Annotated in this window: 111 protein-coding genes and 1 pseudogene (2 of these 112 cut by a window edge); 50 read left to right on the plus strand and 62 right to left on the minus strand. The window is 62.7% G+C overall.

What is annotated here, in order from left to right:
- The 7 genes from RX329_RS12335 to RX329_RS12365 all read left to right on the plus strand — a co-directional run.
- Positions 1 to 841: the 3' portion of a shikimate dehydrogenase gene (locus RX329_RS12335; RefSeq protein ID WP_085383595.1), read on the plus strand. 14 nt of this gene lie to the left of the window's left edge; only the last 841 of its 855 coding nucleotides appear in the window; its start codon lies beyond the left edge, outside the window; the stop codon is at positions 839 to 841.
- Between the two features lie 51 nt (positions 842 to 892).
- Positions 893 to 1561 carry an amino acid ABC transporter permease gene (locus RX329_RS12340; protein WP_007601261.1) on the plus strand — a complete coding sequence of 223 codons (669 nt, stop codon included), beginning with the start codon at positions 893 to 895 and terminating at the stop codon, positions 1559 to 1561.
- A 12-nt stretch (positions 1562 to 1573) separates the two neighbouring features.
- Positions 1574 to 2230, plus strand: coding sequence for an amino acid ABC transporter permease (locus tag RX329_RS12345; protein ID WP_018460423.1), 657 nt, complete (start codon positions 1574 to 1576; stop codon positions 2228 to 2230).
- Between the two features lie 51 nt (positions 2231 to 2281).
- Positions 2282 to 3109 carry a transporter substrate-binding domain-containing protein gene (locus RX329_RS12350; protein WP_085383596.1) on the plus strand — a complete coding sequence of 276 codons (828 nt, stop codon included), beginning with the start codon at positions 2282 to 2284 and terminating at the stop codon, positions 3107 to 3109.
- Positions 3110 to 3171: 62 nt separating this feature from the next.
- Positions 3172 to 3918, plus strand: coding sequence for an amino acid ABC transporter ATP-binding protein (locus RX329_RS12355; protein WP_085383597.1), 747 nt, complete (start codon positions 3172 to 3174; stop codon positions 3916 to 3918).
- Between the two features lie 13 nt (positions 3919 to 3931).
- On the plus strand, positions 3932 to 4378 hold the full coding sequence (gene aroQ / locus RX329_RS12360; RefSeq protein ID WP_018460420.1) for a type II 3-dehydroquinate dehydratase: 447 nt from the start codon (positions 3932 to 3934) through the stop codon (positions 4376 to 4378).
- Between the two features lie 6 nt (positions 4379 to 4384).
- Positions 4385 to 5419: a Gfo/Idh/MocA family protein gene (locus RX329_RS12365; RefSeq protein WP_085383598.1), complete on the plus strand. Its 1035-nt coding sequence runs from the start codon at positions 4385 to 4387 to the stop codon at positions 5417 to 5419.
- 1298 nt (positions 5420 to 6717) lie between these two features.
- Here RX329_RS12365 and RX329_RS12370 read toward each other — a convergent pair.
- Positions 6718 to 7914 (minus strand): annotated as a pseudogene (locus RX329_RS12370) (IS256 family transposase).
- Between the two features lie 265 nt (positions 7915 to 8179).
- Between RX329_RS12370 and RX329_RS12375 the strand changes: the two are divergent.
- From RX329_RS12375 to RX329_RS12395, 5 genes are all read left to right on the plus strand, one after another.
- Entirely contained in the window at positions 8180 to 9481 is a 1302-nt protein-coding gene (locus RX329_RS12375) for an ABC transporter substrate-binding protein (protein ID WP_018460419.1), read from the plus strand.
- A 76-nt stretch (positions 9482 to 9557) separates the two neighbouring features.
- Positions 9558 to 10436, plus strand: coding sequence for a branched-chain amino acid ABC transporter permease (locus RX329_RS12380; protein WP_247361255.1), 879 nt, complete (start codon positions 9558 to 9560; stop codon positions 10434 to 10436).
- On the plus strand, positions 10436 to 11392 hold the full coding sequence (locus tag RX329_RS12385) for a branched-chain amino acid ABC transporter permease (RefSeq protein ID WP_085359164.1): 957 nt from the start codon (positions 10436 to 10438) through the stop codon (positions 11390 to 11392). The genes RX329_RS12380 and RX329_RS12385 overlap by 1 nt, the downstream gene beginning before the upstream one ends.
- Positions 11392 to 12135, plus strand: coding sequence for an ABC transporter ATP-binding protein (locus RX329_RS12390; RefSeq protein ID WP_018460416.1), 744 nt, complete (start codon positions 11392 to 11394; stop codon positions 12133 to 12135). Before RX329_RS12385 ends, RX329_RS12390 begins: the two co-directional genes overlap by 1 nt.
- A complete protein-coding gene (locus RX329_RS12395; RefSeq protein WP_018460415.1) occupies positions 12132 to 12803 on the plus strand; it encodes an ABC transporter ATP-binding protein in 672 nt (223 codons plus the stop codon). Before RX329_RS12390 ends, RX329_RS12395 begins: the two co-directional genes overlap by 4 nt.
- Before the next feature lie 51 nt (positions 12804 to 12854).
- Here RX329_RS12395 and RX329_RS12400 read toward each other — a convergent pair whose 3' ends face one another.
- Both RX329_RS12400 and RX329_RS12405 read right to left on the minus strand, forming a co-directional pair.
- Positions 12855 to 13331 carry a hypothetical protein gene (locus RX329_RS12400; protein WP_231190480.1) on the minus strand — a complete coding sequence of 159 codons (477 nt, stop codon included), beginning with the start codon at positions 13329 to 13331 and terminating at the stop codon, positions 12855 to 12857.
- A 1186-nt stretch (positions 13332 to 14517) separates the two neighbouring features.
- The gene (locus tag RX329_RS12405; RefSeq protein WP_085383173.1) at positions 14518 to 15924 is read right to left on the minus strand and encodes a DHA2 family efflux MFS transporter permease subunit; all 1407 of its coding nucleotides are present in this window, start codon (positions 15922 to 15924) and stop codon (positions 14518 to 14520) included.
- A gap of 197 nt (positions 15925 to 16121) precedes the next feature.
- On the opposite strand from RX329_RS12405, the gene RX329_RS12410 reads away from it, so the two are divergent.
- From RX329_RS12410 to RX329_RS12430, 5 genes are all read left to right on the plus strand, one after another.
- Positions 16122 to 16430 (plus strand): hypothetical protein, encoded by a 309-nt coding sequence (locus RX329_RS12410; protein WP_085383174.1) that lies wholly within the window; start codon positions 16122 to 16124, stop codon positions 16428 to 16430.
- A 20-nt stretch (positions 16431 to 16450) separates the two neighbouring features.
- Positions 16451 to 17338 carry a sigma-70 family RNA polymerase sigma factor gene (locus tag RX329_RS12415; protein WP_085383172.1) on the plus strand — a complete coding sequence of 296 codons (888 nt, stop codon included), beginning with the start codon at positions 16451 to 16453 and terminating at the stop codon, positions 17336 to 17338.
- Positions 17339 to 18348: 1010 nt separating this feature from the next.
- Complete coding sequence (locus RX329_RS12420; RefSeq protein ID WP_018460409.1) at positions 18349 to 18543, plus strand: hypothetical protein; 195 nt, start codon at positions 18349 to 18351, stop codon at positions 18541 to 18543.
- A gap of 22 nt (positions 18544 to 18565) precedes the next feature.
- Complete coding sequence (locus RX329_RS12425; protein WP_410706287.1) at positions 18566 to 18967, plus strand: hypothetical protein; 402 nt, start codon at positions 18566 to 18568, stop codon at positions 18965 to 18967.
- Between the two features lie 57 nt (positions 18968 to 19024).
- Positions 19025 to 20851: an SDR family oxidoreductase gene (locus tag RX329_RS12430; RefSeq protein WP_085383996.1), complete on the plus strand. Its 1827-nt coding sequence runs from the start codon at positions 19025 to 19027 to the stop codon at positions 20849 to 20851.
- On the opposite strand, the gene RX329_RS12435 is transcribed toward RX329_RS12430, so the two are convergent.
- From RX329_RS12435 to RX329_RS41915, 12 genes are all read right to left on the minus strand, one after another.
- Positions 20811 to 23189, minus strand: a complete 2379-nt coding sequence (locus RX329_RS12435) for a glucose/quinate/shikimate family membrane-bound PQQ-dependent dehydrogenase (protein ID WP_085383997.1) — start codon at positions 23187 to 23189, stop codon at positions 20811 to 20813. The two genes, RX329_RS12430 and RX329_RS12435, sit on opposite strands and share 41 nt — an antisense overlap.
- 26 nt (positions 23190 to 23215) lie before the next feature.
- A complete protein-coding gene (locus tag RX329_RS12440) occupies positions 23216 to 23584 on the minus strand; it encodes a c-type cytochrome (RefSeq protein ID WP_018460405.1) in 369 nt (122 codons plus the stop codon).
- Positions 23585 to 23599: 15 nt separating this feature from the next.
- Entirely contained in the window at positions 23600 to 24235 is a 636-nt protein-coding gene (locus tag RX329_RS12445; protein WP_085383998.1) for a c-type cytochrome, read from the minus strand.
- Positions 24235 to 25074: a substrate-binding domain-containing protein gene (locus tag RX329_RS12450; RefSeq protein ID WP_085348952.1), complete on the minus strand. Its 840-nt coding sequence runs from the start codon at positions 25072 to 25074 to the stop codon at positions 24235 to 24237. Before RX329_RS12450 ends, RX329_RS12445 begins: the two co-directional genes overlap by 1 nt.
- Positions 25058 to 26914 (minus strand): PQQ-dependent dehydrogenase, methanol/ethanol family, encoded by a 1857-nt coding sequence (locus tag RX329_RS12455; RefSeq protein ID WP_085348953.1) that lies wholly within the window; start codon positions 26912 to 26914, stop codon positions 25058 to 25060. Before RX329_RS12455 ends, RX329_RS12450 begins: the two co-directional genes overlap by 17 nt.
- A 111-nt stretch (positions 26915 to 27025) precedes the next feature.
- Complete coding sequence (locus tag RX329_RS12460) at positions 27026 to 27814, minus strand: GlcG/HbpS family heme-binding protein (RefSeq protein WP_085348954.1); 789 nt, start codon at positions 27812 to 27814, stop codon at positions 27026 to 27028.
- A gap of 58 nt (positions 27815 to 27872) precedes the next feature.
- Positions 27873 to 28811: a cytochrome c oxidase assembly protein gene (locus tag RX329_RS12465; RefSeq protein ID WP_085348955.1), complete on the minus strand. Its 939-nt coding sequence runs from the start codon at positions 28809 to 28811 to the stop codon at positions 27873 to 27875.
- On the minus strand, positions 28799 to 29152 hold the full coding sequence (locus RX329_RS12470; RefSeq protein ID WP_085348956.1) for a hypothetical protein: 354 nt from the start codon (positions 29150 to 29152) through the stop codon (positions 28799 to 28801). The genes RX329_RS12465 and RX329_RS12470 overlap by 13 nt, the downstream gene beginning before the upstream one ends.
- The gene (locus tag RX329_RS12475) at positions 29149 to 29748 is read right to left on the minus strand and encodes a heme-copper oxidase subunit III (RefSeq protein ID WP_085348957.1); all 600 of its coding nucleotides are present in this window, start codon (positions 29746 to 29748) and stop codon (positions 29149 to 29151) included. The genes RX329_RS12470 and RX329_RS12475 overlap by 4 nt, the downstream gene beginning before the upstream one ends.
- Positions 29745 to 31658, minus strand: a complete 1914-nt coding sequence (ctaD, locus tag RX329_RS12480) for a cytochrome c oxidase subunit I (RefSeq protein ID WP_085348958.1) — start codon at positions 31656 to 31658, stop codon at positions 29745 to 29747. The genes RX329_RS12475 and ctaD overlap by 4 nt, the downstream gene beginning before the upstream one ends.
- The gene (gene coxB, locus RX329_RS12485) at positions 31655 to 32653 is read right to left on the minus strand and encodes a cytochrome c oxidase subunit II (protein ID WP_317245888.1); all 999 of its coding nucleotides are present in this window, start codon (positions 32651 to 32653) and stop codon (positions 31655 to 31657) included. The genes ctaD and coxB overlap by 4 nt, the downstream gene beginning before the upstream one ends.
- 124 nt (positions 32654 to 32777) lie before the next feature.
- Positions 32778 to 32900 (minus strand): hypothetical protein, encoded by a 123-nt coding sequence (locus RX329_RS41915; RefSeq protein ID WP_274535703.1) that lies wholly within the window; start codon positions 32898 to 32900, stop codon positions 32778 to 32780.
- 30 nt (positions 32901 to 32930) lie between these two features.
- On the opposite strand from RX329_RS41915, the gene RX329_RS41920 reads away from it, so the two are divergent.
- Positions 32931 to 33248: a DUF6894 family protein gene (locus RX329_RS41920; protein ID WP_231190486.1), complete on the plus strand. Its 318-nt coding sequence runs from the start codon at positions 32931 to 32933 to the stop codon at positions 33246 to 33248.
- A 14-nt stretch (positions 33249 to 33262) separates the two neighbouring features.
- Positions 33263 to 33730, plus strand: a complete 468-nt coding sequence (locus tag RX329_RS12495; RefSeq protein ID WP_085348960.1) for a metallophosphoesterase family protein — start codon at positions 33263 to 33265, stop codon at positions 33728 to 33730.
- 20 nt (positions 33731 to 33750) lie between these two features.
- On the opposite strand, the gene RX329_RS12500 is transcribed toward RX329_RS12495, so the two are convergent.
- The gene (locus tag RX329_RS12500) at positions 33751 to 33939 is read right to left on the minus strand and encodes a hypothetical protein (protein ID WP_083926604.1); all 189 of its coding nucleotides are present in this window, start codon (positions 33937 to 33939) and stop codon (positions 33751 to 33753) included.
- Positions 33940 to 34209: 270 nt separating this feature from the next.
- On the opposite strand from RX329_RS12500, the gene RX329_RS12505 reads away from it, so the two are divergent.
- Positions 34210 to 34383, plus strand: coding sequence for a hypothetical protein (locus tag RX329_RS12505; protein ID WP_162847264.1), 174 nt, complete (start codon positions 34210 to 34212; stop codon positions 34381 to 34383).
- Between the two features lie 704 nt (positions 34384 to 35087).
- Here RX329_RS12505 and RX329_RS12515 read toward each other — a convergent pair.
- Positions 35088 to 35303, minus strand: a complete 216-nt coding sequence (locus tag RX329_RS12515; RefSeq protein WP_018460391.1) for a hypothetical protein — start codon at positions 35301 to 35303, stop codon at positions 35088 to 35090.
- Between the two features lie 423 nt (positions 35304 to 35726).
- Here RX329_RS12515 and RX329_RS12520 point away from each other — a divergent pair, with 423 nt between their 5' ends.
- From RX329_RS12520 to RX329_RS12540, 5 genes are all read left to right on the plus strand, one after another.
- Positions 35727 to 36236, plus strand: a complete 510-nt coding sequence (locus RX329_RS12520) for a DUF2243 domain-containing protein (RefSeq protein WP_085348962.1) — start codon at positions 35727 to 35729, stop codon at positions 36234 to 36236.
- Positions 36208 to 36372, plus strand: a complete 165-nt coding sequence (locus tag RX329_RS12525; RefSeq protein ID WP_158091515.1) for a hypothetical protein — start codon at positions 36208 to 36210, stop codon at positions 36370 to 36372. Before RX329_RS12520 ends, RX329_RS12525 begins: the two co-directional genes overlap by 29 nt.
- A 38-nt stretch (positions 36373 to 36410) precedes the next feature.
- Positions 36411 to 37196 (plus strand): succinate dehydrogenase iron-sulfur subunit, encoded by a 786-nt coding sequence (locus tag RX329_RS12530; RefSeq protein ID WP_085348963.1) that lies wholly within the window; start codon positions 36411 to 36413, stop codon positions 37194 to 37196.
- A 73-nt stretch (positions 37197 to 37269) separates the two neighbouring features.
- Complete coding sequence (locus RX329_RS12535; protein ID WP_085348964.1) at positions 37270 to 37749, plus strand: NUDIX hydrolase; 480 nt, start codon at positions 37270 to 37272, stop codon at positions 37747 to 37749.
- Positions 37750 to 38610, plus strand: coding sequence for an SIR2 family NAD-dependent protein deacylase (locus tag RX329_RS12540; protein ID WP_085383999.1), 861 nt, complete (start codon positions 37750 to 37752; stop codon positions 38608 to 38610). It begins immediately after the preceding gene.
- 107 nt (positions 38611 to 38717) lie between these two features.
- Here the strand turns inward: RX329_RS12540 and RX329_RS12545 are convergent, their stop codons facing one another.
- The 4 genes from RX329_RS12545 to RX329_RS12560 all read right to left on the minus strand — a co-directional run bounded on the left by RX329_RS12545 (position 38718) and on the right by RX329_RS12560 (position 41047).
- Entirely contained in the window at positions 38718 to 38954 is a 237-nt protein-coding gene (locus RX329_RS12545; protein WP_083926601.1) for a DUF3551 domain-containing protein, read from the minus strand.
- 182 nt (positions 38955 to 39136) lie between these two features.
- Entirely contained in the window at positions 39137 to 39472 is a 336-nt protein-coding gene (locus RX329_RS12550; RefSeq protein WP_143273835.1) for a hypothetical protein, read from the minus strand.
- 73 nt (positions 39473 to 39545) lie between these two features.
- On the minus strand, positions 39546 to 40415 hold the full coding sequence (locus tag RX329_RS12555; protein ID WP_166517552.1) for an MBL fold metallo-hydrolase: 870 nt from the start codon (positions 40413 to 40415) through the stop codon (positions 39546 to 39548).
- 29 nt (positions 40416 to 40444) lie between these two features.
- Positions 40445 to 41047, minus strand: a complete 603-nt coding sequence (locus RX329_RS12560) for a NuoB/complex I 20 kDa subunit family protein (protein WP_085348967.1) — start codon at positions 41045 to 41047, stop codon at positions 40445 to 40447.
- A gap of 227 nt (positions 41048 to 41274) precedes the next feature.
- Here RX329_RS12560 and RX329_RS12565 point away from each other — a divergent pair, with 227 nt between their 5' ends.
- Together RX329_RS12565 and RX329_RS12570 are read left to right on the plus strand one after the other, a co-directional pair.
- The gene (locus RX329_RS12565; protein WP_026234016.1) at positions 41275 to 41772 is read left to right on the plus strand and encodes a ferritin-like domain-containing protein; all 498 of its coding nucleotides are present in this window, start codon (positions 41275 to 41277) and stop codon (positions 41770 to 41772) included.
- A 109-nt stretch (positions 41773 to 41881) separates the two neighbouring features.
- Positions 41882 to 42142 (plus strand): hypothetical protein, encoded by a 261-nt coding sequence (locus tag RX329_RS12570; RefSeq protein ID WP_085348969.1) that lies wholly within the window; start codon positions 41882 to 41884, stop codon positions 42140 to 42142.
- A 43-nt stretch (positions 42143 to 42185) separates the two neighbouring features.
- Here the strand turns inward: RX329_RS12570 and RX329_RS12575 are convergent, their stop codons facing one another.
- The 15 genes from RX329_RS12575 to RX329_RS12645 all read right to left on the minus strand — a co-directional run bounded on the left by RX329_RS12575 (position 42186) and on the right by RX329_RS12645 (position 57885).
- Positions 42186 to 43253: a UDP-glucuronic acid decarboxylase family protein gene (locus RX329_RS12575; protein ID WP_085360990.1), complete on the minus strand. Its 1068-nt coding sequence runs from the start codon at positions 43251 to 43253 to the stop codon at positions 42186 to 42188.
- An 11-nt stretch (positions 43254 to 43264) separates the two neighbouring features.
- Positions 43265 to 44389, minus strand: a complete 1125-nt coding sequence (locus RX329_RS12580; protein WP_085360992.1) for a glycosyltransferase — start codon at positions 44387 to 44389, stop codon at positions 43265 to 43267.
- Positions 44386 to 45474 (minus strand): glycosyltransferase, encoded by a 1089-nt coding sequence (locus tag RX329_RS12585; RefSeq protein ID WP_085364612.1) that lies wholly within the window; start codon positions 45472 to 45474, stop codon positions 44386 to 44388. Before RX329_RS12585 ends, RX329_RS12580 begins: the two co-directional genes overlap by 4 nt.
- Complete coding sequence (locus RX329_RS12590) at positions 45471 to 46601, minus strand: glycosyltransferase (RefSeq protein WP_085360994.1); 1131 nt, start codon at positions 46599 to 46601, stop codon at positions 45471 to 45473. Before RX329_RS12590 ends, RX329_RS12585 begins: the two co-directional genes overlap by 4 nt.
- On the minus strand, positions 46598 to 47701 hold the full coding sequence (locus RX329_RS12595) for a glycosyltransferase family 4 protein (RefSeq protein WP_085360995.1): 1104 nt from the start codon (positions 47699 to 47701) through the stop codon (positions 46598 to 46600). The genes RX329_RS12590 and RX329_RS12595 overlap by 4 nt, the downstream gene beginning before the upstream one ends.
- Positions 47698 to 48984 (minus strand): TIGR04295 family B12-binding domain-containing radical SAM protein, encoded by a 1287-nt coding sequence (locus RX329_RS12600; protein ID WP_085384000.1) that lies wholly within the window; start codon positions 48982 to 48984, stop codon positions 47698 to 47700. Before RX329_RS12600 ends, RX329_RS12595 begins: the two co-directional genes overlap by 4 nt.
- Positions 48981 to 50045, minus strand: coding sequence for a GDP-mannose 4,6-dehydratase (locus tag RX329_RS12605; protein ID WP_085360999.1), 1065 nt, complete (start codon positions 50043 to 50045; stop codon positions 48981 to 48983). Before RX329_RS12605 ends, RX329_RS12600 begins: the two co-directional genes overlap by 4 nt.
- Complete coding sequence (locus RX329_RS12610) at positions 50045 to 51157, minus strand: NAD-dependent epimerase/dehydratase family protein (protein WP_085361001.1); 1113 nt, start codon at positions 51155 to 51157, stop codon at positions 50045 to 50047. The genes RX329_RS12605 and RX329_RS12610 overlap by 1 nt, the downstream gene beginning before the upstream one ends.
- A 209-nt stretch (positions 51158 to 51366) precedes the next feature.
- Positions 51367 to 52572 carry a phosphopentomutase gene (locus tag RX329_RS12615; protein ID WP_085349003.1) on the minus strand — a complete coding sequence of 402 codons (1206 nt, stop codon included), beginning with the start codon at positions 52570 to 52572 and terminating at the stop codon, positions 51367 to 51369.
- Positions 52560 to 53513: a beta-xylosidase gene (locus RX329_RS12620; RefSeq protein WP_085348978.1), complete on the minus strand. Its 954-nt coding sequence runs from the start codon at positions 53511 to 53513 to the stop codon at positions 52560 to 52562. The genes RX329_RS12615 and RX329_RS12620 overlap by 13 nt, the downstream gene beginning before the upstream one ends.
- Positions 53510 to 54277, minus strand: coding sequence for a TIGR04290 family methyltransferase (locus RX329_RS12625; protein WP_085348979.1), 768 nt, complete (start codon positions 54275 to 54277; stop codon positions 53510 to 53512). The genes RX329_RS12620 and RX329_RS12625 overlap by 4 nt, the downstream gene beginning before the upstream one ends.
- Positions 54274 to 55083 carry a sugar phosphate nucleotidyltransferase gene (locus RX329_RS12630; protein ID WP_085384001.1) on the minus strand — a complete coding sequence of 270 codons (810 nt, stop codon included), beginning with the start codon at positions 55081 to 55083 and terminating at the stop codon, positions 54274 to 54276. Before RX329_RS12630 ends, RX329_RS12625 begins: the two co-directional genes overlap by 4 nt.
- A 2-nt stretch (positions 55084 to 55085) precedes the next feature.
- On the minus strand, positions 55086 to 56189 hold the full coding sequence (locus RX329_RS12635; RefSeq protein ID WP_018460366.1) for a glycosyltransferase: 1104 nt from the start codon (positions 56187 to 56189) through the stop codon (positions 55086 to 55088).
- Positions 56186 to 56785, minus strand: a complete 600-nt coding sequence (locus tag RX329_RS12640; protein ID WP_085348981.1) for a histidine phosphatase family protein — start codon at positions 56783 to 56785, stop codon at positions 56186 to 56188. Before RX329_RS12640 ends, RX329_RS12635 begins: the two co-directional genes overlap by 4 nt.
- The gene (locus RX329_RS12645) at positions 56785 to 57885 is read right to left on the minus strand and encodes an inositol-3-phosphate synthase (RefSeq protein ID WP_317245889.1); all 1101 of its coding nucleotides are present in this window, start codon (positions 57883 to 57885) and stop codon (positions 56785 to 56787) included. The genes RX329_RS12640 and RX329_RS12645 overlap by 1 nt, the downstream gene beginning before the upstream one ends.
- A 355-nt stretch (positions 57886 to 58240) precedes the next feature.
- Here RX329_RS12645 and RX329_RS12650 point away from each other — a divergent pair, with 355 nt between their 5' ends.
- Positions 58241 to 58528, plus strand: coding sequence for a hypothetical protein (locus RX329_RS12650; protein WP_018460363.1), 288 nt, complete (start codon positions 58241 to 58243; stop codon positions 58526 to 58528).
- A 12-nt stretch (positions 58529 to 58540) separates the two neighbouring features.
- Entirely contained in the window at positions 58541 to 59503 is a 963-nt protein-coding gene (locus RX329_RS12655; protein ID WP_317245890.1) for a hypothetical protein, read from the plus strand.
- Here the strand turns inward: RX329_RS12655 and RX329_RS12660 are convergent.
- The 3 genes from RX329_RS12660 to RX329_RS12670 form a co-directional block, all read right to left on the minus strand.
- The gene (locus tag RX329_RS12660; protein ID WP_244561207.1) at positions 59478 to 60170 is read right to left on the minus strand and encodes a Crp/Fnr family transcriptional regulator; all 693 of its coding nucleotides are present in this window, start codon (positions 60168 to 60170) and stop codon (positions 59478 to 59480) included. The two genes, RX329_RS12655 and RX329_RS12660, sit on opposite strands and share 26 nt — an antisense overlap.
- 358 nt (positions 60171 to 60528) lie before the next feature.
- Positions 60529 to 60663, minus strand: a complete 135-nt coding sequence (locus tag RX329_RS12665; protein ID WP_283806959.1) for a hypothetical protein — start codon at positions 60661 to 60663, stop codon at positions 60529 to 60531.
- 237 nt (positions 60664 to 60900) lie between these two features.
- Positions 60901 to 61851 carry an AraC family transcriptional regulator gene (locus tag RX329_RS12670; RefSeq protein WP_085395395.1) on the minus strand — a complete coding sequence of 317 codons (951 nt, stop codon included), beginning with the start codon at positions 61849 to 61851 and terminating at the stop codon, positions 60901 to 60903.
- Positions 61852 to 62060: 209 nt separating this feature from the next.
- On the opposite strand from RX329_RS12670, the gene RX329_RS12675 reads away from it, so the two are divergent.
- The 4 genes from RX329_RS12675 to RX329_RS12690 all read left to right on the plus strand — a co-directional run bounded on the left by RX329_RS12675 (position 62061) and on the right by RX329_RS12690 (position 66727).
- The gene (locus RX329_RS12675; RefSeq protein WP_244561208.1) at positions 62061 to 62984 is read left to right on the plus strand and encodes a class I SAM-dependent methyltransferase; all 924 of its coding nucleotides are present in this window, start codon (positions 62061 to 62063) and stop codon (positions 62982 to 62984) included.
- A gap of 77 nt (positions 62985 to 63061) precedes the next feature.
- The gene (mddA, locus tag RX329_RS12680; protein WP_317245891.1) at positions 63062 to 63964 is read left to right on the plus strand and encodes a methanethiol S-methyltransferase; all 903 of its coding nucleotides are present in this window, start codon (positions 63062 to 63064) and stop codon (positions 63962 to 63964) included.
- Between the two features lie 198 nt (positions 63965 to 64162).
- The gene (locus tag RX329_RS12685; protein WP_244561209.1) at positions 64163 to 65338 is read left to right on the plus strand and encodes a helix-turn-helix transcriptional regulator; all 1176 of its coding nucleotides are present in this window, start codon (positions 64163 to 64165) and stop codon (positions 65336 to 65338) included.
- A gap of 180 nt (positions 65339 to 65518) precedes the next feature.
- Complete coding sequence (locus RX329_RS12690; RefSeq protein ID WP_085384002.1) at positions 65519 to 66727, plus strand: multidrug effflux MFS transporter; 1209 nt, start codon at positions 65519 to 65521, stop codon at positions 66725 to 66727.
- A 69-nt stretch (positions 66728 to 66796) separates the two neighbouring features.
- Here RX329_RS12690 and RX329_RS12695 read toward each other — a convergent pair whose 3' ends face one another.
- Complete coding sequence (locus tag RX329_RS12695) at positions 66797 to 67189, minus strand: RidA family protein (protein ID WP_018460353.1); 393 nt, start codon at positions 67187 to 67189, stop codon at positions 66797 to 66799.
- Positions 67190 to 67476: 287 nt separating this feature from the next.
- On the opposite strand from RX329_RS12695, the gene RX329_RS12700 reads away from it, so the two are divergent.
- Complete coding sequence (locus RX329_RS12700) at positions 67477 to 69798, plus strand: molybdopterin guanine dinucleotide-containing S/N-oxide reductase (protein WP_085384003.1); 2322 nt, start codon at positions 67477 to 67479, stop codon at positions 69796 to 69798.
- Between the two features lie 83 nt (positions 69799 to 69881).
- On the opposite strand, the gene RX329_RS12705 is transcribed toward RX329_RS12700, so the two are convergent.
- Positions 69882 to 70865: a helix-turn-helix domain-containing protein gene (locus tag RX329_RS12705; protein WP_094183564.1), complete on the minus strand. Its 984-nt coding sequence runs from the start codon at positions 70863 to 70865 to the stop codon at positions 69882 to 69884.
- A 354-nt stretch (positions 70866 to 71219) separates the two neighbouring features.
- Here RX329_RS12705 and RX329_RS12710 point away from each other — a divergent pair, with 354 nt between their 5' ends.
- Positions 71220 to 74102, plus strand: a complete 2883-nt coding sequence (locus RX329_RS12710) for an ATP-binding protein (RefSeq protein ID WP_317245892.1) — start codon at positions 71220 to 71222, stop codon at positions 74100 to 74102.
- A 49-nt stretch (positions 74103 to 74151) separates the two neighbouring features.
- On the opposite strand, the gene RX329_RS12715 is transcribed toward RX329_RS12710, so the two are convergent.
- The 4 genes from RX329_RS12715 to RX329_RS12730 all read right to left on the minus strand — a co-directional run bounded on the left by RX329_RS12715 (position 74152) and on the right by RX329_RS12730 (position 79786).
- Positions 74152 to 75108 carry an alpha/beta fold hydrolase gene (locus RX329_RS12715; RefSeq protein ID WP_085348989.1) on the minus strand — a complete coding sequence of 319 codons (957 nt, stop codon included), beginning with the start codon at positions 75106 to 75108 and terminating at the stop codon, positions 74152 to 74154.
- Between the two features lie 122 nt (positions 75109 to 75230).
- Positions 75231 to 75932, minus strand: coding sequence for a type 1 glutamine amidotransferase domain-containing protein (locus RX329_RS12720; protein WP_085384006.1), 702 nt, complete (start codon positions 75930 to 75932; stop codon positions 75231 to 75233).
- 184 nt (positions 75933 to 76116) lie between these two features.
- Positions 76117 to 76824 (minus strand): hypothetical protein, encoded by a 708-nt coding sequence (locus RX329_RS12725; RefSeq protein ID WP_018460346.1) that lies wholly within the window; start codon positions 76822 to 76824, stop codon positions 76117 to 76119.
- A 118-nt stretch (positions 76825 to 76942) separates the two neighbouring features.
- A complete protein-coding gene (locus tag RX329_RS12730) occupies positions 76943 to 79786 on the minus strand; it encodes an ATP-binding protein (RefSeq protein WP_085384007.1) in 2844 nt (947 codons plus the stop codon).
- 332 nt (positions 79787 to 80118) lie between these two features.
- On the opposite strand from RX329_RS12730, the gene RX329_RS12735 reads away from it, so the two are divergent.
- The 6 genes from RX329_RS12735 (at position 80119) to msrA (ending at position 85271) form a co-directional block, all read left to right on the plus strand.
- A complete protein-coding gene (locus RX329_RS12735) occupies positions 80119 to 80790 on the plus strand; it encodes a sensor histidine kinase (RefSeq protein WP_085384008.1) in 672 nt (223 codons plus the stop codon).
- A gap of 33 nt (positions 80791 to 80823) precedes the next feature.
- The gene (locus tag RX329_RS12740) at positions 80824 to 81561 is read left to right on the plus strand and encodes a VOC family protein (RefSeq protein WP_085384009.1); all 738 of its coding nucleotides are present in this window, start codon (positions 80824 to 80826) and stop codon (positions 81559 to 81561) included.
- A 264-nt stretch (positions 81562 to 81825) separates the two neighbouring features.
- Positions 81826 to 83139, plus strand: a complete 1314-nt coding sequence (locus RX329_RS12745; RefSeq protein ID WP_018460342.1) for an epoxide hydrolase family protein — start codon at positions 81826 to 81828, stop codon at positions 83137 to 83139.
- Positions 83140 to 83201: 62 nt separating this feature from the next.
- The gene (locus RX329_RS12750; RefSeq protein ID WP_018460341.1) at positions 83202 to 84050 is read left to right on the plus strand and encodes an enoyl-CoA hydratase/isomerase family protein; all 849 of its coding nucleotides are present in this window, start codon (positions 83202 to 83204) and stop codon (positions 84048 to 84050) included.
- Positions 84051 to 84161: 111 nt separating this feature from the next.
- Positions 84162 to 84584, plus strand: coding sequence for an OsmC family protein (locus tag RX329_RS12755; RefSeq protein WP_018460340.1), 423 nt, complete (start codon positions 84162 to 84164; stop codon positions 84582 to 84584).
- A 171-nt stretch (positions 84585 to 84755) separates the two neighbouring features.
- The gene (gene msrA / locus RX329_RS12760; RefSeq protein WP_085384010.1) at positions 84756 to 85271 is read left to right on the plus strand and encodes a peptide-methionine (S)-S-oxide reductase MsrA; all 516 of its coding nucleotides are present in this window, start codon (positions 84756 to 84758) and stop codon (positions 85269 to 85271) included.
- A 49-nt stretch (positions 85272 to 85320) separates the two neighbouring features.
- Here the strand turns inward: msrA and RX329_RS12765 are convergent, their stop codons facing one another.
- Positions 85321 to 86049 (minus strand): TetR/AcrR family transcriptional regulator, encoded by a 729-nt coding sequence (locus tag RX329_RS12765; protein WP_244561210.1) that lies wholly within the window; start codon positions 86047 to 86049, stop codon positions 85321 to 85323.
- A 47-nt stretch (positions 86050 to 86096) separates the two neighbouring features.
- Here RX329_RS12765 and RX329_RS12770 point away from each other — a divergent pair, with 47 nt between their 5' ends.
- From RX329_RS12770 to RX329_RS12780, 3 genes are all read left to right on the plus strand, one after another.
- Positions 86097 to 87242 carry an HlyD family secretion protein gene (locus RX329_RS12770; protein WP_085384012.1) on the plus strand — a complete coding sequence of 382 codons (1146 nt, stop codon included), beginning with the start codon at positions 86097 to 86099 and terminating at the stop codon, positions 87240 to 87242.
- Positions 87239 to 88735, plus strand: a complete 1497-nt coding sequence (locus RX329_RS12775) for an MDR family MFS transporter (protein WP_085384013.1) — start codon at positions 87239 to 87241, stop codon at positions 88733 to 88735. The genes RX329_RS12770 and RX329_RS12775 overlap by 4 nt, the downstream gene beginning before the upstream one ends.
- Positions 88736 to 88828: 93 nt before the next feature.
- Positions 88829 to 89767 carry an aldo/keto reductase gene (locus RX329_RS12780; protein WP_026234005.1) on the plus strand — a complete coding sequence of 313 codons (939 nt, stop codon included), beginning with the start codon at positions 88829 to 88831 and terminating at the stop codon, positions 89765 to 89767.
- A gap of 23 nt (positions 89768 to 89790) precedes the next feature.
- Here RX329_RS12780 and RX329_RS12785 read toward each other — a convergent pair whose 3' ends face one another.
- Complete coding sequence (locus RX329_RS12785) at positions 89791 to 92631, minus strand: ATP-binding protein (protein ID WP_085384014.1); 2841 nt, start codon at positions 92629 to 92631, stop codon at positions 89791 to 89793.
- Between the two features lie 287 nt (positions 92632 to 92918).
- On the opposite strand from RX329_RS12785, the gene RX329_RS12790 reads away from it, so the two are divergent.
- On the plus strand, positions 92919 to 93908 hold the full coding sequence (locus RX329_RS12790) for a Bug family tripartite tricarboxylate transporter substrate binding protein (protein WP_085384015.1): 990 nt from the start codon (positions 92919 to 92921) through the stop codon (positions 93906 to 93908).
- 6 nt (positions 93909 to 93914) lie between these two features.
- Here the strand turns inward: RX329_RS12790 and RX329_RS12795 are convergent, their stop codons facing one another.
- A complete protein-coding gene (locus tag RX329_RS12795; protein ID WP_085384016.1) occupies positions 93915 to 95054 on the minus strand; it encodes an MFS transporter in 1140 nt (379 codons plus the stop codon).
- Between the two features lie 677 nt (positions 95055 to 95731).
- Here RX329_RS12795 and RX329_RS12800 point away from each other — a divergent pair.
- From RX329_RS12800 to RX329_RS12815, 4 genes are all read left to right on the plus strand, one after another.
- A complete protein-coding gene (locus tag RX329_RS12800; RefSeq protein WP_317245893.1) occupies positions 95732 to 97177 on the plus strand; it encodes an integrase family protein in 1446 nt (481 codons plus the stop codon).
- A 533-nt stretch (positions 97178 to 97710) separates the two neighbouring features.
- Positions 97711 to 98640 carry a hypothetical protein gene (locus RX329_RS12805; RefSeq protein WP_317245894.1) on the plus strand — a complete coding sequence of 310 codons (930 nt, stop codon included), beginning with the start codon at positions 97711 to 97713 and terminating at the stop codon, positions 98638 to 98640.
- 129 nt (positions 98641 to 98769) lie between these two features.
- Positions 98770 to 99726, plus strand: coding sequence for a PIN domain-containing protein (locus RX329_RS12810; protein WP_317245895.1), 957 nt, complete (start codon positions 98770 to 98772; stop codon positions 99724 to 99726).
- A gap of 133 nt (positions 99727 to 99859) precedes the next feature.
- Positions 99860 to 100363, plus strand: a complete 504-nt coding sequence (locus tag RX329_RS12815; RefSeq protein ID WP_317245896.1) for a hypothetical protein — start codon at positions 99860 to 99862, stop codon at positions 100361 to 100363.
- 29 nt (positions 100364 to 100392) lie between these two features.
- Here RX329_RS12815 and RX329_RS12820 read toward each other — a convergent pair whose 3' ends face one another.
- The 14 genes from RX329_RS12820 to RX329_RS12885 form a co-directional block, all read right to left on the minus strand.
- Positions 100393 to 100938: a phage terminase small subunit P27 family gene (locus RX329_RS12820; RefSeq protein WP_317245897.1), complete on the minus strand. Its 546-nt coding sequence runs from the start codon at positions 100936 to 100938 to the stop codon at positions 100393 to 100395.
- Positions 100939 to 101377: 439 nt separating this feature from the next.
- A complete protein-coding gene (locus tag RX329_RS12825) occupies positions 101378 to 102115 on the minus strand; it encodes a hypothetical protein (RefSeq protein ID WP_317245898.1) in 738 nt (245 codons plus the stop codon).
- A gap of 303 nt (positions 102116 to 102418) precedes the next feature.
- Positions 102419 to 102913: a hypothetical protein gene (locus RX329_RS12830; protein ID WP_317245899.1), complete on the minus strand. Its 495-nt coding sequence runs from the start codon at positions 102911 to 102913 to the stop codon at positions 102419 to 102421.
- 8 nt (positions 102914 to 102921) lie between these two features.
- Complete coding sequence (locus RX329_RS12835) at positions 102922 to 103881, minus strand: hypothetical protein (RefSeq protein ID WP_317245900.1); 960 nt, start codon at positions 103879 to 103881, stop codon at positions 102922 to 102924.
- 193 nt (positions 103882 to 104074) lie between these two features.
- Entirely contained in the window at positions 104075 to 104302 is a 228-nt protein-coding gene (locus RX329_RS12840; protein ID WP_317245901.1) for a hypothetical protein, read from the minus strand.
- Positions 104299 to 104895, minus strand: coding sequence for a hypothetical protein (locus RX329_RS12845; RefSeq protein WP_317245902.1), 597 nt, complete (start codon positions 104893 to 104895; stop codon positions 104299 to 104301). Before RX329_RS12845 ends, RX329_RS12840 begins: the two co-directional genes overlap by 4 nt.
- Before the next feature lie 38 nt (positions 104896 to 104933).
- On the minus strand, positions 104934 to 105803 hold the full coding sequence (locus RX329_RS12850) for a helix-turn-helix domain-containing protein (RefSeq protein ID WP_317245903.1): 870 nt from the start codon (positions 105801 to 105803) through the stop codon (positions 104934 to 104936).
- Between the two features lie 188 nt (positions 105804 to 105991).
- Complete coding sequence (locus RX329_RS12855; protein WP_317245904.1) at positions 105992 to 106528, minus strand: hypothetical protein; 537 nt, start codon at positions 106526 to 106528, stop codon at positions 105992 to 105994.
- A gap of 657 nt (positions 106529 to 107185) precedes the next feature.
- On the minus strand, positions 107186 to 108418 hold the full coding sequence (locus RX329_RS12860; RefSeq protein WP_085350549.1) for a Zn-dependent hydrolase: 1233 nt from the start codon (positions 108416 to 108418) through the stop codon (positions 107186 to 107188).
- Complete coding sequence (locus tag RX329_RS12865) at positions 108411 to 109196, minus strand: ABC transporter ATP-binding protein (protein ID WP_018460330.1); 786 nt, start codon at positions 109194 to 109196, stop codon at positions 108411 to 108413. The genes RX329_RS12860 and RX329_RS12865 overlap by 8 nt, the downstream gene beginning before the upstream one ends.
- A complete protein-coding gene (locus tag RX329_RS12870) occupies positions 109193 to 109966 on the minus strand; it encodes an ABC transporter permease (RefSeq protein ID WP_007601313.1) in 774 nt (257 codons plus the stop codon). Before RX329_RS12870 ends, RX329_RS12865 begins: the two co-directional genes overlap by 4 nt.
- Before the next feature lie 73 nt (positions 109967 to 110039).
- A complete protein-coding gene (locus RX329_RS12875; RefSeq protein ID WP_026234003.1) occupies positions 110040 to 110984 on the minus strand; it encodes an ABC transporter substrate-binding protein in 945 nt (314 codons plus the stop codon).
- A 106-nt stretch (positions 110985 to 111090) separates the two neighbouring features.
- A complete protein-coding gene (hutC, locus tag RX329_RS12880) occupies positions 111091 to 111819 on the minus strand; it encodes a histidine utilization repressor (RefSeq protein WP_085350550.1) in 729 nt (242 codons plus the stop codon).
- The gene (locus RX329_RS12885) at positions 111816 to 113174 is read right to left on the minus strand and encodes a formimidoylglutamate deiminase (protein ID WP_018460327.1); all 1359 of its coding nucleotides are present in this window, start codon (positions 113172 to 113174) and stop codon (positions 111816 to 111818) included. Before RX329_RS12885 ends, hutC begins: the two co-directional genes overlap by 4 nt.
- Before the next feature lie 84 nt (positions 113175 to 113258).
- On the opposite strand from RX329_RS12885, the gene hutI reads away from it, so the two are divergent.
- Positions 113259 to 113515 carry the 5' portion of an imidazolonepropionase gene (gene hutI, locus RX329_RS12890; protein ID WP_018460326.1) on the plus strand. It continues 958 nt past the right edge of the window, so only the first 257 of its 1215 coding nucleotides appear in the window; its start codon is at positions 113259 to 113261; the stop codon falls past the right edge of the window.

The raw sequence follows: 113515 nt of genomic DNA on the forward strand, positions 1-113515 counted from the left end.
CAGCTTTCTCGTCGGCCTGATCGGCAGCGGCATCTCGGCGTCTCGCACGCCGCCCATGCACGAAGCGGCCGCCGACGCCGCTGGCATCCGCTATCTCTACAAGAAGATCGATCTGACCGAGTTGAACCTCGGCGTCGAAGCGTTGCCGGAATTGCTCACGGCCGCAAGGCGGATGGGCTTTGACGGTTTGAACGTAACCCATCCCTGCAAGCAGGCGATCCTTCCGCTGCTGGACGAGCTTTCGCCCGACGCGGAGGCGCTTGGCGCCGTGAACACCGTGGTCGTCAAGAAGGGCCGAATGACCGGCCACAACACCGACTGGTTCGGCTTTGCCGAGAATTTTCGCCGCAACATGCAAGGTGCACCACTCGGTCGCGTCGTGCAATTGGGCGCAGGCGGCGCGGGCGCGGCGGTTGCTTTCGCGCTCATGAAGCTTGGCGTGCAGGAACTGACCATCATAGACGTTGACTCGGCCAAGGCGCAGAGCGTGGTCGACGGCTTGTCCTCTCGATTTGTAGAAGGGCGCTTGAGGGTCGGCCGGGATGTCGCAGCGGCCGTGGCTGCCGCAGACGGAATTGTAAACGCGACGCCGATCGGCATGGACAAGTATCCGGGAACGCCGCTGCCGCTGGCGATACTGTGTTCCAGGCTCTGGGTCGCTGAGATCATCTACTTCCCCCTCGAGACCGCGCTGCTGCGCGCGGCGCGTACCCTCGGCTGCCGCACGGTCGATGGTGGCGGAATGGCGATCTTCCAGGGCACCGAAGCATTCCGCCTGTTCACGGGCGTCTCGCCTGATCCAGACATCTTCGTCGCAACTTTCGCATCCCTGGGAGGATGACATCCGGCCGATGGGCGAGCGGTACGCACAACGCCCGAGAGGAAACGCAAGATGGGCTACACGCTCGATTTCTCGGTGGTTTGGCACGCAATGCCCGCGTTGCTGTGGGGTTGCGTGGGGACGTTGGGTTTGGCGCTTGCTGGCATGACGCTCGCGATGATCATCGGCGTCGCGGGCGTCGCGGCCCGCGATGCGAAGGCGGCCTGGTTGCGCGCCATCGTGATCGGCTTCGTCGAAATCGTGCGCAACACGCCGTTCCTGGTGCAGATCTTCTTTCTGTTCTTTGCACTGCCGCTCGTCGGGGTAAAGCTCAATCCGACCGCCACCGCCATTATCGCACTCGGTGTCAACGGAGGCGCGTACGCCATCGAGATCATCCGCGGCGGCGTGCAATCGATTCACAAAGGGCAAATCGAGGCTGGCTACGCGCTCGGACTGCACAAAGGGCAGGTATTCCGTTCCATCGTACTCAAGCCCGCGCTTCGCGCGATCTATCCCTCGCTCACGGGACAGTTCATCATGCTGACGCTGACCTCGTCGATCTGTTCGGCTGTGTCCGCCTATGAATTGACGTCGGTCGCGCAGCGAATCGAAAGCGACACATTCCGCAGCTTCGAGGTCTATTTTTTCGTCACTTTCCTCTACCTCGCGATCTCCTGGCTGCTGATGGCGGGCTTCGCAATCATCTCTCACCGCTTCTTCTCATATCCGACGCGCTGAGGAGCACAGATCATGACACCGCATTTCGGCGTTCCCGAGTTCGGCTTCCTCCTGCGTGGTCTGCAATGGACGGTACTCCTGACGCTGGTTGCATTCGTCGGTGGCTGTACCGCCGGCCTGGTCGTCGCATTGTTGCGCACCTGCGGTCGCACGACCGTGGAATGGATAGTTCGGATCTATATCGGAATCTTCCAGGGGACACCGCTGCTGCTGCAACTGTTCGTGGTGTATTACGGCTTGGCGCTCCTCGGATTGAAGCTGTCAGCATTCGTTGCGGTCGCGATTGGGTTCACCGTCAACGCCTCGGCTTTTCTGGGCGAGATCTGGCGCGGCGCAATCCAGGCCGTGCCTCGCGGTCAGACCGAGGCCGCGATGGCGCTCGGTCTACACTATTCCGCGCGCATGCGCGACATCGTGCTGCCGCAAGCCATTCGCATCGCGCTGCCGGCGACCATTGGCTATCTCGTGCAGCTCATCAAGGGTACCTCGCTCGCTGCCATCGTCGGCTTCATCGAACTCGCCCGCGCCGGTCAAATCGTATCGAACCAGACCTACCAGCCGTTGCTCGTCTTCGGTGTGGTCGGCGCGATGTATTTCATCCTCTGCTGGCCACTCTCGTGGTGGGGCAGTCGGATGGAGGCCAGGCTCGCCCTGGCCGGTCAAAGGTAGGTTCGGCGCACCTACTCAATCAAATACAGCCATCACCAGGAGGAGATACTCATGTTGTTTTCGCTCAATCGCCGCCAACTCGGCGTTACGCTGCTGACGCTGTCGGCCATCGTTGTCGCAGGCGGCTCGCAGGCGGGCACTCTGGAGGACGTGAAGAAGAAGGGCGTCGTCGTCATCGGCATTCAGGGCGATAATCCGCCCTGGGGCTATGTCGATAGCTCAGGAAAGCAGGATGGGATCGATGCCGACATGGGGCGTGCCTTCGCTGAATATCTCGGCGTGAAGGCCGAGTTCGTCCCGCTGGCGGTGGCCAATCGTATTCCGGCGCTGACCACAGGCCGCGTAGACATTCTGTTCGCGACCATGGCCATGCTGCCCGAGCGTGCGAAGGTGGTACAATATTCCAAACCCTATGTTGCCAATCAGATTACACTTGTCGCTGCCCAGGCAACGCCGATCAACAGTAACGCCGATATGGGGAAGTACGTTATCGGCGTCCCACGCTCCTCCACGCAGGACACCCAGGTAACCAATAATGCTCCTGCGGGCGCCGAAATCCGCAGGTTTGATGATGACGCGGCCACGATCCAGGCACTGCTCTCGGGTCAGGTGCAGGCGGTCGGGGCAAACAGCTTCTACCCGCAGCGTCTGAACGCTGCAAAGCCGGAACTTGGGTTCGAGCCCAAGCTTCACTTCACCGCCTTGTACAACGGGGCCTGCACGCGCCTCGGAGAGAAGGAGTGGAACGAGACGGCGAACAAATTCGTCGACCAGATCAAGTCCAATGGCAAATTGGCCGCTTTCTACGCCAAGTGGATGAAGGCGCCCGTGCCGGTCTTCCCCGACTCGGTCCCCGGCGTTCCGTTCACAGTTCAATAGTCACTGCAAGCGGCCGACGCGCTGGGCGCGTTGGCCGCCGTCCGATAACGGAGGCCGAATCCATGCAGGACCAGATCCTGATCGAAATGAAGGGCGTGCAGAAATGGTACGGCGGGTATCAGGCTCTCCGCAACGTTGACCTCACTGTGCGCAGAGGGGAAAAGATCGTGCTTTGCGGTCCGTCCGGTTCGGGCAAGTCGACGCTGATACGCTGTATCAACCGCCTGGAGGCAATCCAGCAGGGCAGTATCGTGGTGAACGGTCATCGGTTTGACGACAGCATCAAAGCCATCGATGTCGTACGCCAGGACGTCGGCATGGTCTTTCAGAGCTTCAACCTTTTTCCGCATATGACGGTCTTGCAGAACTGCATGCTCGCGCCCATTCGCGCGCGCCGCATCAGCAAGACCGAAGCGGAGGCGAGCGCGCGAAAATATCTCGAGCGGGTGCGCATTGGCGAGCAGGCCGAGAAGTATCCGGCGCAACTCTCGGGCGGTCAGCAGCAACGTGTCGCGATCGCGCGTGCTCTCTGCATGCAGCCCAAGGTCATGTTGTTTGATGAACCGACTTCGGCTCTCGATCCGGAAATGGTCAAGGAAGTGCTCGACACGATGACCGGCCTCGCCAACGACGGCATGACCATGATTTGCGTCACCCATGAAATGGGTTTTGCCCGCCAGGTTGCCGACCGTGTCATCTTCATGGCTGAAGGGCAGATCATCGAAGAAGGTGTGCCCGACGCTTTCTTCCGCAATCCGCAGCACGCTCGCACCAAGCAGTTCCTTGGCGAGATCCTCGCCCATCACTGAACGGAGTTATTCCATGAGCCGTCTTGTCTACGTCCTCAACGGGCCAAATCTCAATTTACTTGGCAAGCGTCAGCCCCACATCTATGGCCACGAGACGCTTGCGGATGTGGAGCGAGATTGTCGGGGGCTAGCCACGGAGCTGGCTCTGGAGATGCGCTTTCACCAGTCGAACAGGGAATACGAGCTGATCGACTGGATCCACGAGGCGCGCGAGACGGCTGTCGGCATCGTCATGAATCCCGCGGCTTTCACCCATACCTCGGTCGCCATCCTAGACGCTTTGAACACGTTCGAGGGGACAGTAATCGAGGTGCACATTTCCAATGTGCACAAGCGCGAGGAATTCCGCCACCGCTCGTTCGTTTCCAAACGAGCTGATGGCGTTATTGCAGGCTTCGGCACTCAGGGTTATCTGCTCGGTTTGCGTCGGTTGGCCAAGTTGCTCGATGAGAAGGGATAGAATCGTATGAGTGCACCCGTCCGCCTGACGGTCATGGGAGCGGGTCTCATCGGCAAGCGACACATTGGACATATTCTCGCGCGGCCGGAGGCGGTCTTATCGTCAATCGTCGATCCGATGCCGGTTGCACGGGAGTTGGCGGTATCGCTCAAGGTGGACTGGTTTTCGTCCGTTCAGGACATGATCTCTGAAAACCGGCCGGAGGGGGTGGTTGTCGCCACCCCCAACCAGATGCACGTGGCCAACGGCATGGATTGTATCGCTGCGGGCATCCCGGCGCTGATCGAGAAGCCGTTAGCGGATGATATCGTGGCGGCACAGACGTTGGTCGAAGCCTCCGAGCGGGCGGGCGTGCCGCTGCTAACCGGCCACCACCGTCGCCACAACCCGATGATCCAGCGCGCCAAGGCGGAGATCGACAGCGGCAGGCTCGGTCAGATCGTGTCAGTGCATGGCATGTTCTGGCTGATCAAGCCGGACGATTATTTTGAAGTGCCCTGGCGCCGCGAGAAAGGAGCGGGTCCCGCTTTCGTGAATCTCATCCACGATGTCGACCTGCTGCGGTACCTGTGCGGGGATATCGTGGCGGTACAGGCTGCCCAATCCAATCGGCTGCGTGGAAATGCGGTCGAAGAGACCGCGGTGATCATCCTGCACTTCGCGTCCGGCGCGCTGGGAACGGTCAATGTCTCCGATACCATCCAGTCGCCTTGGAGCTGGGAATTCACCACCGGAGAGAATCCGGCCTACAGCCATACGCTGGAGACCTGCTACCAGATCGGCGGCACGAGGGCATCGCTGGCCATTCCGCAACTCGATCTGTGGCATCACCCGAGCAAGGCCAGCTGGTGGGCGCCGATCGAGCGCGAGCGGCTGAGGTTCGAGAAAGAAGACCCGCTTGGCCTGCAGATCGCAAATTTCTGTGGCGTTATCCGCGGCACGGCCACACCTGTGGTGAGCGGGCGCGAAGGGCTAAAAACGCTCAGGGTGATCGACGCGGTCAAGCGCGCAGCGGAAACCGAAGATCTCGTGTCGTTTTGACTCTGGTAAGCACAGGTGTCTACGCTGAAGTATCGATATTTTATTTGGCGAACCATCAAGGTGCCGCTGATAGACAATGCTGGGAGCACTATGATCCTGCCACGAAGGCCCGTTTTCGGCCGGATAAACCCAGTGGTGCGATCGGTAAGTCATTGATTGTTCTCTACCCGTCGCTGACTCTTAATCAGCGGGTCCCAGGTTCGAGCCCTGGTGCGCCCACCAAATAAATCAAGACCTTAGCAAGAGAAACCGTTTGAGACCGACGGACTAAAACGGTTTTTCAAACGGTGTTCTTGACGGCCAGCCGGCGAGTCCACTCTCGGCATTGTGATCTACTCTGTCCGTCTCGACGGAGGCCAAGGCGACTCGAAGGCCGTACGGCAGAACCACTTCCTTGATGTTGTATGTAGATCAGAGCCGCCCGACATAGCCGGCATTTTTCCACTTCTGTTCAATTTCATCAGCGACGCATTGGGCAGCTGCGCAGCGCCTCCACCGAAATAGTGCTTGAAGTCGATGTGAACTCTTATGTTGTCTGGCCAATAAGCCGCCATGCGGTCATAGAGGAGAACCGATCCCGTCTCGAAGCGCCGATAGACCGATTTGTGCATCGGCGATTTTGATTCCGCCATTCGGAGGTTCGATCCCTGCCGCCGCAGCCAAGCAGTCACTCAATTATAGAGAGTGGGACCGTATTGGCTGAAAGTGCCGCATTTTACGGAATTTTTGTGCGGCTCTTTAAAGTCTCTGCTCCTCTGAAACCCGCAACCTTGGCGAGAAGTCGTCGAAAGTCTCCAGCCCAAACCGCAGAAATTACCTTTTTCCGTGGAGACGATTGGCAGAGACCGGTTCGATCACCACTGGACAGTGGGGGTGGCAGTGAATTTTGACGGTTTCAAACCGCTCGACGACTATTGGCTCTGCGATGGCGATAGCTATTCTGCAGAAGCGGAAAACGGAACTCGAAATTGCTAAACGGCTCTGTCGAACGGTTGCTATCGCATGCGCGGCAGGGCTCACAGGGGACAGTGGTGATGCGACAGCGCGTTCGCTTTGAAAGCGAGTGCAACCACACCCTTTAAATTCATCACTTCTCTCTCCAGAGGCACGCTTCGCAGTCGATAACCGCTCCGAGTGGGGGCAAGTGGGACGGTCGGTAAGGTTCATGAGCATACTGAACCAATCTCATTATATACTGTCGAGCCGCGGAAGCCCTTCCCACCAGCACCGATCGTGTCCCGTGGCGTGGTGTAGCTGGCGGCGGGTCACCGCGTTCGCCGGCTGGAGAGCCGGGCTGGTCAGCTGGCGATAGCCGTGATGCTGACGCTCGGATCATCGCTCAACGGCGCGATGGTTTCCAGTGTCATGTAGCGGGCACGCTGGACGGCCCATTCATCATTCTGTTCGAGCAGGATCGCGCCGATGAGGCGAGTGATGGCGTCATCGTTGGGGAAGATGCCGACCACCTCGGTCCGCCGTTTGATCTCGCCGTTGAGACGCTCGATCGGGTTGGTCGAGTGCAGCTTGGTCCGATGCTGTGCGGAAAGGTCATGTAGGCGAGCACATCGGTCTCGGCCTCGTCGAGGAAGCCGGCAAGTTTGGGCAGCTTGGGGCGGAGCTGGTCGGCGACCTTGCGCCACTGGGTTCGCGCGGCCCCGGCGTCGTCCTGGGCAAAGGCGGTGGCGATGAAGGCGGAGACGACGCGCCGCCCGCTCTTGCCGGCATGCGCCAGCGCGTTGCGCATGAAGTGGACGCGGCAACGCTGCCAGCTGGCATCGAGCACCTTGGCCACGGTGGGCTTGATGCCTTCGTGGGCGTCGGACACGACCAGCTTGACGCCGCGCAGGCCGCGGCGGGCGAGCTTGCGCAGGAACGCCGTCCAGAACGTCTCGGCCTCGGAAGGGCCGATGTCAATGCGGAGGACCTCGCGTCGGCCGTCGCTATTGACGCCAACCGCGACAATCACCGCGACTGAGACGATGCGGCCATTCTGGCGCACCTTCACGTAGGTGGCGTCGATCCACAGATACGGCCAGTCGCCCTCGATCGGACGGGCGAGGAAGGCCTTCACCTTGTCATCGATCTCGCCGCACAGCCGGCTGACCTCGCTCTTGGAGATGCCGGTCATGCCCATGGCCTGGACGAGGTCGTCCACCGAGCGGGTCGAGACGCCCTGCACATAGGCTTCCTGAACCACGGCGGTGAGCGCCTTCTCGGCCAGGCGTCGCGGCTCCAGGAAGCCCGGGAAGTAGGAGCCCTCGCGCAGCTTGGGAATGTGCAGCTCAACCGCGCCGGCGCGGGTCTCCCAATCCGGTCGCGGTAGCCGTTGCGCTGGGCCAGGCGTTCGGGGCTGTTCTCTTCCTAGGCCGCCCGGTCTGGCCTTCCACTTCCAGCTCCATCAGGCGCTGGGCGGCAAAGCCGATCATCTCGCGCAGCAGATCGGCGTCGGGGGTCTTCTCTACGAGCGTGCGCAGGTTCATCATGTCTTCGGTCATCGGTGGTTCCTCGGTTGCGTTGGCGTGTCGCAACCCGATCCTACCGGAGAACTGCCGGTGACCACCGCAAAGCCGCCCGCCCGCTACGGCGCTATTTGAAGGCGCGCATCCGGGCGGCTTTGCTCTACCGAGCTACACCACCACCGGGGACACGACCCCAGCAACTAGTAAGTGCTGGCAATATTTCAGAATTATAAGTAGCGTCGCGGCAAGAAAAATCGCGATGGCCGCCCGGTCAGCGCAAGTTAAAAATGGGGAGATTCAAATGCTTTTGCTGAAAGCCGCAGTTGCAGCCGGTCTAGTCATCACAGCTTTTACGGGCGCTGCGCTTGCGCAGAGCAAGCCGCCGGAAATCAAGATCGGTATCACCACTTTCCTGTCGGGACCGGCTTCCGTATTCGGCGTACCGGCAAAGGCCGCGGCCGAGATGATTGCAGAAGACCTCAACAAGAAGGGCGGAATCGGCGGTGTACCGGTAAAACTGTCTTTCATCGATGAAGGTGCCGGCGGCGAGGCATTGGTCTCGAACTACCGGCGCATGGTGCAAGACGAAAAGGTCGACGTGACTTTCGCCTCCATCTCCTCGGGCAGCTGCAATCAGCTTGTCCCGGTCGCCGAAGACCTCAAAGTCATGAACTTTATGTGGGATTGCGGTGCGGCTTCTATTCTGGAGACGAAGAAATATCGCTACAATTTCCGCACGCAGGCTAACGGCACGCCGGAGATGCTGGCGGTGCTCGTCTATCTCCTTAAGACAAAGCCCGACTTCAAGACCATCGCGGTCGTCAATCAGGACTACGCGTGGGGCCGCGAAAGCTGGGAGATCTTCTCCACCGCATTGAAGGCGCTGAAGCCCGACGTTCAGGTGTTGGCGGAGCTTTTTCCGAAGTTCGGTGCGCCGGACTATTCCACCGAAGTTTCGCGCTTACTGGCATTGCGGCCGGATGTCGTTCTAACCACCTCCTGGGGCGGCGATCTCGACACGCTGGTCCGTCAGGCCGGTCAACGCGGCCTGCTGCAACAGTCGACCTTCGTGTTGGGCATCGGCGAATCCTCGATCCAGCGACTGGGCAAGGATCTGCCGGAAGGCCTGATCGTCGGCGCGCGTGGCGATCATTGGTTCCTGCATCCTGAAAAGAAGAACGATCCGGCCTTCAAGGCGTTTGCCGAGGCATTCAAGGCAAAGACCGGCGCCTGGCCGATTTACCCCGTCTACCACATGGCGCAGGCTTTCACGGCGCTGCAAGCTGCCTATGACAAGGCGATCAAGGCCAATGGCGGCAACTGGCCGACACGGGAGCAGGTCGTAGACGCAACCTCCGGCACCGAGTTCGCGACCGGTTTCGGCCGGCCGATCACGCTGAGGCCCGAGGACAACCAAGGTCTGGAAGCGCAGCTCGTCGGCGTCACCAAGTCTTTCCCGGGCTATGACTTCAAACTGCTCGACAACATGATGATCTTTGATCCGAAGGTGATCACCAATCCGGCGGGCGTGCGCTCGGTCGAGTGGCTGAAGACGCTCAAGCCGGAATTCGTTAAAATGGACGTTCCGACCTTCAAGCAGTAGGCCAGATCATCGTCCTCCGGGCAAAAACCGCAGGACGGCTTTCCTGAAGGTCTCCATGAATTCGACTCTCGCCATATTGGCCGTCCTTGACGGGATCAGTTACGCCGCCTTGGTGTTCCTGGTTTCCGTCGGGCTGAGCCTGATTTTCGGTGTGCTTCGCGTGGTGAATGTCGCGCACGGGTCGCTTTATGCCTTTGGCGCCTATCTCGCCGCGACGTTGAGCCTCGTGATTGCGCAGGTGTCGCCGTGGCTTACCTATCCCGCATTGCTGGTTGCCTCCATCGTCATAGGGTTTGTGTGCGGCGGTTTCATCGAGCGCTTCCTGTTGCGGCCGCTTTACGGACGAGACGACGTGTTGCAGCTCCTGATCACCTTCGCGGCCTTCATGATCATGGACAATCTGCAGCGTCTGATCTGGGGCGTGCAGCCCATCTTCGCTGCTGAGCCCTTGAAGCTGTTGCCGAACATCAGCGTATTCGGCGTGAACTATACGTCCTACCAGGTGGTCCTGCTTCCAGGCGTGGCAGTCGCGACGCTGTTCGGACTGCGTTACTTCTTGCGGAAAACTCTTGCGGGAGCCGTGATTCTAGCAGTAACCGAGGATCGGGAGGCGTCAACCGCCATCGGCATCGACGCCCAACGCGTCTACTCTATTACGTTCATCATCGGGGCGAGCCTGGCGGCGCTCGGCGGCGCGCTTGCTTCGCCGACCACGTCGCTGGTGCCCGGCATGGGCGCGGACATGATCGTGCTCTCGTTCGCGGTGGCAGCCACTGCGGGTCTGGGGCAGATCGAGGGCACCGCCCTTACGGCCCTTATGATCGGTTTGACGCGCGCCTTCGTCATCTATCTGCAGCCGGAGTTCGAAGTTCTCGTACCCTATCTGCTGATGGTACTGGTGCTTCTGGTGCGTCCGTTCGGACTGTTCGGTACGGTGCAGATGAGAAAAATCTGATGGCGGGCCGTATCAAGCCGATCACGGCAGTCGCAATCATCTTGTTTCTGGCCAGCGCGGTACTGCCGCTCTTCGTCGCGAGCTGGGCGACGTTATTCGCGCTCATCCTCGCCAAGGGCATCGTGGTGCTCGGCATCGTCCTGTTGCTGCAGGCGGGACAAGTATCGTTCGGACACGCGATGTTCTTCGCCACCGGCGCCTATACCGCGGCGTTCTGGGGCAAGTACATCGGCGGCGGCGATATCCTGATCTTTCTCGCGCTGGGAGGCATAACCTCTACCGTTTTTGGCCTGATCGTCGGCCTGTTCGTGGTTCGCTACAGGGAAATTTTCTTTGGAATGCTGAACCTGGCATTCTCCATGGTCTTGTGGTCGCTGCTCGAGAAAATGTTCCACTACACTAACGGCGCGGACGGCATCCGGGTCGCCCGTCCTGGCTTGTTTGGATTTTCGTTCACGCCGGAGACGTTCCAATACGTTATTCTCTACGTGAGCCTTTTGGTCGCGATTGCTGCCTTCTACGGCGTGCAACGCTATCTCGACAGCCCGCTCGGTCACATGTTGCGGGCAATGAAATCTAACGAAACCAGGCTCGAATATCTTGGCATGTCGGCGCGGCGCGTGCTGCTCATCGGCTACGTGTTCTCCGCATTTCTCGGCGGCATAGGCGGCACTCTGGTATCGATCATTCAGCAGATCGCGACCCCCGAATTCGGCTTCTGGACCAAGTCCGGCGAGTTCGTGTTCATCGCGATCCTCGGTGGCAGCGCCCATGCTTTCGGTGCGTTTGCAGGCGCGGCGATGTTCGAATGCGTACGGTTCTATGCCGCGGCGCATCTGGCGGATTCTTGGCAGCTCATTCTCGGCGTCGTGCTGGTCGTCATCATTCTTTACGCGCCGAACGGCCTTATCGGCCTCCGCCAGCGCTACGGTCAATCCGGGCGGGGAGGGCATTAATGGCCAACGTCCTGCTTTCTGCCAAGAACATCAAGATCCGGTTCGGCGGCGTCATCGCCGCCGATGGCATCGACCTCGACGTCCTGGAAGGCGAAAACCTTGCCATCATCGGGCCGAACGGGGCCGGCAAGACGACGTTCCTCAATATCTCGACCGGTTATCTTCGGCCGCAAGCCGGCACCGTTACCTTTCTCGGCCACGACATCACCGCGCAGCTGCCACGTACGATCACCAGGCTCGGCATTGCCCGCGCCTTCCAGATACCACAGCTGTTCCTCGACCAGACCGTGATGGAGAACATGTTGATCGCGGCCGCCTCCCTGCGAGGCCGTCCGTCTGGTTTCCAGGCTCTTTCTCTCATGCCGGAAGTGCCGGAAATGAAGCGGCTGCTGGATCTCGTCGGTGTCAAATCGTATGCGGAACGAACGGCGCGCGAACTGCCCGAGGGGCAACGCAAGCTGGTCGATATTGCACTCGCGCTCGCGCTGAAGCCAAAGCTCCTCCTGATGGATGAGCCGACTTCGGGCGTCGCGTCATCAGAGAAACTCACCATCATGGACATTCTAACCACGGCGCTGGCAAAGGAGAAAGTCACCTCGGTCTTCGTCGAGCACGACATGGATATGGTGGAGCGCTATGCCAACCGCGTCGCCGTGTGGAATGTCGGCAAGATCCAGATGGTTGGGACGCCGGCTGAGGTTCTGGCGGACCCGAAGGTCCGGGAACAGGTGATCGGGATATGACACCGATGCTGAGTTTCGAGAATGTCAACGTCGCGATTGCTGACGCGCCTGTGTTGCGAAATGTGAGTTTCTCGCTGCTGCCGGGTGTGAGCGCAGCGCTTATCGGGCGAAACGGCGCCGGCAAGACCACGACCGTGCGCACTATCATGGGCTTCACAAAAGCGAGCGGCACCGTTCGTCTGGGCGGCGAAGATCTTGGAGCGATCGCGCCGCATCGCCGGCCGTCGCTGGGTCTTGGCTACGCGCCTGAGGACCGGCGTCTGTTTTCCGCCTTCACCGTCGAAGAAAATATTTTGCTTCCCGGTCGTGTCGCCAAGCTGAATCCGGACGAGACGCGGCGGCGGCTAGAGCGAGCGTATTCGGTGCTGCCGGAACTCAAAGAGCTTGCCAAACGTCCGGCGGGATCGGTCTCGGGCGGCCAAGGCAAGATGGTGGCGCTTGGGAGGGCGCTTATGCTTGGTACCCGGCTGCTTATCCTGGATGAGCCATTTCAGGGTCTCGCGCCTGTGTTAGCGCAGCGATATGCGGAAGCACTCCGGCGGCTTCGTTTGCAGGATAAGGACATTACGCTGCTGATCACCGAGTCGAATCCAAAGCTGCTCGAAACCTTTGCCGACGTGACGCTCACCATTGAAAGAGGTGAGATCGAGGCCCGCCAAGCTAATTGAAGACGCGGTGGAGGAGCCGCCGGCCTAAGCAGACCTCGGCGGTTTACCGATTCAGCGTCCGCTCTGCCACGTGATCGTGGCACTCTGTTTCGACCGTTCCTCGTAATCGTCGCGATTTAGATCGTCCGTCGTTGGATTTCGGGCACGTCGGCTTAGTGCAGGTGTTTTAGTTTGTCCGCAGGGGCTGGCCGTCACATAGTCGCGGCCCGCTTCAGCCGCCCAGTTGAACAACCCCGAGGCGGCCTTGCGCATATGACGTGCGTTGCTGACGGAGGGCTTGCCGAACTTGCCCGCGACGATGTCATTCGAGAGTGTCGCGATGTCATGCTTCGTCACCCGGCGCTGACGCACCATGAATTCATGGAAATGGTCGAGATTATCCGCGCTCTCGGCAATTCGTATCGCCTGGCTGCACTGGAGCCAGGAAGCGGCTTTCTCTACGGACGCTTCACCTTCAATTTCTGCCGGGTCGTTGTGTCGTGTGTCGCGCGGTAGGCGGCACTTCGGTGGCGCCCGGGTGTCGAGCATCTACGGCAGCGACCGTTTGCTGTGCGTGCCCATTATGGTTCAACCCGTGCAGACCATCGTGCGAGGCCCATGAACTGCCTCACGCGAAGGATCGGATCAGATATCGCAGGTCTGGTTGGTGTGGGGAAAGACGGTAGCACCCTAGTGACTCGAACCCCCGACAGATCACCGCATAATCTAATACGCTTACCCTCGCAGGCCTCGGCTGCTCCGCCGCAAGTCCAAGATCCCACTGACGCGCCGAGCGCCGTTCTCCCTCGCCGCCGCCGCAACGAAATCGCAACGAATTGGGTGAAACGAGCGTGAACAAAACGGGACGGAAGCACCTGCCGATGAGAGAAAGATCAACAACTTAGAAGATGTTCACTGCGTTCGGGACGCAGGGGTCACAGGTACAGAAGGCGCCGCCGAGCAATTTACATTTCGTCTGTAACCTGTTGATTTCGATAGTGCTGTTGTGACGGCGTTTTACAGCTAAGTAGCTGAAAGTTATTGTGAAAGATGAGACTCTTAACCTGCGGGTCCCAGGTTCGAGCCCTGGTGCGCCAAGCATAAGCCCTCTTCTTCAAGAACTGACGAGAAGGGTCGCTGAGAACAAAACGGGTCTCGTGCGACGTTTTGTTGTCGGCGGTTTTGCGGTCGGATTGCTGCGCGACTTTCCTTTGTTTCTGCCCCGTCGCCGCAGGGGACCGCTGCTGCAGAATCGGTTGGTATCGTCACAGGATGCTGCCCAACGGGCTAGATGACCCCGTCTTTGCGCATTCGTTCCAGCGGGCTCCTGGAGCCCGAGAAGATCACCGAGTATCTCTCGGTTTCGTGTCCCGATGGCTTCGCCAAGCCCAAAGAATTTCTCCAAGGCGTCGCGGCCCCGTGCGCATTCGCTTGTTCGCCGGGGCAGGTGATCGGGGAGCGACGTCAAGGCGCTGCCGGGGGGCGTCGCCGCGGTCGATGTCGACGCGGCCACAGGGCCAACCGGGATCGTTACCCGCGAAGAGCTCCAGCGCGAGTCCGATCGCGCAGCCGGCATCGTCCGCAAGGCCGGGCCGCGCCCTGACAGTGCCTTGGGCGCGGCGGCGGACGTGGTCGAAACTGCAACCGGTATTCTACCTGCTAGCCGATCATTGAAGGCCAGCACTTGGTCGCGAAGCGATCATCTCGCCTCCGGCTTTGATGACGGCTGTCAGTGTCACGCATCTTGCGGCGCGGCTGCTCCGGCGGTCCGCCGCCGTGCCGGCAGGAAACACCCCGCAATCGCGCCGGCCAGTGACAGCGTCGCGGCGAGGCTCATCGCCGCGGCAAATCCGCTCTCGAAATGCGCGGCCGAATCGACCCCGCCATGCGCCGAGAAGTTCGCCACCAGCGCGGCGATGCCGAATATGCCGCCGAGGAAGCGGCCCATGTTGAAGATGCCGGACGCCTTGCCCATTTCGGCCACCGCGACCGAGCTCAGGATGGCGTTCTGTGCTGCCGGCATCGCCATCGAGACGCCGACGCCGGCCAGCACCAGCGGCGCGACCAGGGCGGAGTAGGTAACCGCAGAGCTCACGAGCTCCGCGATCCAGCCAAGTCCGATCGCCTGCATCAGCAATCCCGTCACCACTAGCGGCCGCTCGCCGAACCTGTTGACGACCGCGCCGGCGATCGGGGCGGTGACGAACAGCGTCGCGGTCCAGGGCAGCAGGCGAAGTCCGGCGCCGAAGGCGTCGAAGCCCAGCGCGGTCTGGAGGAACTGCGGCAGCAGGAACAAGACGCCGTACATCGCGGCGTAGAACAGCACGCTGGCGGACATGCCGGAGGCAAGCGCCCGCGATGCAAACAGCCGCATCGGCACCATTGGCGCGGTCGCGCGCAATTCCCAGAGAACGAAGCCGGCTGTGAACACCAGGCCTGCCATCAGCGCGGCCATGATTTCGGCGCTCGCCCAACCCACGGCGTTGCCGCGCAACAGACTCCACACCCACGCCAGCGCCGCAAGCGCGACAAGCGCCAGTCCGGGGATGTCCAATGCGGCGGCCGGGCCGAAGCTTTCGCGCAAGCGTGCCAGTACCAGGGTGATCGCGATCAGGCCGATCGGCAGGTTGATCCAGAACACCCAGCGCCAGCCGAAATGTTCGGTAATGAAGCCGCCGATGGCGGGACCGATGATCAGCGCGCAGCCGGTGATGCTGGCGAAAATGCCGAGCGCGCGGGCGCGCTCCTCGCGGCCGAACGTGCCGCTCAGGATCGCCATTGCCAGCGGCATCACCAGCGCGGCGCCGGCGCCCTGCAGCGCGCGGGCGGCGATCAGAGCGGTGGCATTGCCTGCGAGCGCACAGGCCGCCGATGCAACGACGAACAGGGCGAGCCCGGCCGCGAACATCCGGCGGCGACCGAAGCGGTCGCCGAGTGCGGCGCCGGTCAGGAGCAGCACGGCAAAGGTCAGATTGAAGGCGTTGACGGTCCATTGCAGCGTCTCGACCGGGCTGCCGAATTCGGCGCGGATGGTCGCGAATGCTGTCGTGATGATCATGGCATCGAGCGCCATCATGAAGGATGCCAGCGCGGTGACGCCGAGCACCCAGTTCTGCGCGGCGCGATTGATCGGGGTCTGCATCGCCCTGTCTCCGTGTGTCGCGCCAGCCTGTCGCGGCGCGTTCTGCGGGCTAGACGAGGGCTGAGCGGCAAAGGATGCGCCCAATAATAATTTGTTCCGGGCCGCATCCTTCGCCTGCCGGCAAACGTCCTAGGGGTGATGCGGCCATTTGCCCGATTTTGAGCGAACCAGGTCGCGACATCAGCAAGGAGCGCGCGATGAGAAGGACGTTGATCAGGTACAAGGCCAGGCCGGAGCTGGCCGATCGGAATGCCGAGCTGGTTTCGGCCGTATTTGCCGAATTGAAGGCGGCCGGCCCGGACGGCGTGCGCTACCTGACGCTACGGCTGGAGGACGACACCTTCATCCATCTTGTCGAGGCCGCGGCCGAAAACGGCTCGAGCCCGATTCCGAAACTCAAGGCATTTCAGAAGTTCCAGGACGGCATCCGCGACCGCTGCGCGGAGCCGCCGCTGGTTCGTGATGTGAGGATCGTCGGCAACTATCGTATGCTGGACGAGTCCTGAACAAGCGAAGCGGAGGAGCAATGGCGCCAGACCCGCTGGCCACCATCGAGACCGAGGCCCTGCTGGCGCGGATGCGGCCGAAACTGCATCGCTACTGCGCCCGCATGGTCGGCTCGGTCATCGACGGTGAGGATGTGTTGCAGGATGCGCTGATCAAGGCGATGGAAGCGCTGCAATCGGTCACGCCCGTCAATACGGAGGGCTGGCTGTTTCGCATCGCGCACAACACCGCGCTGGATTTCCTGCGTCGCCGCAACCGGCAGGAGGCGCTGCACTCGGCTGAGGAGGTGGAGATGATTGCCGACCAGCTCGATGATGTGGAAAGCCGCCAGATCGCCGCGACCAGCCTTCGCACCTTCATGCGGCTGCCGGTGGCGCAGCGCTCCAGCGTGATCCTGATGGACGTGCTCGGCTGCTCGCTTGCCGAGGTCTGCGACATCATGGATTTCAGCCTGCCGGCGGTGAAGGCCGCGCTGCATCGCGGACGCACGCAGCTGCGGGAGTTCGCCGGAGAGCCCGACGATGTGCCGCAGCCGGGCCTGTCGGAAGCAGATCGCACGCGACTCAACGCCTATGTCGGCCATTTCAATGCCCGCGACTTCGACGCGATCCGCGCCATGATCGCCGACGACGTCAGGCTCGAGCTCGTCAACCGTACCAGGCTGAAAGGCAAGGCCGAGGTGTCGAACTATTTCGGCAATTATTCGAAGAACAGCGACTGGCACCTGGTGACGGGGCAGGTCGAGGGACGTCCCGCGATCCTCGTGTTCGATCCGAATAAGCCGGCCGGGCGGCCGAAATATTTCATGCTTCTCGACTGGTCCGCCGGCAAGCTCGCCACCATCAGGGATTTTCGTCACGCAGCCTATGTTATTGATGGTGCGGAGTGCGTGGTGGATAGAGGGTGAACTCGCCTTCTCCATCGGAGCAGGCGCGTCGCTTGACTAGAGGGCCGTGGCAAGTTGAATGGGAGGACTGCCCGTCGGGCAAAACACCCGCCATCCCGTCAACCCCTCTCCACAAATATATCCCGCTTTACCGAAATTCGGAAACGGCGTATGTGTCGTCCATCCCGGCTCATCCTTGAGGGGCGATCTTGTGGTCGTCATGTTCGCGAGCCGGGCTTGCGGTGGACGCGGCAGCGTTCGGGTGCGAGAGGCCAAGGGCAGGGCGGATTGCTCTCCGTGAGCCCAAGGCTGCGTTCCGACGAGCGGCGCTGCTAGGCTTCGTCTCGTCTGTAAGTTTCCGGCTCCGTCGACAGGGCTGGGAATACTGCGGCGAAATGGCGGGCCGTGCGTACGGCAAAACCGTGTGGTCCTGGCCGTCGTTGCTACGGTCAAGCCCTGGCGAATGCGGCATCTGCGTCAACCGGCGCGGTGGCGGTGACTTTCGTTGGGACGAGGGAGGCCAAAGAGAACTCGGCTCCCGGGAGAGCACGGCATAAGCCGTCCAACCATCGCGCAGGGAAGGCCGAGTGATTGGCTACACCTGTATGCTGCTGTGCGGTTTCCTTGCGCTACATTTTCGCGCAGCGGACCGCGGGTGCCAGCCGGCACCCGGCCTTCCCTGCGCCCTCTTGGACAAGAGGGTGAAGCGACGAAGCAAAGCTCGGGCGGAATCAGCCGCGAGAATGCGAAGCTGCGCGGTTCGCCATCACGCATGCCGAACTACAGTCGCAACCAGGAGGACGAGGACCGCGACAACGACAATCTCCATGGCATGCGAACGATTGGCCGACGACGGAGGTTCCCCGATTTCACGAGCAATGCCGAGCAGGAGTCCGCAAGGTCGCGCACAGCAGGCCCAAGACATCGCCAAGCTGGCAGTGGCCAGGCAGCGAAATTTTAAGATCATTAACAATGTTGAATCCCTGGCCCGAGCGATTGCCCTACCGTGAACCTTTCCGCCGGGGCTTTCCATGATCGATACCGCGACCAAGGCGTTGTTGCGCACCGTTCTGGACGAGGTGTGTGAAGCTGTTCCACGCTGTGAGATCGGCGCCAGGACTCGCGTAGCCTCGAAGCTTCTGGAGACTGCAAGCAGGGGCGACATCTCTGCGGATCGTCTCAAACTAGCGGCCCGCAATGCCCTTTCAGAAGTCCCGACGATGTGATGATGGTCATGTGGGGGCAGGGGTGAATTTCCACGTGACGGTCCTCAAGATCCTGGTGAGCTACCCGGATGGGTTCGCGGCCATGGAGGATCTCAAGCGGGATATGGCCATTCTGGCGACCAGCGGTCGCGACTGGACCGAGCGCACCCGGCGGCTCGCCGGGCGGGTGCCGGGGCTGGACATCTTTTCGCAAGGGCTGATCGACCGGACAAATGGCGGGTGGCGCATCACGGCCAAGGGCCGCGCCGTGCTCGGTCTGATGGAAGCTCGTCCGGACCAAGCGCCGATTGCCACCCAACAACCTCCCTCAGAACCAGAGCTTGCCCCGGCGATCTCGCGGAACATTCCGGCGGAGAGGATCCGAGGACGACTCGCCGCGCGCCGTCGCCGACGCAATGCCCGCATGCAGGCTCGGGCGTCCTAGCGAGGAACGAGCGTCGCTCCCGAAGCTTGAGCAAACGCCTTGTGATGGAAGACGCTCATGCAAAGTTCCGACGCTACCTTGTCGACGGCCCGTTTGTCGCGAGCGACGGACGATATCTGGGTCGTGGACGATGCCCCGATCAGCGCTGCCGGTCTGAAACTTCCGGTGCGTATGACCGTCATTCGGCTCTCGAACGGCGATCTTGTGCTGCATTCGCCGGTGAGATATTCGCCGGCTCTCCGTGGTGAGCTGGAGCGGCTAGGGACCATAAGGTACTTGCTCGCGCCGAATATCGCGCACTGGATGTTCCTGTCCGACTGGCAGAGAGAGCTGCCACAGGCGACGACTTTCGCGGCGCGCGGCCTTTCGGCGCGTCGGCAAGTTCGAGCAGCACGGATCCACATCGACCGCGAGCTTGGAGAGGCGACGCCTGCGGAATGGAGGGCCGACCTCGAAGCCGTCTCGGTGAACGCTCCGATGTTCTCCGAGATCGAGCTGTTCGACAAGCGCAGCCGGACACTGATCCTGACGGATCTGGTGCAAAATCTCGATCCCAATGATCTCAGCGCGTCAAACGAGGCCGCGGCAAACCTCCTCGGCATTTCCAAGCCAAACGGAACGGCGCCGGTCTATCTGCGACTGCTGCTGCGCCTCGGCGGCCGTTCCGTGCGGTCGGCAGCCGAGCGGCTCATACGGCTGTCGCCGGAGCGGGTGATCTTCGCGCATGGCGACTGGTTCGAAGCGGACGGAACCGAGCGTCTCCGGCGATCCCTGCACTGGCTGCTTCCGGCGGGCGGCTCCGGATCCGAGCCGCGGCAAATGACTGGCACGCGCGTCGTCATAACCGGTGCCTCGAGCGGAATCGGGCGTGCTGCGGCGCTGGCCTTCGCCGGAAAGGGCGCAAGCGTGGTCCTGGCGGCACGCCGTGCCGAAGTCCTGACGAACCTCTCCGCGGAATGCGAGGCGCTCGGAGGCCGCGCATTGGCAATCCCGACCAATGTCACCGATGCCGAGGCGGTGCAGCGGCTGGCCCGAGAGGCGGAAGACGCGCTCGGTGGCATCGACGTCTGGATCAACAACGCCGGCACCGGCGTTTTCGGGGCCTATCAGGACGCGGATATCGCACTTCATCGCCGAACGATCGAGGTCAATCTCCTCGGCACGATGCATGGCGCTTTCGCGGTGCTTCCGATCTTCCTGCGCCAGAACCGCGGTATCTTGATCAACAACATCTCGCTCGGCGGCTGGGCTCCGACGCCTTTTGCTGCGGCTTACGCAGCGAGCAAATTCGGCCTTCGGGGCTTCACCGCGAGCCTGCGTCAGGAGCTCAGGGGTCATCGCAACATCCATGTCTGCGGCGTCTTCCCGGCCATGGTCGACACGCCGGGCTTCGTCCACGGCGCCAACATGTCCGGCCGGACGCTCGATCCCGGTCCGCTGCTGTATCAGGCGGAGGACGTTGCCGAGACGTTCGTGAGCCTCGTCCGCGCACCCCAAGATGAGGTCGCCGTGGGCTGGCCGGCGCGTGCCGGCCAAATTGCCTACGCGATGGCTCCGCAGATTACCGAGAACATCCTGGGGGTTGCCTTCCGCTACCTGCTGTCGCGCGCGCGCCCGGCGAAGAGCAGCGAGGGCACCATGATCGAAGCTGGTCCGCAGGGCACGTCAATCGATGGCGGTTGGCTGTCACGCAAGCAGCTCCCACCTGCCGGGGTCATCAGTCAGGGGCTCGCGGCGCTGGGACTAGCTGCGGGCGTGGCTCTCCTGGCTTCAGCAGTTGCGCGTCGCGCTGGCAGATCGGGACAAGGCGTCGCCAAGCACAAGCATGTCCTGCCGAGGCAGATCACGGCAGCGCGTAGGCCCGCACGTAATCGCCGAGTTTAGTTCCGAACGAGCCGTGGCCGCCATCGACCGTGACGACATATTGCTTGCCGTTGGCCTCATAGGTCATCGGCGTCGACTGGCCGCCGGCAGGAAGGCGGTCCTGCCAAAGCCGTCTGCCATCGCGAACGTCGAACGCGCGGATGTAGTCATCCATCGTTCCCGTGATGAAGACGACGCCGGCCGCGGTGACGATCGGAGCGCCCAGCATGGGAACGCCGAGCTTGAATGGCAGCGGCAGCGGGGCCTGATCGCGGATCGTGCCGATGCGATGCTGCCAGACCACCTTGTGCGACTTGAGATCGATCGCGGCGATGTTGCCCCATGGCGGGGCAAGGCAGGGGATGCCGAGCGGTGAGAGGAAAATGCCGAGGTCGACGCCATAGGGGGCGCCGTACATCGGCTGCACGCCGAGCTCGGTTCCCGGCGGATGCGCCGCGTTCGGCGCTGCCGGATTGTCTTTCCCGCGCGGCACGAGACGCGAGACGAAGGGAATCGATTGAGGGTTCGCGATCGCGATCTGGCGTTGCGGATCGACGGCAATGCCGCCCCATTCGAACATGCCGAAGTCTCCTGGAAACACCAGCGTGCCTTGTTCAGACGGCGGCGTGAACGGCCCCTCATAGCGCAGGCGCTTGAACTTGATCCGGCAGGCGAGTTGGTCGAACATCGTGCTGCCCCACATCTGCGCGTCGGTCAGCATGCCGGGCGGGCGAAAGCTCAACTCCGAGAAGGGCTGGGTCGGCGACAGCCGGTCTCCCTTCGCGGCGCCCTGCGGCACCGGCTTCTCCGGTGCGGGCACCAGCTGACGCCCGTCGCGGCGGTCGAGCACGAAGATGTCGCCGGTCTTTGCCGGGATGTAGATCGCAGGCGTCACGCCGCCGTTAAGGCGCAAATCGACCAGACTGGGCTGCGACGGCATATCCATGTCCCAGAGATCGTGGTGCACGTTCTGGAACGACCAACGCAGTTTCCCGGTCATGAGATCGAGGGCAATCAATGCCGAATCGTAGCGCTCGTTCTCGGGCGAACGGCCGCCGCCCCAAATATCCGGAGAACTCGAGCCGAGCGGCACATAGACCAGTCCGAGCTTCTCGTCGACCGCGGAAATGCTCCACGAATTGGGTGAGCCGGCCGTGAAATGATGCGAGGCCGAGGGCATCTCGTTCGGATCGGAATTGCCGGCATCGAATGCCCAGATCAGCCGTCCTGAATAGATGTCGAAGCCGCGGATCACGCCCGACGGCACGCGATCGGAATAGTTGTCGATCACCGCTCCGCCGACGATCAGCAACTTGTCCGTGACGACGGGCGGCGAGGTGCCCTCGTAGAAGCCGAGTGTCTGGATCTCGCTGCCCTGCTTGAGATCGATCTGTCCCTGATTGCCAAAATCCTGGCAAGGCACGCCGCTCTGCGCATCGAGCGCGAACATCCGTCCGTCGTTGGTCGGTATGAAAATGCGCCCCGCACAATCGCTCGGGGCCGGCGTGCCGTCGGCAGTTATCGCGCCGGGTTTGGTCGCGTGATAGGACACGCCGCGGCAGGTCATGTGCTGGAAGGCCTTGTTGTGCTGCACCTGCGGATCGAACTTCCAGCGCAGTTTTCCGGTCGCGGCTTCGAGCGCGAACACGATCTGGTGCGGCGAGCAGGTGTAGAGCAGATCGCCCACCTTGAGCGGCGTCGCCTGGTTGGTGATCTCGTCGGGATCGTCCGGGCCCTTGTGATCGCCGGTGCGGAATTCCCAGGCGAGCTTGAGGTCCTTGACGTTGTCCTTGGTGATCTGGCTCAGCGACGAGAAGCGCGTACCGAAGCCGCTGCCGCCGTAGGCCGTCCAGTTCTGGCCGGCAGCGGGCTGCTCCGGTTCGGGAGACGCAATGGCCCCCGTTGTTTCGCCCTCAGGTATCGTGCCGGCAAGATCGCGGCGATCGCTCGTCAGGGACATGCCGACGACGATGGCTGCGGCGACCAACACAAGGCCAAGCGCCCATCGCGCTGCGCGCAAGCGAGGCGCCAGGCGGGAGGCAATGAAGGGCAGCATCAGCCACAGGCCAAGCGGCACGAGTACGTCGCCGCGCGGCGCCAGCGACCAGAAATCGAGGCCGGCCTCCCAGATCGCCCAAGCCATCGTTCCGGCCAGCAGCGCGGCATAAACCCAGAGCGCCTCGGCGCGGCGGCGCCCGAGCAGCCAGCTCGTGAGCAGAAGCATGATGCCCGCGATCAGATAGTAGGCGGAGCCACCGAGGGCCTCGAGCCAGGCGCCGCCAGCCAGGAGGCCCAGTCCCATGATAGCGACGAGCACAATGGTGATGGCCAGCAATGGCGCGTCACGGAGCCAATTCATTGAACGATGCATGGGAGGCATGATGGTCACTTCAGCGTATAGAGAAACGCCGCGATGTCCCGCGCGTCCTTCTGCGGGATGCCCATTCTCGGCATGGCATTGCCCGGCAACGCCCGCTGTGGATCCTCGATCCAATCAGCCATGTTGTCCGGCGAGTTCTGGATGTAGCCGGCGATGTAGGTCCGCGTGCCGATCCGATGCAAGGGTGGGCCGACATTGCCTTCGGCGCCGGCAATGCCGGGAATATCGTGACAGCCGCCGCAGTGATACTGCTTGACGAGGTCGGCGCCACGACGCGCGTCGCCGGTGAAGTTGTCCGGGCCCGCAGCCTTGCAGGCGGCGCCTGTGGTAGCCAGCAGCGCGGTGACTAGCAATCTCGTGATCGGATTTGCCATCGCTGCTTCCCGCGATCAGGGCTTCTGGCCGAAATTGAAAGACTTGGTGGCAGACCAGGGATCGGTCGTCGAGACCTGCTCGCTCGGGACTTGCTCGACTTCGGGCGAAGGCAGATTCGCGGAAAAGGTTCGGCCCCATTGGTGGCTCGGCTCGTTGCTGATCTTGCCGATATAGGTGACGAGATCCCAGATCACGCTGTCGGGCAGCACGCCGCCCCAGGCCGGCATTCCGTTGGGCCGCCCTTGGTAGATCGAGAGAAAGATGTTCTCGGGCTGCGAGCCGTAAGTAAAGTTGTTGTTGCTCAGCGCCGGTCCCATGCCGCCGCCGCCATTGGGTGCGTGGCAGCCGACGCAGTTGAAGTTGACGTAGTAGGTCATCCCGCGCTGCTCCGCATTGGGATCGCCCTGCACGGGGTTCTTGATCTGCGGCGGGTCCGGCTGCGCGCCGGGATGGAGGTGACTGACCGGGACCTGCATGAAGACGCCGGGCCTGCCATTGCCGACGCTGCCACCGAAGTTCGGGTGCGGAGACAGCGTCGGCATCTGCGCCTCCTGCGACTGCGGCAAAGTCTGCTGGGCCAGCCCCGCGCCATTCGGCAGGACCGCCAGCAGTAGTGATAGGGCGCTTGCGCGCAGCACTGGAGCAGACATCACTCATGTCCTCCCGATACCATAGCCGGTTGGTCCACCAGCGGAACGCCGTAACTGAGCAGCAGCGAAGTGATCTCGGACCGGTGCTCGTCGATGAATGCATTCAGTCGGTCGCGCAAGGCGTCGTCGCCTTTGCGCACGCCCATCGCGATGGCGAACTGGAACTGCTGAGGTGCAAAGCGCTCGTAATCCCGGATCGGCATGACCGTCAGGGGGACGAGAGAGCGCTGGGCGAAATATCCGCCGAGCGGACCCCAGGCTGCGGCGACATCGAGGCTGCCGCTTTCGACGGCTTCGATCAGGCGCGCCGGGGGATTGGCCTCGCGATAATCTCCGTAGATCGAGTAGCCGCGGACGTTGTCGACGATGCCCTGTTCGCCGAGCGCTTGCGCGGGCGGGGGATTGTTGCCGTCATCGCCGATCAGATGCACGCCGATTGCGAGGTGATGCAAGCGTGGGTCGAGCAGGGACGAAAGCTCGAGGTGCTGGTCCTGCCGCGTGACGAACACGTAGCTCGAGCGATAATACGGCTTCGTCGTCTCGACCAGATCATAGCCGGACGGCACGCCCATGACGACGTCGCATTTGCCGGCTTTCAGCGTGTTACGGATGAAGCCGCGGCGCTGCGCCCACCAGGTGTAGGAGACCTGCAGGCCGAAATGCTCGGCCACCATGGCCGCGAGCCTGTTCTCGAATCCTGCTTCGGCGCTGTTCGAGAAAGGCAGATTGTTGGGATCGGCACAGACGCGAAGCTCGCGATCCGACGCTGCCGCCGCCGTGGTTGCAAGCCCGACCAGAAAACCAAGAGCGATGCCGGGATAACTATTTCGAAGGCGCATGGCTGGTGTCCTCACCATTCGCGCCGCCGAGTTTGAAGACCAGCAGCTCACTCCCGCCCGCGGTGTAGAACGGCAAATCCTGGGTCGCACCGACAAAACCGAGCGCGCCGTTGCGCACCCGCGGATCGACCTCGGCGTTGGCCACCACACCCGGCCAGCCGCCGACGCCCGACAGGATCGCGATGTATTGCTGTCCGTCGGAGCCGCGATAGGAGATCGGCTGGCCAATGAATCCGGAGCCGGCGCGGAATTGCCAGAGGACATGCCCGTCCTTGGCGTCCACGGCCTTGAACAGCCGATCCATGGTGCCGTAGAACGCGACGTCGCCTGCCGTAACCAGCGCGCCGCTCCAGACCGGCAGCTTCTCGTGGATCTCCCAGACCTTCTTGCGCGCGACGGGATCCCACGCCATGAATTCGCCGCGGTGGCCGCCGGGGCCGGCATACATGTCGACATCGGCGCCCACATAAGGTGTGCCTGCGATATAGCCGACCTGCGATGCCTTGAAATTCATGCAAAGATGCTGATGCGGCACGTAGAGCAGCTTGGTGCGGGGCGACCAGGCGGTTGGCTGCCAGTCCTTGGCGCCCGGCGCGGCCGGGCAGATGTTCTCGACGGTCTTGCCGGCGAGCGGCGTCTTCTCCTCGTTGGGGATGATCTTGCCGGTCTTGAGATCGACGCCGTTATAGGCATTGACGAATTCAAACGCGTCCGCCGAGATGACTTCGCCGGTCGCCCGATCCATCACGTACATATAGCCGTTGCGGCCCGGGTGGATCAGCACCTTGCGCGGCTGTCCATTCAGTTCGAGCTCGACGAGCACATTCTCGTTGATCTCGTCGTGGTCGAACAGGTCGTGCGGGTTGATCTGGTAAGCCCATTTGGCGCGGCCGGTGTCGGGGTCGCGGGCAAAGATTGTGGTGCTCCAGAGATTGTCGCCGCTGCGCTGGTTGGCGTTCCATGGGCTCGGATTGGCTGTGCCGTAGTAGATCAGATTGAGTTCGGCATCGTAGGAGATCCATCCCCACATCGTGCCGCCGCCGACCTGCCAGCGGTCGGCCGGCCACGTCTTCACGCCGAGATCCTTGCCCTTGAGACTGTCGTAGAACGGCTTGAAGTCGTCGCCGATCAGCACGTCCTTGTCCGGGCCCGTGGCGTAGGCGCGCCACGCAATGGCCCCGGTGTTTTCATCGAGCGCGGTGACCCAGCCGCGCACGCCCATCTCGCCGCCGCTGTTGCCGACGAGCACCTTGCCCTTGACCACGACGGGAGCCATCGTGATGGTCTCGCCCTTGTTGATCTCCCCGAGCTTCGTATGCCACAGCTCCTTGCCGGTCTTGGCGTCGATCGCGACCGTGTGGTTATCAAGCGTGTTGAGGAAGACCTTGCCGTTGTCGAAGGCGAGTCCGCGATTGACCACGTCGCAGCAGGCAACGCCCGCGGCTGCCGGTTCAGGCTTTGGCGCGTAGGACCATTTCAATTCACCGCTCGTGGCATCGAGTGCGAACACACGGTTGGGGTAGGGGCCGGCATAAGGGCCGACCACATACATGGTGCCATCGACCACGAGCGGCGCCGCCTCCTGGCCGCGATCGGCACCGACCGAGAACGTCCATGCAAGCTGGAGGCGCGATGCATTGGACGTGTTGATCTGATCAAGGTTGCTATAGCGGGTGTTGGCGTAATCGCGCGCCGCCATCGGCCATTGGCCTGGATCTTTCATGCGGCTGGCAAGATCGGTCTGTGCCGAGGCGGACGACAGCAACGCGCAGGACGCGCAAAGGGCACAAAGGAAGCCTGGAAGTCGGCCCAGCAAACGCGTGAGACCACGCACTAACATATGTAAAGATCTCCACGGCAGTGACGAGGCCGTGCGCCGTTGCAGGCCGGTTTACGAACCTACAAACGTTCCGACTTCGCTTGGTTCCAAAGAGGTGAGACCGACGACGAGCTATCTCACGACGTTGCCGGATACGCCGGCGCCGAGGTCAACTGCGATCTGATCTTCCTTGCCGTTACACTTGGGGTGGCCAAATCCAGACGGACTTTTGCCGTCGGGTCCGATGTCATAGATGATTGCGTCTTTCATGTTGGGGCTGACGCCGGCCGGCACGCGGTCGAGCCCGAGCTGGTGACGCACGCGCCAGGCCACGTTGTGATCCGCGCAGGAACTGTCACCGCTCACACCCAGCGCCCCGGCCACGCCGTTGCCGTCATAGAGTGCCAACCCGCCTCCGAACACGATGGTGCCGCCGATCGGCTTGCCTACCATCGGATCCTGGGCCGTGCCGAAGTTGTCGGGAGATCCGGCGTACAAGGCTTCCGGAGACGGCGGGTTGCCGAGTGCCGCTCCGAACAGGAACCCGCCGGGCTGCGCACCGGCATAGAGATTGGCGGTCGCGATCGCCTTGTCCTTCAGGCTGAACGCATTTGCCGTATTGGCCTTCTCGGCCGCGATGGCCCGGCTGCCGAGCCACTGGTCGTCGACCTTGCCGCCGCTATAGGCAACTGCGCAGACGATGCCCTGCCGATTGACGACGGCAGCCCACTCGTTGTTGTCGAGACCGCCGTTGCTGGGGCCGCCGCCCGGCTTGACACTCTTCTTGAGGATATCGGCGAGCTTGTCATGGTCGACCGGGCACGACATCCCTGACTTGGGTTGGTCCTGCGCGCTCAAGACTGCAGGCACCAAGAATGCTGCGGTGATTGCCGTTAGCACCATGACGGATCGTTTTTCCATGTGGCCTCCGTGGAGTGTCGCAGTCGGCAGGCGAACGTTCGAACAGAAGTTGCGGTTCCTATGCAGCGTCGCTCAGCCCGGATGTTGAAGGGAGCGGCAGGCGGGAATGACCGCCGTTCGCAGTCAGCCAGCGGTGAGCAAAGAACAACGCGGCGCCGGTATAGAGTAGGCCCATGGGCACCCACATCAGGATGCCGGCGAGCTGCTGGTCCTCGAGTGCCGAGAGGCCGAATTCCCCGGCGAGGGCGCCCTGGCCTGGGATCCACAGCCGCGGCGACACGGTCAGCAGAGCTCCGAGCACGCCGGAATGCAAAATGGTGATGAAAAGGCACGCGACAGCGATGCCGTCGCGAATTCGAGTGCTACGGCCCTGACCGCGGCCATGCAGCAGCACCCACCAGAACAACAGCGCAGTCGCGAAGAAGCTGATGTGCTGGAGACGATGGATCGCCGTATTCTCGAGCGCCCACGCATATAAAGGCGGTGCATGCCAGACCCAGAGCGCTGCGCCGTGCAGGATGGTCGCGCTCATGGGGTGGCTTACAAAACGCCAGGGCCACGCCAGGATCGGCCAATTGAGCATGCGACCCGCGGCCGGGCGCAGCCGGGCTGGCAAGCTCCACAGCAGCGGGCCATTGATCCGGGCGTACGCCATCAGCGGTGCCGCGACCACCATCAGCAGTTCGTGCTCGATCATGTGCGCAGTGAACAGACGCTCGCCGAGCCAGTGCAGCGGCGAGGTCACGGCAAGTGCGGCCACCAGCCATCCGGTCCAGAACGCGGCCACCTGGCGGAAGCTGACGCCACGGCCACCACCTGCATGATGCCAGAGCCGCTGCGTTCCGACATAGAAGCCGATACCGACGGCATAGAGCGGGGCCATGAGCCAGGGATCGTAGCTCCAGAGCGAACCGGGATCGACATCCGATAGTCCGTGCGCATCGGCCGGCGCCGCGAGCAGCGCGAGCAGCAGTGCTGCAAAGCTCAGCGCAGGCATGGGCTGATCATGAGCGAGGCGGCGAACTGGTTCGCAATCACCAGCGCAAATAACACGCCGGAGCCGACGCCGAGCCAGGCCATGAACGTTCGTGGTCCGCCACCCCGCGCATCGGCCCATTCAGCCCCCGCGCCGCGCCGAACGGCGCGGGCTGAAATGACGGTGCCTGCGAGAGCGACGATAGCGAGAGCCGCACTCATGATCGCGCCGCTGATTCTGATCTGTTCGCAGGAGAAGTGTGCGAGCACATAGACGCCCTGCAAATTGATACCCCACGCGATGGGCCCGAGCGCAACGCCGGCCCAATAGAGCAGTCTGGAATGTCCGTCGGCTGCGGTCATAGGCGTGGCACCCAATCGAGCAAGACATAGAGCGGCAGCCAGGCGAGCACGACGAAGTTCCAATAGAACACGTTGTCGGTCACGTCGCTGAACCGGCGCGGTTTCGCATGGCGCGTGAACATCAATACCGCCAGCACGACCGTGTCGCCGACATCGGTGGCAAGGTGGGTCGTGTGCAGCCCCAGAATGAGCCAAACAATGGAGCCGTAAGCTGAATTGTCCCAGCGGGTGTTGAGATGCGCGAACTCGAAGCCGCGCAGCACCAGCAGGGCAATGCCGATCAGGGCCATCACGATGAGTCCGGTCCGCACCTTCGCGAGATCCTGCCGGTGTGCGGCGCGGTTGGTGATCTCGTTCGGGATGATGCTCAGCAGATAGACCACGACTTCGGCTGTGCCTGGCCAGAGATCGGGCGGCGAGGCGCCGATCGGCCAAGTTGGGTTGACGGCGTAGAGATAGAGATAGGCACCGATGGCAATGGCAAAGCCCATGCCCTCCAGCGCCATGAAGCCCATGGCGCCCCACCACGGTCCGCTGCGCGGGCCATAGCCGTAAGTCGGCAGTTCAGCGACATTGCGGACGATGGTCTGTCTCACTCCTCGTCCTCCTTGCTGCCGCTCGGCCAGAACCAGCCGATCAACGTCACGGCCATCGGTGGTGTGCCCCAGAGCACGGCCCAGGGCGTGAAGATCGAGCCGATGAAGAACACTGTCGCCGCGATAGCTGTGAGCAGCGGCCAGATGCTGGGTTCGGGCGAAGCCTCCCGGATCTGCGGCTCAGCTTCCGCGAGCGAGGTCAGCAGGACCTCGCGCCGCTCGGCGCTCAGACCCGCGACCACGGGCAGGCTCTCGCTATCGGCCCACAGCGGATCGCGGTGCTTGACCACCGGAATGCGGTCGAAGTTCTGCGGCGGGGGCGGCGATGACGTCGCCCATTCCAGCGTTGAGGCATCCCAGGGATTGTCGCCTGCAAGCGCACCTTTGCGAAGGCTGTAGATCACGTTGACCAAAAGCAACGCGAAGCTGAGCGCGAAAATGAGAGCACCACCGCTGGACACGAGATTCAGGTGCGCCCAGTCCATGTCGGCGGTGTAGGTGTAGACCCGGCGCGGCATTCCGATCAGCCCGAGGATGTGCATCGGGAAGAAGGCGACGTTGAAGCCGACGAAGGCGAGCCAGAAATTCCAGCGCCCGAGTCGCTCGCTGAGCATGCGGCCGGCGATCTTGGGAAACCAGTAGTAGACCGCGCCGACCAGCGGGAACACAGCGCCGCCGATCAGGACATAATGGAAGTGGGCGACGACGAAATAGGTGTCGTGCACCTGGGTGTCGATCGGGACCGAGGCGACCATGACGCCGGACAGCCCGCCTAGCACGAAGATCACGATGAAGCCGATCACGAACAACAGCGGGGTCCGGTAGACCGGACGCCCGTCCCAGAGCGTTGCCAGCCAGCAGAAGATCTGCAGCCCGCTCGGCACCGCGATCAGCATACTGGAGGCTGTGAACAGGGCCGCGCCGAGTTGGGGCAGGCCCGTGACGAACATGTGGTGGACCCAGAGACCGAACGACAGGAAGCCGGTCGCGATCAACGAGAGGATCACCACGGGATAGCCGATCACCGGCCGTCGTGCGAACGTCGCGAGGATCGCCGAGACCATTCCCGTGCCCGGGATGAAGATGATGTAGACCTCGGGATGGCCGAAGAACCAGAACAGATGCTGCCAGAGCAGGGGATGTCCGCCCGAGGAGGAATCATAGAAGCGCGTGTTGACGAGGCGATCCAGGATCAGTGACGTCGATGCGACCATGATCGAGGGCATCGCGAACATCACAAGGAAGCTCGTCACCAGCATGGCCCAGACGAACAGGGGAATGCGGTCGAGCGTCATGCCGGGCGCGCGGAGCTTGAACACGGTCACGATGATTTCCACGGAGACGGCGAGCGCCGCGACCTCGGTGAAGGTGATCATTTGCGCCCAGACATCCGGGCGCTTTGTCGGCGTAAATTGCAGCGAGGAGAGCGGGACATAGGCAAACCAGCCAACGTCCGGGCCGACATTCAGCGCAAAGGAAATCCAGAGAAAGCAGCCGCCGAACAGAAACATCCAATAGCTGAAGGCGTTCAGTCGCGGAAAGGCGATGTTCCGCGTGCCGACCATCAACGGCACCAGATAAACGGCGAACGCCTCCATGACCGGCACGGCGAACAGGAACATCATCGTCGAGCCGTGCATCGTGAAGACCTGATTGTACTTGTCGGCGGAGAGAAACGTCTTCTCCGGCCCGGCCAGCTGAATGCGCATCAGGACCGCGAGGAGGCCGCCGAGGAGCAGGAATACGAACGCCGTGATGATGTAGCGGCGGCCGACCACCTTGTGGTCGACCGACGTCAGCGCGCCCATCCAGCCGGACGGCGTGCGCCACACTTTCTCCAGCTGTGTGGAAAGTCGAAGGCCGTTCAGGACATCGTCCCGCAACTCATTTGGTTCAGCGGCGATGCTCACTTGAGCTGCTCCAGATAATGAATGATGGCGATCATTTCATCCGATTGCAGCGGCATCCTCGGCATGAGATTGCCGGGCTTGATGTGCTGGGCATCGGCGATCCAGGCGCCGAGCGTGGCCGAATTATTCGGCAACGTTCCCGCCGCGATGGTCGTGCGGCTGCCGATATGCGTGAGATCCGGGCCGAGCTGCCCGCCGGCCAGCGTGCCGCTAATGTTGTGGCACAAGGCGCATCCGCGCGCCCGGAACAGAGCCTCGCCCTGCTTGCCGAGCGGATCGGCAGGGCTGTTGGCGCTCTGGTTTTCATGGTCACGCCAGCGGCCGAACTCGTCGGGTGACATCGCGATCACGGCAAATGCCATGTGGGCGTGCTGGATCCCGCAGAACTCGGCGCATTGCCCGCGATAGATGCCCGCGTTCTTCGCCGTGAATTGCAGCTCGTTCTTCTGCCCGGGGATCAAGTCCATCTTGCCGGTCAGGCTGGGCACCCAGAAACTGTGGATCACGTCGGCCGATTCCAGTTCCAGTCTCACCGGCTCGCCAGTGGGGATTCGAATCTCGTTGGCCGTCACGAAACTCTGGTGCGGACTGTCGGCCTCATAGCGGACCTCCCACCACCATTGGTGGCCGATGATCTTGAGGATGTGGGCTTTCTCGTCCTTGGCAAAGACGGTACGTTGTCCGGCATAGCTCACGAAGGAGAGACCGAGCACGACGGCGGTGGTCGCAATCCCAAGCGCGAGGATGACGCGCCCGGAGCGTTCCTCGAAGGCTTGGTGAAGGTCGAGCGGCCGATCAGCCGAACGTTTTCGCCGCATCATTCCGATGCAGAGCGCGATCACGACGGCGGTCCAGACGACCGCCGACACAGCGAGGAAGATGAACAGCGTGTGCAAGATCTGGCCGGATTGCAGCCCTTGCGGATCGAGCGCCGATTGCCGGCCCGCACACGCCGTGAGCGGCCAGATCGTGCACAACACCAGAACCCTTCGCACCCAGACCTGCATTGACGCCTTGTCGCACTCCGCTTCACAGGCGGAACCGGGCAGGCCTACAAAGGTTCCTATCCGCTAATCGGAGCGATGGGCCGAAGAGGGATGTCCGACATCAATCATCGGGCTAGAATGGCCAGCCCTTCACGGCGATCACGATCGCCGCATCGCCAGCGGCCATCAGCAACAGGACGGCGAGACTGGCGATGATTGCGCCCGGCTGGGCAAGCGCGCGCAACTCTCCGAGCATGTGTCGGCTCCAAAAAGCAGCAATGCCGCGATGACCCTGAGGGTTCCTGCGGACACGCCGGGCGTTGACGTGCGAGCGCCGGAACGAAGGCCCGAGATCGCGCGTTCCTGCGACGAATTGAGGGTTCACGTGCCGCGCTATCATTTTGATCTGGTCGACTCCGAGACCGTCGCCGACGAGGGAGGAGCTGAATTGCCCGACGACATCGTGGCGCTGGACGTTGCCGAGGAGATCGCGAAGAGGCTCCTTGCGGAGCGTCCCGAACTCAGGAATCGTCATTTTTCCATCCTGGTCACGAACCAGCAGGGTGAGGAGATCGGGAAAGTGCCACTGGATGTCCTGCACTGAAGTCGCGGCCTGACATGGCGTTGAGGATCGGAGTGATCTCGGATACGCACGGCCTTCTCAGACCTGAGGCCGGACGCCGTCTTGCAGGGGTGTCGCATATCCTCCACGCTGGTGATATCGGCGCGCCGGAGGTTCTGGAGAGGCTTTGCCTAATAGCGCCCGTCACCGCCATCAGGGGAAACGTCGATGTCGGCAGTTGGGCGAGGCGCTATCCCGAAACCGAAACAGTGCACCTCGGCGCTCGTTGTTTCTACCTCCTTCACGATCTCAAGGCGCTCGCCATCGACCCCGCGGCAACCGGTGTGAACGTGGTGATATCAGGACATTCGCATCGAGTGCAGGTCAACACGATCAACGGAGTGCTTTTCCTGAATCCTGGAAGCGCCGGTCCAAGGCGATTCAAGCTGCCGATCACGCTGGCAACGCTCGATCTCGATGAGGGCGGCGACCTGCGGCCCACCATCCATGAGCTCGACGCGTGAACGAGGCGCATGCGTAGCAGCTAGTGGGTATTCGACTTTTGCCATCGCTCCAGATCAATCGGGGGACGCTTTGGGTCGATCTGCTCCTTCTCGGGATTTCCCTGCCAAGGCTGGTCCGTCTGCCGGTGGGTTGGCAAATCCGTCTGCTGTCGCGGATCGTCGACCGGTGTTTCTCTCGGGTCGTTTTCAGGCGCTTTCGCTTTCGGCATAACTTGTCCTCTCTGCGATCTGTCGGTGTGGTGGCACGCGATCAACGTACGCCAGCGATCCCGCCATCATCAGCTTCCGGGTGCCGTCCTTCTCCGTTTCCCGCGATAGAGCCTGGACCATGAACAAAAAGCCTTCCGTATGAACTGCGGGGTCAACACGGGCAGGAATCGTTCGTTCCTACGGGCATGCATCAGCATCGATCAGGAACGACCGCCGCCCCATCTCATTGCCAGCGCATGAGGTCGCGAGACCGAAACAAGGAGCATGCAATGTCCAAATTGCCCCCCATACCGCCAGAGCAGCGCAGCGACAAGGGACCCGGATCTGATCCCAGGATCGAGACGGATGAAAGAGTCCCCGACCGCGAGAACTTCGACACCCAGGGTCGTCACGGCAACATCAAGCAGAACACGACAAACCAAGGCTACCAGCAGGACCGATGAATGCCACACAAGAACTCAGACAGTGAACGCTTCGGTGGTCCGGGCTCCTCGCGGCAGGATCGCAAGCACCCCGAAAAGGGAGGTCGCGAGCATGAGCGCCCTGCGCCCGGAACGGCTACCAACGACCGCAAATCACACGTCTCGGGAGGCGGTGGTGAGCGCGATCAACATCACACGCACGACGATCGTGAGAGGAGCTGAGCAATGGCTAAGACAAATTCGAGCTTGATGCTGATCGCGTTCCTGGCGACCGCGTCGATAGGGGCCGCCTCGGCGCAGAGTGGCGGTGGCGGCGGTTCGGGAGGATCGGGCGGAGCAAGCGCGAGCAGCACGAGCGGTGGCACCGGCGGTGCCACAAGCCCTGGGTCGGCAGGCCTTGGGTCTGCAGGAGCTACAAACCAGACGGGCGGTGCATCGCCCAGCCTGGGCAATCCAGGCGACGCGGCCGCGGCTTCGCGTGGCACGACGGCTACCGGCACGAACACCGCTGGAACGGCCCAATCGAGCGGTGGCGGGCCGCGAGGATCGACCACCGTCGGGCGGGCCGGCAATCCCGCAGGGGGGACCAGCAGCGGACGGATTGACGGAACTGCGACACCCGGTCCGTCGATGCCGGGCGACGCCGAAATACGCTCGGAGAACTCTCAGGATTCCCACGTCGATCGAAAGATCAAGAGCATCTGCAAAGGCTGTTAGATCGGCGATCAGGACGCCGGGTTTTCCGGCGTCCAATCGAGGTCGTCCTCGCTTCGAGGTTCGGGGTCGGGCGAGCAGGGCTTGATCTTCAGGTCATCCTCGAGCCTGGGCTGACCCCCGCCGCTTTCGACCAGACCGGCGTCTTCGGCCTTTTTCAGGGTTTCCTCTTTGGTTGAAAACGTCCGGCTCAGTTTTTCGCCGTCCTTGAACAGGGCATACGCCATATTGGCTCCTCGCGATTGGAATCATCGAAGACTTTGACGTGGGCGGACACACACGGCCACCGTCGCTCCTTTGTCGCTTGGTGAAGCTCTAGCCGACTTCCCTGAGATTGCTCAGGATCGCCAGGTGACGCTGAATGATCGGCGGCGACATCTATGCGACCTGCTGTTCGCCGGGGTGCCATCTGATCGCAAATACGACGTGGAATCTCCAATGTTGGATTCACAAGACGCTGCGACCGTTTCGAACGTTCCTATCGCCGCCGTAAGCAGCCGGGCGATGCTCCACCTGATGTCGGCATCCTGGCACGAGCCCGCAGGTTAACGCAGGTTATTGGCACGGGAAGTGCGTCATGATCATAGGAACGGCAGCACTGAGGACGGTTTGTCCATCATCCAGATGCCGACCGGCGCACGAGCAAAATCATGCAACACAGAAATTCACGCAGCTTCCCGATTTCCGCGGGCGTCCTTCTCGGGCTTGGTCTGGGCGGGTTTTTTGACGGCATCGTGTTTCATCAGCTGCTGCAATGGCATCATATGTTAAGCGGCTGGTATCCGCTCAACTCCATCGACAACGTCAAGCTCAACACGACCTGGGACGGCATCTTCCACAGCGCGGCCTATGTTGTTGTGCTCCTCGGCCTGTATGTGCTGTGGCAACGGGCGCGCAGGTCTGACATCCACTGGTCGCGCGGCCAGTGTCTCGGCGCGGTGTTGCTCGGTTGGGGCATCTTCAATCTGGTTGAAGGCGTGGTTGACCATGAGGTCTTCAAGCTGCACCAGGTGAATGAGACCGTGCCTCACGAGCAGCGCATCTTCTGGGACATCGGCTTCCTGCTATGGGGTGCGGCCATGTTGGTCATCGGCGCCGCCATGACACGCGCCGGCACGCAAGGGAGGGTCCATGCGGAAAGCAGTCTACAGCCTCGCTAGAGAGACCCCGCCAGCTCTGGTCTATGCCATTTTTATATTGCTGCTGATGCTCGCTACAGCACCGGCCCTTCGCATCGTGCTGTTGGGTGTGTCGCTGGATGATCTTCTGCAACTACGCTGCTTCAATCCCGGCTGATGCGCGGTTATCACGCCTCATGTCTTCCCGGAGGTAACATGGTCGAGTTCAGGCTTCCGAAACACTCCCGCGTCGAAAAGGGAAGGATCTGGCCCAAGCCGGACAGCAAATCGTTGCGCGAATTCCAGGTCTATCGCTGGAATCCCGACGACGGACGCAATCCCCGGCTCGACACCTACTTCGTCGATATGAGCGATTGCGGGCCCATGGTTCTGGATGGTCTGATCTGGATCAAGAACAACATCGACTCCACGCTGACATTCAGGCGGTCCTGCCGCGAAGGCGTGTGCGGCTCCTGCTCGATGAATGTCGCCGGCCAGAACACGCTCGCCTGCACCAAGTCCATGAGCGAGGACGTTCCGAACGGCGAGCCGCTGCGCGTGCTGCCCTTGCCGCATCAGCCAGTGGTCAAGGACCTCGTTCCCGACCTGACGAATTTCTACGCACAACTCGCATTGATCGAACCTTGGCTGCAAACCGTGTCACCCACACCACCGAAGGAATGGCGACAGAGCCATGAGGATCGGGCCAGGCTCGACGGGCTCTACGAGTGCATCCTCTGCGCCTGCTGCTCGACATCTTGTCCAAGCTACTGGTGGAATTCCGAGCGTTTCCTCGGCCCAGCGGCCCTGATCCAGGCGGCCCGCTGGGTCAATGACAGTCGCGACGAGGCGACGGGCGAGCGCCTCGACAAGCTCGAAGACCCCTTCAGGATTTATCGCTGTCACACCATCCTCAACTGCGCGAAGGCGTGTCCCAAGGGCTTGAATCCGGGCGAAGCCATCTCCGGATTGCGCCTCAAGATGGTCGAACGGAAGTTCTGATCGGGGACGGACACTCGCGCATAAAGGAACGATGGCTGCGGGGTAGGCTTATCGACCAAACTGGAGGCGCCTGATGGGCAAGAAACAATTCGCCGCGTTGCCGTTCATGCTGAACAATTCCGAATTGCGCGTGATGCTGATCACGACCAGGCGCAAGCGCAGGTGGAGTGTCCCGAAGGGATCGCCGATGCGCAAGACGGAGCCGCACCGTACGGCTGCGCTCGAGGCGTACGAGGAGGCCGGTCTCGTCGGCGTCACCGCAAAGCGCGCGCTGGGCTCCTTCAAGCATCGCAAGCGGAAGGGTGATCGCAAGCGGACCATGAACGTTGCCGTCTTTCCCATGAGGGTCCACGGGCAGGAGCGCTGGTGGCCGGAAAAGGGAGAGCGTGAAGCAATCTGGGTCTCGCCGAAGACGGCGGGCCGTCTGGTGCACAAGGCGCAGCTTCGTCGTCTGATCGCCCGCTTCGCGGCGCAGACGGAGAAGACCGCCTCCTCACCGCTGAGCGATGGCATGGCTCCAGGAACCCGCGTCTCGTCCAGTTATTCAAGGTAGATGAACCAGCAACCGACCGGACTCGCATTCGAGGAGCGACCGCCTCATGAGGTCTTGGCCGCGGCGATCAAGCGACGCTGCGCGATCCTGTTCGTCGGGGCCGGGGTCTCGATGGCTGTCGGCCTGCCGTCCTGGCAATCTCTGATCGACCATCTGCTGGATGACCTTGGACTTGAGCGCGACGTGATCGCTGGGATGCACGGCGGCTATCAGATGCTGGCGGAGTACTACCGGCTGAAGCGCGGCGGAATCGGCCCGCTCCGCAGCTGGCTCGACCGCAACTGGCGCGTCGACCCGGACAGGATCGCGGCCTCACGGCTCCACCGGCTGATCGTGGAGCTCGATTTTCCGACCATTTACACCACGAACTACGACCGCAACCTCGAGACGGCCTTCGAGGTCCTGGAAAAGCCCTATGCCAAGATCAGCAACGCAAAGGACATTGCAAGCGCCCGTTCCGGCGTCACGCACATCATCAAATTTCATGGCGACTTCGACGACGATGCCTCGCTCGTCTTGACCGAGACCGACTTCCTCAACCGGCTCGCGTTCGATTCGCCACTCGATATCCGGTTTCGCGCCGATGCCTTGGGCAGCACGCTGCTTTTCATCGGATACAGCATGTCCGATCCCAACATTCGGCTCCTGCTGCATCGGATTTGGCAGAGTTGGGATGAGTCCGGGCACCGCCAGGACCGACCGAGGTCCTTCGCGTTCGTCACGCAGCGCAATCCGGTGCAGGAAGCTGTATTGGCGAACTGGGGCATCACCACCATAGCGCCGCCTGACGGCGTCAGCCCAGATGATGGTGTCAGCCAGTTTTTGCTGGACATCCGCCGGCGTATCGAGCGAGAGAGCTAAAGCGGTCCCTGGCGCGCCTTGAGCGTTTGCTCTGCTGCCGCGGGGCCGCTCGGCTCAGCGGCGGGATCGGTCAGAAGGAGGATCGATGACCAGTCCACCTGGGCCGGTCACCGATATCCCCTATATCGCCGTGCATAGGCATAGCGAGGATTGACGCCGCAATAGGCGTGCGTTCCCGATGCAGTCGCCATGCACTGAGCGTAACTGGCGAACTGGCAGTTGCCCGGATAGCCCCAGACGCGGCCCTGAAGGCAGTAGCGGTCTTGTGCGACGGCCGCCGTTGGGGAGCCGAGGCCCGTCACGAGCGCGAGAGAGGCGGCGGCCAGGAGCAATCGATGCTTCATGGAAATCTCCATTTCAACATTGAACGTGCCTCGTGAAGCGGCGTTCCAAGTGCAACGTTTACCGACTCCTCTAATTGCGACCTGAACGCGATGCGGCCCCGGCGAGGAGAGGATCTCACCGAGGCCGCTCTCATGCGCGCAACAGCAAGGGCGCGCTTTGGAGGATTGCTAACCGCGAACCGCTAGCGACGCGGCGTGGCGCCGTTGGACGGTGGGGTCGTTTCGTTGCGCATGCCGGAAGGACTGGAAGCACCTTGTCCGCCCCGCTCGACATGGGTGATGCCGCCGCCGCCGCCGGTTCCGCCTGAGCCGCCATCTCCAGCTCCAGCACCGCCTGCGCCTGCGCCGCCAGCCCCGGCACCAGCGCCCGCGCCGCCGCCAGCGCCGCCTCCGGCCCCACCACCGGCGCCGCCTGCGCCACCACCGGCGCCACCGCCAGCACCTTGCGCGAACGCTGCGCCGACTGAAGCGCCTGCAAGCATTGCTGCCGTAAAGATCGTCAGGATTGTCTTACGCATCTGTCTTCTCCTTGAGGTTTCGATGTCGGATCAATCATGTGAAGCATCCACCGTTCCTAGCCGTGCAGCGTGATCAAGCTCTGTCGTCGACGACTCCGCGTCGATATTGCGAAGGCACGGCAACTTCGTCGAACCGTTGGGCGAGAGCATCGAGAGCCGCGCGCATCTGCGGCCCCTGCATGGCCGCGCCGTGCCCCGTGACGACGATCTCCGGAGCGAGTGCGGCAAGTGCGCGCACCGATGTCTTGGCGCTTCCCCAATCGGGGGTGAAATACATCGGGGGCCCGTGCATCTCCGGCGTTTGCGTCACTGCGGCGTAGACGGATTCCTGCCGCGTCGTGATGAAGGCATCGCCGGCAATCAGCACGCGGTCGCGTTCGCGCCAGAGCGAGATATGCCCTGGGGTATGGCCGGGGGTATGGATCCACTGCCATTCCGGCATGAAGGGCACGCTGTGATCACAGGGAAGATCATAAAGGCGCGATGCGACATCCACCGGCTTTGTCGGGAAGAGCGGAGAGAGCCGAGCGAGCAGCCCGCCACCGACGCTGGGATCGGCCGACGGATAGGATTGGCTTCCGTCCAGATAGGGATGCTCGGCCGCATGGGCATAAACCGGCACGTGCCATTCATTCCCTAGCGTTTCGAGCACGCCGACGTGATCGAAGTGCCCATGCGTCATGACAATGCAGGAAGGCCGGCCGTTTCCTCCAAACCGGGCTTTCGCGGCGGAGCGGATGGCGCCAGCCGATCCGGGAATGCCGGCGTCCACCAGCACCCAATTGCCGTCGCCGGCGTTTTCGAGGCCAACGAAAATCACGTTGACGATCGCGAGCTGACGATAGGCGACGTCAGCGACGATCTGCCGCGTGTTGTCATTGCGGTCGAGGTCGGATTGCGCGTGCTCCGCGTCGGCGGAAGAGGGAAGCGGGATCTGCGTCATGTCCATTCAAGTCCGAGTTGGTCAGCTCACTAGCGCTCGATTGTGCCGATCCGCCGGATCTTCCTCTGAAGCAGCATCACGCCGTACAGCAGCGCCTCCGCGGTCGGCGGGCAGCCGGGCACGTAGATGTCGACCGGCACGACACGATCGCAGCCGCGCACGACCGAATACGAATAGTGGTAGTAACCACCGCCATTAGCGCACGACCCCATCGAGATGACGTAGCGTGGCTCGGGCATCTGGTCGTAGATCTTGCGAAACGCCGGTGCCATCTTGTTGGTGAGCGTGCCCGCGACGATGATCACATCCGACTGGCGCGGCGATGCGCGCGGCGCGAAGCCGAAGCGTTCGGCGTCGTAACGCGGCATCGACATCTGCATCATTTCGACCGCGCAGCAGGCGAGCCCGAACGTCATCCACATCAGCGACCCGGTTCGCGCCCAGGTGATCAGCTCCTCCGCGCTCGCCGTGAAGAAGCCCTTGTCCGCAAGATCGTCGCGGATCGTCATGAAGAACGGATCGGAAGTGTTGTCGGGCCGTCCCTCGCCCGGCCGGCCAAGTCCGGGCCGGCCAAGTCCAGGCCGGCCAAGCGAAGCGCCTGAGCTGCCGACGTGCGGAGAGCTGTCTGTCATTCTTGTCCCTAAGCGCTGCGGCCGTTTGGCGATGCGACCACACGTTCGGGAAAACAGTCATTTGCATGCCGCGTTCCTGCGGCGGTAGCGGGATTTGTGTTCTGTTATCGCAGGTTAGCTTCGGGTCCGGCGGCCGGAACCCAGCGTCGGCGTGACGGATCACTCTAGGAACGATCCACCGAAACTGCGGTTGGCGGCGACAAGGCCGGTGAAATGGAGAACATGAAATGACGAACGCAGCCCGCGATACATTCGTGGTTGGATTACGCAATGCGCATGCGATGGAGGTGCAGGCGCGAGAGTTGATGGAACGTCAGTCGGAACGATTGGACGAATATCCCGAGGTCAAGGCCAAGGTTGCCGCCCACCTTCAGGAAACCAACGAGCAGCTGAAGCGGCTGGAGAGATGCCTGGAAGCCTGCGGGGAGAGCACCTCCAGCCTCAAGGATACGACGCAATCCATGATGGCGAACATGCAAGCCATGGCACACTCTGTCGCCGGCGACGAGATTCTCAAGAACACATTCGCCAACAATGCCTTCGAGAATTTCGAGATTGCTGCATACAAGTCTTTGCTCGCCCTCTGCGGCGCCGCTGGGTTCGCGGAGGCCAAGGAGCCTCTTGAGACGTCGCTGAAGGAGGAGCAGCGCATGGCCGCCTGGATCGACTCGAACGTCGAGAAGGTGACAATGGAATATCTGGCGCATCAGCGCCAGGCGGCCTGATCGCACTCCACACCCACCACGGCGAGACCGGCGGCTTCGGCCGCCGAGTCCGCCTGCGGTCTCATATCGGCTCGCAGGACCGGAACCCTCTTATCCACGTTTGGCTGTAATGGCGCACATCATTTTCAGCGACTACCGTAGTCCCGCTGCCGAACAGGCCTATGAGATCGCGTGGGACTTTCTGGCCCGCAGCGGGGCGATCCACGATGAGTTCGAGGCGTGCGTGTTTCTGGCCCAGCGCATCACCATGATGGTCGAGGAAGGCCAGGAAAACCGGATCCGGATGGCCAATCGCGCGATCTCCGAATACCAGTACCATCTCGAGAACTTCTGCAAGCCGGCCCGTGGCGCGGCTGCTTCACGGGCTTGAGAGCTCGCGCGGGTTCCGCGCGTTCCTCGGCTCGTTCTGCCGTTTACTGCCCATCGGCGATCGTTAGCTGTCCGCGTGCCCCGGTACGTCCGCTCCTGCGCGGTGCAATGGCCGGAACAAGTGCCGGCGCTTCCCCGGCCATGCGCATGGCGAAATAGGCGATCGTCGCCTTGAGACCGTCTTTGAGCGCCACGCGCGGGCGCCATCCCAGCGCGCGAACGGCTGTGTCGATCACTGGTTTGCGGCGCTTTGGATCGTCCTTCGGCAACTCCTCGAATCGGAGCGGCGAGATTGACTCCGTATACGCCAGCACGTCGCGCGCAATAGCCTCGATGGCGACCTCGTGGGGATTGCCCAGATTGCACGGACCAGTAATCGAGGATGGACTCTCCATGAGCAGCTGGAGGCCGCGCACGAGATCGTCGACGAAGCAGAAGCTCCTGGTCTGCGTACCACCTCCATAGATCGTGATCGGCTCTCCGCGAAGCGCCTGCACGATGAAGTTGGAGACCACGCGTCCGTCATTCTCCAGCATACGGGGTCCGTAGGTGTTGAAGATGCGCGCGACCTTGATTTCGACGCCGTACATGCGATGGTAATCGAACATCAGCGTTTCCGCAGCCCGCTTGCCCTCGTCGTAGCAGGCCCGGGGCCCGATCGGATTGACGTTGCCGAGATAGGTTTCCGGCTGGGGATGCACTTCGGGATCGCCGTAGACCTCGCTGGTCGATGCCTGCAGCACCCGGGCGCCTTTCCGTTGCGCGAGCTCCAGCATGTTGATGGTGCCGAGCACGCAGGTCTTCATCGTGCCGACTGGATCCTTCTGGTAATGCCTGGGTGAGGCTGGGCAGGCAAGGCTGTAGATCCGGTCGATGTCGCCCTCGATCTCGATGGGATCGCGCACGTCGTGTTCGATGAAGCGAAAATTCGGATGATTGAGCAGCGGGCGGATGTTGTCGATCCTTCCCGTAAACAGGTTGTCGAGGCAGATCACGGTGTGGCCGCGCTGCAAAAGCGCGTCGCAGAGATGGGATCCGATGAAGCCGGCGCCGCCGGCCACCAGAACGGTGGGAGAGCGGCGGGACGCGTTGATGCGGGTCTGAAGTGTCATGGTGCTGCCTTTCAGATTTGAGCGACCTGCATGGGACGCGAGGCGGGAAGTTGCGGGGCTTTCCGGCGGCGGCGGACCGACGCCTCGGCGTAGTAGGTCTCGACTTGCCGGGCGCGATGGTCGGAGGTGTGGTCAGCCAGAACGCGGCGCCGTGCGTTTTCCGCGATCGTGCGCCTTTGCTCCTCGGGCATGTCGCGCAGGATCTCCACGACGTCGCGGGGGCTCGATGCGAGCAGGATTTCCCGGGAGGGCTCGAAGACGGTCTCGATTCCAGGCCACCGGTCCGAGATGAGGGGCGTGCCGCACGCGGCCGCTTCGAACAGCCGAACGCTGGGCGAGAAGCCGAGCGCGCGCATGTCGGCGCGGGTGGCGTTTAGCGTAAAGCGTTGCTCTGCGTAAAATCCCGGATGATGTTTGGGCGTGAGGTGCTCGATCCGGGCGACATTGGCGGGCCAGACCACCTCATCGGGATATTGCGCGCCGGCGACGACGAATTGCTCGCGTGAGAGAGTGCGAGCAGGGGCGAGCAGCAGCTGCTCCAGAACCGGCTGCCGGTCCTCGCTGTAGGTTCCGAGATAGCCAAGTGCCCATTTCTTCTCCGCGCGTTGCGGCGCGTAGATGTCGGTGTCGGCACTGCAATACAGCACCCGAGCCAGCGGACTGCCATAGTTCTCCTCGATCATGCCGGGCACCGGGCCGCCGGCAAAGGACAGGTAAAGGTCGAAGCGCGGGATCATCGCCGCGGACAGATAGTCCAGGCCCTGCTCGAGCTTCGCAAGCGTGACAGGCGTGTCGATGTCGTAGAAGGCAGTAATCCCCCGGGCGTGGGTCGTGATCCATTCGGAGATCGCGATGCCGTCGGGCACGTAGGAGCCGATGACCACCAGATCGGCATCCCGGATCATCTTTCCGAAACGCTGCGGGATGTCCTTCAAGGATTGGTAAAGCTCGACAGTCCAACCGGAAGGCTTGGCAAGATCACGATGCTCGCGATACCAGGGAACGTCGCGTTCCAGAAACGTGACGTGGTGACCTCGTCGTGCCAGGGCTTCGATCAGGGCGCGATAGGTCGTGGCATGACCGTTGCCCCAGGACGAAGTAACCGAAAGACCGACGACGACGATGGTGAGGTTCATTCTGCTGCCTCGATTCGCGAACTGCTTGCGGCAAAGAGATCGTTGAACTGGCGGGCGCGCTGCCGGTAGGTGTGATGGCTCAGAATGCGCGCACGAGCGCGCGCTGCGATCGCCTGAGCCCGCTCGGGGCGCAGTGCGGCAAGATGCTCTGCGACCTCCGCCCCGCTCGCGGCCACCAGCACCTCGCGATCTGGCTCGAGAAAATGATCAATGCCGTCCCACTGGTCGGTGATCAGGCAGGCTCCGGCACCGATGGCCTCGAACACGCGCGTTGGCGGCGAGAAGCCGTAGCGCGCCATGCTGTCGCGATTGACGTTCAGCGTAGCCAGACCGGAGCCGAAGAACGCGTTGTGGTCGCCGGTCCCGACATGCCCGACCTTATGCAGATTGGATGGCGTGTCTTTGGAGTCCCACCCCGATCCACCGAGCACGAACGTTTTGTCGGGCAATTGGCGCGCGACGTCGAGAAAGAACCGCTCGACGCGCTGCTCGCGGTCCGGGAGGCGGTTTGCCAGCAAGCTCAGATCGCACGTGAAGTGCGGATTGGGCGGCGCCGGAAAGTGCGTGGCGGGGTCGAGCGCATTGTAGATCGGCACGCAGTCTCGCGCGCCGATGCCGCGATAAGCGGATACGACAGCATCGCCGCCGCCATAGGTCAAAACCATGTCGTAGGATCGGATCACATGGCGCAGATGATGGTCTGGATTGTCCGTCACGGACTCCAGCGTCGCGGGGGCATCGACGTCCCAGTAGATGCGCATTGCATTCGACGGAATGTCGGCGACCGCGTTCTCCAGCTCCCGATCGAAGACGCCGACGCCGCTGGCTTTGACCAGCATGTCGGTCGAGCGGGCGGCTTCCTCAAGCGAGCTACGCCAGCCCTCGGGCGTCGCGGCGTAGACCACCACCTTCGCCCAGTCGGGATCGTCGATGTCGCGATGGGCCTGGCGCTCGAAGGCATCGGGCTCGAAGAATGTGACGTCGTGGCCGAGGGCCGCAATCTCCTTCAGCATGCCGCGGTAATAGGTGGCGGCACCGTTCCAGTAGGATGAGACGAGGCTGGATCCGAAGAAGCAGATCTTCATGCGGAGGCTCCGATGTATCGCAGGGGCTGTGTCGCTTGGCTTGAAGCCCTGAGGTCCTGCACGATGCCGACAAGCTGCTCCGCCCGGTGACGGCAGGTGTGACGCTCCTTGATCGCTCGGAGTCCAGTCTCCACCGTGGCTGACCATAATTCCCGGTCATCGAGGAGCGCACGAAGCGCCCGCTTCATTGCGGTGCCGTCGGAGGCGCTGAGATAGGCACCTTCCGGGAACAGGCCTTCCGCGTCCGACCAGGGGGCCGAGACCAGTGGAATGCCGCACGCCATCGCCTCGAAGATGCGAATGGTCGGAATGCCCGGTAGCAAGCGGACATAGGGACCGCGGGGGACGTGGACAGTCGCGCGTGCGCCGGCGAAAGCGATGGGAGCCCAGTGTGCGGGCAGCCAGCCGCCGTACCGAATGCCCCCCGCCTGAATGGTCGCGAGGGCTGCGTCCGAATAGCGGACGCCATAGACGCCCGCGCGCAGCTTCAGCTCGGCCACGGGTTCGACCAGAAATTCGTTGAGCTCGGCGCTGCGTTCGCCGTCGCCCCAATTGCCGATCCAGACGACATCGTCGGTGCGCTCGATATGCGGCAGCGGATGATACAGGGCGATGTCGGCCGCCTCGTGCCAGGTGAAGGCTCGGTCCGCCCAGCCGAGCTTCATATATATTTGGCGAAGGACCTCGCCGAAGGCGAGCACACCGTCGAAGCCGTCGAGGTCGAACTGCGCGAGTTCGTCCGGTGCGCTGACGGCGCGATGATGGGTGTCGTGGAACAGCAACGTGAAGGGCGCGCCGTGAGCCCGTCTCGATCCGATGTCTGCGATCAGATCAGGCGAATTCCATTCGTGGACGATGACGAGATCGGCGCCGTGCAATGCCTCATCGAGATCAAGGGAGGCGTCGTAGCGGCGGATGCCGATGCCGGGAAACAGCGTTGGAATATCCTCCATCGTCTGACTGCCACCCTCGCGGATCGCATTCAATCGGCTCCAGCCGTCGATCGGCTCGAACACGACGACCTCGTGACCGAGCGCGTGAAGTTCGCGGGCATAACCGCGCACGAAATGGGCATTGCCGTTGTTCCAGCAGGAGGTGAACGCGTGATAGAATAGAACGCATTTCATGCGCGTACCTCCATGGGGGCAGGCGCGTGATGGACGGCAAGCAGCTCCTCGTAGAGGCTGAGATAGGCGCTCGTGGTTCGGGTCAGCGAGTAGGTCAGGGAATGCTCAAAGGCGGCACGTTGCAGCCTCACCCGCTCGCGATCGTCGGTGCACAGACCTGCGAGCGCTCGATGCAGCGCCTTGCTGTCGGTGGGATCGACGAAGAGCGCGGCCCCGCTCCACAATTCCCTGAAAGTCGGAATGTTGGACAGGACGAGAGCGCATCCCGCCGCCGCGGCTTCCAGAACGGAGAGGCCGAACGGCTCATAGAGCGCGGGGCTGGCGAAGATGGCGGCCTGCCGCAAATGCGCGCGCATGACTTCGTGAGGCAAATGCCCGAGCCAGGTGACGGAAGCCGAAGGGCACTCATCCGCCGGGCCCGCGACCTGAACGGGCCAGTCCAGCCCAGGCGCTGCAGCCGCCAGGACCTCGATGTTCTTGGCGCGGTCCCAGATCCGGCCCGCCGCAAAGATCACGTCTTGCTTCCGTCCCGCAAAGCCCTGAGGGCCAATTCCATTCCAGATCACGATGCCGCGCGAGCGAGGCCGATAAATTTCCGCAATGTCATCGTGGAAGGACTGGCTGGGACAAACCCAGGCCTGTGCCGTGTCGAGTGCGGCCGTCACCCGTTCGGTGTAGCGGCGCCATTTCGGTTCGCCGAGCCAGCTCGTATCGCGGCAGGCGAGCCCCCAGGAGTTGACGCAGGAATGCGCGACGACCACCACCGGAGCGCGCCAGGCGAAGGCCGCCTCGCGAAAACTGTTGAGGTGAATGACGTCAGGCCGGATTCCGGCTTCGAGCTTCGCAAGGACGCGCCTGGCCTGGGCCAGATCTTGTCCTTCCGGGTCCTGCCATTCGAGCGCAAGGTCCGTTTCGATCAGGCGGACCCGCGAGCCACGCAGCATCTCAAGCTGGCCGGCCCGCGCGCGCGGACCCATCATCACCAGGGTGACGTCGGCGCCCTTCGCAGCAAGGGACGAAGCAAGTGAGGACGAGTAGGTCCAGACGCCTCCGACAGTATCGGTCGTCATCAGGATTCTGAGCTGCGAGCTGCGGCTCATGATGCCACCTGCAGTTCGAGAGCCTCGAGCGGGACCGGGCGATCGTTCTGCACGTCGCTGAACTGGTCGAACATCGCGAGATAGTGCCGGTGTGCGCGCTCCCAGGCGAAATCGTCAGGCTCGCCCCACAGCTTTCGATAATCCGGCGACCCGGGATAGGGATACAGCGGGACCGGATCGTTGGCCCAGATGCCGGCATCCTGCATGGTGCGGCGCCAGCGCTGCACGATGGGGTCATCGTCCTCGGGGACTTCGATCAAATTGGCCTGGACGAAAGGAACGTGACGGCGCGCTTCGACCAGCCGTTCGGCAAGCTGGTCGGTCGTCATCTTGCAGTTCTTGGCGAGCGCGGCGCGACCCTCGACGGTGAGGCTTTCGATGCCGGCTTCAATCGAGACGCAGCCGGCGCGGCCGAGCAGAGCCAGCATGTCCGGCTTCCAAAGGTCGATGCGGGTCTGCACCCCGAACTTCAGTCCGCGTGTGGTCAGCCCTTCCAGCAGCTCCGCGTTCGGAAGGAAAATCTCGTCGATGAAATAGACATATTCGATGCCTTGACGGCGCAGACCGTCGATCTCTTCGAGAACGATAAGGGGGGGCCGCTTGCGGTAGGCGTTGCGAAAGTTCTCCTTGGCGCAGAACGTGCAGCTGTACGGACATCCCCTGGATGATTCGACCTCGGCGCCTGGCGCCTGCGGCTCGGCTTCGAAGCGGTGATGGTGATGGTGGTGTCGCCGGATCATCTCCTCCGGCCAGTCGAGCGGCGGCTGATCCATGAACGCGACGGCCTGCGGGCCGCCATTGACGCGGAGCGATGCGCCATCGGCAAAGCACAAGCCCGGAAAGTCCCGTTCGCCATTGGCTAGACGCAGCAAGGTCGCCTCGCACTCGCCCATCACGACGATGTCGGTGCCGAGCTTTCGAAGCGCCGCCCTTGGCACGGTCGAGCCATGGGGGCCCACCGCGATGAGGATCGGAGCCAAGTCGCGCACCGCCATCGCAAGCTCCTGCGGAACGCGGAGCTCGGGAGGGGCGCAGCGCCAGAACAGATAGGTCGGCGCTGTCGTGATGACGATCTGGTCGGGGCCGAACGCGCGCAGCTCGGCTTCGATCTCGGTGAGAGAAAGGTCAAACATGTGGGCGTCGAGCAGCAGCGTCTTGTGCCCGGCCGCCTTCAGGTAGTGCTCGGAGATCCCCAGTTCGAGCGGAAGGTGAGGCGATCGGCAGCCAAAATAGATGCTGCCGCCAAAGTCCCAGTTTGGGTTGATGAGGGCAACACGCGTCATGCGAGCGCCTCGCGGTTGTCTTGTGACGATCCGAACCGGCCGTCCAGCCAGGTGTGAAGGGATCGGAGTCCATCTGCGAATGAAATCTGAGGTGCCCAGCCGAGCGCGCTGGAGAGCGCGCGCGTGTCGGTCACGTACCAGGGCTGATCGCCGGGCCTCCAATCGGCAAAGCGATAGGCCACCTTGCGGCCGGTCAGGTCGGTGATGCGGTCGATCAATTCCAGCAGACTGATCGCGTTGGCCGGACCACCGCCGAGATTGAATACGCGCCCACGGGCGAGCGCGATGCCATCGAGCACGGCGAGCCAGGCCGCGGCCGCGTCGGAGACGTGAAGCGCATCGCGGACCTGATGGCCGTCGCCATAGATCGTCAGCTCTTTGCTGCGGATAGCGCTGAGCAGGAAATGCGCGATCCAACCCTGATCCTCGGTGCCGAATTGACGGGGCCCGTAGATGCAGCTCATGCGCATTACCACGGTCTGGAGGCCGTAGACCCGCGCATAGTCGTGGACGTATTGATCCGCCGTTCCCTTGGAGCATCCATAGGGGCTGTAAAAGTCGAGCGGCGCATTTTCCGAGATGCCGGCCGCCAGCAGGCCGCTTGTCGGCGTGTAGCGGCGGCCGGTGAGCGCGATGTCGCCATCATCGATCAGGCGTCCGTAGACCTTGTTGGTCGAGGCGAACACGATCGGTGCGGCGTTGTTGTGGAGGCGCACGGCTTCGAGCACGTTCAATGTGCCACGCGCATTGATCTCGAAATCGGCGGCCGGATCGCTCACGCTGTCGGTGACGGCGACCTGGGCGGCCAAGTGCAGCACGGCGCGGGCTTCGCGTACGGCGTCGATCACCGGGATCGGCTCGCGAATGTCGGCCACGGTGATTGTGACCCGGTCGCCATGCCGGGACTTCAGCCACTGCGCATTCTCCCGCACGCCGGCGCGGGCGAGGTTATCCAGGATCAGCACCGGCTCGCCGCGCTCCGCGAGGCGGTCGGCGAGGTTGCAGCCGATAAACCCGCAGCCGCCGGTGATCAGGACGGGTCTGTTGTCTCGTTCACTCATCACGCGACCAATCCTCGTTGCTGCAGCTCCTTGGTGGCTCGCTCCGCCTGATCGTCGGCGATCTGGTCGGCGAGATATTCCGCCAGCTCTTCGAGCCCGTCCCTGAATGCGACGCGAGGCTCGAAGCCGAGCACGTCGCGGGATTTTCCCATGTCGGCGAAGCAGTGCCGGATGTCCCCGGCGCGATATTTCCGCGTCAGCTCGGGCGCAATGTCGCGGCGCCCCATGACTTCGGCCAGATCCTCCGCGACCGACAAGATGGTGCGACTCTGACCAGAGCCGACGTTGAAGACGTCCTGCGCATGCTCCGCCTCCAGCGCCATCCGGCAGGCGCGGGCGACGTCGTGGACATGGACGAAGTCGCGGCGCTGCCGGCCATCCTCGAACACGAGGGGAGGACGGCCGTTGAGCAGCCGGGCGGCGAAGATGGCCAGTACGCCGGTATACGGATTGGACAGGGCCTGACGTGGCCCGAACGCATTGAAGAAGCGTAGCGCCACCGTCGGAATGCCATACGCCTTGCCTGTGATCAGGCACATGCGCTCCTGCGCATATTTGTTGAGCGCATAGATCGAGCTCAGCGAAGGCTGCTTTGTCTCCGGCGTAGGGACGGGATCGAGCGGGTTGCCAGCGGCATCGCGCAGCTCCCAATCGCCGCGGCGAAGCTGCTCGACAGCCCGCTCCTCGCAGGCGACCACGCTCTGATCGGCGCTCCGGTAAAGGCCCTCGCCGTAAATACTCATGGACGAGGCCACCACGAGCCGCGCGACCGGGCGCTTGGATAGTGCCTGCAACAGCACGGCGGTACCGAGCTCGTTGGTTCTGACGTAGGGTTCGATGTCATACATGCTCTGGCCGACGCCGACCGCTGATGCGAGATGCAGGACCATGTCGGTGCCGCGCAACGCATGATCGACCGCGAGAGCGTCGGTGACGTCACCGACGACGAGCTCCGCGTCTTTGGCAAGATAGGCGGGACGCTGGCGGTTGCCTCCGTGGACCTGCGGCGAGAGATTGTCGAGCAGGCGGACTTCGTAGCCGGCCGCGAGCAGCTCGTCCGCTGCATGCGATCCGATGAATCCCGCACCTCCAGTGATCAATACTCGCGTCATTCACCGCTCCGTGCCGCCGTAAGATCGATCCTGCGGGATCAATCCGTGATGAGAATGAAAGCGCGCTGCTGTTCTGGTCGAGCGACCGGCGCGCCAGTCACATTTGGAAGTAGAAGCGGTGCAAGGAATGTTCGTTCCTGCGAAACCTACAAACGAAAATTTCTCTAACCTGGATCAATAACCCAGGTGAATCTGCGCGGTGCAGCAGGCTAAAAATACACGCCGTGACCCGGTGCCTGCAGCTCGAGATGGCTCGCGACCGTCGCGCCGATGTCCGCAAATCCGGCGCGCTTGCCGATCGGAGAAGTTAACCGCGCGCTCCACGCCAAAACCGGCACTTGTTCCCGCGTGTGATCGGTACCGCTCCAGGTCGGATCGCAACCATGATCAGCCGTGATGATCAGGAGATCATCCTCGCGCAGGCGGTTCAAAAGATCCGGAACTCGCGCATCGAAGGCTTCGAGCGCCGCTGCATAGCCTGCCACATCTCGGCGATGGCCGTACAGCGTGTCGAAATCGATGAAATTGGCGAACAACATCCCGCCCTCCGCGAGAGAGGCCAGCCCATCATACGTGGCATCGAACAGCGCTTGGTTGCCATCGCCGCGCAGGTTCCTCCCGGTGCCGCGATGGGCGAAGATGTCGTCGATCTTGCCGATCGTTACGATGTCACGGCCTGCGCTCTCGGCAAGATCGAGGATCGTTCGCTCCGGCGGGGGGACGGAGAAGTCCTTCCTGTGCGCTGTTCGCTTGAAGTCACCTGCCGACGTCCCGATGAAGGGGCGTGCGATGACGCGCCCGATGTTGAGGGGGTCGACCAGTCGGCGTGCAACACGGCAGACCTCATAGAGGCGTTCGAGACCGAACGTCTCCTCGTGCGCTGCGATCTGAAACACGCTGTCGGCCGACGTATAGCAGATCGGTTCGCCCGTTCTGATGTGACGCTCGCCGAATTCGGCGATGATCTCCGTGCCGGAGGCGTGACAGTTCCCGAGGATGCCGGGCACTCGAGCCTGTTCGCACAGGCTCTCCGTCAGGTCGCGCGCGAAGCATGGCTTGGTTCTTGGAAAATAGCCCCAGTCGAATGGCACCGGCACGCCGGCGATCTCCCAATGGCCCGAGGGCGTGTCCTTGCCTTTGGAGATCTCGCTCGCGCAGCCAAATCGCGCATGCTCAGTTGGGCCATCGAGCCCCGGCGGCACGCGCCCGGTGGCGAGACGGCAAGCCTGGCCAAGGCCGAGCGCAACCAGATTGGGAAGCTGAAGCGGCCCCTCCCGGTGCGGTCCGTCGGCATTGCCGGCCATGCACATCTCGGCAATGTGGCCGACGGTATCGGCACCCTCGTCGCCGTAATTGATGGCATCGGGCGCGGCGCCGATCCCGACGGAGTCCATCACCAGGATCACGGCGCGCATGTCGGCTCCGAGATGGCCGGGCGCGAAGACGCTGCGGACGGCGCGAGCCCGGTTTTCGCGCAATAGCGTTCGACCATCTGCGCGCAGAACTCGGCGAACTCGTTCACGTCGAGCGGCGGGCTGGTGTGATGAGGCTCGATACCCCGATGTTCCGGGGTGAAGCAGAAGGTCACCGTGACCTGAAACTCGGCCAGCGCGTCCATCTGCCGATCGAACCAGTCGAGCGCATTGGGACGGAAGCTGTCGGCCCAGGACAGGCCAGTCCTGAGATGCTGCACGCCCAGCCGGCGCATCCAGCGCACGGCGTCGTCGAGGCGGTGGTCCTCGAAGTGAAACCACTGGCACAGGCCCATCGCAGGTGCATATTGGGCGAACAGGTCCGCCGAGGCTTTCGGCGTTCCGTCCTCGCGTAGCAGGCCCATGTGAAAATGCCTGTAGTAGGATGAACCTTCAGCCTCCTTGTGCCGGGTCGTGGCCTCCCAACTCGAAGGCAGATCGTAGAGGCTGTACCAGTGAATGCGCGGAGCGCGGCCGATCAACAACTCCGCCGTTCGGGTCAGGCCCCAAGCCTGCACCTCCTCGGCGCCGAAAGACGAGACTCCCACCTCCGTGACCCAAACAGGCAGCGGGGTGACGGCCTTGATCTCGTCGATCTTGGCCGGCCATTCCGCGATCTGCCACAGGTTCCAGTCCAGCGGAAAGCCGTGCACGGCCACGGCATCGACATGATCGAGTACGCCGCGCGCCTGCATGTTGCGCAGGAAGGACGGATCGATCGGCGATATGCCGCCAAGCACACGTGGGAGTGTGGGATGCGCGCTGCGGATCGCCTTTCCGGCAGCGAGCGACAGGCTCGCGAACATGGTCCAATCCGGATCGATCAGGATGTCCCAGTGCGACTTGTTGTTGGGCTCGTTCCAGATCTTGGCGGCTTCGATCATCGGCCAGTCTCCCGCGACGGATAAACCGGACCTTCCGCCTGCGGCCTTGTCACCCGTTTGCAGAGATAGACTTCCTCTTCCGGATGCGCCGCGATCGCAAAGCCGGCGCTGCGCAGCATGGCTTCGGCGCAGGCGCGGTTCGGCACCCACCAATTGGTGGGGTCGTCGGCATATTTGTTCTCGATGAAGTGCAGCTTTGGATAGCCCGGGGAATCGAACTGATCGGTGGTCCAGAAGTCATAGTTCTTGTCGAGGGAATCCACGCGGCTGTCGCCGCGCTGCATCGACTGGAACAGCAGGAGATCGCCAGCCACGTGCTCGTGGATCAGGTCGAGTGCCAGCAGAGGGTGCCGCAGGTGGTAGAGCACGCCCATGAAGATCACGAGATCGAATTTTTCGCGCAGCTGGCCGACATCATAGGCTGACATCTTGCGGAATTCGATCCTGAGCCCGTTCACCTCGGCCGCGAAGCGGGCTTGCGCGAGATATTCGTCGTCGGTGTCCAGGCCGAGGACGCGCTCGGCGCCGCGCCGCTTCATCTCCATGGCGTAGAAACCGGCATTGCAGCCGATATCGAGCACGGTCTTGCCTTCGAGGCGGTCCGGAATGATCCCGGAAAAGCGGCGCCATTTCACGTTGGGATAGTCGCCGAGAAAGTGTGAAGGCGCTGTCGGCACGCCGTTCAGGTCCAGATTGTGAAACCATGGCCCGAGCGCATCGACGCGCTGGCGGATTTCCTCGCGGGAGAGGGCGCCTCTGCTCATGCGGTCACTCCATTGTTCATTGCGGAGGCAGGGCGGATTGCCTCCGGCGAACCGCCGGCCAGCAGTCGAGAGCGTCCGTTCCCGGCGGAGCTTTCCGCGAGCAACGCCATTGCCGTCCGGTAGCCATCGATGGTGCCGACGTCGACATAGGATTCGCCGGCCTTGACGCCGAGACCCTGGCCGCCGCCCGCGATGTAGGCATTGACGAGCGTCCCGAAATATTCATCGCGGCGGTCGCGCTTCGTCCACAACGACTGAAGCTCGCGAAATCCGTGGCCGGACATCTTGAAGGCGCCCCATATCCATTTCGACGCCGCATCCGGCTGCTTGACCTGGATCTCCGTGACGCGATCGCCGTCGAGCACGACGGCATCGAAGAACTCGGGATGTTCGACCGGAAACAGCAGAAACGACAGGTCGGCGGCCGGCAACGCCTGCAGGGCCGCCTTTGGGAACCATACGGTATCCGGAAGGCCGACCAGGACGTCTTCGTCGTGGCCAACGACCGTGCCCGCCCTGAAGACGGCATCGCACAGCCCCGACGCATCGGGCTGCACGACATAGGCGAGCTGGGCGCTGCCATAATGATCGCCGAAATATTCGAGGATGTCCGATTTGCCGGGGGAGATCACGAAGCAAATCTTGTCGGCGCCCCCAAGGATCAGCCGCTCCAGCAGATATTCGGAGACGGCGCACGGACGGTCGATGCCGTCGTCCCGTTGGCTTCCGACCGGAAGCAACTCCTTGGAGAAGGCGAGCGGCTGGATGCGGCTGCCGCGGCCCGCGGCCGGAACGATGCCCCACATGATCAGGCCTCCTCGGGTTGCTGTCGGCGCGCGCCGAGCGATGCCGTCTGCTCGAGCAGCCAAATCAGTTCGGCTGCGCGCTTGTCGGATGTGTGCTGATCCATGGTCCGTTCATAGGCGCGCCCGGCAATGTGCTGAAGCTCGGCGTCGGCCATCGTCAACGCAGCAAGCGTGTCCTTCGCATCGCATGCGATCAGGATCTCCTGCCCAGGTACAAAGAATTCATCGAGTCCCGGCCAGTCGTCGCTGAGCAGCGGGGCCTTGCAGGCAGCGGCTTCGAACAGGCGGCCGGAGGGGCACCAGCCCATCTCGGCCATGGCGCGGCGCGTGACGTTGAGTGTCAGCCGGGATGACGCAAAGAACGCCGCGTGCTCCGACGGCGGCAAGTGCTGCACGAAGTAGATGTTTGGCGACCAGGGAAAATCTTCCGGATATTGTGCACCTCCAATCAGGAAGCGCAGATCCTGCCTGTTACGTGCGGGTTCGACGAACAGAGCCTCGAGTGCGCGCTGGCGATCCTGCGAATATGTGCCGAGATAGGACAGATCCGCACGGTAATGCGGCTGCGACGGCACCGGCCGATGGATGTCCGTATCGACGTGTCCGTAGAGCGGGCGGACGTTGCAGGCGCCGAGCCTGTCGCGAAATTCGTTGCAGATGCGGGAGCCGCCGGTGAAGCTCAGGACCAGGGCGAAATCCCGCAGGCCGCGCGGCCCGATATAGGGAACGGCCTCGCCGGCCATCAGCTTCGTCAGCGTGACCGGCGTGTCGAGGTCATAGAACACGGGCACCGCACGACCCTCGGACAGGACAAGCTCTGTCGCGGCGATCGCGTCGGGACAATAGGACGTTATGATCGCGACATCTGCATCACGAATTTCGCTCCGCGCCAAAGGCAGCACATCGTCCCAGTTCGAGAACAGTCGCAATTGCCCGCCGGGCAGTTCGTGCAAATCCCGCGCGCCCGCGTAGTAGGGCACGTCGCGCTCGAAAAAGACGACGCTGTGGCCGGCTCGCGCGAGATGCTTGCAAAGCCCTCGCCACAGGGTGGCGTGACCGTTGCCCCAGGACGAGGAAATTGTCAGGCCGAAAATGACGATCTTCACGCTGGCACCCGCTGATTGATCCCGGTGATCTTGAGTCCGCGATTGTCCACGCTGAGGGTGCTGACGCTGCCGGGGTCGATCTCGATCGAGAGGAAGTCGTCGAGCTCTTTCCGGGAATAGTGCAGCAGCGCCGCGCGGATCGGTTCGGCATGGCTGACGGCGACGACGACGGTGCCGCTACCATGATCGTTGCGCAGCTGCTCCAGATGGGCGACGACGCGCTTCTGAAGCGACCGCATGCTTTCGCCCCCCGGCGGGCGGTTCGTTCCGCGTTGTTCGTTCCAGCGCGACCAGCGGGGATCCCGGGCGAGCGCCTCGAACGACAGTCCGGTCCATTCGCCGTAGTCGAGCTCGTCGAGTGCCGGCACGATCTCGACCGGCAAGCCGAAGCGCGCCGCCAGGATGCAGGCCGACTGCATGCAGCGCCGCTGCGGGCTCGACTGAACCATGCTCGGCGGGGGCGTGAAAGTATCGGCGCATCGCGCGATTTCCTCGCAGCCGAGATCATCGAGCTCTACGCCCTTCATCCGGCCACAGATCGTGCGGCCGAGCAGGGCATGATGCCCGTGGCGGATCAGATGAATGATCTTCGCCATCAGGTATACGCCTTGTCGTCGATGAAGGCGCGCGTTCGCCGTCCGGCCTCTTCGTCCGTGAACTGCTGAGGCGGCGACTTCATGAAATAGCTCGAGGGGCCCGTCAGCGCGCCGGCCTGCCCGCGGTCCATGGCGAGCTTGGCGCAGCGGACCGCGTCGATCACGACACCCGCCGAGTTCGGGGAGTCCCAGACTTCGAGCTTGACTTCCGCGCTCAAGGGAACACCGCCGAACGTGGTGCCCTCCAGGCGGATAAAGGCCAGCTTGCGGTCGGTCAGCCACGGCACATGGTCGCTCGGGCCGACATGGATATTATCGGCATCCATGGGCACGTCGAACTGGCTGGTTACGGCTTGGGTTTTGGAGATCTTCTTTGATGTCAGCCGCTCGCGCTCGAGCATGTTCTTGAAATCGGTGTTGCCGCCGACGTTGAGCTGGTAGGTTCTGTCCAGCCGTACGCCGCGTTCACGGAAGAGATTGGCGAGCACACGGTGCAGAATGGTGGCGCCGACCTGGCTCTTGATGTCGTCGCCGACGATCGGCAGGCCTGCATCCTCGAAACGCCGCCGCCAGTCGGGATTCGAGGCAATGAAGACGGGGATGCAATTGACGTAGCCGCAGCCGGCCTCGATCGCGCGCGCGGCGTAAAATTCGCTCGCACGCTGCGAGCCGACGGGAAGATAGGACACAAGCACGTCCGTGCGCGAGGTCGCGAGCACTTCGGAGACGTCGGCTTCCGGGACATCCGCAATCGGGACGGCGTCCTTGAGATAATGGCCGACGCCGTCCATGACGGGGCCGCGTTGGACCATGACGCCGGTGGGGGCGACGTCGGAGAAGCGGTGCGTGTTGTTCGGCGCTGCGAAGATCGCCTCGGCCACGTCGCGTCCGACCTTGCCGGCATGGACGTCGAAGGCCGACGCGACCTGAATGTCGCTGATGTGGTAGCCGCCGAGATCGGCGTTCATCAGCCCAGGCACCGGCTCATTCGATTTGGCGTCCCGGTAATAGGAGAGCCCTTGAACGAAGGAGCTCGCACAATTGCCGACACCGACGATGCCGACGCGCACGCGCCGCCTGTCCTGAAGACGAGAATGCATGGCTAGAGGCCCTCCGGAAGACGTGCAGCGTTAAGGCATGCAGTGTTGAAGAGATGCAGTGTTGACGTAAGTACGTCGGCGAACGTGGGGAACGTATGTTCGTTCCTGAACTCACTGCACTATGTCCGCCTCACGTCGGATTCCGGCCGAAAAAATCTCGCGCGCTTAACTTGGGATAGAATCCCGGGCGGGTTGGTGGGAACGAAAAGCTTCCATGATGAAGATGAAGAAGATGATGTTTTGAAGAGAGTCCGGCCTACGAAAGAACAAATGCTCGCGTCCGGCGTTCACGGCGAAACAGTCCGACGCGAGGGCCGATCCGTCGCTCGCTCCTTGTCAGCAATCGAGGTGTCACATGTCATCCAAATCACAAACCAGCGAAGCCCAGCAGACCACCAGCCATGATGTGATCCGGAAATGGGCGGAGGAGCGCGGCGGAAAGCCTGCGACGGTCAAGGCCACGGAGGAGGACGGACACGCCGGTATCCTGCGCATCGATTTCGATCCGCCCGACGAAGGTCTCGATCGGATCAGCTGGGACGAATTCTTCGCCAAGTTCGACGAGGCCGGCATTGCCTTCCTCCATCAGGACCAGACCAAGGATGGTAAGCCGAGCCGCTTTCACAAATTCGTGCGGCGCTAGTTGGATCACCACGTGTCGGGCAGCTGGACCGAGGCGATGCGGGCAGGCGACTTCGAACGCGCCTGGGCAATCAATGACCGCGATCTGGCAATGCTTGCGTATCCACCCAAGCACACCGGGCCGCGTCACCTGCAGCGGATCTGGCGTGGTGAGGAACTGAGGGGCAGGGATGTGCTGGTCCGCTGCTACCACGGGCTCGGCGACACTATCCAGTTCCTGCGCTTCATGCGGCCGCTTCGTGACGTCGCGCGCCGCGTCACGGTCTGGTGCCAGGGCGAGCTTCTGCCGCTGGTCGAGCGAGCGGCTGGCGTCGATCGGGCCTTCGCGCTCCATGATGGTGCACCTGAGGTCGACTTCGAGGTCGATATCGAGATTATGGAGGTGCCGCATGCCATAAGGGCGAGGCGAGAGCAGGTCGAGATGCGCGCACCTTACCTGTCGTTGCCGACCAAGGTCGAACCAGCGCTCCCGCAAGACCGAGGTCTCGAACTCAGGGGCCTTGCCGTGGGCCTGGTTTGGGAAGTCGGCAATTGGGACAAGCGGAGGACCGTTCCGCCGTCCCTGTTGGGACATCTTGCCGTTCCCGGCGTGACGCTCTGCTCACTGCAACGCGGGGCCCGAACGTGGGAACTGGCCGAGATCGGCGCGAGGGACGTCAGCACGCCTGACGTTACGGTTCTCGGTCATCTCCTCCAGCGGCTCGATCTCGTCATTTGCGTCGACACTATGGTGGCCCATCTCGCGGGAGCACTCGGCTGTGAGGCGTGGGTCTTATTGCATGCGGATTGCGACTGGCGCTGGCCGGCATCCGAGGCCCATTCCCTTTGGTATCCGAGCCTGCGGCTGTTTCATCAGAGGACACCAGGCAACTGGGATAGCGTCCTTGAAGAGGTGCGGGAGGCCCTGATTGCACGCTCCGCAAGTCTCCAAGGTGTCGTCCGAAAGGAGCTCAAGCGAGCGCAAGGTCCGCCGTAAGTGGCCTGAGACGCGAGGACGACGCATCGTCGCGGCTGGACGAAATGCTCAGGTAAGTCGGATCGAATCTTGCGAGCCGCACGAGTCCCTGCCAGTCCGTGATCGTTACCGTCTTGCCCTGCCATTGCAGGAGATTGCATCGTCGCAGTTCCTGAATCGTGCGGTTGGCGTGGACCGGGGAGATGCTGCATGCTGCCGCAAGGTCCGATTGGGTGAAGGGTGACGGCAGTCTGAAATCTCTCGCCAAGCCGACGCTTTGCAGCCGGGTGGTGATCTCGCACAGCAGATGCGCCACGCGCGTCAATGCATCACGGCTACCCAGGTTCACTGTCCAGTTGCGCTGAATGGCGTGGGTGGTGAGCAGCATCAGCAGCAATGCGCGAGACATCGCGGGCGAACGCGCGGACAAATCGTGAAAGAAGCGGTGTGGCACGAGAGCGACGATGGCAGGGCCGAGCGCGATCAGGTTGCCGTCAACGCGAGGACGATAAAGCGTGTGTAGATCGGCGATGTCACCGGGAACATGGATTGACGTGATCTGCCCGTCCGCACTCTCTGCATCCTGCCACGACAGATATCCCTGAAGGAGCAGGCAGCACTGGGTGGCATCATCGCCATGCCGCAAAACGGCCTGACGCGAACCGAGATGCGCGATTGTGCTTGCCATGTCCGCGAGCAGGTGGAGATCGTCGGCCGTTACGGGAGTGAGGCTCGCCAACCGGTCGGCGAGCTTGGAGAACGCAAATCCTGCCTGCATTGGTCGCCTAATAACTCAGAACCCGTCCCCAATTTGATCGATGAGAGCGACAGAGCGCATTAAACTTTGATAGTTTTACTCCATGCAGGTCATTGTTTGTCTGCCCAGCATGCGCCCAGAAGTGCGAGGGCGATCGGTCAAACGGTTCCGGAATAGTAGACGGCGCATGCGATCGTCCTCAAGGATCGGACGATTCGGGAACCGGAAGCGCGAGTCGCGCTCAGGCGAAGCATCTGTGTTTCTCGCGGCGGGATCCGCGGAGATCGCGCTAGTCATGCTCATACTGTTCCGAGAGAAACTGATTGATCGCGTCGAAGGCCTGCAACCGGTTCTTCTCCAGCAGGACCATGTGCGTGCCTTCGCCGATCTCGACCCGTCGCCGATATCGCGGGTTTGTGCGCATTGAAATCGGCGTGCGTGACGCGTGCCCGTGCTCCAGGTCCACGCCGAGGGCACTGGAACGTGCCTATCAGCTGGTCACATGCTCCGCTGTGCGAGATAGACAAGAGGTGCGATTCCGACCGTCCAGGGCCGGTTTGACCCGCTACGGCTCTCGCCGCGACGGCGACGCATCATTTCCTGATCGTCCCCCTATGGAGGCTCGTTCTGAAACTTGACGCGTGCGCAATCAATTGCGTTGTCAGCGTTGCCGCCATCGCGCAGGCGCCAGGCCGAATTCACGCCTAAACGCCCGGCTGAATGCTTCTCCGGATCCGTAACCCACTTCCTCTGCGATTTGGTCGATCGGCTTGCGTGTTTCTCGCAGGCTCACCTTTGCTGCCTGAAGCCGCCAGATGGTCAGATACCGGATTGGTGGCACCCCGATCAGGGTTGTGAAGCGGTCGACGAAGGCGCTCCGCGACATCGAGACTTCTCTCGCAAGGGACTCCGCGGACCACGGCAGCCCGACGTTATGATGAATGGAGGCGAGCGCGCGTCCGATTTTCGGATCGGCAATCCCCTTCAGCCATCCTCCATCTTGATCGGTGTATGTCACGGAATATTGCCGCATCGCCTCTACGAACAGCAGTTCGGAAAGCCGAGACATCAGGTTTGACGAGGCGAACCTGCCGGCCGTCAGTTCGCCGGCTGCATATCGCACTGAAGCCTCGATCCAGTCGCGTGCGACCCCCTCGCGAATGTCGAGCTTCAGCACTCTTGGCAGGGCCGCGATCAACGGATTATAGGTTTCCTCGCTGCCGAGAAAACCGCACACGATTTGCGCCGGCTCACCGCCTCCGCCGTGCATAATTTTTGCCAGCCCCCCATCCGGTGACGGCTGAATGAGATGACGCGCGTTTGTCGGTACCAGACCCGCGTCGCTGGCGAGTGTATGAACATCGTTTCTGGGCAGCAGTACGATCTCGCCGGCCCGCACCTCGACTGTAGGTTCGCTGTCGACGCTGAGCAGAAATTTTCCGGCGATGACGAAGTGGTAAGCGATCAGCAGCGAGGGCTTGACCGCGAAGGTCACGCAGTCCTCAGCGACGATCTGCGTATGGACGCTCCACGGCGCGGTGAACCGCGCATCCAGAAAAATGCCGCCGGTCAGGCGAACCGATCGAAGCACTTCCGATAGCGGATCGATCATTAGGCTAATCTCAGATTTGGACGATCGGTCAACTGATCCGGCTGGGCGATCATTCACCGTGGCGGTCCCCGCGCTTATACGGGGCTCATGAATGAACTGCCAAGCAACCGATTCCTCCACGTTTCCTTGAGACGCTGTCCAGACGGTCAGGCGGACGCGGAACCGGTTGCGGAAGAATGGAAAAGCGGGACGCCACGACGGGGTTCTGGATGGCAACCAAGCAGACGGATATCCCGATCATGAGCATCGCGCAGGCTACCGCAACCGTCACGCCGTATATCGATTTCTGGAACGCGGTACTGGCTCCGAAATTCAATGCGTGGCGGCACATCCTCGCCGGCGGCCTTCACCTGCATAGCGCTAAAGTCTTCCCGTCGCTGCCGATCAGAGCCGGCGACAGGGCCCTGGATGTGGGATGTGGCTGGGGCGACACCGCAATTGAACTTGCGCGGCGCGTCGGACCGACCGGATCCGTCCTCGGCCTCGATTGCTGCAATGCCTTCCTCGACGTCGGCCGCGCAGATGCGAAGGAGGCAGGGGTGACCAATCTCAGCTTTCTCGAAGCGGATGTTCAGACCAATCCGTTCGAGCCGGTACATGATTTTTGCTTCTCTCGCTTTGGAACCCAGTTCTTCGAAGACCCAACGGCTGGCTTGAGCAACATGAGATTTGCGCTCAAGCCGGGTGGACTGATGACGATGGTCGTCTGGCGCGAACGGGCGGACAATCCGTGGCTTACACTGTCGAAGGAGGTTCTGCTTCGCTACCTGCCCCCCGTCAGGGAAGACGCTGCAACCTGCGGCCCCGGACCGTTTTCTATGACCGATCCCGAGGCCGTGACTCGGCAATTGATGATTGCCGGCTACGGCGGCATCAGGTTCGAACGGATCGATGCCGAAGTCTTGGTCGGGCGAGATCTTGACGAAGCGGTCGCGTTTCAGCTCGCGATCGGTCCCGCAGGGGAGGTTTATCGCGAAGCCGGTCCGAAGGCTGCTCGTTTGTTTGATACGCTGGTGGCGGCCTTGAAGGACGAGTTGAAACAATTCGTCCGCCCTGAAGGCGTGATGATGAATTCAAGCTCTTGGATGGTCACCGCGCAGAATCCGGGATCACCGCCGCGGCCCCGGGGGTGACGTACCCGCGCCAGTCGCTGCTCGAAATCTCTTCATTGTAAGCACCGCCGCAGCCGCCGCCGCGATCGGACGAATCGATGCAAAAAAATGAACTCTCTGGGAGAAGATTGATGGCAGGTCTAGTTGCGGTCCTCTACGGCACTGCCGCTTACGGTGTCACGCTCGTCGCCTTGCTCTATCTCATTGCCTTCACCGGGAACCTGGTCGTTCCAAAGTCTATCGATTCCGGGGCCATTGGTCCGGTTCTGGCAAGCATTGTTATCGATGTGCTGCTAATCGGAGTGTTCGCGATCCAGCACAGCGTGATGGCGCGTCAGGGCTTCAAGCGCTGGTGGACGCGAATCGTGCCGGCTTCGGTCGAGCGCAGCACCTACGTGCTGTTCGCCAGCTTTGCACTGCTGTTGCTGTACTGGCAGTGGCAGCCGATCCCCACGCCGGTCTGGACCGTGAACCACCCGGTCGCGGCGGGGGCGCTCGACGCCGTCTTCTGGCTGGGTTGGGTCGTGCTGGTGGTCAGCACGTTTCTTCTCAATCATTTCGAGTTGTTCGGCCTCAGCCAGGTGTTCATGCACCTGTTCGGTAAACAACCGCCCGAAGCCAAATTCCGCACGCCGTTGCTCTACCGGTATGTCCGCCATCCGATCTATCTCGGCATCCTGCTCGCAGTCTGGGCCACGCCTGCGATGACGGTCGGTCATCTGGTCTATTCGCTTGGCATCACAGCCTACATCCTGATCGGCATTCAGTTGGAAGAGCACGATCTGATCCAGCAGTTCGGCAACCGGTATCGCCGCTACCGCCGTCACGCGGCCATGCTCGTCCCGCTTTCATGCCGAAGCTTCGCCGCGTCCCAGGACGTCGACCCGAGACGCTCGTCAAGACAGGCCAATCAGTCCGCAAGCAGGGGTGGATTCAAGCGGCGCGGCGTCCGGTCGCAGCCGTATCGACACGGGCAGGGCGGCGTGCGCATCGCGTTCTGATCAACTCATTTCAACCTGCGGCGTCCGGCCAAGAGGATCACCGACCGCATGACCATCCTCCATTTGAAGGATGGCCGATATTCCCCGCGGCTCCGGTGGGACACGATCAAAATGATTTGAGCGCGATACCGGCTCGCTATCAGCGGAAAAGCTTAAAGTTGTCTCACAGCTATCCTCACACCGGGGGCGCGTCTTCGAATGAACAGGGTTTCACATCCGCGGTCGGTTTCGGAATCGTCGAAAGACAATTCAGATGATCAGCAGCAACTGAGCGACCTGATCAGCGTCATCTACGATGCCGCCATCGATCCCTCTCGTTGGGAAGACGCCATCGTCAGCATCGTGCAATTCGTTGGCGGCGCAGCAGGCGGGCTGTTCTGCAAGGACGTCGGTGTCCAGCACGCCACGGTGCCCCATCGCTTTGGATTTGACGTGCCGTTGCGGGTCGAACTCTTTCGGCAGATTTATTCCTCCGCGGAGGGGCACTTTCTCGGTGACCTCGAGCAGCCGATCGCGACGACCGATTTGATGTCTTTCGCAGCACTCACCCAGAGTGAACTATACCGGCAGTGGGCCGAGCCCCAGGGGCTTGTCGATTTTGTCAGCGCGGTTGTCGACAGGACCACGGTCAGCACGGCTATTTTCGGGGTCTTCCGCCACCGGCGAAATGGGATCGTCGACGAGCACGCGCGCCGGCAAATGAGGCTGATCGCGCCGCATATCAGGCGTGCCGTCGTGATCGGCAAGATGTTCGAGTTCAAGGCCGCTGAACTCGCGACGTTCGTTGACACGTTGGACGGGCTCGGTGCTGGCATGTATCTCGTCGATCCCGGTGGACGTCTCATTCACGCCAATACGGCCGGCAATGCCATTCTCGACGCTCGTGATATTCTGAGTTCCGTGGGCGGGCGGCTGGTCGCCAGCGATCCTCAGGTCGACCGCACCCTGCGAGATGTCTTCGCCACCGCGGGGCAGGGCGATGCCGCACTTGGTATAAGGGGCATCGCGTTGCCGCTGACCGGCAGGGAGGGCGACCGCTATGTGGCCCATGCATTGCCCCTCACGTCAGGCGCGCGTCGGCGTGCTGGTATTGTTTACACCGCCACGGCGGCCTTGTTCGTTCGCAAGGCGTCGCTGGCGGTTGCTTCTATTCCCGGAGCCATCGGCAGCGCGTTCAAGCTGACGCCGACCGAACTCCGCGTGTTGCTGGCCATCGTCGAGGTCGGTGGCGTTCCTGAGGTCGCCATGGCGTTCGGGGTCGCCGATAGCACGGTTAGGACGCATGTCAGCCGGTTGTTTGAAAAAACAGGCACCGCGCGCCAGGCGGATCTCGTCAAGCTGGTTGCAGGCTATACGACGCCCCTGGCGGGATAGGAGAGAGGGCGCTCATTGCAGCACCCAGAAGCAGCAAATATTTGCGCGCTCCTCCCACATTCGCAGGACGACACCCAAGCAGTGGTTGTTCAGGATGGCATGCGTCCGGCCAGCATGCAGTGGGGTAGGTGATCAGGCGTCCCTGCCTCGCCGCATCTGGACAGGACTTGGGAGCGCAGCATGTCCATTGAAGTCGAGGGCACGGTTTCTGCGGCGGGGCACGGACGTCAAGCAGGGGCGGCGGCGCGCAGAATAGTGATTTGTGCCCTGGCGGCGACAGGAATCCTTGCGACCAACATCTTCTTGCCTTCGCTGCCGGTCATCGCGGCCGATTTCCATGTATCCAGCGCGGCGGTCACGTCGGCCTTCACGATCTTTCTGGCGATTTTCGCCATAGGGCAATTGATTGCCGGCCCGCTGTCGGACCGGTTCGGGCGACGCATGCCGATTCTGATAGGGCTCGGAATTTTCATCGCCGGTACGATCTGGTGCGCTTTCGCGCGCGATCTATCGAGCCTGCTGATCGGCCGATCAATGCAGGCTTGCGGCGCATGTGCGGCTTCGGTGCTTTCACGTGCGATCGCCCGGGATCTGTTCGATGGCCAGGCACTTGCAAAGGTCATGGCCTCGATCACCATGGCAACCGCGGCCGCCCCAGGCTTTTCACCGCTGCTGGGGAGTGCGCTCGATCTATTCTTTGGCTGGCGCTCGGAATTTGCCTTTGTCGCGGCCTTCGCGCTCTGCACGGCTTTGGCCTATGCGACCTTCGTCGGCGAAACCAATGACGGCGCGCGTCGTTCTCTGAATCCGCTCAAAATTGCCGGCTTCTATCTGGAGCTTGTTCGGGATCGCCGGTTCGTTGCGCCTGCTAGAACCGCTGGACTGGTGATGGCCGGTCTTTTCGCGATTTTCTCCAGCGCGCCGCGGGTGCTGCTCGAATCGTTTGGATTCTTGCCAATCACACTTGGTGAGCTATTTGCGGGCGTGGTCTTCCTGGTGTTTGCGGCCGGCATGCTGGCGCCTAGGCTATCGGCGCGGGTTGGTTCCTGCCGTGCGACGTCGGTCGGCTTGGGACTAACCGTCCTCGGAGGCGCCGGGCTGCTTTGCGCGGTGCTGCTCGCGAACGGCGCGCTGCTGCCATTTCTGTTAGCGGCTTCCGTCTTTCTGTTCGGCGTGGGAATAGTGAGCCCGCTGTCGAGCGCGGCAGCGCTGTCGCCGTTTGGCAGCAAGGCCGGTATCGCCGCAGCCCTGTTCGGATTCTCGCAAATGGCGGGCGCTGCATGCGGTGCCTCTCTCGCGGCGATTGTCGCCAGCGATCCGGCCGTCGGGCTAGGAATCGTGCTGACAGTAACGTCGCTCGTGGCGGTTATCCTTCACGAGCGGCGCTAATCTGAGGTGGATCTTGCCGAGAACACAATGGGTTTGGTGTGAGGTTCTTTGCGGCGCCCTGGCATGCCACTATTGTCGAGCGGCGATGGCCGTGATCTCGAGTTTGACGCCGGGACCGAGATCCGCCACGCCGATTGCGGCGCGCGCCGGCAGATGAGCCTCTGCAAAATGCGCCTTCCAGGCCGCGTTGAAGTCTGCCTTCTCCTTGAGGCTCGTCATGTAGATGGTCACCTGCAAGACGTTGCTCAGATCGGATCCGAGGGTCTTGAGCAGCTGCGCCAACTGCCCGAGGACGTCATTTGCCTGGCCCGACATGTCGAGGCTCGTGTCCTCTGGGACGATTCCACCGATGTAGAGCACGCCATGATGCTCGACCACTTCGTGGAGCAGACCCTCGTAGGGCAAGACGCGCTTGATCATGATGGGACCGATGTTGTGTGTGACGGGCGGCATATCGCACATTTCAATGTCAGTGTCGTCGCAAAGAGATCTCGCGCCAAGTCTCACCGAAAGACGGACCGCGCGGCTCTGAATGCAACCGACTAAAGCGTTGAAAATAAAAGCACAAATTGGACGAAAAATCGCCGCCGGGTCGTTCCTGCGAACGTTCGCCAATCTGTCCTTGCACGAGCGCCCGGCATTTTCGCCGGCCCTGACCCGACGACATCGAAGCGCGGATCGCTATACTGCGACGCGGATGACATCGGTGCGGCCGGGACAGTGCCGCGACCGGAACAAGGAATGCGACGATGGACGATACGATTGGCTTCCCCGACCCCGGCCTCGACCTGTCCGACGGCTTCAAGCCGCACACCTCGCATTGGGGCGTGTTCTCGGCACGTCAAGGCGAGGCCGGGCTCGAGGTCAGGGCCTATGCGGGCGATCCCGATCCGAACCGCATCATCGACAATTTTCCCGGCGCGCTACGCCATCAGGCGCGCATCACCCAGCCGGCGATCCGCCGCGGCTGGCTCGAACGCGGTCCGGGTCCGGACGATCGCCGCGGCCGCGATGAATTCGTATCCGTCAGCTGGGAAAAGGCGCTCGATCTGCTCGGCGACGAGCTGGCACGCATCCGTGACACGCGCGGCCCCGGCGCGGTGTTCGGCGGCTCCTATGGCTGGTCGAGCGCGGGCCGCTTCCACCACGCCCAGAGCCAGGTGCATCGCTTCCTCAACATCGCCTTGGGCGGCTATGTGCGCTCGGTGAACTCCTATTCCTCCGGCGCGTCCTCGGTGCTGCTGCCGCAGATCCTCTGCGGCTACGAGGATATCACCAAGCGCAATGTCACCTGGGAGCAGATCGCGGCTGATACCGACATCGTGCTGGCGTTCGGCGGCATGGCGCTGAAGAACTCGATGGTCGCAGGCGGCTCGATCAGCAAGCATGTCGAGCGCGGCGCGATGGAAGCTGCGCGCCGCCGCGGCTGCGAGTTCATCCTGGTCAGCCCGTTGCGCGAAGACCTGCCCGTCGAGGCCGGCGCCGAGTGGATGACCTGCGTGCCCGGGACCGACACCGCGCTGATGCTCGGCATCGTTCATACGCTGATCGCGGAGAACCTGCACGACCAGGCCTTCCTCGATCGCTACACCGAGGGCTGGCCGGTCTTCCTGCGCTATCTCACCGGCGAGAGCGACGGCCAACCCAAGCACGCCGAATGGGCCGCCGCGGTCTGCGGCGTCGACACCGACACAATCCGCAAGCTGGCGCGCCGGCTCGCCGGCAAGCGCGCGCTCATCACCGTCTCTCATTCGCTCCAGCGCGCCGAGCATGGCGAGCAGCCGGTGTGGATGGGCATGGTGCTGGCGGCAGCGCTCGGCCAGATCGGCCTCTCCGGCGGCGGCTACGCCTATTCGTTGGGGGCAATCGGCTATTACGGTCGCCGCGTCAACGACGTGCCGGGGCCGACATTGGGGCAGGGCCGCAACGCTGTCCGCGATTTCATTCCGGTGGCGCGCATCGCCGACATGCTGCTCAATCCCGGCAGCGCCTATCGCTACAACGGCGAGACGCGCACCTATCCGGATATCCGCCTTGTCTACTGGGCCGGCGGCAATCCCTTCCATCACCACCAGGACATCAACCGCCTGCGCAAGGCGTTTGCGAAAGTCGACACGCTGGTCGTGCACGAGCTCGCATGGACTGCCACGGCCCGGCATGCCGACATCGTGCTGCCCTCGACGATGACGCTCGAACGCGAAGACATCGGCTATTCCAGCAACGATCCCCTGATGGTCGCGATGCACCGGATCGCCGAGCCGTTCGGCCTTGCGCGCGACGACTACGAGATCTTCGCCGATCTCGCCGACCGTCTCGGTGCGCGCGAGCCCTTCACCGAGGGGCGGACGTCACGTCAGTGGCTGGAACATCTTTATGAGCCGACCCGCGCCTCGCTCGAAGCGCGCGGCCTGGAAGCGCCGAGCTTCGAAGAGTTCTGGCGGCGCGGCAGCCTGGTGGTGCCGCAGCAGCCCGACGACGGTGGCCGGCTGCGCCGCTTCCGCGACGATCCCGTCAATCATGCTTTGCCCACGCCGAGCGGTCGCATCGAAATATTCTCTGCCAAGATCGCAGGTCATGGTGATGCGGATTGCCCGGGCCATCCGGTCTGGCTGGAGAAGTCCGACACGCCCAAGCCGGGGGCGCCGTGCTTCCTGGTCGCCAACCAGCCGGTGACGCGTCTGCATAGCCAGCTCGATTTCGGCGGACATTCGCTTCAAAGCAAACATCGCGGCCGCGAGGTCGCGCGCATGAACCCACGGGACGCTGACGCACGCGGGATCAAGCACGGCGACATCATCCGGCTGTTCAACGCGCGCGGCGCCTGTCTCGCCGCGGTCCACGTCACCGACGGCATCGCGCCCGGCGTGGTCCAGCTCCCGACCGGCGCCTGGTACGACCCGATGGACCCCGAAGACGACGCGCCGCTCTGCGTGCACGGCAATCCGAACGTGCTCACCCGCGACGTCGGCACGTCGTCCTTTGCGCAAGGCTGCACCGGTCAGCTCACGACAGCCGAGGTCGAGAAGTTCACCGGCAATCTGCCGCCGATCCGGGCTTTCGATCCGGTGTAGAAAAAAAGGGGCCGTCCTGTGTGGGTGCAGGGACGGCCCCGAGTGGCTCGCAGGCCCGGGAGGATGAGGGCGCGAGCGAATGCTTACGCGGCTGCGCTGATCCAGTCCCTCTCCGTAGCAGGACGACGCGGCGGGAGTGCTTGCACCTCTCGCCGTTCGCCCTTGCTGGCGAGGCGCCAGCGTGCCGGGGATTGATCGGTGATGCGCTTGAAGACAGTCGAAAAATGCGCCTGCGTGCTGAAGCCGACGGCGAGTGCGATCTCGGCCAGCGGCCGCTCGGTGGTCGCCAGCAACGTCTTGGCCTGCTCGATCCGGTGATTGAGCAGATATTCGCGGGGGCGATAACCGGTCGCGACGCGGAATTGCGCCGCAAAGTGCATTCTGGACAGGCCGGCGACATTGGCGAGCTCGGACAGGCTGATGCAGCGGTGGAAATGATCGGCGATATATTGCTCGACGCGCCGCAGCCGCCATTTCGGCAGGGCATTGACCTTGGCGCGTGGCAATTCCAGCCGTGCCAGATGCATCGCGAGGGTTTGGCCAATGCAGCGCGTGAACTCGTGGTCCGCGGCGTCGCCAAGTTCGATCAGCGCCTTGGCAAGCTCGGCCGCGAGCGGATCGCGCAACAGGACGAGATCATTCAAACCTTCGGTTCCGGAAAATTGTGCCGGAAATTGATCCGCGGAGATGTAAAAGTGCAAGAAGGCGCATGGCGACTGGAATTGTCCGGCGAGGGGCTTTGACGGCGCGGTGAGATACAGTGTGCCCGCGGGCATGGTCCCGTCGAAAATGACCTGGCGATCCCGGGTCAGTTTCGCGCGCGTGGTCTTGAGGGCGATGCCGACGAAATAGCGATCCTCGGGCGTCGTCGCTTGGTGCGACGAGGTGCTCCGCGGGTCTTCCCATCGCGAGATCGCGATGTCCTCGGCCGCCGCTCCCGTGCCCGGATCGATCTGACGCCATTGACGCTCCCGAATGATCGCGTGTGTTGCCCGGGGGAACTCGCAATCCCCCGAGGTGCCCGGAAATTCAATCCAGGCATCACCTGCCTGCAAATTGGTCAACATCGTTCGTCCTCTCCGGGCGTTCTCCGCTGTTTGCAACCAGCAAACGCGCAAAGCCCACGTTTTCCATGGTGAGAGGATAGGCGTGAGCTGACCTGCAAGCTCGTTAGTGGTGATTAGGATGTGTTAGTTTTTGTGGGAGCGCATCAGGTGCGGCATCCCGTCTCAGGAAGCGTCGTTTTTGTACAGTTTATCAGACATTTGCGTATCCCCGACACGACTCAGGAGAGCACCGGTCATGGCGTGGAGATCGATGTGGAGGTGTGAGTTCTGTGGGTTGCCCTCGCTGGACCTCGCACTGGCGCCGGGTATAGTCGCGCCGCATTTCGCTGGAGCGGCCGTCAAGATGAGTCAAAAGTGATCGAGCTCTCGGCAGGACAGGGCCCCCGCGGCCGCGACGCCGCGGCGATCCCAGATTTCGATGCCGTCGCGTTCGGGCCATTTTCGCTGCGGTCGCGGCTGCTGGAGAAGGATGGCTTGCCGGTCAGGCTCGGCAGCCGTGCGATGGATATTTTGCGCCTGCTGGTCAGTCGCGCCGGCGAAGTGGTCCCGAAGAACGAAATTCTCGGCTATGCGTGGTCCGGACTTTCCGTCGAGGAGGTCAGCCTGCGCGTCCATGTCGCGGAGCTGCGCAAGGTGCTCGGCGACGGAAAGGATGGTGCCCGCTACATCACCAACATCCCGGGCCGGGGCTATTGCTTTGTCGCGCCCGTGCGGCGTGGCGGGCGCGCGGAGGTGGCTACACCGGCGTCGCGTGTGCCTGAAAGGGCCGCGCCGCCACCGTCGCTACCGCGCCGATTGGACCGGATGGTCGGGCGAGAGGACGCCGTGGCCGAGTTGGCAGCGCGCTTGCTCCGCGATCGCTTCGTCACGCTGCGAGGGCCGGGCGGCATCGGAAAGACCACCGTTGCGACTGCGCTCGCGCACGAGATGTGCGATAGCTTCGACGGCAACGTCCATTTCCTCGAATTCGGTCCGCTCAAGGACGGAGCGCTGGTCGCGAGCACGGTTGCAGCCGCGTTGGGCCTCGTCGTGCACCACGAGGACCCCTCGGCCAGCATCGTCAATTTCCTGCGCGGCCGCCGGCTGCTTCTCGTGCTCGACAGCTGCGAGCACGTCATCGAGGAGGTCGCGCGCCTTGCAGAAAACATCTACCGGGAGGCGCCTGGCATCGTCATCCTCGCAACCAGCCGCGAATCGCTGCTGGTGGAAGGCGAGCAGATTTTCGAGCTCGTTTCGCTCCCCGGTCCGCCGCAGGGCACCCGCCTCAGTGCCGGCGAGGTGCTTGCTTATCCCGCCGTGCGCCTGTTCGTCGATCGCGCCGTCGCGGCGGGGCATCGCGACGACATCACCGACGAGGATGCCGAAGTCCTGGCCCGGATTTGCGGCAAGCTCGACGGCATCGCGCTGGCGATCGAGCTGGCTGCCGCACGTGTCGGTCTCTATGGACTGCGCGAGATGGCGGCGCTGCTCGACAGCCGGCTGCAGCTCGAATGGCGCGGGCGGCGGACGGCGCCGCCGCGGCAGCAGACGCTCGGCGCTACGCTCGACTGGAGTTTCGGTCTGATCGGCGAGAGCGAGCGGATCGTATTTCAGCGCCTCGCCGTCTTCGCAGGTCACTTCACGTTGAGGGGCGCGATAGCAGTCGCGGCCGGGGCGGAGATGGCGGAGGATCGCGTCGTCGAGGCCCTGGAGCAACTCGTGGTGAAGTCGCTGGTTTCCACCCAGCCGGACGGCGCATCGCGGCGCTATCGCCTGCTCGACGCAACGCGTGCCTATGCCCTGCAGAAACTGGGCGACGGCGGACAGCTGGCGCAGATCGCGCATCGTCATGCTCTCTATGTTCAATGCACGCTCGAAGCGGGCATGAGGGACAAGGAGGGCGGCGATCATGCGTCACGTTTGCAGGAAAGCGCGAGCCTGCTCGCCGATGCCCGCGCTGCGCTGCAATGGGCTTATGCCAACGACGACGGCGCCGGCTTGCGCGTGCCGCTCGCCGGCAGCTGCACAAGGCTGTTCGTCGAACTCAATTTGCTGAACGAGGCCCGCATCTGGTCCGATCGCGCACTCGCAATGCTGGACGAGGCCGACCGGGGCGGCGCATGGGAGCTCGAACTTCAGTCGACGCTCGGTCACGCCTTGATGTTCACCGAACGTAACAGCGAGCAGGCGGAAGCGGCGCTCAGGCGCGGGCTGGAAATAGCGGAAGCGCTTTCCGATCACGCCAACACATTCAGGCTGTTGTCCCGGCTCAACATGTTCTACCGCCGGACCGGTCGCTATCGGCATCTGGTGCCGACTGCGCTTCACGCCGAGCGGATTGCCCGCGTCATCGGCGATACCGCGGGCATCGCCGGGAGCAAAGCGCTGCTCGGCGTGTCATATCACCTCGCCGGAGACCAGGCCGCGGCGCAGGCTCATCTCGACCAGGGCCTGCGAGACGACGCTGCGCTCCGCGGCACCCAACTCGGGCATTTCGCCTATTCACGCACACCGCAAATTCCGCTCGCGCGCGTGCTATGGCTGCGCGGCTTTCCCGATCGTGCGCTCGAATGCATCCGGCCGCTGGTCGGCGCTTCGGCGCCGCATGACGTGGTCATGCATTGTATCGCATTATGCTGGTCCGCTTCGGTATTCGGCTGGCTCGGCGACTGGTCGTCGGTCGAGGTCATGACCGGTCGTCTGACCGCGCATGCGAGCATGCACGGGCTCGTGCCTTACGAAGCCGTCGCGGCGGGTTTTCGGGCGCAGAGCATGATCGCTCGGGGCGAGGCGGCCGGCGGCGTCGACCTGATGCGGAGTGCGCTTCCACGCCTGCATGCCGACCGCTACGAACTCTATGCCTCGGCGTTCGCCGCGGATCTGTCTCGGGGCCTGGTCAGCTTGGGACAATTGACGGAAGGCATTCAGGTTCTTCACGAAACCATTCTGCGGGTCGAGCGGGAAGGCGGCGCGTTCGACATGCCCGAGCTGCTCCGTCTGCGGGGAGAGCTGGAGATCCAGGGCGGCAATCCCGACGCGGCCGAGGCCGATCTTGTCGCCTCGATCTCGCTCGCCGAACAGCAGGGCGCGCTATCGTGGCGGCTGCGAGCCGAGATGTCGCTGGCGCGGCTTCGAACCCGGCAGCATGTGCAAAATCCGCTCGAACAGCTCGCTCAAACCTATGCCCGGTTCTCCGAAGGGTTCGAGACCGCCGATCTCATTGCAGCACGGCGCATGTTGAACGAACCGGGGGCCTGAACAGTCGATACGACCGTCTCTTCTCGCTGCTGAGCGCGTCCATCAGCGCTCAACCCTTGTGTCCAGCCAGCCGCCCCAGGAAGTCGCGGACAAGCAAAGCGATCTCGTCGGTGGCTTCATCCAGCGCGAAGTGGCCGGCTTCGAGAATGTGAACCTCGGCATCCGGCACGTCGTCGCGATAGGCCGTCGCGCCTGCGACGGCGAATGACGGATCGTATTCGCCCCAGACCACCAGCGTCGGTGGCCGCGTCTGGCGCAACCAAGCCTGCCATTTCGGATAGGAGGCGACGTTGGTCCGGTAATCCAGGAACAGCGTGGTCTGAATCTCGGCCTGGCCGGGACGCGTCAGGAACGCGTATTCGTCGATCCAGGTGTCGGGGTCATAGCGCTCGGGACGCGGACTGGAGCCGAGATGCCGCTGACGCGTCGCCTCCAGGGACGTAAAGTTGGCCTTGAGCGCCTCGACCTCGTGCGCCGGGTCGGCCCAGTACTTCCTGCGCGCATTCCAGAGCGGGCTCAGCCCCTGCTCGTGCGAAACCGCGTTCTGGACGATGACACCGCGGACGCGTTCGGGATGCGCCAGCGCCATGCGGAAGCCGACAGGGCCTCCGTAGTCCTGCATGAACAGGACGTAGTCGGTGAGGCCGAGCTTCGTTGTGAGCTCGCCGATCACGGCGGCGATGTTGTCGAACGTATAGGTGAAGTCGCATGGCGGCGGCGCGCTGCTGTTGCCGAAGCCGGGATAGTCCGGCGCGATGAGATGATATTTGTCGGCGAGCAGCGGCATCAGCGGCTCCCACATCCGCGACGACGAGGGAAATCCGTGGAGCAGCAGCACCGTCGGAGCGTCGGTGGGCCCAGCCTCGCGGTAGAAAATCTCGAGACCCCGGATATCGGTCTTGTGATAGCTGATCGAACGCCGGCTCGATCGCAGATCCTGTGCCGAGGCCTGCACGGTCGCGCAGGCCAAAGCGGCCGATAGGGCAAGAGTGGCTGGGATGTTCATGTCATCGCTCCGAATTCGGCATGTGAGGTGAAGATGTGTCGCAAGTAGGGGACATCCCCTTGTGACGGCGGCGTCGAGAGGCACCATCGCGGGCGCCTCTCGCGATGTGCCGCATCTGGGCTTTACGACGCGCGCGCCAGCGGCTCGCCCTTCAGGGCGGCGAGCAGGGCCTGCGCGGCCGGACCCGAGGAGTGCGGGTTCTGGCCCGTGATCAAGAGGCCGTCGGTGACGACGTGAACGCCCCAGTTTGCCGTCTTCGAGAAGACGGCGCCAAGCTTCAGCATTTCGTCTTCGACCAGGAAAGGCACCACCTTGGTGAGGCCGACGTCCTCCTCTTCACCATTGGTGAAACCGGTCACCTCCTTGCCCTGAACCAGGGGCTTGCCGTCGGGCGTCTTGACGTGGCGCAGCGCACCAGTCGAATGGCAGACCACGGCGACTGTCTTGCCGGCGGCAAGGAAGGATTCGATGAGCTTGACCGAGTCCTTGTCCTCGGCGAGGTCCCACATCGGGCCGTGACCGCCGGGATAGAAGACGGTGTCGAAATCTTCCTGCTTGACGCTGTCGAGGCGAACCGTCTTGTCGAGTTGGGCTTCGGCGGCGACGTCGGCCTCGAAGCGTAGCGTCAGGTCGGTGCGGAATTCGCGCTCGTTGCTCTTGGGGTCAAGCGGCGGACGGCCGCCTTTCGGCGAGGCGAGGGTGATCTCGGCCCCGGAATCCCTAAAGATGAAATAGGGGGCGGCGAGCTCCTCGAGCCAGAAGCCCGTCTTGCGCCCGGTGTTGCCGAGCTGATCGTGCGAGGTGATGACCATCAATATTTTCATGACCGTTCTCCTTGAGTGCGTTTGCTGCGATGACGCGCTCCATTGCGGTGGAGATGCGCGGAGCTGGGTCTCGTTCGAGCACGTCACGTCGTTCGTTGCTCGCGACCCCAATCTGCGCTCAAGGCCGACTGTTGGCTCGTTATGTATTGTTAGACGTTGAGAGTTGGAGATATCGCGCGGGCCGCTACTCGAAGACGGCGTCAAAGATCTCGACATCCATCAGCACGGGCTTGGCGACCACGGTTCCGTCGGGCCGCAGCGTCTGCGCGCGTCGGAGCGTCGGCACCACGATGCCGCCGAAGCTGTCATGGGCCCAGGAGTAATGCGCGACTTTCATTCCGAACAGATCGTGGTCGGTCCGCCGTTGCAATGCGTTCTCGTCGAAATAGAAGATCTGTTCGGGCGCGAGCGTGATCAGGCTCGGTGGGAATTGCGCCCGCAGCCGCCGCCATGACTCGTTATTCTCCTGCCACGGCGGCAGCTCCTCCACCAAGACATCGGGATGGGCGAGCAGGAATGGATTGGTCAGATAATTCCAGATCGCGACGCCGCAGAAGAAGACGAGATGCAGCTCGCCCGCGAGCGCGGGCGAACCGGCCTCGGTGAACGCAAGATTCGGATTGCGCCAGGTCCGCAGAATCTCACCTTCGAGGCTTTCGATCGTGATCGCGTCCGGCTGAAACGAGCCGGAGTGTTCGCCTCCGGTGATGCCGGTGAAGCGGACCGATTGCGTGCGGGTCGAGCCCTCCGCCGTCACGTCCTTGAATTCGCTGGCATGTCCGGTGCTGGAGAACAGCGTTCCCGCGACGGAGAGGTGAAGCGTGAACCGGCTCAAGCTATTCCAGCGGGCCATTCCGCCGCTGGCATCAATTACATCGTCAAGAAGCGCCATGTCCCGCCATATCCACCATGAAGTGCCACCACCATGGCGGGGCGGATGCGGCTTGGCGTGTTAGAATTTGTTAGGAGTTGCGAGCGGATAGCCTTGCGGTATCTCATTGAAGATACTCTCAATTCAGCGCCGCAAGGAGCTCCCTGGCGGCGACGAGATCACGGGTCTGGAGGCCCTCCTGGTACCGCGCGACGAGGGGGGCGAGCAGGGCGCGTGCGTCGGCGGCTTTTCCGGCCCCGCGCCAAACCCGGCCGAGACTAATTGCTCCCCGCAGCTCCCAGCCGAGCGCGCTTTGGCGGCGTGACAGATCGAGCGAGTCCAGGAAGCAGCTTTCGGCCTCCGCGGCATTGCCCGACCGGGCGAGGATGTCGCCCTTGACCCTGAGCATCTCCGGCATGTCGAAGGATTCGCCATGATCGGGAATCTCTGCGATGGCATCGTTGATGGTCTGCAAGGCTTCGTCGGCCTGGTTCTGCGCCACGAGTCCCTCCGCGAGCGCGGTCGCAAACACCGTGGTCATGATCCGGTGTCGCGTCGCGTACAGCGTGGCCTGGCTGCGGCGGAGGTGCTCGATGCCGGCGGCGACGTCGCCGCGGCGAAGCAGCAGCTCACCCTTCTGGCCGATGCCGACCGCGTGATAGGGCCCGAGGAAGTGCCGCGCGGAATGATCGATCAGCCGCTCGATCAGGATTTCCGCATTGGCCAAGTCGCCGACCCAGAGGAACACGTAGATGGTCCAGATCAAGGAAATACCGAGAGTGAGCGGCTGTTCGAGCAGCTCGGCTTCGCGAACGGTGTATCTCGACGCCTCGATCGCACGATCGGGCCGGCCGGTGAGCCAAAGCCCGCGTGCCAGCGCCACCAGTGCGACGATGCGGTCGTCATAGCCGAGATGGCCGATATTCAGCCGCTGCGAGCCGGGATTATGCAACATCGCGCTCTCGCAGAGCTGCACCGCCTTGTCCTGGTTGCCGATCAAATGATGGGCGACGCCCAGCATCCATTCGACGTTCAGCGTGCTGGCGGGATCGTTCAGCTTCCGCGCGACGCTCTCGCCCTGTTCCCCGGTTCCGAGTGCTCCGTGAAAATCTCCGACCCTGGTGAGATAGATGTGCAATCCGCGGAGCAGCCAGAGCTGCCAGTGCAAATCCTGGAGCTCCTGGGCAAGTTGGAGACTGCGCGTGAATGCCGAGCGGACCGCTTCGGTATTGCCCTGCGTGAACATCGCGGATACGCCGAGCGCGGCCTGCAAGATCATTTCATTGCGGCCATCCACCGCGCTCGCGTCGAGGGACGCCAGCGCCTGCTGGGTCCAGCGGTAGCATTCGGTCAGCAATGTCAGCTCGAGAAAGAATTGCGCCGCCGACGCCGCCAGATCCACGCCGATCGTTCGGTCCCCGCCGTCCGAAAAGCTCCAGGTCAGCGCGGCCCGGACATTGGGCAGGTGGTCGGCATAGGGAAGAAAGCCTCCGGCGCTCTGCATGCCCGTGGATTTGAGGGCGATGTCACGCAGGAAATCGCGGAAATATTCGGCGTGGGCACGTGCGACGCGGTCAGCTTCGCCGTTCTCGACGAGCTTCTCCGCGACGAAGGCACGCGTCGTATCCAGCAGGCGATAGCGCAGCCGCCGCTCCGCAGGCGAGGTCGCGATCAGCGATTTGGAAAGCAGGTTGGAGATCGCCTCGGCGGCTTCTGCCTCGCCGATGCCCTGACAGGATGCGACCGCAAGCGCGGCTTCCAGCGTGAACGGCCCGACGAAGGCCGACAATCCGCGCAGCGTTGCGCTTTCGGTTGCCGGCAGCAAATCATAGCTCCAGGCGAGCGCCGCACTCAGGGTGTGGTGTCGCGGGACAGCGGTGCGCCGGCCGCGCCATAGCAGGGAGAAACGGCTGTCGAGCAGCGAGGCGGTGCCGGCAATGCCATAGGCGTTCACACGCCCGGCCGCGAGCTCGATCGCGAGCGCGATGCCGTCCAATCGACGGCAGATGTCGGCCACAAGCGGCGCATCCTCCTCGCTGAGCTCGAATTCGCTCAGGCTCTCTGCAATGCGTTCCACAAAAAGCTGAGTTGCGGGATAGGCAAGGATGTCGGCGATGCCGAGTCCGTCGCGCTGTGGCGGGCAATCCAGTGGAAACAGCCGATGGACACGCTCACCTTCGGCGCGGAAGGATTCGCGGCTGGTGGCGAGAATATGCAGCTCACCCGCTTCCCGGACGATGCGCTCCGCCAGAGGGGCGAGATCGTCGAGGATGTGCTCGCAACTGTCGAAGACCATCAGCATCCGCCGGTTGCGCAGGAACGTCAGCAACCCCGGCACCGGATCGTCGGAATTGACTGTCAGGCCCAGCGCGGCCGCGATCGTTCCCGCAACGAGCCGGGTCTCCCTCAGCGCGCCAAAATCGACAAAACACACCTGGCCGTCGAAGGCCGGGAGCTCGCCATGCGCCACGGCCAGTGCGACCGAGGTCTTGCCGATCCCGCCGGGACCGACGATCGTGACGAAGCGATGCAAAACGAGCTCGGCGGAAATTCTCTGGACCGCATCGTCCCGCCCGATCATCTTTGCCAGCGGCGAGGGCAACGAGCGCGGCGAAGCAACGGGCAGGCTGGTCCGGTTCTCCGAAGGGGCAGCCCGGAGCAGCGCCGCCGTGAAGCAATAACCTCGTCCGGGGACGTTGACGACGTAGCGGGACCCTTCGCCCGGATCGCCCAAGGCCTTGCGCAGCGTCGTGATGTGAAAGCGCAGGCTGCCTTCGTCCACATTCACGTCGGCCCAGACCCGCCGGATCAACTCACGCTTGTCCACGACCTCGCCGGCGCGCTCGGCGAGAAAAACGAGGATGTCGAGCGCACGGCCGCCGAGGTGAACCGGGGCGCCGTCCTTCTCGAGCAGCCGCGTCTTTGCGAACAGCCGGAATGGCCCGAAAGCAATGGCCGAATCCTGGTCGTTAGTGTCCGGCACGGGCCAATCATTCCAGTGAGAGCTGAACTCTGCACTTTGATCTAGCAGAAGGGAACCCTGAGTAAACTGGTCGAAAGTGGCGAAATCGCGTGGAGGGTGCCGGCAATTGGCCGGTCGCGCGCGACGATCCGTCGCAAATTGTACTCAACGCGAGCCTCTTTCGGAGCGATCGGGACAACCCGGCAGTGTGCTTGACCGACCAGCTCACGTTCGGAGTGCCCGTCGTCGGACCCCCATCATAACAGAATCTTGCAACGTCTAACGAGCAATGCGCGCGAACTGCATCCAGTATCCGTTCCGAGTTTGACGCTAATTCCAACGGGGAGGCTACGATGTCCGGTATCAATGCTCGGCCGAATGACGACGTCGTTCGATCTCAATTTGTGGCCAGTTTAGACGATCAGTCGCGTGACTGGGAGCTCGTGCTGCGGGAATCCCACCATCGGATGAAGAACACGCTAACGATACTGGGTGCGTCAGTCCGCCGCGATTTCACCCGAACGGGTACCAGGGACGTATCGCTTGCAGCGGACCGGCTCGAGCGGCGCATTGTCGCCTTCGGCAGGCTCTATCAACTCTTGTCCGACAATGACGACCATACGGCGATCCCGGTGGCGGCCTTCTTCGAAAATCTGTGCGGAGCGATTTCCGAGGCCGTGCTGGAGCCGGCGGGCATCCGCTGCGAGGCTGCAATTGAAAGCGGCACGCTGCCGGCGTCGCAATGCCATCGGCTCGCGCTGATGCTGACGGAGCTGGTAACGAATGCGGCCAAGCATGCCTTCCCGAACAGGAATGACGCACTGATCCGCATCGAGACGGCCAATCGCGACGGCGCCTGGTTCTGCACGGTAATAGACAACGGGATCGGCGCGACCGGGCCGCTTCAGGGCACCGGCAGCCGGATTCTCGAAGGACTCGCACGCAGCATTCACGCCCGGCTGCAGGGCGAGGCGGGAGAGGACGGCACACGCGTAACCATCGTGATGCCGATCACAGCTGCTTGAAGCTCGCCTTAGATCCAACCCAGGGAGTTCGACATGGCCACTACCGAAATCGACCGCGACGCCGCGGCCAAGCTTTCCAATAAGCCTTCCAACAAGTCTTCCAACAAGTCTACGAAGACGCCTTCGACATCGCCTAGCGTCGATCAGCGGCTCGAGGTGATCGTGATCCCGGTGTCCGATGTCGATCGCGCCAAGGCCTTTTACGCGCGTCTCGGTTGGCGACTGGACGCCGATTTTGCCTCCGGCGATGACTGGCGCGTGATCCAGTTCACGCCGCCGGGTTCGGCCTGCTCGGTGATCTTCGGCAGGAACGTGACGGCGGCAGCGCCGGGCTCGGCGCGAGGCTTGTACCTGATCGTCTCCGATCTGGAGGCGGCGCGAACGGATCTGCTCGACCGCGGCGTCGAGGTCAGCGCTCCATTCCACGGTGCCGCCGATGTTCACGCGGGGACCGACGAGCCTTATCTCTCCGGCAGCGTTCGGGTGAGCGGTGCTGACCCGAAGCGCGGCAGCTACGGCTCATATGCGTCGTTCAGCGATCCCGACGGCAATGGCTGGTTGTTCCAGGAGGTCACGACGCGATTGCCGGGACGGATCGCGGGCGACGGCACGACATTCGCTTCGCAGGCTGCGCTGGCCGCAGCACTGCGCCGCGCGGCGGCGGCCCATGGCGAGCACGAAAAGCGGACCGGCGGGCACGACGAGAACTGGGCCGATTGGTACGCCGATTACATCGTCCGCGAACAGGCGGGCCAGCCGCTGCCATCCTGAGCTGGGCAGCACGGATTCTTCGACTGATGCAAGCCGACACGGCGCGCGATGACTGAGCTCATCGCGCGCCGTGTTGTTTTGGCGGCGCGCGTCGCGAGTCGACGATCGCTCTCCTCGGTGTCGCGCGGCTCGCAACGGCTAACGCGCTCTAACAACCCATAACGAGCAAATTGCCAGGGCCTGCGCCAATCTCTCGGCATGGCGAACCGAGGCGTTTATGTCAAATTCGGTCAGCGTCACCGACCAAAGCCAGGGAGATCGAACATGACCACGCAAGCACGTACCGACATTCTCAATCCAGACCGCCGTCAACTGTTGAGTCAAGCCGCGATGACCGCGGTCGCGGCAAGCGTGTCGAGCCTGCTGCCGCTGCATTCTGCGAAGGCCGGCGTGAGCGGGGCGGTCCGCCCGTTCCACGTCAGCGTGCCCGAGCAGGATCTGCTCGATCTCCGTCGCCGTCTCGCCGCGACGCGCTGGCCTGATCGTGAGATCGTTGCCGATCAATCGCAGGGCGTGCAACTGACGACGGTGCAGCAGCTCGTGAGCTACTGGCAGAACGACTACGACTGGCGCAAGATGGAGGCGCGGCTGAATGCCTTGCCGCAATTCGTCACCGAGATCGACGGCGTCGACATCCATTTCATTCACGTCCGCTCCAGGCACGAGAATGCCTTGCCGATGATCGTCACGCATGGCTGGCCCGGTTCGATCATCGAGCAGATGAAGATCGTCGGCCCGCTCACCGATCCCGCCGCACACGGCGCGACGGCGGCGGACGCTTTTGATCTCGTGATCCCTTCGCTCCCAGGCCACGGTTTCTCCGGCAAGCCGGCGGAGCTGGGCTGGGATCCCCAGCGCGTCGCGCGTGCCTGGATCGTGCTGATGAAGCGGCTCGGCTACAACCGCTATGTCGCGCAAGGCGGCGATTGGGGCAATGCCGTGACGGAGCAGATGGCAGTGATCGCGCCGCCGGAACTGCTCGGCATCCACACCAACATGCCCGCGACCGTTCCTGACGACATCGCCAAGGCGCTTCAGCCCGGCGGATCGCGGCCGTCGAACCTCTCGGCCGACGAGCGCTACGCTTACGATCAGCTCGATGACTTCTACAAGCACGGTCTCGGCTACGCGATCGAGATGTCCAACCGGCCGCAGACACTCTATGGCCTGGTGGATTCGCCGGCGGGCCTCGCGTCCTGGATGCTCGACCATGATGCGCGCAGCGCCGCAATGATCGCCCGGGTGTTCGACGGCAAGACGGAAGGGCTGTCGCGCGACGACGTGGTCGACAACATCGCGCTCTACTGGCTCACCAACACCGCGGTGTCGTCGGCGCGGCTGTACTGGGAGAACAAGCTGGTGTTCTTCGAGCCCAAGCACATCAAGATCCCGGTCGCCGTCAGCGTCTTCCCGGACGAGATCTACGCTGCGCCGCGCAGCTGGACCGAGAAGGCCTATCCGAGGCTGATGCACTACAACCGTCTCGACAAGGGCGGCCATTTCGCCGCCTGGGAGCAGCCCGCGTTGTTCTGCGCGGAAATGCGCACCGCCTTCCGACCGCTGCGTCAGTCGATCTGAGACCTGCGGGGACGCGCACTTCCGCGCGTTCCCTTCTTTCCCCACAGACCAGGAATCCAATCATGAACCGCCCCGAACGCACCTTCACGACCGACCAAATCCGCCTGGAACGTCGGCTGCCGTCGTATTGGCGTGTCACCTTCGACATGCCCCCAGTCAATATCTTCGGCCCCAAGCAGCTTCCGCTTCTTGATGACGTCGTCAAGGCGATCGAGACCGATCCTGAGGTGAAGGTCGTGGTGTTCGACAGCGCCGTCGAAGGCTTCTTCATCACGCATTACGACTTCCTCGCGCCGCTGGAGGATTCGCTTCGTATCCCGCCGGGGCCGACGGGCCTGCAGGCACTGCCCGACATGCTGGTGCGTCTCAGCCGCGCGCCGGTGGTTTCGATTGCCTCGATTAGGGGCCGTGCGACCGGCGTCGGCAGCGAACTGGCGCTGGCAAGTGATATGCGCTTTGCCAGCCGCGAAAAGGCGGTCCTGTCGCAATGGGAGGTCGGTGCGGGCCTCGTGCCCGGCGGCGGCCCGATGGCGCGGTTGCCGCGTCTGATGGGCCGCGGCCGCGCGCTCGAGGTTCTGCTTGGCGCCGACGATATCCACGGCGATCTCGCCGAACGTTACGGCTATGTGAACCGCTCGTTGCCGGATGCCGAGCTCGATGGCTTCGTCGAGGCGCTGGCCATGCGCATCGCGTCCTTCGACAAGGAGGCGATTGCCGAGACCAAGCGCCTCGTCGACGTTGCGAGCCTGCCACCGGATATCGAGATCAAGCCGGAATGGGACGCGTTCCTGGCCTCGCTCAGCCGCCCGGCAAGCCAGAGCCGCATCAAGGCGCTGATGTCGCGCGGCTTCCACCGCGCCGGTGATGTCGAGAACCGGCTCGGCTTCCATGTCGGACAGATCGGTAGCTAGCGGAACTGCTGCGGCGCTCGGCCGGTTGGAACGGCGACAGGCGGTCGTGCCAATGTCGCTTTCGTACCGTACCGAGTGCCGGTGCTAAAAAAATCAACCAGGAGAATTGAGATGATCCGCAAGGCAACAGCGGTCTGGAAAGGCACCGGTCGCGATGGCACTGGTCAGTTATCGAGCGAATCCGGCGTGCTCGCCGCGACGCCTTATTCGTTCAAGACCCGCTTTGAGAACGAGAAGGGCACCAATCCCGAGGAATTGATCGCTGCGGCCCATGCCGGCTGCTTCACTATGGCGCTGGCCTTCGGCCTGCAACTCGCCGGCTTCACGCCGGACGAGCTCACGACTGAAGCTGCGGTCAGCCTCGAGCCGGAAGGCAAAGGCTTCAAGATCAGCAAATCGGCGCTGACGCTACGTGCCAAGGTGCCGAACCTCGACGACGCTGGTTTCGCCAAGATCGCGGGCGAGGCCGAGAAGAACTGTCCGGTGTCGAAGGTGCTCAACGCCGCAATCACGCTCGACGCGAAGCTGACGTAAGGCGCGCTCAATTTATGTCCATCTGGTTCTGCTTGGGGAAGCTGAGGTCGTCGAAGCTTTGGCCTCCACGAGAGGAACCGGATGGGCAAATGCCCGGCTTTCGGCTGGGCCGCCGAAAGCATAATATGCGACGGATGCAGAACGGACAGACGGATCAATTGGGAGCATCGAATGACAACGGAACGCGCAATTCTGGCCGGAGGCTGCTTCTGGGGCATGCAGGATCTGATCCGCAAGCAGCCGGGCGTGGTCTCCACCCGCGTCGGCTACACCGGCGGTGCGGTGAAGAATGCCACCTACCGCAATCATGAAGGTCATGCCGAAGCGATCGAGATCACCTTCGATCCCGCCAAGACCAGCTTTCGAACCATGCTGGAGTTCTTCTTCCAGATCCACGATCCGACCACGCTCAACCGCCAGGGCAATGATTTGGGCACGAGCTATCGCTCGGCGATCTTCTATACCAGCGACGAGCAGAAGCGGGTCGCCAGGGATACGATTGCAGACGTCGAGGCGTCCGGTCTCTGGCCTGGCAAGGTCGTGACCGAGGTCGCGCCCGCGGGCGAGTTCTGGGAAGCCGAGCCGGAGCATCAGGATTATCTCGAACGCTATCCGGACGGGTACACCTGCCACTTCATCCGCCCCGACTGGAAGTTGCCGCGGCGCGGGGCTGCCGCGGCAGGCTAAAGCTGGTCGTCGCTATTGCCGGGGAGAGCCATGGCTGAAATCCGCGAGATCATCGCCGGCATCCGCAGATCACATCGACCGCTTTTCGGGCCATCTCCCTCAGCTCCGGGCGGCGGGCGCCGGCACGGGCGCGAATGGCGATGGTGTGCATCGTGGCTGAAGCGAGAATGGCAAGCGCCGCCGGATCGGCGTCGCGCTTCAGCTCGCCCTTGTCCTGGGCGAGGCGGAAGCGGGCTTCGAAATCGGCATCTATCATGCGCAGTCCCGCCGCAACGCTGCTCCGGATCGCGGCATCTTCTGCGACTTCGGTCACCGCCGTCCCCACCACGAAGCAGCCGCGTGCGGCTCCCTTGCCGGAAAAGTAGATCGACAGCGCCGCGTCATAGACCAGCATCAGCGCTTCGTCCAAGGAATGGTCCCCGGCGAGAGCCTCACGCGTCGCGGCAAGGCTGATCTCCCAATACCGCGCGAGCGCCTCGAGATAGAGCGCATGCTTGTTGCCGAACACCGCGTAGAGGCTCGGCGGACTCATCCCGGTCGCGGCAGCGACCTTGTCCAGGGAGGTACCGGAATAACCGGTTCTCCAGAACGTTTCCGTTGCCCGCTTCAAGGCCGTCTCTGCGTCGTAGGCCGGTGGGCGTCCCCGGCGCGCCGGGGTCGTTTCGCTCTTTTTCCGTGCCATATCGTCAGAACCCCGGTTGCCATGTTCCACACGCATATTTGTATGGATCGTTATAAAAATCAAGGTCGCGGACTTGATCGCCGCGTCGGAGTACAATATTTGTAACGAGCGTTATTAAATAGATTGAACCCGAGGATCTTCCGATGCGTTTCGATTTCGCGCCAATCGCCGGCGGGCTCGGCGTTCGCAACAGCTTCCGCCCGAGCGAGGCAGCCGCCCAATGGTTTGGGGCAGGGCTCGGCAAGCCGCTGCGACGGCCGCTGATGCTTGCGCTGCCGATGGCGGTGGCCGTGGTCGGCGCATTCATCTATCTGGCGCAGGAGCAATATGTCTCGACCGACGACGCCTTTGTGCGTGCCGCCAAGGTGACCATCAACGCGCGCGTTTCCGGCCAGGCGGTCGAGATAGCCGTGCGTGACAACGAGCGCGTCCGGCGGGGGCAGGTGCTGTTTCGCATCGACCCGGAGCCTTATCAAATTGCCGTCGACCAGGCCGAGGCGCGCCTCGGCAGTGCGCGGCTCCAGATCGAATCCCTCAAGGCGACCCACCGTCAGCAGCAGGCGGAGCTGCAGTCGGCCAAAGAGACGGCTACGTTCGACGAGCACGAATTCGACCGCAAGAGGATGCTGGTTGCCTCCGACTTCACGCCACGCGCGGTCTATGAACGGGCCGAGACGGATCTCAAGGTCGCTCGCCAGCGCGTGGCGTCGGTCGAGCAGCAGATCGCCACCACGATCGTCGCACTCAACGGCGAGCTTGAGGGTGATGTCGATCGCCATCCGGCAGTCCGCGCAGCCAAGGCACAATTCGACCGTGCGCGGCTGGATCTCTCCTACGCCACCGTGACGGCGCCGGACGACGGCATCGTGACCAAGGTCGACGATCTCCAGATTGGTGGCTTCGTCAATGCCGGGGCACCGACGTTCTCGTTGCTGTCGAGCCGGCACGTCTGGGTCGAGGCGAATTTTCGCGAGACCGGTCTCACTCATATGCGCCCTGGCCAGGAGGCGACGATCGACGTCGATGCCTATCCCGATCGCAAGTTCAAGGCACACATCGTCAGCATGAGTCCGGGGACCGGCTCGGACTTCTCGCTCCTGCCGCCCGAGAATGCGACGGGAAACTGGGTCAAGGTCGTCCAGCGATTGCCGGTGCGCTTGGAACTCGACGATCTCGATCCAAACCGGCCGTTGTTCTCAGGCATCAGCGTGACGGCGCGGGTCGATACAGGCCATCGCCGCAGCTGGGCGCATCTGCTCCAACCGGCGCTTGCGATGGAGGGCAAATGAGTACGCCCCTCCCATCGTCCACGGCGCCCGGCGGTCATCACGCGATCGCCGCGGCCGCCCTCATGGCGACCTACATGCAGGCCGTCAACATCTCGATACCGAACGCGGCGCTACCCCATATTCAGGCGACGCTCTCGATGGCCAATGACGAGGTCGGTTGGGTGTTTTCCTCGTATATCGCGGCGAGCGCCGTGACCATGTCGATCACGCAATGGCTGGCGGGACGCTACGGTCGGAAGGTAGTCTATCAGGCCGCCGTCACGATCTTCGTGTTGGGTCTCGCGCTCGACACGCTGGCGACGACGTCGATTCAGTTCGTGCTGGCGCGAATCCTCCAGGGCGCGGCGAGCGGACCGCTGGCACCGCTCTCGCTGGCGATCCTGCTCGAGGCGACATCGCCGGTGCGACATGCGCGCATGAGCCTGGCGTGGACCGTCTGCTCCCTACTCGGCATCAGCAGTGGCCCGGCCATTGGCGGCTGGCTCAGCGAATATTACCGCTGGCCCTCGATCTTCTATTTCAGCCTGCCGATGACGGGCTTCATTTTCCTGACGATGGCTCAGCTGCTCCGCGAGAAGCGGGCGGAGCGGAGCCGGTCCTTCGACTTCTTCGGTCTGACGACGTTCTCCGTCGGCATGATCGGGTTGCAGATGTTGCTCGACCGCGGGGAGCGCCTCGAATGGTTCGCCTCGACGGAAATCTGGATCGAGGCGGGCGCCTCCGTGCTCGGCTTCTATCTCTTCATCGTGCACGTCATGACGACAAAGGAGCACTTTCTCCGCACGGCGCTGTTCAGGGACCGCAATCTCGTGCTCTCGACGGTCATCTCCTTCGCGCTTGGCTTCGTGCTGCTGCCGACCCTGGCCTTGACGTCCCCGATGCTGGAGGAATTGCTCAACTACCCCGTCGACACCACCGGATACATGACCGTTCCTCGCGGCGTCGCGCTGGTGGGGGCGCTGGTGCTGACGAGCCTGGTCCCGGCGCAGATCGACTACCGGCCGTTCCTCGTGGGTGGAATGACGCTGGTGGTCTATGCCAACTGGCTGATGCTTGGCTATTCACCGGCGATGGATTGGCGGCCGGTCGTCGAGGCCGGCCTGCTCCAGGGAGCGGGTCTCGGCATGTTGCTGCCCGCGCTCGCCAGGGCCGCGTTCGGCACGCTCGATCCGAAGCTCCGCCCGGAAGGCAGCGCGCTGATCAACCTGTCGCGCCTCTATGGCAGCACCATTGGCATCGCGGTCGTCCAGCTCTTCTTCTACGCCAACACGCAGGCTGTGCATGTCGCACTCGCAAAGAACCTCACGCCCTATCGTGTCGCCGCTTACGTCGGGGGCTCGGTCGGCAAGCCGGGTCTTGCGGCCCTCAACGGCATGGTCACGCGTCAGGCGGCGACCGTCGCGGTCATCGACCAGTTCGAGATCCTGATGTTCGCCATGCTCGTCATGATTCCGCTCGTGTTTTTTCTCCGTAAGCCGCGGCCTACCGGTTAACGCCTGGAGTCGTGGAATGACATCGCATCGTCAATTTCGAATACCTCGTCCCTTACTTTTGAGGGAGCTGAGGGCAAACAAAGGAGCATCAGCATGACAACGTCGGATTCGCTTCGTTATACGAGAATTCTAACTCATCAATCCGGGACGATTCCCGCGGTGGGATTTGGCACGCTCATTCCGGATCCGCTCGTGACCAGGCGGGCCACCAAGGCTGCATTGGAGGCCGGATTTCGACATCTTGATTGCGCGGAGCGCTATCGCAACGAAGAGGCGGTCGGCGATGCGCTGCGGGAGGCATTCAAGGCGGGGACGCTTCAGCGCAAGGACCTGTTCGTTACGACGAAGCTATGGAACACCAATCATCGGCCGGAACGGGTCAGGCCTGCCTTCGACGGCAGTCGCCGGCGGCTGCAACTCGACGAGATCGATTGCTACATCATCCATACGCCCTTTGCCTTTCAACCCGGCGACGAGCAGGACCCGAGGGATGAGCACGGTCGGGTCATCTATGATTCAGGGGTTACGCTGGCGGAGACATGGGGGGCGCTGGAGCGCCTCGTCGACGAGGGGCACTGCAAGTCGATCGGTCTGTCGGACATCACCCTGGACAAGCTGCGCGAGATCGTTTCGATCGCGCGGATCAGGCCCGCCATGGTGCAAGTCGAATCGCATCCGTATCTTCCCGAATGGGACCTGCTCGACTTCTGTCGAGAGCACGGGATTGTCTTGCAGGCGTTTGCAGCGCTGGGACACGCCATGAAGCCGAACGTGCTAGCCGATCCGGTGATCACTGCCATCGCGGAGCGCTTGCACAGGACGCCGGCTCAAATTGCGCTGGCGTGGGCGGTCCAGCGCGGCACCGCTTTCCTGACGACTTCGACCAATTCCCGGCGCATCCAGGAAAACTTCGATATTTCGGCCTTGCCCGAAGACGCCATGCGAGAGATGAGGGACCAGATTACGACAAACATCAGGTTCAACACGGTCGTCGAGACCGGCGTGCCCGGATTCATTCCGCGGGCCGGATGAATCGGCGCCGGTCAGCCGACTCGTCAAGCCCGGAGCTGCTCGATCAGATCGTGGGCGCTGCGGATCTCGGCAATGCCGGCGCCCTCGGTGAACGGCCCGCATGCGCGTTGCAGAATTGCCAAGGCCTCCGCGCTCTGGCCGGCCCCGATCATGTACCGCGCCAGGCTGACCGCGCTTCGCAGCTCCCAGAAAAGCGCGCCTTGCTGGACGGCAATGTCCATGGCCTCGCGAAAGCGCGCCTCGGCATCCTCTGAATGCCGGGCGTTCCTGAGCATCAACTCTCCCTTGATGCGGATCAGCTCCGGCAGATACCAGAGCTCCTGCCGGTCGTTGCAGCGGGTCAGGACATCCTCGATCACGTCGAGCCCGCGATCGACCTGGTCGGCCTCTCCGGAACACGCGGCGAGCTCGCCGAGCAAGGGCAGAAAGCGCGGCAGGAAGCGCGCATCGCCGGCGCGATTGAGCTCCTCGCGCAGCAGCGGCAGGCCGGTCGTGACGTCGCCGCGCCTGACCATGACTGCGGCGTTGAAGGCCCGTGCCCACAGGCCCCACAGCCGGATGGCGTGGCGCTCGGTGTGTTCGAGCAGCTCGATGCCGTGACGCTCGGCGGCGTCGAAATCGCCGGACCAGAAGGCGATCGGGCAGGCGGCTTGTCCGAGCACGCTGCAGAATGTCAGCGCGTGGCCGTTGGCGCGGCCTTCCTCGATGTTTCTGGCGGTGAGGGCCTGAGCCTGATCGGCCAGACCCTGAAGCCACAGGATGCGAGCTCGAAAATATTGCGTCGATATTCTCAGATCGAGCGGGAAGATTTTCGGCTTCTCCGCCAACACATGCAACGATGCATTGACCCGGTCGATGCGCAGCCGAGCCTCGTTCTGATCCCCGAGATAATGCAGCGCGACGGCCATCAGCCGGTCGCCCAGCATGACATCGGTCCTGTCGGGCGAGTTCGCGGCTGCGTTCGCAAAGCGATCGGCGAGCGCACGGGCCTTGCCGAACTGTCCGTTATTGAACTGGTCGATGCACAAGCCCCAGAGCGCGCGCAGCCGGAAATCCTTGTCGTCGAGCCTGTCAGCCAGCTCGAGGGTCGTCTCGAGGATCGGCCGCGCCTCGCGCGCGCGGCCCTCGCCATACATCAGCGACCATCCGAGCGCCGACAGCAGCTGCATGCGGATGCGGTCGTCGTCGGCGGTGTCTCCGAGCGCCGCGAGCGCCGTTCTGCTGCGCTCACGGCATTCCGCGAACAGCGAAAGACGCACCCACAGCGTGACTGCGGCCGACGTCAGCGCGATCCCGAGTTTCGGCTCGCCGTCGGGCCCGAAGGCCCAGTCCAACGCCGCGCGCACATTGTCCAGCTCCGCGCCATACATGCTCAGCCATTCGGGCAGCGGCGTCGAAATATCGGCCTCCGCGCGCTGGAATAAATCGCGAAAATGCTCGGCATGACGCCGCGCGAACTGCCCGGCTTCGCCGAGCTCGTTGAGTTTTCCGTATGCATAGGTGCGCGTGGTGTCGAGCAGCCGATAGCGCAGCGTCCGCGAGCCGGACGGCGAAATCAGAGACTTGGTCACCAGGCTGTCGATTGCTTCGAGGGTCTCGGAGGCGTTGAGGCCGTCACCCGACGCGACCGCCGCAGCCGCCTCCGGCGCGAAAGGCCCGGCGAAGACCGACAGGCGTCGCAGCGTTGCGCTCTCCGCGGCAGGCAGAAGGTCGTAGCTCCAGTCGAGCGCCGCAGCGAGTGTCTGGTGCCGCGGCACGGCGGTGCGTCGGCCGCGCCATTGCAGCGAAAAGCGGCTGTCGAGCAGGGATGCCGTGCCGGCGATGCCGTAAGCATTGACGCGGCCCGCCGCGAGCTCGATTGCCAGCGCGATGCCGTCGAGGCGCCGGCAGATGCTCGCGACGAGGGGGGCCTCTTCCGCGCTGAGCTGGAACGGGCCCGAGCTCTGCGCAATGCGCTCCACAAAGAGCTGAGCCGCAGGGTAGGCAAGGACCTCGTCGACAGCAAGCCCTTCGCGCTCGGGCGGACAGTCCAGCGGGAACAGCCGGAAAATTCGCTCGCCTTCGCTCCGGAACGACTCGCGGCTGGTTGCGAGAACACGAAGCTGCGGTGCTTCGCGAACGATGCGCTCGACCAGCGGCGCCAAATGATCCAGCACATGTTCGCAACCGTCGAAGATCAGCAGGGCCGGGTCGGTCTTCAGAAACGTCAGCAGGGCCGGCGTCGGATCCTCCGCGCTGATGGTCAGTCCGAGCGCCGAAGCAATGGTGGTCGCGATGTGACTGGCATCCCTCAGCGGACCGAAATCGACAAAGAAGACTCGCCCGCCGAAATCCTGGGAGCGGCGATGCCCGACGGTGACGGCGACCGAGGTCTTGCCGATGCCGCCCGGGCCGACGACGGTCATGAAGCGATAGAGCGAAAGTCCGTTCGAGATCTTCTCGATGACACCTTCCCGGCCGACCATCGTGGTGAGCTGAGCGGGCAAGGAGCGGGGAGGGGCGCTTTCGGCCGGGAGCGGGGCGGCCGGAGGAGCTGCTTGAGCGAACGAGGCGACAAAGCAATAGCCGCGGCCGGGCACGTTGACGACGTAACGCGCCGACTTGCCGGTGTCGCCGAGCGCCTTGCGTAGCGCTGCGACATGGAAGCGCAGGCTACCCTCGTCGACATTGACGCCGGCCCAGATGCGCTTGACCAGCTCTCTCTTGTCGACCACTTCTCCGGGGCGTCCGGCAAGGAAGATGAGAATGTCGAGCGCGCGGCCGCCGACATGAAGCGGCGAGCCCTCCTTCTCCAAGAGCCGGGACTTCGGAAACAGTCGAAATGGCCCAAAGGAAATGGCCGAATCTTCGCTACGATCTGGCACGCGCCATCGCCCCCTCGAAGGGAGTCAAAAGGTATTACTTTCTGATCTAACAGAACGAGGCGTACAGTAAACCGGTCGAAAGCAGTGGGCAGGGCTGACAGCCTTGCGCGGACGGATGGCTCGCCGAAATAATGCTTGTGAAATAAAGAGTTAGGCCGACATGACAATGCGATGACGCCGGGGCACGGCCGGATGGAGCATTGACTGTGATGCCGGATTGCTGCGATGGCATGGTCCGGGAGCCGGTCCCGCCACCACATTGACTGCCGACTTCCGGAATTTCCAGCATGGCCTCTTTCACGCGGCGACAATTGGTGCACGCGTTGTCGGGCGCAGCGGCGCTCGCCGCGCTTCCCCGCAGCGGACAAGCCGCCGACTATCCGTCTCGTCCCATTCGCCTGGTGATTCCCTACGGAGCCGGCGGATCGGGTGACCAGATCGCGCGCCCCTGGGTGGACAGGATGCCGTCGCTGCTCGGGCCGACCTTCGTCGAATATATCGGCGGCGCGGGCGGCGCCATCGGGACCGCGGCGGTCGCGCGCGAGGAGCCCGACGGCTATTCGCTGCTGCTCGGCAACGGCAGCACGCAGGTCATCATTCCCATGACGGCGGCAAATCCCGGATATTCCGTTGGCGATTTCCGCGCCATCTACCGGCTGATCAACAGCGCGCTGGTTTTCGCCGTCAATCCTTCGGTGCCTGCCGCAAACCTGCGCGAGTTGATCACCTATGCGAAAGCCAATCCAGGAAAGCTGTCCTATGGCACGCCGGGGATCGCCACCGGAAACCATCTGGTCGGCGAATCCTTCAAGCAGCAGGCCGGCGCGCTGGACATCGTCCACGTGCCCTATCGCGGCATCGCGCAGGCGACCAACGACCTCGTCAGCGGCCAGATATCGCTCGTCATTGCCGTCATGTCCGTTCAATTGCAGCAGCTGGCCCAAGCGGGAAGAGTCAGGCTGCTTGCGGTCACCACCGAAACGCGGCTGAGCGGCGCGCCGGAGATCCCGACCGCCGTCGAATCCGGCATGTCCGGCATCCGGTATGAGGGATGGTTCGGTCTGTTCGCACCCAAGGACACCGACGATGCGATCATCGACCGGATCGCGCAGGCGACGCGGCTCGCCATGGCCGATAGGGCGCTTCTGGCGAGCTATCGCGCCCAGGGCATGGAGCCGGACAACGATTCAAGCCCGGACAAATTCCAGCGCATCGTCGAGGCCACATCCGCAAGCCTCGCGCCCCTGATCAAATCGATCGGGCTGATCAATTTGTGAAGCCGCTCAGGCATCGGCGCGCGTGACAATGCGCGCCGTCAGCGTGACGAGGCCCATCAGCGCGGTCAGGAGCCAGAACGCCACCGGCAATCCGCCAAGACGTGCGATGAAGCCGACACCGGCGGGGCCCGCGAGAACGCCGGCGTAGCCGGCGGTCGTGATCGCCGCGACGGCGAGGCCCGTTGGCATCACCTTCTGCCTCGCCGCTCGGCGGAACAGCACCGGCACGAGGTTGGATGCGCCGAGGCCGATGAGTAGGAAGCCGCCTATGGCGACCGCCACGACGGGAGCGGTGAGCAGGACCACGAAACCCGCGATCGCAATCAGGCTGCCCCAGAACAATGTCGTGCGGTCTCCGATGCGCGCGACGACGGCGTCGCCGCCGAGCCGCCCAATCGTCATCGCGACCGAGAACACGATGTAGCCGATCCCGCCTTGCGCTTCGGAAACGAGACCCGCGCCGATGACGAGCAACGCGCCCCAATCGAGCATCGCGCCTTCGACGAGGAAGGTGATGGCGCAAAGCAGCGCGAGCAGGAGCACGGCGCCATGCGGCAGCACGAACAGCGGTCCTTCCTGCACCTGCACGGAGCGAAGCAGCCGCGGCCAGGCCCCAAGCATCGCGATCAGCATCAGGACGGAGCAGATCAGCGTGCAAGCGAGCGCGCCGAGTTGCAGCGAGAGCAGTGCGGTCATGAGCGCGGCCCCGGCGAAGCCGCCGATACTGAACAGCGCGTGGAAGCCGGACATCAGCGGACGTCCCGCGGCGCGCTCCACCTCAACCGCGTGGATGTTCATGGCGACATCGATGGAGCCGAGCGCGGCGCCGAATGCGAGGAGTGCCAGCGCCAGCATCGCGGGCGAGTTCGCGATTGTCAGCAGAGGCAGGACCAGGGCAAGACCGATCCCGCCCGCCATGATGATCGGCTTGCTGCCATAGCGCGCACTCAGCACGCCGGTCAGAAGCATCGCGACGACCGAGCCGATGCCGAGGCTGAGCAGGAGCAGTCCGAGGATGCCGTCGTCGACGGCGAGCCGCGCCTTCGCGAACGGCACCAGTGGTGCCCAACACGCCATGCCGAAACCCGCGACGAGGAAGGCAAGTCTGGTCGCAAGGCGTGTCGCTGGCCTGTCGGCAGAAGACATGGGAACTCCGGGAAGGGGGAATCAGGGCAGGGGCAATCGACAAGCCCCGCAATTGTCGCGTCTTTATGTCCGCGGCGGACTCGGATTGTCGCAGGCGGCCCCCGGGCGGCCGCAAGCGGACACCAGGCCTTTTGGCTCGTCACCGGCATCTCGGCGCGCCGGTGGGCTGCGCCGTCGGGCGAAACACCTTGACAGCCCGACCCGCACCGGTGTCAAGCCGCACTGATGAAAATATTCCGCTTTACCGAAATTCGGAAACGGCGTATGTGTTGGCCATCCCGGCTCATCCTTGAGGGGCGATCTTGTGGTCGTCATGTTCGCGAGCCGGGCTTGCGGTGGACGCGGCAGCGTTCGGGTGCGAGAGGCCAAGGGCAGGGCGGATTGCTCTCCGTGAGCCCAAGGCTTCGTTCCGACGAGCGGCGCTGCTAGGCTTCGTCTCGTCTGTAAGTTTCCGGCTCGGTCGACAGGGCTGGGAATACTGCGGCGAAATGGCGGGCCGTGCGTACGGCAAAACCGTGTGGGCCCTATTTTGGCACTTAGTGAGCCTCTCTGATCTTCTAAAGAGCCTACAAAACAAGGTGTTTGAGGCTTAGACTGTCTCAATCGGGCTCACTGGAAACCGCTGCAACTGGGGCTGAGCCCCAGCTCAGTTTCAACACTCCGAACAGAGAAGCACCATGTCCAGCATCACCACCAACCGGCCCGCGAGCAAGGCCATCACCCCAGCCAAATGCGAGGCCAGGGTGACTAAGCAAACCAAAACTTATGACGGCGGAAGGAACGGCGTCCCCGGCCTTTACGTCAGCGTTACCCCGAAAGGCGTGGCGACGTTCAATCTAAAATTCTCTATCCACGGCAAGGGCAGCACGATCAAGGTCGGCATCTATCACCCCGAGCTGTTCACCATCGAGATGGCGCGCATTGAGGCGATGAAGTTGAAGTGGCGGATCGGCAACGGCGAGGATGTTCTACAGGCTGCACGACAAGCTAAGCAGCTGCAGGCCAAGCTGTCGGGCGTCTCCGTCAATCAGGTGATCGATGAGCGCATTGCTTGGATTAGCCAGCTGGTGCCCAAGGGCCGGGAGAAGGACGGCATCACGTTGAAGATGGCTCCGCGCAAGAAGGCGTGGGAGACTATGGCCAGCCACCTGAACCGCTTCATCAGGCCACGCCTTGGCAGCAAGATCGCCAGCGAAATCACAAAGCACGACATCGCACAGCTGCAGGCCGATATCCTTGTAGGCACGCTGATCATCAAGGGAGGCAGGACCAGCAAAAAGGGATCGATCAGCAGCGCAATCCACATGCGCAAGGCTGCTTCAGGCTTGTTCAGATGGGCAGCTGAAGCAGGCCGCGACTACGTGACTGCCAGCCCGTGCGTCAATCTCCCGGCGCTGGATGTGGTGCCGCCGCGCACACGCAAGCTATCACCTGATGAAGTCAGGACCTTGTGGCATGGTCTGGACCGTCCTGACATCTGCGCTGATCGCAAGATTTGTCTGGCCATCAAATACACCTTCCTGATGATGCTCAGGACATGGGAAGCACTGGGCACGCACTCCAACGAGTTCGATGAGCATGGAGGCCTCAACAGCAAGCTGCCTGTGGTCATCATTCCCCCTGAGCGCGTCAAGCTGGCTCGCGAAATCCGTCAGCCCCTGTCCGATCTTGCTGCGCAGATAGCGAAGGAAGCCATGGGCAATCACCCATTCCTGTTCGCAGGGCGCTGGGGCACTGAGCCGCTGAACAAGAAGGCGATGGCCTGTGCCCTGCGTGGCAACAGGGTCAGGCGCAACGGCAAGATCGTGACGAGGACTGTTGGCATCTGCGAGCAGCTGGGCATGAAGCCGTTCACGCCGCACGATCTGCGCAGGACCGCAGCCAGCCTGCTGGCTGGTGCAGGTGTCAGCCGTGCCACCATCGCACTGTGCTTGGATCACCAGATCAGGGCCGACGACAACGGCATTGCCATCTCACCAGTCACCGGCAGGCACTATGATCAGGACCCGCGCATTGCTGAGAAGCGCGAGGCCCTGCAGAAGCTGGCCGATGAGATACGACGCATCGTCAATCAGCCAGCCGAAGTGCAGCAGGCAGACAGCGCAATGCGTCGAGCCGCCTGATCCAGCTCACATCGGCAGCAGAGAGCCCGTCCGGTTGATCCGAGGCGGGCTTTTCTGTGCGTTTTTTACGGCGCTCCGAAAAAGACCGCTGAGGTCATCTATGCCTTTGATCGGTCGAACTCTTCCCCGCCGTCCACCGACGGCAGGTTCGACTTCGCTGAACATCTTATTAGCCGCCCACCGATTGCATAACAATCTCAGCGAGTTACGAGCATAACGAACACGCACGTCTCACATCAGCGGTTTTTTCGCGAGAGCGCGAGAGTCCCCGTGCTGCAGCCAACTCCTTCAAATTACGTCACTTTTTTTTGGAGCCTCAAATGTCGTTGTGGGTGCTGGCCGAGGTAGGGCCAATGAACCCATGACCGGCTCGGCAATCGAGTCGGAATGAGATGGAGATAATCTCGTGGCTCAACCCCAGCGACTCGAAATAAGATTTCTTGGCACAACCATACGCGCGGACGGTGTCGTCGGCATCGTCGGTGCGGTTGCGGTCGTTGCTTTCATACTGGCGATTTATACCCAAAATTAATGTGACCGAGAAAGCATTTGAGATGGGTTACACACTCAACGACCTGATCGATCTTTACCGCACTGATCCGGACTCATCTTTCCGAAATCTTCAATATCAGGTCCGCGTCAAACAAGATCGCGTGCTGAAGCGCCTCGGCAATGAACACGGCAAGCATCAACTCCGAAGCATCAAGCAGCGGACATTGCTGGAGTGGCACAAAGCGTGGTCCTCTGGCGGCAAAATCGCGGCAGCAAATGAACTGATCGCGCGATTGCGTGCCCTGTTCAGATTTGGTTTCACGCTACTCGAGGACCGAGAGTGCCAACGGTTGCTGGAAATCCTGCGGGAAAGTCGATTTCGCAGTTTGGGTCCTCGCCACGTGCAACTAACGGCGGAGCATGTACGCGCAATTCGTGCAGTCGCTCGGGATCATTTTGGTTGGTACTCACTTGCACTGGCTCAGGCGCTTCAGTTCGAGTTAATGCTGAGCCAGAAGGACGTGATTGGCGAGTGGGTGCCAGTGAGCGAGCCAGGAGAGTCAAATGTCGCGCACGACGGGCTGAAGTGGCTTCGCGGCCTGCGATGGTCGAACATCGATAAAAATCTGATTTTGCGCCATGCGGTTGGATCGGGTCGCAGACCTATTGAAGTTGATTTGAAAACAGCACCAATGGTTTTGGAAGAGTTTGAGGCTTACGGTGCGGATAAGGCTGATCTTCCGAGGCGTGGCCCGATTATTATCTGCGATACTACTGGGGTGCCGTGGTCAACCGCCGAGTTTCGCCGAAAGTGGAGACTGGTCGCGAGGAAGGCAGGTGTACCTGACATCGTGAAGAATAGGGACAGCGTCCCCACCGGAGCCATCATCGGCGGGCCAGAGCGCGCTCGCATTTCACAACCAGTCCATCTTGCTCGGATAAATCATCACTTGCGAACGCGGCGTCGCTAAGGGACATGATAAATGGCTGTCCAAGGTTGAAGGAAACTCCACATGGTGCGACAGCGTAAGCCCGTTTTTGTGGTTGTAGATACCTGCGTCTGGTTGGACTTGGCAAAGGACCACAGTCAGGAGCCACTATTGAGCGCACTGGAGGAGCTGGTGCGCATGAATTTCATAAGCCTCATCGTACCAAAAATCGTCGTTGATGAACTGGCACGAAACAAGGAGCGAGTTATCGAGGAAAGCGGTCGAAGCATTGCGAGCACATTGCGACGGGCCAAGGAAATGCTTGCCCGTTACGGCAAGGATGGCGACAGGCAGATCGCAATCACACAGCTCACCGAGATCGACCAGAAATCGGTGAACTACCGTGATGCCGCGACCAAGGCCGTTGAACGAATTGAAAGGCTGATCTTTGGCGCATCAGAAATCGTGGAAATCGTGCCTTCCATGAAGCTGGCAGCAGCGGAACGCGCCCTACACAGTAGGGCACCATTTCATCGGCAGCGCAACAGCATGGGAGATGCAATCCTGATTGAGGCTTATGGCCAAATTCAGCAGCGGTCCGCCGGACACTACGCTTTCATAACGCACAACATCAAGGATTTCAGCAACGTCGGCGTCAATGAGCAAGAACCACATCCGGACATCGTAAAGTTCTTTCCCAAAAGCAGGTCGAGGTACTTCACGAAGCTGGGGAACGCGCTGAATGTTTATCGTCCCCTCGAATTTCAGGACATCATCGTCGAGCACACGCTGGACTTCCCCCCGCGCCGGTTCGTTGAGATAACGGAAGCGATCGGCAAACTGATCGATCAGGTTTGGTACAATCGACATCAAGTGTGGAATGAAAAACTTCAGCGCGGGGAAGCAGTGCTCATCGAGGACCGTGAAGAACGCGGAAGAGACCCCTTTGGACTGCGAATTAACCGTGGCGTCTGGGAGATGGCTGAGCGCGCAGCCAGAAGCAAGGAAAGTAAGTACGGAGCCGATGAACTGGGCCCCTGGGATGATTTTGAATGGGGCATGATCAACGGCAAGCTGTCGGCGCTGAGATGGGTGCTCGGTGAAGATTGGGATATGCTTGATACTTAGGTGCCGATCAGTGTGGGGGATCAATGGCTGAAGAAAAGAAGGGACGCGACTGGCTTGCGGTCGGAATATCACTTTTCTCTCTGGGGATTTCAGCACTAACGGCCTATCACACGATCTTCTTCAACGTGATGACGTGAGGTTCATCGTTGGTGATGTGCTGCGGGTGATGCGCGACAAAACCCAGTTCACGTTGCCGGAAATGCAGGAGTTCACTTTTATCAATTCCGGCAACCGGCAAGCGGTTGTCAGCGATATCTATGGAATGCTTGTGCTCGTGACGAGCGCGGGCGACGCTGCCGCCCAATGCAATCAAAAACTCCCATTGCACAAGTCCATCTATCTGGAAGCAAATCCGCTTGTATTGAAGCCGGGTGAGATACAGGTCCTCCAAGCTAAGGTTCGAGCTGAGTACCCTTGGAAAAAGGACGGCGGCCTGCTCCGCTTTAAGGAAGATGGCGCGGTCGAGGGTGTTGCCAGTTATGTAGTCTGTCTTGCACTCCGCGTAAGTACGCCGGACAGCTCGTCAGCCAAATGGGTGCAGCCGCTCTATGTGCTTCCGAATGCAGGTGAGCAAGAGGATGCCTTTGGGAAGGGCGAACCCCTCAAGGTGTTGCAACGGACGAGGCTTGGCTTTTGATGAGTGCTCTCAAGGCCGCTGTGAGCTATTCAGCTCGCATCCGGTGGCGATGTTCGTTTCATCATCATTGGTAGGACAGTGCCGTCGCTGATCAACCCAGCGAACTTCGATGGCGGCGATGGCGGTGTAACGCCGCCTGCAGCCAGACGCGAGCGGGCTGCGGCGGTCAGGCCAAATTCGTTCGCGAACTTGATCATGTCGGCAGCGTGCTTGCGCGCGATGGAGACCAGCGGGTTCGCAGCCGCGTCACCGAACTTGGTCCTGATCAGCTGGGCGTTCATCACCGGATCATTGGCCTGCATCCTCGTCAGCGTCTCTGCCGCAAGACGCCACTGCCCATAGGCATGACAGTAGGCGGCCAGCGCGGGGACATCGATCCGAGTGAGCAAGTGCAGTCTGTGCAGCTCGGGAGCGGTCTCCCACCACAGGTCGGCGGCGTAGCCGGTGATGAAGGACGGCGGCTCGGGACAGCTTGGAGGGACGGTGGGCTCAGGCTCGGGCTTTGGCCTGCGCTTGCCGGGGTTGCCGCGCATCAGCTTCAGGTGCAGCGGCGTAGGCGGCGGCCCAGGTTTCATGGGAACCTCCAAAAATAGTCGGCTATCGAGCCCAATCTGCGCGTTTTGCCGTCGAAAGACGAGGGGCGGTTATTCCGAAGGAGAAAATTTTTCTCGGGCGATTTTCATATCCTGCACCCACTAAAATCGCACCGCCGCCGCGCTGGAACTCGTGCGGGGGCCTATTTTCTCTGCCTCCCCCCACCCCCATTGAAGGGCGGCCCCAAATCCGTGGCGCGGGCCGGTGATGTTTATCTTGTCGGGGGCATCCCAACAGCAGCGAGGTGCGTAAACTCGCCAGTGACTCCGCCACGCAATCTGCGGGCCTACTGTGCCACGCCGTCTCACTAACTCTCAGTTTTCGGCAGTTTACATATCGCGAGACACCAGACCACTACTCGTCGCGCCGCCGTAACGGCGTCAGGGCACGTCCGCTCCAAGGCACGCAGCGGGCGACGGCTTAGGGTGACATAGACGGAAGGCGGCACCACCACTCCAGCCATTTGCAGGCGTAACTTTCGTAGGGGTACTTCGGTGAAGGTTTAGTGACTTCTTCGATTTGGTCCCACTTGATGAACTCAACCCGTTGATCGACCGGATTTCGGACAAGCAACCCCTTGTCGAAGTTGCGCAGGAGCACTCGCTGGCGCGTCTCGGTTTTCATTTTGATGGTGTAGGGATCAGATATCGCATAGAGCGATGAGAGCCCCTTTTGCTGCCCAAATGAAAAGGCGAAAACAGCGAGCACGGGGACCGCGATGATTGCGGATCGAATGTTCTTCTTCATCGGCTCCGTCGCGTCCGCGAACGGGATGATGTATTTGGCGACATAGACAAGCCACACATAAAGAAAAAGAAAAAAGAACTGTACCGATGGTTGCGCAGAGAAGAACCAATCAAGCAAGAAAAGCAATAGCATTACTGACGGGAACAACCACGTACGCCAATCCTTGCTCAGTGGCTGCATATATATCTTGGTACCAAACAGCGATTTCCAATCGAGCCAAGTGTACAAGCTAAATCCCGTCATCAAAAACCACTGCGTCGCGTTGGTGAAGTAATCCGTCGTTGAAACAAACGACTGGAAACTGCTCCCGATCACGGAAAAATATCCGTATTCATGGCAGACTGCGAAAAGCAAAAGCGCGAGTGTCGCAGCGCCGATGACGGCTGCAAAATTATCGAGAAAATCCTTCATCATTCTATCCGCAATCCGGCCATTCGCGGGGCGTGCTATAATGACGGCATGCAAATCGCGCAGCCGTATCACTGGGCAAGAAGTCGGCAAAGGCACGCCGCAAAAGTGCAGCTCAAAGTTCAACGAAAACCTTGCGTGAACTCAGTAGCTTTGCCGCAAAGGCGACGATTGACAAGGCTGCACAATTATAGCGTGTCGATTATCCACAATAGCGCCGCACCGTTCGCTCCGGGTCATTCGCGCGTCTATTCTGGCGTGTCCGCCGGACCGTCCGCTTTGGGTGGCGGCGCGTCGGTCGGGCGATCAGTTAGCGCGGCTGCGCAACGGCAGCTGCGGCAAGTCGATTGTCTTGCCATGATCAGCAGCCAGCTGCTCGTTCAGAGCGACCCGCAGCTCGCAAAATGCGACCTTCTGTTGGGCGGCGTCGCCTTTCATTTGGCCGAGTTCGCTCTGCAGCGGGCGCACCGCATCTTCGATGGCTTTTTCTTGCCGGTCGGTCAACGTAGCGATTAGCTCGGCCAGCAGTTGGGCCATGAACGCATGCTCGGCGCCGATACGCTGATCGATCACGCTTGACCAATCGACGGGCGAAGTGTCGCGCTTGCGTTCTCGCGGCGGCGGTTCGACTTCGGGCAGTTGCCACTCGCGACGTTCCGGCACCGGCTGGCCCATCTCTTCGAGAAATTCGCGCTCGCGCCGTTGTCGCTCCAGCTCTTCGATGGCCGCTTCGTTCTCCTCGCGCAGTTGCCTCGCACGTTCCTGCCGAAGCTGTTGTCGCACCTGATCGATCTCGCTCATGAACATCCTCACCAAGTCACGTTCTCGAGCCACGCCACACCGCTTGGCGAACGCAGGCTCCATGTTGCAGGCAAAATGAAACGCAGACCGATGCTGTCGGTCTGGTACAGGCTGATCGTTGGGCCGGTCATAGGATCAGCGGAGGGCTGATCATCCATCTGCACCATCGTTGAGGATGCCTCGATCCGGGGCGGCTCGATCACGGTCGCAAGCGCGGCAGGTATGACGCCGATGACGGTGCCTGCGGGCAATGATGCCGACATCAGCACTGACCATGGATTGCGCGCATTCATGGCGAGCGGAACGTACTGCGCGGGTGCGGCGACCAAGATGGGTGGGCTGGCTCCGCTGGCTGGTGCGAGCGCGGTTGCGATGGCGGCGATGTCGGCAACCATGGCGTCATAGGGCGACGTGGCGCTCGACGGCGGCAGCGGGGCAATGCCGTTGAGGATACCTGCCGGTCTCAAACCTGGCGACGCTGCGCTTGCAGAAAACAGCGCGCTGTCGAGGGTGGGCCCTGCGTTTTCGAGCAGCACGGCGCGCACCATTGCCTCGGCGTTGCCGTTGAGGCGAAGCATCTCGTTTGTCAGCGCCACGATCATCGCCACCTTGTACGGATCGATCAGCGTGCCCGGTGTCGTCAGGCCCTGCATCACCGGGATCGGCTGACCTTCGCTGAGCCAGACTGCGTGCGGCAGCGTCAGTGATGGCACGCTGATCTGGGCATTGCCGTCGAAACTCAGCTTCAACGACGATGCGATCACGCCGGCGCCGGCGGACACCGGCACCAGCGAGCTGACAAAGGCCAGCCCGACCTGCTGCAGCACCTCCGCGTCGGCAAGCGTGGTCTGGGTGACGGCACCGCGTGTGATCAGCTTGACGACATGGTCATCCGGCCAAGCAGATTTGGCGTATCGGTCGCGTACCCTGCGGGCGGTGTCGATAGTGGCGCGGGCCAGCGATCTCATCGCGCTCTCGCGAAGGGCGGCAGGATCAGGTCTCAAAGGGATGCCTTGGCGAGCCGGTGCGTTCATTGGCGGACCTCCATCGTCTGGATGATGGCACGGTGCTGTCGCGTCCGGTGTCGTAGGCTTACGGAGAATTTTCGAGGCTTCAGGCAAATTCAACAACTTGAGATTTGAACCTGCCGGTCTCCGGTCTCTACCTGCTCGCCATCTCGCTGAGCGCCCGAGTGACGGCACATCCAACCGCCTGATCGTCGCCTGCTGCGGCTTTGTCGAGCCATTCAAAGCGGACCAGCGCATCGATAATCTCGCCATCCAGCTCCACCGCATAGACCCGCCGACCTTCGCGCTCGCGCTGTCGATGACGGCGCTGCTGCTCGCGGCGGCGTTCCGTCAGTGATGGTGTCCGCTTCAGCATCTTCACCGCGCCTGCTGCACCCGCGCAATCGCTTCGGCCTGCAGCTTTTCGATCCGATCCAATTCCCAGCTCGACGCCCCGGCAAGTTCCTCGATCGCGCAAACCCTCTCGCGCCACTTCTCATGCTGCTTGTTGACGATCTTCAAAACCTCGTTGATGGCCGGGACGAATGTCTTGGTCTCGATGATTTCCCAGACCGCGCTATCGAGCGCGAGCAGGCTCACATCTACGCTTCCGACGACTTCAAACAGCGCCCTGACGTACACTACGGGGTCGCATGGTGCGCCATTCGGAAACGCGCCGAGCAGCAGCGCAATTCGCTCCCCGATAACGCTGCGCTTGAGGTTGCCCTTACCGTCATCCTCATAGTTGCTGTCCGCGTCGAAACGCAGCAGCGCAGCCTCGCATTGCGCCAGCGTGGTTTGATCGCGCTCGTTCAGCGTTGCGGTTTTTCTGGCGGCGTCGATCAGCTTGACGATCTGCTCGCGGTTGGTCGTCGCTTCAACTTTTAGATAGGTCTTGGTGTCCAGATCATCCATCTCGTGGTAGCGCCGCTCGATCTTGTCGGCGTTGGCGGCGAACTGCTTCAGCTCGCGCAACGGAAAGCCGGGGCTCGGCATCGCAACGACCTTGCTCATTACCGTCCTCCGATCTCAAGCGCGAGGGCCGACAGCGAGACCTTGTTGCCGTTGCGCTGCGGCTGCTTCTTGCGCGGCTGATGTTTCCATGTGTTCAGCCTGATCCACTTCCAAAGCGGTTTGAGCATGTTGGGCTCGTTCTGATAGGCGGCTACCCACCTGTGTCCCGAGGCGATGATCGCGACGGCGATCTGTTCGGGGTCGCCCTCGCTGCACGTGGCAGCGAAAGCCTCCCACGCGGCGGTTTCGTCCTCGTCGCCATGCGGTCGCTGCCAGATCGCCAGCAGCTCGCTGAAAATACCTGGCAACCGATCAACGGTTTCTTTGGCTTCCAGCGCGCCGCCGACAGGGGCAGGCGCGCTGGCGGGGCCGGTGAGCGCAAGCGAACCGCTCTCTCTCCCTCTAACGGGAGAAGCTTCTTGAGCTTCTCCCGTTAGGTGGTTCTTAAGTAGATCACCTCCGCCAGCGGAGGTTTGCGGATCACCAGCGGAGGTTTGCGGGGAGGTTTGCAAACCTCCGTCCGTGGAGGTTTCCAAACCTTCGTCAGCGGAGGTTTTCTTGACCATGAAGTAGCGGTTGCTATGGCCGCCACGTCCAGCCTTACCATGTTCGATCTTGAGATGCCCGCGCTGCGCCAGCTGCCGCGTGATCCTGACAATGCTGGGCTCGCTCAGCCCGGTTTCTTTGGCGAGGGTCTCGATGGACTTCCATGTCGCCCCGCCATAGTTGGCGTTGAAACCCTGCATCAGTTGGAACGCGACAATGAAGGCGCTGCGCGGTAATTTCTTGTCCGCCTTGACCTGGTCGAGCCAAACAAATTTCTGGCGCTTGTCGCGACGGCTGCGGTTGGTGCGGTTGGGGGTCGTCATGATCCGATCTCCTCGTTCCCTCTTGCGGTTCCGAGATCGGGCGTGTATTTGGTCGGCTGTACATGATGATGGTGCCGACCGCTTGCCCGGTCGCGAAAAAACCAAACGCCGCTCCCTGACAGGGGCGGCGTTCTGTTTACTAAGCCGATGTTTGCGGGATGTCGTCCTAATCAAATCAGGGCATTTGATTAGGACGGAAGAGCCGCCCGCCACGCATGGTGCGCAGGCAACAGGTCGGCCAGCTGGCAGAAAATCTGCTCCACACGCTTTTCCGTCACATTGATCCGCCGCCTGATCAGGGCTGCGCTGACCACTGAGCAGGCGCTCGGCCATTGCGAAGCCCTGTTGCGGCTCATCGGAAGGTCGGGATGCCAGTGCTCGACCGCCTTGGCGACAACGGCCGCGATGGCCTGATCGCGCAGCCAGTTATCAGCCGCGTCCCGGCCCTTGCGGCGAGTTGCCGACGGTTTGCCCAAGTGCTGGACCGCATAGCCAGCTATCGTCGCGGGCAGCCGCTCTCCACGGTCGATCATCTCGCCAGCGACCTGCAGCAGCGCGATTTCGGCATCGGCAACGCCATCATTGGCCCAGCGGATCACCTTCACAGTCGGGATGGTGCCCAGCCGGATCAGGGCTTTAAGCCGCGCCTGCAGGTAGCGATGCGAAGCCTCGGTTTGCAGCAGCTCGTGCGCGAGATCGAACCAATGGGCGACCGTGTCGATCATCTCGCCCTCTGGAATTGTCGCTGGCAGTTTGGGCTGTGCCATCATCGTCTCGCGAGAGCACGTCGATCTGCCGACAGCCTGTAGCGGCTGGTAGCAGCTTGGCAAGTGGGCGCTACGTAGTGCCCAGCTGCGACGGCTGTCTCGGATAGGCTCAGATAGGCTCACTCGAAATCGAGGTGGCACAGGGCTGATATCGGGCTGAGCCGGTCTGGCCGTGGTTCTCTCCATTGGCGGAGAACCTGCAGAAGTGACTGTCCTGCAGCGGTTTCTTGCGCTTTTCACAGGCCAAAACGAACGCTGGACAACAGTTCGTGTGGTCCTGGCCGTCGTTGCTACGGTCAAGCTCTGGCGAATGCGGCATCTGCGTCAACCGGCGCGGTGCCGGTGACTTTCGTTGGGGCGAGGGAGGCCAAAGAGAACTCGGCTCCCGGGAGAGCACGGCATAAGCCGTCCAACCATCGCGCAGGGAAGGCCGAGTGATTGGCTACACCTGTATGCTGCTGTGCGGTTTTCCTGCGTGTGCTTTTCGCGCAGCGGACCGCGGGTGCCAGCCGGCACCCGGCCTTCCCTGCGCCCTCTTGGACAAGAGGGTGAAGCGACGAAGCAAAGCTCGGGCGAAACACGCCGCGAGGATGCGAAGCTGTGTCTGTAATCGTTCTAGCCGCCGAGTATCCGCTGGCAAGCGTCGACAAACACCTGGGCGCCGGTGACGATGTCGACGTCGGCGGTGTTCTCGGTCCAGTGATGACTGATGCCGCCGATCGACGGTACGAACAGCATGCCCGCGGGCATGATTGTCGCCAGCATCTGCGCGTCGTGGCCGGCGCCGCTGGGCATGCGGATGGACCGTCCGCCGGCCAGGGCCTTGCTCGCGGCTTCGATCGCGTCCTGGATGCCCGCGTTCATCATGGCCGGCGCACCGGTGCGCAGTTTGTCCACGGTGACGGTGCAGGGGCCGTTCGCGCTGACCTCGTCCGCCATGCTCCGCAGCAGTTCTTCCAGCCGTGCGACGACGGAAGGATCGTCGTCGCGGATCTGGAACAGCATTTCGGCCGCACCCGGAATGATGCTCGGTGCGCCCGGATCGAGCGTGATGCGGCCGGTGGTCCAGACCGTGCGCAGGCCGCAGCTCTCGGGGAAACGCTCGTCGATCGCGACGCAGAACTTTGCCAGCGCCAGCCCGGCATCCTTCCGTGCAGCCATGCGGGTCGTGCCGGCGTGATTCTGTTCACCGACGAAATTGATCTGGTATTGCCAGATGCCGACGATGGAGGTGACGACGCCGATCGCAAGGCGACCGCTTTCGAGCGTGTCGCCCTGCTCGATATGGGCTTCCAGATATCCGACGTGCCGGCCCGGCTCGGCGGCGATGCGTGGTCGTCCTGCGAGCCCCATGTCGGCAAGTGCGGCCCGCATGGTGCGGCCGCTGGTGCGGTCGCGTGCGGCATCGATGTCGGTCTCGGTCAATTGGCCGACATAGGAGCGCGAACCGAGAAAGTGTCCAAAGTGTCCTTCCTCGTCGCACCAGGCGGCAACCTCGACCGCGCCTTCGAGCGAGGGATCGGCATTGAGCACGCGGGCCGCTTCGAGCGCGTAGACGACCCCGAGCGGGCCGTCGAGCCAGCCGGCGTAGTTCTGGCTTTCGAGGTGCGATCCCGCGAGCAGCTTGGGTCCCGACTTTGCGCTGGTGCCAAAGACATTGCCGATGCCGTCGATCGCGGCGGAGAGGCCTGCGTCGGGCAGCTTCTGCACCAGCCAATCCAGCGAAAGCTTGTGCGGCTCGGAGAAGGTCGGCTTGTGCACGCCGGTCTTGTACGCGCCAATGGCACGGAGCGCATTGAGATCGGCGAGAACGCGCTCGCCGTTTGCGCGTGAAAAGGTGTTAGGCATGCTCGGCAACCTTCAACGCCTCGGTGCGGATCTCCTCGACCAGCCGTTCCTTCAACTGCACAAATTCGGGCGTGGTCTTGATCTTGTAGGAGCGCGGATGCGGCAGGTCCACATTGATCTCGGCCTTGATGCGGCCGGGACGCGCGCTCATGACGATGACGCGGCTGCCGAGGAAGATCGCTTCCTCGATGTCGTGGGTCACGAACAGCACGGTCTTCTGGTCGCGCTCCCAGATCCCGAGCAGCATTTCCTGCATCAGGGCTCTCGTCTGGTTGTCGAGCGCGCCGAAGGGCTCGTCGAGCAGCAGGATCTTGGGATCATTGGCGAGCGCGCGCGCGATCGCGGTGCGCTGCTGCATGCCGCCGGAGAGCTGCTTTGGCCAATGGTTCTCAAAGCCGGACAAACCGACCTGGCGGATGAAGGCATCGGCGACCTTGTTTCGCTCCACCTCGGGCACGCCGCGCTCGCGAAGGCCGAAGGCGATGTTCTCGCGCACCGTCAGCCAGGGAAACAGCGTGTAGGACTGGAACACCATGCCGCGGTCGGCGCCCGGGCCAGTCACCTCGCGTCCGTCGAGCACCACACGTCCGCCGGTCGGGCGATCGAGGCCGGCGACGATGCGAAGCAGCGTGGACTTGCCGCAGCCGGAAGGGCCGAGGATGGTGACGAAGTCGTTGTTGCCGATCACAAGGTCGGTCGGCTCCAGCGCCCTCGTTGGCGCGTTGCCGTGGCGCGCGGGAAAAGTTCGCGAGACCTGTTCGATCTTGAGGATCGTCATGCGAGCCTCCAGGGAAACAGCCACGCGTTGAACGCCTTGAACAGGAAGTCCGAGACGAGGCCGATCAGCCCGATCACGATGATGCCGAAGATGATCTGGCCGGTGTTGAGCAGCGCCTGGCTGTCGGTGATCATGTGGCCGATGCCGGAGGAGGAGCCGATCAGTTCGGCGACGATGACATAGGTCCAAGCCCAGCCCAGCACCAGCCGCAGGATCTCGGCGATCTCCGGCGCGGAAGAGGGCAACAGCACGCGGCGGATGATGCCGCGGTCGCTGGCTCCCAGCGTATAGGCCGCCTCGACCAGGTCGCGCCGCGTGGTGCCGACGGTCACCGCGATCATCAGGATGATCTGGAACACCGAGCCGATGAAGATGACGAGCAGCTTCTGCAGCTCGCCGATGCCTGCCCACAGGATCAGGAGGGGAATGAAGGCGGAGGCCGGCAAATAGCGCGCAAAGGAAACGAACGGTTCGAGGAAGGCCTCGACCGGCTTGTACGCGCCCATCAGCACGCCGAACGGCACCGCGATGATTGCGGCCAGCACGAAGCCGCCGACGACGCGCCAGATCGTCATGCCGATGTCGAACAGGAAGCCCTGTTTGATGATCAGATCGACGCCTTCCTGCACCATGGTCAGCGGGTTGGCGAGGAACACCTTCGACACATGGCCGCCGAAGGTCGCCCAGGACCAGAGGGCTACGAACACCACGAAGAACGCAAGGCCGTAAGCCACGCGCTGCCTTGACGTCACGGGATCGAGGGGACGCATCAAACTGTCTATCCGGGCGGTGAACAAGTTTGCCGGCCCCGCGGCGAGACGGGGCCGGCGGCTCCTGGGAGATTTACTTGATATAGCTGGCGTCGAAGAGATCCTCGACCTTCGGCGCGGCCTTGATGATCCCGATCTCGAGCAGGAGGTCGGCGGCCTCCTTGTTGAAGGTCAGGAAATCGCCGGCGAAGAATTTCTGGTTAGCGGCCTTGTCCTGCCAGCGCAGATATTTTGCCGAGTTGCCGAACGCCTCGCCGCTCTGCTTCACGTCGGCACCCATGATCTCGTAGGCCTTGGCCTGGTCCTTGGCGATCATGTCGAGGGCCTCGAAATAGCTGTCGGCGAGCGCCTTGGCGGCCTTCGGGTTCTCGGTGAGGAATTTCGGCGTGCAGCCGAACGTGTCCATGACCATCGGATAGTCGAGCGTGGTCGCGATGATCTTGCCCTTGTCGGGGGCGGCACGAACCGTCGACAGATACGGCTCATAGGTCATCGCGGCATCGTTCTGGCCGGAGACAAAGGCCTGTGCCGCCGCCGCCGGCTCGAGGTTCACGACAGTGACGTCCTTCACCGACAAGCCGTTCTTCTTGAGCATCCAGGCCAGCGCGAAATAGGGCGAGGTACCGGGCGCGGAAGCAGCAACCGTCTTGCCCTTCAGATCCTTGATCGCGGCAAGCTCGTTGCGCACGGCCATGCCGTCGGCGCCGTAGCTCTTGTCGAGCTGGAAGATCTGCTTGGTCGCGACGCCGTTGGCGTTCCAGGAGATCCAGGTCTCCACGGTGGTCGCCGCGCACTGGACGTCGCCGGACGCGATCGCGAGATGGCGATCCTTCTGCGGAATCTTCTTGATGGTGACGTCGAGGCCGTTCTTCTTGAAAATGCCGGCTTCCTTCGCCAGCGTCAGCGGCGCGAACCCGGTCCATCCGGAGATGCCGACGCCGACCTTGACGTCGTCGGCGAGCACGGGGGTGGAGACCGCAAGTGCAATGACTGCCGCAAATACTTTCGAACTACGCATGATTGTCGTCCTCTTGCCGATCGATGGATTGACGTCCTGTTGATCTTGGTCGGTCCTCATGGACCGTTGCCCGAAACGTTGCACGATTTGTGCCGACATCGTCCTCTCAGCCTCCCTTGAATCGGGCGACAAGGCGGTGAGAGTCACCGGGATAGAGCAGCCGCACGGCGGTGATCGTGCGTGCGCTGCGCCAGGTATAGCGGTCGATCACGAGGCAGGGCGCGCCGACGGCGATGTCGAGCGCTTCGGCCGTGCGATCGTCCGCAACGATAGCGCTGATCGTATGCTCTGCCTCTGTCCATGGAACATGGTGAAGCAGCCATGAGCCGGGTGGCTCACGCGAAAAATCTGCGGCCGCCGCATCCGGCACCGACGCGAGATCGATCAGCCTGTCCTCGACGGCGAAAGGCACGTTGTCGGCGCTGTGGCGGCAGGTGATCGCGACCACCTTGCCGGCCTTCTTGACACCGAGGCGGTCACGGTCGGCCGCAGTCGCGGCGCGGAGCTTGCGGCCGATCAGCTCGTAGCCGTAATCGCGCCCGAGCGCGGTGATCTCGGCGCGCATGTCGGCGATCTTGAGCACAGCGGACTGGTGTTGCGGCCGGCGGACGAAGGAGCCGGCACGTCGCCGCCGCTCGATCAGGTCGGCTTGCGCGAGCTCCGACAGCGCCTTGTTCACGGTCATGCGCGAGCAGCCGTAACGCGCCACCAGTTCGTGCTCGAACGGGATGCGATGCCCGGGCGGCCACTCGCCGGTCAGAATGCGCTTCTCGATATCGGCGCGGATCCGCTTGTAGAGCGTCGGCTTGTCGCCGGCATCTGTGGCGAGGCTCATGCGACGAGCCTCCGCACCGATGCGTTGAAGTGTTCGCGCGCGGCCTGGCGCAGTCTGTGCCGCCCGCCTTCGACGACCTTGTCGCCGCCGGCCCAGACGCAATCGATCGCGCCGTTGCCCCCAGCGAAGATCCAGCCGTCGATGGCGGCATCGCGCGCGCGCCCCGCCAGCGAGGGATGCGTGATGTCGAGCGTGACGATGTCGGCGCGTGCACCTGGCGTCAGACCGACTGACATCTGGGCTAGTGCCCGCGCACCGCCTGCAAGCGCATGATCGAACAGGGCGCGTCCCGTCGAGCGGCCTGCGCCGGCAGAGAGCACGTTGCGTTCACGGTGCTTGAGCCGTTGGCCATATTCGAGCTGACGCAGCTCGTCGGCGACGCCGACCAGCACATTGGAATCCGTGCCGACGCCAAAGGCACCGCCGGCACCGACGAATTCGCGCGCCGGGAAAATGCCATCACCAAGGCTTGCCTCGGTGATGGGGCAGAGGCCGGCGACCGCACCGGTCCTAGCGAAGGCGCGGACTTCCTCGTCCGTGGTGTGGGTGGCGTGAATGAGGCACCAGCGTTGATCGACGGGTGCGTGCTCCAGCAACCATTGCACCGGACGTCGTCCGGACCACGCCAGGCAATCCTCGACTTCCTTCACCTGCTCGGCGGCATGAATGTGCACCGGGCCGCCCTCCGCGAGTGGAATGATCGGTGCAAGCTCGGCCGGCGTCACCGCGCGCAAACTGTGCGGCGCGATGCCGATATTCGCGCCCGGCAGTCGTTCAATCGCCTTGCGCGAGGCAGCCATCAGTGCGGAAAATTGATCAACCGTACAGATGAAGCGGCGCTGGCCGGCATGCGGTGCTGCGCCCCCAAATGAGCCATGCGCATAAAAACTCGGCAGCAGCGTCAGCGCAATACCCGAAGCTTCGGCGGCCTGCGCGATGCGTGCGGCCATTTCGCCGATGTCGGCGTAGGGCGAGCCGTCGCGATCATGATGCAGATAATGGAATTCGCCGACGCGGGTAAAACCCTGCTCCAACATCTCGACATAAAGCAGTGTCGCGACCGCTGCGACGTCGTCAGGCGTCATCGCCAGCGCGAAGCGGTACATCGTCTCGCGCCAGGTCCAGAAGGTGTCGGTGCTATCGCCGCGCAGTTCCGCGAGACCCGCCATGCCGCGCTGGAAAGCGTGGCTGTGCAGGCTCGCAAGTCCCGGAAACGCGATGTCGTGGCGTTCATCGCCGGAGACCGGCGCCATGCCCGGCGTCACCTCGGCGATCGCGCCGGCGGTGATCACCACCTGCACGTCATTGGCCCAGCCCGAGGGCAGGAGCGCGGAGGCGAAATGCAGTCGTGTCATGTTTCCATGCCGGCTGGACAGAACCGCGACACGATTATATGTCTAGACATATAAGTCAAGCATCCCACGCGAAGGGACAGTTGCATGGCAGAACGCTTCGACCGGATCTGGCATAACGCCCGGCTCGCCACGATGCGGGCCGATGGTCCCGATCTCGGTGAGATCGAGCACGGCGTGATCGCCGCGCGCGGCGGCCGTATCGCTTATGCGGGTTCGCAGACCGATTTTCCGGCGAGCGCCGATGCAGCCGACCGGATCGATTGCGGAGGGCGCTGGATCACGCCCGGTCTCGTCGACTGTCACACCCATCTGGTCTATGGCGGTAACCGCGCCCATGAGTT

It is taken from the genome of Bradyrhizobium sp. BWC-3-1, assembly GCF_032917965.1.
Taxonomy (GTDB): domain Bacteria; phylum Pseudomonadota; class Alphaproteobacteria; order Rhizobiales; family Xanthobacteraceae; genus Bradyrhizobium; species Bradyrhizobium canariense_D.

Bases quoted from the DNA above. Each gene is read 5' to 3' on its own strand.
- RX329_RS12585 (WP_085364612.1), bottom strand. From the start codon at position 45,474: ATGAAGATCTGCTTCTTCGGATCCAGCCTCGTCTCATCCTACTGGAAC.
- RX329_RS12755 (WP_018460340.1), top strand. From the start codon at position 84,162: ATGATCCGCAAGGCAACAGCGGTCTGGAAAGGCACCGGTCGCGATGGC.
- RX329_RS12770 (WP_085384012.1), top strand. From the start codon at position 86,097: ATGCGTTTCGATTTCGCGCCAATCGCCGGCGGGCTCGGCGTTCGCAAC.
- RX329_RS12865 (WP_018460330.1), bottom strand. From the start codon at position 109,196: ATGACGATCCTCAAGATCGAACAGGTCTCGCGAACTTTTCCCGCGCGC.
- RX329_RS12550 (WP_143273835.1), bottom strand. From the start codon at position 39,472: ATGCGTAAGACAATCCTGACGATCTTTACGGCAGCAATGCTTGCAGGC.
- RX329_RS12715 (WP_085348989.1), bottom strand. From the start codon at position 75,108: ATGAACATCCCAGCCACTCTTGCCCTATCGGCCGCTTTGGCCTGCGCG.
- RX329_RS12575 (WP_085360990.1), bottom strand. From the start codon at position 43,253: ATGACACTTCAGACCCGCATCAACGCGTCCCGCCGCTCTCCCACCGTT.
- RX329_RS12885 (WP_018460327.1), bottom strand. From the start codon at position 113,174: ATGACACGACTGCATTTCGCCTCCGCGCTCCTGCCCTCGGGCTGGGCC.
- RX329_RS12520 (WP_085348962.1), top strand. From the start codon at position 35,727: ATGCAACACAGAAATTCACGCAGCTTCCCGATTTCCGCGGGCGTCCTT.
- RX329_RS12470 (WP_085348956.1), bottom strand. From the start codon at position 29,152: ATGACCGCAGCCGACGGACATTCCAGACTGCTCTATTGGGCCGGCGTT.
- RX329_RS12700 (WP_085384003.1), top strand. From the start codon at position 67,477: ATGGACGATACGATTGGCTTCCCCGACCCCGGCCTCGACCTGTCCGAC.
- RX329_RS12695 (WP_018460353.1), bottom strand. From the start codon at position 67,189: ATGTGCGATATGCCGCCCGTCACACACAACATCGGTCCCATCATGATC.
- RX329_RS12860 (WP_085350549.1), bottom strand. From the start codon at position 108,418: ATGCCTAACACCTTTTCACGCGCAAACGGCGAGCGCGTTCTCGCCGAT.
- RX329_RS12410 (WP_085383174.1), top strand. From the start codon at position 16,122: ATGAGAAGGACGTTGATCAGGTACAAGGCCAGGCCGGAGCTGGCCGAT.
- RX329_RS12645 (WP_317245889.1), bottom strand. From the start codon at position 57,885: ATGCATTCTCGTCTTCAGGACAGGCGGCGCGTGCGCGTCGGCATCGTC.
- RX329_RS12420 (WP_018460409.1), top strand. From the start codon at position 18,349: ATGATCGATACCGCGACCAAGGCGTTGTTGCGCACCGTTCTGGACGAG.
- RX329_RS12605 (WP_085360999.1), bottom strand. From the start codon at position 50,045: ATGAGTGAACGAGACAACAGACCCGTCCTGATCACCGGCGGCTGCGGG.
- RX329_RS12590 (WP_085360994.1), bottom strand. From the start codon at position 46,601: ATGAAATGCGTTCTATTCTATCACGCGTTCACCTCCTGCTGGAACAAC.
- RX329_RS12750 (WP_018460341.1), top strand. From the start codon at position 83,202: ATGAACCGCCCCGAACGCACCTTCACGACCGACCAAATCCGCCTGGAA.
- RX329_RS12685 (WP_244561209.1), top strand. From the start codon at position 64,163: ATGAACAGGGTTTCACATCCGCGGTCGGTTTCGGAATCGTCGAAAGAC.
- RX329_RS41915 (WP_274535703.1), bottom strand. From the start codon at position 32,900: ATGCTCGGAGAGTTGCGCGCGCTTGCCCAGCCGGGCGCAATCATCGCC.
- aroQ (WP_018460420.1), top strand. From the start codon at position 3,932: ATGAGCCGTCTTGTCTACGTCCTCAACGGGCCAAATCTCAATTTACTT.
- RX329_RS12690 (WP_085384002.1), top strand. From the start codon at position 65,519: ATGTCCATTGAAGTCGAGGGCACGGTTTCTGCGGCGGGGCACGGACGT.
- RX329_RS12725 (WP_018460346.1), bottom strand. From the start codon at position 76,824: ATGGCGCTTCTTGACGATGTAATTGATGCCAGCGGCGGAATGGCCCGC.
- RX329_RS12615 (WP_085349003.1), bottom strand. From the start codon at position 52,572: ATGCGCGCCGTGATCCTGGTGATGGACTCCGTCGGGATCGGCGCCGCG.
- RX329_RS12875 (WP_026234003.1), bottom strand. From the start codon at position 110,984: ATGCGTAGTTCGAAAGTATTTGCGGCAGTCATTGCACTTGCGGTCTCC.
- RX329_RS12735 (WP_085384008.1), top strand. From the start codon at position 80,119: ATGTCCGGTATCAATGCTCGGCCGAATGACGACGTCGTTCGATCTCAA.
- RX329_RS12830 (WP_317245899.1), bottom strand. From the start codon at position 102,913: ATGAGCGAGATCGATCAGGTGCGACAACAGCTTCGGCAGGAACGTGCG.
- RX329_RS12665 (WP_283806959.1), bottom strand. From the start codon at position 60,663: ATGCGCACAAACCCGCGATATCGGCGACGGGTCGAGATCGGCGAAGGC.
- RX329_RS12445 (WP_085383998.1), bottom strand. From the start codon at position 24,235: ATGTCTGCTCCAGTGCTGCGCGCAAGCGCCCTATCACTACTGCTGGCG.
- RX329_RS12570 (WP_085348969.1), top strand. From the start codon at position 41,882: ATGGCGCACATCATTTTCAGCGACTACCGTAGTCCCGCTGCCGAACAG.
- RX329_RS12580 (WP_085360992.1), bottom strand. From the start codon at position 44,389: ATGAACCTCACCATCGTCGTCGTCGGTCTTTCGGTTACTTCGTCCTGG.
- RX329_RS12455 (WP_085348953.1), bottom strand. From the start codon at position 26,914: ATGTTAGTGCGTGGTCTCACGCGTTTGCTGGGCCGACTTCCAGGCTTC.
- RX329_RS12555 (WP_166517552.1), bottom strand. From the start codon at position 40,415: ATGACGCAGATCCCGCTTCCCTCTTCCGCCGACGCGGAGCACGCGCAA.
- RX329_RS12385 (WP_085359164.1), top strand. From the start codon at position 10,436: ATGGCGGGCCGTATCAAGCCGATCACGGCAGTCGCAATCATCTTGTTT.
- RX329_RS12670 (WP_085395395.1), bottom strand. From the start codon at position 61,851: ATGATCGATCCGCTATCGGAAGTGCTTCGATCGGTTCGCCTGACCGGC.
- RX329_RS12560 (WP_085348967.1), bottom strand. From the start codon at position 41,047: ATGACAGACAGCTCTCCGCACGTCGGCAGCTCAGGCGCTTCGCTTGGC.
- RX329_RS12610 (WP_085361001.1), bottom strand. From the start codon at position 51,157: ATGACGCGAGTATTGATCACTGGAGGTGCGGGATTCATCGGATCGCAT.
- RX329_RS12820 (WP_317245897.1), bottom strand. From the start codon at position 100,938: ATGAAACCTGGGCCGCCGCCTACGCCGCTGCACCTGAAGCTGATGCGC.
- msrA (WP_085384010.1), top strand. From the start codon at position 84,756: ATGACAACGGAACGCGCAATTCTGGCCGGAGGCTGCTTCTGGGGCATG.
- RX329_RS12650 (WP_018460363.1), top strand. From the start codon at position 58,241: ATGTCATCCAAATCACAAACCAGCGAAGCCCAGCAGACCACCAGCCAT.
- RX329_RS12500 (WP_083926604.1), bottom strand. From the start codon at position 33,939: ATGCCGAAAGCGAAAGCGCCTGAAAACGACCCGAGAGAAACACCGGTC.
- RX329_RS12530 (WP_085348963.1), top strand. From the start codon at position 36,411: ATGGTCGAGTTCAGGCTTCCGAAACACTCCCGCGTCGAAAAGGGAAGG.
- RX329_RS12545 (WP_083926601.1), bottom strand. From the start codon at position 38,954: ATGAAGCATCGATTGCTCCTGGCCGCCGCCTCTCTCGCGCTCGTGACG.
- RX329_RS12440 (WP_018460405.1), bottom strand. From the start codon at position 23,584: ATGGCAAATCCGATCACGAGATTGCTAGTCACCGCGCTGCTGGCTACC.
- RX329_RS12720 (WP_085384006.1), bottom strand. From the start codon at position 75,932: ATGAAAATATTGATGGTCATCACCTCGCACGATCAGCTCGGCAACACC.
- RX329_RS12400 (WP_231190480.1), bottom strand. From the start codon at position 13,331: ATGCTCGACACCCGGGCGCCACCGAAGTGCCGCCTACCGCGCGACACA.
- RX329_RS12870 (WP_007601313.1), bottom strand. From the start codon at position 109,966: ATGCGTCCCCTCGATCCCGTGACGTCAAGGCAGCGCGTGGCTTACGGC.
- RX329_RS12780 (WP_026234005.1), top strand. From the start codon at position 88,829: ATGACAACGTCGGATTCGCTTCGTTATACGAGAATTCTAACTCATCAA.
- RX329_RS12540 (WP_085383999.1), top strand. From the start codon at position 37,750: ATGAACCAGCAACCGACCGGACTCGCATTCGAGGAGCGACCGCCTCAT.
- RX329_RS12740 (WP_085384009.1), top strand. From the start codon at position 80,824: ATGGCCACTACCGAAATCGACCGCGACGCCGCGGCCAAGCTTTCCAAT.
- RX329_RS12660 (WP_244561207.1), bottom strand. From the start codon at position 60,170: ATGGCAAGCACAATCGCGCATCTCGGTTCGCGTCAGGCCGTTTTGCGG.
- RX329_RS12430 (WP_085383996.1), top strand. From the start codon at position 19,025: ATGCAAAGTTCCGACGCTACCTTGTCGACGGCCCGTTTGTCGCGAGCG.
- RX329_RS12800 (WP_317245893.1), top strand. From the start codon at position 95,732: ATGTCCAGCATCACCACCAACCGGCCCGCGAGCAAGGCCATCACCCCA.
- RX329_RS12345 (WP_018460423.1), top strand. From the start codon at position 1,574: ATGACACCGCATTTCGGCGTTCCCGAGTTCGGCTTCCTCCTGCGTGGT.
- RX329_RS12850 (WP_317245903.1), bottom strand. From the start codon at position 105,803: ATGACGACCCCCAACCGCACCAACCGCAGCCGTCGCGACAAGCGCCAG.
- RX329_RS12675 (WP_244561208.1), top strand. From the start codon at position 62,061: ATGGCAACCAAGCAGACGGATATCCCGATCATGAGCATCGCGCAGGCT.
- RX329_RS12525 (WP_158091515.1), top strand. From the start codon at position 36,208: ATGCGGAAAGCAGTCTACAGCCTCGCTAGAGAGACCCCGCCAGCTCTG.
- RX329_RS12745 (WP_018460342.1), top strand. From the start codon at position 81,826: ATGACCACGCAAGCACGTACCGACATTCTCAATCCAGACCGCCGTCAA.
- RX329_RS12465 (WP_085348955.1), bottom strand. From the start codon at position 28,811: ATGCCTGCGCTGAGCTTTGCAGCACTGCTGCTCGCGCTGCTCGCGGCG.
- RX329_RS12395 (WP_018460415.1), top strand. From the start codon at position 12,132: ATGACACCGATGCTGAGTTTCGAGAATGTCAACGTCGCGATTGCTGAC.
- RX329_RS12355 (WP_085383597.1), top strand. From the start codon at position 3,172: ATGCAGGACCAGATCCTGATCGAAATGAAGGGCGTGCAGAAATGGTAC.
- mddA (WP_317245891.1), top strand. From the start codon at position 63,062: ATGCAAAAAAATGAACTCTCTGGGAGAAGATTGATGGCAGGTCTAGTT.
- RX329_RS12415 (WP_085383172.1), top strand. From the start codon at position 16,451: ATGGCGCCAGACCCGCTGGCCACCATCGAGACCGAGGCCCTGCTGGCG.
- RX329_RS12705 (WP_094183564.1), bottom strand. From the start codon at position 70,865: ATGTTGACCAATTTGCAGGCAGGTGATGCCTGGATTGAATTTCCGGGC.
- RX329_RS12795 (WP_085384016.1), bottom strand. From the start codon at position 95,054: ATGTCTTCTGCCGACAGGCCAGCGACACGCCTTGCGACCAGACTTGCC.
- hutC (WP_085350550.1), bottom strand. From the start codon at position 111,819: ATGAGCCTCGCCACAGATGCCGGCGACAAGCCGACGCTCTACAAGCGG.
- RX329_RS12350 (WP_085383596.1), top strand. From the start codon at position 2,282: ATGTTGTTTTCGCTCAATCGCCGCCAACTCGGCGTTACGCTGCTGACG.
- RX329_RS41920 (WP_231190486.1), top strand. From the start codon at position 32,931: ATGACCCTGAGGGTTCCTGCGGACACGCCGGGCGTTGACGTGCGAGCG.
- RX329_RS12365 (WP_085383598.1), top strand. From the start codon at position 4,385: ATGAGTGCACCCGTCCGCCTGACGGTCATGGGAGCGGGTCTCATCGGC.
- RX329_RS12835 (WP_317245900.1), bottom strand. From the start codon at position 103,881: ATGAGATCGCTGGCCCGCGCCACTATCGACACCGCCCGCAGGGTACGC.
- RX329_RS12630 (WP_085384001.1), bottom strand. From the start codon at position 55,083: ATGTGGGGCATCGTTCCGGCCGCGGGCCGCGGCAGCCGCATCCAGCCG.
- RX329_RS12620 (WP_085348978.1), bottom strand. From the start codon at position 53,513: ATGATCGAAGCCGCCAAGATCTGGAACGAGCCCAACAACAAGTCGCAC.
- RX329_RS12450 (WP_085348952.1), bottom strand. From the start codon at position 25,074: ATGCGCCTTCGAAATAGTTATCCCGGCATCGCTCTTGGTTTTCTGGTC.
- RX329_RS12640 (WP_085348981.1), bottom strand. From the start codon at position 56,785: ATGGCGAAGATCATTCATCTGATCCGCCACGGGCATCATGCCCTGCTC.
- RX329_RS12495 (WP_085348960.1), top strand. From the start codon at position 33,263: ATGGCGTTGAGGATCGGAGTGATCTCGGATACGCACGGCCTTCTCAGA.
- RX329_RS12625 (WP_085348979.1), bottom strand. From the start codon at position 54,277: ATGAGCAGAGGCGCCCTCTCCCGCGAGGAAATCCGCCAGCGCGTCGAT.
- RX329_RS12825 (WP_317245898.1), bottom strand. From the start codon at position 102,115: ATGAAGGATTTTCTCGATAATTTTGCAGCCGTCATCGGCGCTGCGACA.
- RX329_RS12505 (WP_162847264.1), top strand. From the start codon at position 34,210: ATGTCCAAATTGCCCCCCATACCGCCAGAGCAGCGCAGCGACAAGGGA.
- RX329_RS12600 (WP_085384000.1), bottom strand. From the start codon at position 48,984: ATGACGCGTGTTGCCCTCATCAACCCAAACTGGGACTTTGGCGGCAGC.
- RX329_RS12340 (WP_007601261.1), top strand. From the start codon at position 893: ATGGGCTACACGCTCGATTTCTCGGTGGTTTGGCACGCAATGCCCGCG.
- RX329_RS12435 (WP_085383997.1), bottom strand. From the start codon at position 23,189: ATGAATTGGCTCCGTGACGCGCCATTGCTGGCCATCACCATTGTGCTC.
- RX329_RS12515 (WP_018460391.1), bottom strand. From the start codon at position 35,303: ATGGCGTATGCCCTGTTCAAGGACGGCGAAAAACTGAGCCGGACGTTT.
- RX329_RS12375 (WP_018460419.1), top strand. From the start codon at position 8,180: ATGCTTTTGCTGAAAGCCGCAGTTGCAGCCGGTCTAGTCATCACAGCT.
- RX329_RS12790 (WP_085384015.1), top strand. From the start codon at position 92,919: ATGGCCTCTTTCACGCGGCGACAATTGGTGCACGCGTTGTCGGGCGCA.
- RX329_RS12460 (WP_085348954.1), bottom strand. From the start codon at position 27,814: ATGGAAAAACGATCCGTCATGGTGCTAACGGCAATCACCGCAGCATTC.
- RX329_RS12535 (WP_085348964.1), top strand. From the start codon at position 37,270: ATGGGCAAGAAACAATTCGCCGCGTTGCCGTTCATGCTGAACAATTCC.
- RX329_RS12390 (WP_018460416.1), top strand. From the start codon at position 11,392: ATGGCCAACGTCCTGCTTTCTGCCAAGAACATCAAGATCCGGTTCGGC.
- RX329_RS12855 (WP_317245904.1), bottom strand. From the start codon at position 106,528: ATGATCGACACGGTCGCCCATTGGTTCGATCTCGCGCACGAGCTGCTG.
- RX329_RS12405 (WP_085383173.1), bottom strand. From the start codon at position 15,924: ATGCAGACCCCGATCAATCGCGCCGCGCAGAACTGGGTGCTCGGCGTC.
- RX329_RS12565 (WP_026234016.1), top strand. From the start codon at position 41,275: ATGACGAACGCAGCCCGCGATACATTCGTGGTTGGATTACGCAATGCG.
- RX329_RS12775 (WP_085384013.1), top strand. From the start codon at position 87,239: ATGAGTACGCCCCTCCCATCGTCCACGGCGCCCGGCGGTCATCACGCG.
- RX329_RS12595 (WP_085360995.1), bottom strand. From the start codon at position 47,701: ATGAGCCGCAGCTCGCAGCTCAGAATCCTGATGACGACCGATACTGTC.